Raw genomic sequence first — 115,343 nt, forward strand, 5'->3', positions numbered from 1 at the left:
CCCGGGGCTCCTCCGCGTGGTGGGTTGGGGGGGGGGGGGGGGGGGGGGGGGGGGGGGGGGGGGGGGGGGGGCGGGGGGGGCCGGGGCCCCCCCCCCCCCCCCGCCCCCGGCCCTTGGGCGTCCATCGGGTGGTGTCAGCTGCTGTAGACGCCGACTTCATGGAGGGAATAGCCCCATTTGGTGCCGCGCTCCTGTCCGTGGACGCGTACATAGCGGGCTGTCGTTCCGGTGAACTGCGCAGTGTCCAGCCCGCCGTCACCGGCGGTCGTGGACCATACGGACTGCCAGTTCGTGCCGTCGGTGGAGACCTCGATGCGGTACGCCTTCCCGTAGGCGCGCTCCCAGTTGAGGGTGACGCGCTTGATCAGGCTCGGGGTCCCGAGGTCGATCCGGAGCCACTGGCCGTCACTCCAGTCACTCGCCCAGCGGGTGTTCGTGTTGCCGTCGACGGCCCTGTCGGGTGCGTAGCTCGTGAACAGACTCCACTCCGACGAACTGGCCGAGGCGGGCGAGCCCGCGGCGAGGTTCACTTTGGCCTTGTGGTCCTCGGACGCCTTCCAGGTGTCGAGGTAGGACTCGGCGCCCCGGAAGAGGTCGTCCACGACGCCCTTGCCGCCGACGAGCCGTATGTCCTCCAGCCAGTCCGGGACCAGACCGTAGTGCGCGGCGCCGTCCGTGTTGATGTCCCACGTGCGCTCGCCGGTGGTCTGCCTGTCGATGACGGCGCCGCCGTCGGCACTGCGGAAGGGGTAGCGCACCGGGTTGGGGGTGTCCGTCCCGCGGGGACCCGGCCAGCCGCCGACACCGTTCATGTCGGTGCCGTAGCCGTAGCCGACGTTGTACTTGTCGCGCAGCGCGTCCGTGCGCTTCGCCTCCGCGCTGAACCCCTCGGCGCCGTGCATGTACTGGGCGATGAAGCCACCGAGACGGTAGACGCGCTCGGTCCAGTTGAGGTCCATCCAGCTGTGCGAGGAGATCACGCCGGGGTACGACTCGGACTCGAAGATGTCCAAGGCCCGGCCCGCGGCCTTGACGCTCATATGGTCGATCTCGAGCATCATCTTGCGTTTCATCATGCCGCGCACCGCGTACTCGCCGAGTTCGGTCAGCCCTCGGGTGTTGCACCGGGCGTCCGCGCTGTACGACGGGACGTCCACGCCCTGCGGGAGTTTCTTCTCCGCCTCCGGCGCCGCTGCGATGCCGATGGGGTTGTCGGCTTGCGGGCCTGCGCACTTCTCCGTCTTCCAGAAGGTTCCGGTCGACAGGAACTGGCCGACGTTGATCGCCGTACCGAGAGTGCCGGAGTCGAACCGGACCCCGCACAGGGCGTTGTCGAATTTGTGGCACAGGAACATGCTGCGTACGCCCAGCCTGTGCAGCTCGTCCAGACCGCGGTCGATGTCGTCCTTGCCGCACTGTGCGATGTCCAGGATCTGCTTGCAGCCGAACGGTTCGGAGGTCTCGACCCCCAGAACAACGGCCAGCTTGCCCTGTTGGATGACCTCGCGGGCCTGCGCGGAGTCGGTGACGATCCTGAACCAGCCCTTGCCCGGGCCCCCGTACATCCTGTCGATGTAGGCCTGCATGTCGTACGTCTTCTGCGCCTGCAGGCGGATGGAGGTCATCTCGTCGCAGCTGCGGTCCTTGAAGAAGTAGACCGAGCAGATCACGCCGTTGGTGACGAGGTCGTTGACGAGCACCCGCTGACCGCCGCGCCAGGCCCGTTCGACCCAGGCGTAGTAGTTCTGCTGGTGCGTGAGCGAGTCATGGGCCGGCCAGTCCTTGAACGTCGGCCATCCATTGGGGTCGTGCTTGCCGTCGCCACCTTTGGTGATGAAGTCGAAGATCGCGAGTGAGCCGTCGGGGTAGTGCTCGGGGCAGTCCTTGAGCGCGTCCGCGATTCCCGCTTCGGAGAACGTCTTGCCGCAGATGAGCCGGCCGCCGAAGGCCTCGTTGGACATCAGGTGGTTGTGTGCGTCGACGAAGCCGCGTACCTGCCCCTGGGAGTCGGTCCCCTTGAAGGGCTCACCCGTGACGTTGATCTGGGAGTCGGGCGAGGGCCGCGCTGCCGGGGTCCACCAGTCGGACTCGGCCTGCGCCGAGGAACCGGGCGCTGTGCCGAGGACCATGGCCATCACGGTGAGCAGCAGCGACATCACCGCGATGGGCCTGCGAATGCGGTGCGAGGGTCGAGTCATGGGCATCACTCATGCCTTCGGTGAGCGGATGGTGGGGGGTGAGGAGCCGATGCCGTCCGGGGTACGCCCCGGGGATGGGGGTTGTCATGGCCCGTGCAATCAGTGCAACGAGAATCGCGACTGTCAGACACGGAGTCAATAGTCCGGGACGCTCGACCTGATGACTCGGCGGATCCAGCGAACTCGTCGCGTGGGCACGGGCGATGGCGGTCGAACGGCCTTGAGGACCGAGGTTTCGCGCATTTCCCGACGAGGCCGGTCCTCAGTGCGCCGTGTCGACCCGGCGACGTCCTGGCCGCCGCCCCCGCCGGGGCCTCATGCCGTCATGTGCGGGGTTTCGCGCGGACGTGCATGCGTTCCCCCTGTCTCCCGAAGAGGCTGAGGATCTCGACGGGCCGCCCGTCCGCGCTGCTGAACCAGTGGGGCACTCGGGTGTCGAACTCGGCGGCCTCGCCAGGGCCGAGGACCAGATCGTGCTCGCCGAGGACGAGCCGCAGCCGCCCGTCCAGCACATAGAGCCACTCGTAGCCCTCGTGCGTCCGGAGATCCGGCTCAGCACCCCGGTCGAGGATGAGCATCTTGTACGCCTGGAGGGGGCCCGGGCTCCGAGTCAGGGGTACGACCGTACCGCCGCCCGGCATGGTGCGGGGTGTCAGCCGTACCCGGGGGTCGCCCACTTCAGGGGCGCCGACCAGGTCGTCCAGAGGAACGTGGTACGCACCGGCGAGCGGCAGCAGCAGTTCCAGGCTCGGGCGGCGCTGTCCCGACTCCAGCCGGGAAAGGGTGCTCTTGGAAATGCCGGTCGCCTCGGAGAGCGCGGCCAGGGTGAGGCCGCGCTGGGCGCGCAGTCCTCTGAGCCGGGCGCCGACCTCGTCGAGGACCGATTGGTAGGGCGGTGGTTCGTCCATGCGGGCATTCCACCCCGCTGTCCCGGAAACGGCAACAATATTTGCCGTTGCCGCCCGGTGAGGGCACGCTCCTCGGCATGAACCCACACGGCGATTCCGGACACGGTCACGGACACCACCACACCGACATCGACTGGGAGGTCATGGCCGCCCAGCTCGAGAACAGCGGGGAGCTGCAGCTCCCCGTCCTCCGCCGGACGGCGGCCCGCCTGAGGGAGCTGCTCGGCCCGGAGAAGGAGGTCCGGCGCATCATCGACATCGGCAGCGGGCCGGGCGTGATGACCTGCGTGTTCGCCGAGGCATTCCCGGACGCCGAAGTGGTTGCTGTGGACGGCACGCCCGGGCTGCTGGACCGTGCCCTGGCTCGCGCCGAGCGGCTCGGCCTCGGAGGCAGGGTGACCGTTCGGCACGCGGAGCTGCCCGAGGGCCTGGACGGCGGTGACGAGCACGGGGAAGGCGGCCTCGGCGCGGCGGATCTGGTCTGGAGCAGCAAGGCCGTGCACCACCTCGGCGATCAGCAGAGGGCGCTGAACGGGCTCGCCGGTGTGCTGAGGCCGGGCGGGCTGCTCGCCGTGGCGGAGGGTGGCCTGCCGATGCGCTTCCTGCCACGCGACATCGGCATCGGCGAGCCGGGCCTCCAGGCCCGGCTCGACGCCGCCCAGGAGCGCTGGTTCGAGATCATGCGTACCGAGCTGCCCGGCAGCACCACCGTGGTCGAGGACTGGCCCGCGATGCTCAGCCGCGCCGGGCTCACCCCCGTGGGGAGCTTCACTTCCCTCCTCGACCTGCCGGCGCCCCTGGGCGAGAGCCCCCGCGCCTTCCTGCAGGCCCATCTGACCCGGCTGCGCGAGACGATGAGCGAGTCCTTGGACGCGGAGGACCGCACAACACTCGACGCACTGCTCGATCCCGAGGCGCCGGAGGGCATCCTGCGGCGGCCCGACGTCTTCCTCCTCTCCGCCACCACGGTCTTCACGGGCGTACGTCCGGCTCGGTGACCTTGTCGGCCGCGGGGGCGCCGGCCGCCCGGACCGGGCGCCGGCCCGTCGTTCCTGCTCGCCCTCGGCTTCGTCGGCGTGCCTGGCCACTCTCCACTCGAGGACCCGCCTGGACCGGACGGGTGCCGAAGTGCCGCAGGCGCTCGTCGCTCCAGCCCGTAGGCGGGGTGGTCAGGACGTCGCAGGAAGAGCCGGCCTGCCCGGTCCTGAAGCCGGTCGAGTGCACGGGCCACGCGGGCGGAGTCATCGGGCGGCCCGCCGGCCGGGCCCCGGTCTCGTCGCCTGCGACTGTGCCGGGATGGATCCCGAAGAGTAATCCCTCACGGCGCCCGCGGGTCGTGAGCTCACGCCTCCGGTGCGGGCTGTCCGATCAGACGGTGGGTCAGCTCCATGAGGCGCCGACGGGCCTCGAGGTCGTACGCCTGCTCGTGTGCGCGAGTGTCCGTGAACTGGTCGAAGTAGCGGCCGGTGGTGGATTGAAGATCCGGGTCGGTGATGAGCCGGACGGTCGGCCGTACGCCCTCCTCGATGCTGGTCACCGGGATGAGGCCGTATGCACGTACGCCCTCGGTATCCATCAGATGGGCCGGGTGGAGGGTGTTCACGGTGACGCCGGTGCCGTCGAGCTCGGCGGCCAGCTCGAAGCTCGCCATGATCATCGCGAGCTTGCTCCTGCAGTAGGCGCGCAGCCCCTCATAGTCCTGTTCCAGCATGACGTCGTCGAAGTCGATGGCGTCCTGCCCCATCGAGGCCACGTTCACCACGCGGGCAGGTGCCGACGCGATGAGCAGCGGCAGCAGATCGCGGGTGAGGGCGTACGGGGCGAGGTGGTTCACGGCGAACCGCAGCTCGTGACCCTGGCTGCTCAGCTCCCGCCGCAGCGGCTCGGAGCCGCCGCCGGCAACCGCGTTGTTGACCAGCGCGTCGAGCCGGGGCTCCGCGGCACGCACCTGGGCGGCCATTGCGTGCACCTGGCCGAGGTCGGCCAGATCCGCGAGGTAGGTGCGGACCGTGGCGTCCGGGGCGGTGGAGCGGACCTCGGCCGCAACCGCATCGAGGCGGTTGCGGTCGCGCCCGTGGAGCAGGACGGTGTCGCCGCGTGCGGCAAGGTCGAGTGCGATGCCGCGGCCCAGGCCTTGGGTCGCGCCGGTGATCAAAGTGGTGCGTCGGTTCATGACCGTGATCCTGGCAGGCGCGGTGCGGCACTCGGGAGTGTGTGCTGAGCCTGGTGTTGTCACCACCGGCCGGGTTTCCCGGCGCCATTGGCTCAGGCGCGGGGGTTTTGTCCGCGGTCGGCCGGCGCGGCGGCGGGCATGCCGGGATCGACCACCCCTGTTCGGGCTTGCACGCTGCCGCCCGGCGGCGGCGCGGCGTCCACAGGACGCCGAGGGCTGCGGCCACGGCCGCCACTGCCGGCGCCGGAATCCGGAGTGCTGCCCGGTGCGGACGCCGCGCCGATTCCGCCGACCACGGCCATGAGGGGGCCGCGCAGCACACGGCGCAGGCAGCCACCGCGGCGGCGACGGGGCCCATCGCGGTCAACGGGCGTGAGCGGCGCGAGGGGGTGCTCACAGGGTCGCTCCGAGCAGGTCGGCCGACAGGAATCCGGCGGCGGCAGACCTGGGCCGTATCAGCGTGGCTTCTCGGCCTCGGAGGACGGCAGCCAGCGGTCGAGGTATCCGCGCAGTCCCGCCAGGTCCGTGCCTTCGGCGCGGTAGGCGAGGTAGCCGTCCGGCCGGACCAGGCAATGCGTGATGCCGCGCCAGGGACCGCTCGTACCGAGTGTGTGGACATGGATCAGGTGTTCGCGACCGCTGGTGGCAGTTGTGATCACGTCGGGGTCCCAGCTGTCACGCGGCCCGCACAGGAGCAGGTGGTATCCGGGCTCGGCAGTCAACGCGTGCAGGTTGCCCGGGGTGTCCGGCAGGCGGTCACCAGGCCGCGGGCCGTGCCCCCGCCGATGCGGGCTCTTTGCCGTGGCGGGGCTTCGCCGGTAGCGGATGCCGAGTTGGGAAAGCGTGCGGAAGACTGCGGCGCGCAGCGGTGCGAGGCGTACGACCAGCGGTGCCACGCGGGGCGCTACCCGGGTGCGTGCCAGCCGGAGCAGCGGGGTGCTGCCGGTGGCGACGGTGAACGCGCGGTCGGTGAAGCGCAGGACCTGCCGGCCGACCGGGGCGCGTTCGCTCTCGTACGTGTCCAACAGGGCCTCTCCCGCCGCACCGTTGCAGACGAGGGCGAGTTTCCAGCCGAGATTGAGCGCATCCTGAATGCCGGTGTTCATGCCCTGGGCGCCGGCGGGGCTGTGGATGTGGGCGGCGTCGCCGGCCAGGAAGAAGCGCCCAGCGCGGTAGTTCCTGGCGCCGCGGTTGTGCAGCCGGAAGCCGGTCATCCATACGGGGTCCCGCAGATGCAGCCGGTCGCTGACGTAGCGGTCGACGATCGCTTGCACCTGCCCGATGTCCACCGGAGTTCCGGTGCTCATGGCTTCGGGCGGCCGTATCGCCAGCACCCGCCAGCTCGCCGGTGTGACCAGGGGGAAGAAGAACAGCATCCCGGCCTCGGTCATGTACGCGTGAACGGCGCCGCGTTCCAGACCGTCGACCTCCAGGTCGGCGAGCAGGAAGGTCTGAGGGTAGGAGTGGCCCCCGAAGCGGATGCCCGCCTGGTCGCGGACCGTGCTGTGCGCCCCGTCGCAGCCGACGACGTAGCGGGCGTTCACGCTCTCCTCCCTCCCGTCCTGATGCCTCAACCGGCAGGCGACGTGAGTACCTTCGGTCCTTGCCTCCGTCAGTTCGGTGCCCCGCTCGACCACCGTGCCGGCCTCGGCGAGACGGCTGCCGAGCACGCTCTCCGTCTCGGCCTGGGAGAGAAACAGCAGAAAGGGATACGGGGTGTCCCTCGTACCGATGTCGAACAGGGGCAGGCGCACCGTACGGCCCGGAAGATGCAGCCGCAGCTGTACGGCCGGATTCCCGCGCGCCACCAGTTCGTCCGTCACACCGTACGGGGCCAGGGCTTCCAGGGTCCGGGGCTGAATGGCCAGCGCACGCGATTCCCGGACCCGGTCCAGCTGCCGGTCGACAATCCGGAAGTGCGCGCCGTACGCATGCAGCTGAGCCGCGAGTGCCAGGCCGGTCGGCCCGGCACCCACCACCAGTACTTCGATCGATCGACTTGCCTTCATGGCAGCAGTGTGCGTGAACAGGGCGGCTACGTCTTACGATCCTGCAGCTGATGGCGCCGGTTGCCGTTGCCGTCGCCGGTCCGGAGGTCCGACCCCGTCGGCGGCGCGGTTTGGGCTGCCCAGGAACCGGAAGCCACATCCCGGGAGTTGAGCACGTCCTCGCCGTAGAGGTCCTGGAGCCAGTTGGCCTGGTAGATGGTGTCGAGATAGCGATCGCCCAGGTCCGGGGCGATGGCCACCGCGGTGAGGTCACGGGCGTCATGCTCCGCCAACCAACCCATCGCGCCGCTGACCACCGTGCCGGTGGAACCGCCGAACAGGAATCCGTGCCGCGCCAGGCGATGGCAGGTGCGGATGGTGTCCGCCTCCTCGACGCGTATCACCTCATCCACATAGGACTCGTCGAGCAGCGGCGGACGGATGCTCATGCCCAGGCCGGGAATCATCCGGCGGCCCGGCGCACCACCGAAGGCCACCGAACCGACGCTGTCGAGTGCGATGATCCGCACCGGCCGGTGCCATGTCCGGAAGTAGCGCGCGCAGCCCATCAGCGTCCCGGTGGTTCCGGCTCCGATGAACAGCACGTCAAGTCCCGGGAACTGGCGGGCGATCTCGGGCGCCGTCTTGCGGCAGTGCGCCTTCCAGTTGCTCGGATTGGTGTACTGGCTGAGCCACACGTACCGCTCATCGGAGGCGCACAGCGTGCGGACGTAGTTGATCCGCGCGCCGAGGAAGCCGCCGTTGGCCTCCTGCCGGGCGACGATGTGCACCTGGCTGCCCAACGCCTCCATCGTCAATCTGGTCGACAGGTTGCAGCGGGAGTCCGTCACGCACAGGAACCGGTAGCCCTTGCTCGCCGCGATCACGCTCAGCGCCACGCCGAGGTTTCCGGACGAGGACTCGACCAGGACCGATTCCGGCGTCAGGATTCCGTCCCGCTCAGCGGCTTCCACCATCTCGGTCGCGGCTTTCAGCTTGATCGAGCCGGCGAAGTTGAAGCCCTCACACTTCAGGAAGAGCGAGTGCCCGAAGATCGACCGAAGGTCGACATAGAGCTCTTCTTCGTTGAAGGCGTAGGGCACGGTTATGACGGGCACAATGGCCTCCTCATCTGCGGCAGAGCGCTTTCACAGAGTCCGTCCGACCGGGGTGGGGACGGGCCTCCCGTCTCTGCGGGCGGGAGCCTTCGTCCAAACGGGCCGTGCGGGGGAGCTCTGCGTCGACGGCCGGGGCGTCGTACTCCCTGACCTGCGGCGACTTGGCCGGTTGTCTGTCGTGGAGTCAGTTCTGCACAGGCCTCCTTGGCTCTTGGCACGGCTCATCCGTACCGGCTCAGTTCGTGGAAGAAGTCGTCGACGACGTGCAACTCTCCGGAGCGGACCACCTCGTCGTAGACCCACTTGCCCACCGCGAGGTCCAGCACGCCGAGGCCGAAGGGTGAGAAGATCAGCGGCCGGTCCGCCGGCACCGACACCCGTCCGGCGATCACGTCGTCCAATGTGCCGTGCACGAATTCCCGGTTGCCCGTGAGCTGCTCGGTCAGATGCATCGAGGTGTTGGCCTTCAGACAGTGGTCGATGTCGTCGACGATGTTGGTCGCCGCGAGTACGATCACCGACGCGAGGTCGCGCAGCGACACATGCAGCACCAGCGGATTGTGTGCGAACCACGACAGGTCGCTGACGTGGGGTTGGCCGGCGACGGTGGCGAAGACCACCAGGTCACTGAGGCGGATCAACTGCTCGGGGCTGTCGTGCACGGTGATCCGGCCGGCGGTGCCCGACTGCTCCAGGTAGCAGCGGAAGCCGGCCGCGCTGTCGGCGGACAGGTCGTGCACGCCGATCTCGTCGAACGACCAGCCGGTGTCCGCCAGGAAGGTGTGGATGTAACGGGCGATCAGGCCCGTCCCGAAGAATCCGATGCGCGTCGGCCGCGGCCGGCCGCGGCCGAGGCACTCGGCCGCCGCAACCGCCGAAGCGGCCGTCCGGGTGGCGCTGATGATCGAACTCTCCAGACAGGCGAACGGGTAGCCGGTGTCATGGTCGTTGAGGATCAGCACGGCCGAGGCCCTCGGGATTCCCGCCTCCACGTTCTGCGGGAAGCTCGAGATCCACTTCACGCCGTCCACCCGCACATCCCCGCCGATCGAGGCGGGCAACGCGATGATCCGGGAGGACGGGCGGTCGGGGAGACCCAGGAAGTAGGACGGCGGGTTCACCGAATCACCGGCGCTGTGCAGACGGTAGGTGGCCTCGACCACTTCCACGATCTCCTTCTCGTGTCCCTGCAGCACGCGCTGAACCTGGGCACCGGAGATCACCGCGAACGGCGGCACAGTGATCGGCTCGGACATTGCGGACTCCGTGGTGGTGGAAGGGATGGTGGTCATCCTGCGGTCACTTCGACGGTCGGCGAGCAGTCGGTCAGGCGCACCCCGTCCGCCATGGCGACGAGCACTTCGCGCGGTCCCTCGAAGGGCTCCCTGCTGTGCGCGGTGCGGACGTTGTCGACGAGCATCAGGTCGCCGGCCTGCCACGGCTCGCGTGCGGTGTTGTCCTCGTAGACCTTGTTGAGCAGCTGCACGACGTCCTCGCCGATCGGGTCGCCATCGCCGTAGCGGGTGTTGAACGGCAGGCCGTCGGCGCCGTAGACGTCCACCAGGTACTCGCGCACCTCGGGGGCTATCGTCCACTCGTTGAGGAACGCGATCTGGTTGAACCAGCAGCGCCGGCCGGTGACCGGGTGTCGCACCACGGCGCTGCGGCGCTGCCTGGTGCGCAGCCCGCCGTCGGGCTGCCACTCGAACTCGATCGCGCCCGCACGGCAGTAGCTCTCGATGGCACCCCGGTCCTCGGTGCCGAACGCCTCGGCCAAGGACGCCCCGATCTCGTCGTTGTAGCTGCGGGTGAGCAACCAGCCCTCGCGCTCGAACCGCTCGGTCAACTCGCTGGGCAGCGCGTCGAGTACGGTCGGTGAGTCGGCCACCGCGGTGGCTCCGCCCTCGGTCGGCGCGCTGAGGCACGCGAACAGCATCAGGCCGGGGAACTCGAGCCGGTAGCTCAGTTCGTGGTGCATGCACATCGGCTGGTTCGGCGGCCACGTGGAAGAGGAGTACACGCCTTCGGAGTAGGTCCGACGTGGGGCGAAGGCCTCCATCTCGGTCATCGGCGCGGTGGCCAGCGACTCGAGGACGGCACGGACCTCGGCCGCGTCGCGCAGCCCCAGGCCACGGACCAGGACCGAACCGTGCTCGGCGACGACTGCGCGCAGCGCACCTTGCTGCTCGGCCACCCAGCTTGCCGCGTCGACGGTGGCCTCGACCCGCAGCATCGGAGGCTTGCCGGGCTCGGACCCCACGTCGAGCAGTGATGTCGGTGATGAGGACGACATTTCGTTGTCCCTTCTGTCGCGGCTCAGGAAGTGGCCGGCCATTCGCCGGCGCGCAGCACGGCCTTGGCCGCCTCGGTCGGACGGGTGCGCGGGAAGTAGTGGCCGCCGTCGGCAAGTTCAAGCAGGTCGACTCGATCGGCGAGGAGCTGCCAGTCGCGGTAGCGGCGTGGGAAGCCCGCCGTGTTCGGGTCGTCGGCGGCAACGACCACGGTGACCGGCGCGGACAACTTCACCGGAGGCGGGGCGTCCAGGGCTTCGGCGAAGTAGCGGTTCGCGGACACGCAGTCGTGCCGGTAGGCGGCGCCGATCTGCTCGGAGTGCTGCGCATCCAGCTCACCGAGCTCGGTGTACCCGCTGTCCGCGCTCAGCCCCGCGGCGATCTCGGCGTTGCTCCGCCCGGTCAGCTCGGCGATGGTGGCGCGCCGGTCGGCGGCGTCACCGAGCAGTTGCGCGCCGAGGAAGACCCGCTGGACCTCAACTCCGCGCTCCCGCAGTTGCCTGGCCGTCTCCACGGCCAACGCGGTGCCCGAGGAGTGGCCCCACAGCATGACCCGGGTCAGGCCACGCCGGGTGATCTCGGTGACGATCTGCTGGGTCACCTGTGCCAACGGTGCGAACGGCTCGCTCTCGGCGGCCAGGTCGTGACCGGGCAGTTCGACGGCGTAGACCGCCAGGCCGTCGGCCGGCAGCGCCCTGGCCATCGGCCGGAAGTTCACCGCGTTGCCGCCGGCGTAGGGGAAGCACACCAGGGCACCGGCCTGCGCGCGGTCCGATTCCGACAGTGACTGCAGCAGCCCGGAGCTCCGCTCGGACCTGTCGGCGGCCTGCCCCGGCCGCCGATCGGTCCTGCGGTCGACGAGGTCCGCCAGATCGGCGAGGACCGGGTGACGGGTGACGTCCTTCAGGGTCACCGCGCGGTCCAGGGCGATCGCGAGCTTCACCGCCGACAGCGACGTGCCGCCCCGGTCGAAGAAGTGGTCCTGCCGTCCGATCCGGTCCTGCGGAATGCCGAGTACGTGTCCCCAGGCGGCCGCCAGCCGCTGTTCGGTGGGCGTACTCGGTGCGCGGTAACCGTCCTCGACGACGTCGAGCTCTCCGGCGAGCGTCTTCAGCGTCTTCTTGTCGATCTTGCCGTTGGCCGTCAGCGGCAGGTCCTCCCGCCAGTGGAAGGCCGACGGCACCATGTACTCGGGCAGCGACGCACCCAGCCGTTCCACCAGTACGCCGGCATCGACGGGCAGTCGGCCGCAGTAGAAGGCCACCAAGTGCTTGCTCCGGTCGGCCCGCTCGGCGACCACCACGGCACCGTCGCGGACACCGTGCACCCCCAACAGGGCGTTCTCGATCTCGCCGATCTCGATCCGGAAGCCGCGAATCTTGACCTGGGTGTCCCGGCGGCCGAGGAACTCCAGCTTGCCCTCGGGGCCCCAGCGGCCGTAGTCGCCCCCTCGGTAGAGGCGTTGGCCCTTTCGGTACGGATCGGTCATGAAGGCCGACCGGGTGCGCTCGGGGTCGTTGACGTAGCCGCGGCCGACGCAGACTCCGGAGAAGACGATCGCCCCGGGTGCGCCCAGTGGCACCGGCGACAGGTGCTCGTCGACCACGTAGACCTGCACGTTGTTGACGCAGGGACCGAGCGGGACCTGTTCCCGGTCCGGCACCCCGTCCATGACCTCGTGGTTCGTGTCGTCCGAGGTCTCTGTCAGTCCGTAGGCGTTGACCAGCTTGATCCCTGGCTCGGCCGCGAACCAGCGCTGTGCGAGCTCCTTCTTCAGCGCTTCGCCGGTGACCGACACGTACCGCAGGTCCGGCAGCGGGCGGGGGAGCTGCTCCAGTGCGGACAGTACGACTTCGAGGTACGACGGCACGACTTGGAGCACCGCGACCCGGCGGTCGACGATCTTGTCGAGGAACCGGTGGACGTCCAGGATCACTTCCTGCTCGACCAGCACGGTCCGCCCACCGACCAGGAGCGCCGAAACCAGTTGCCACAGCGAGATGTCGAAGCACTGAGGTGCGGTCTGGGCGACCGCCTGCCCCTCGCCGATCTCCAGGTCGTCGATCTTGGCGTAGAGGTGATTGAGCATGCCCGCGTGCTCGCACATCGCGCCCTTGGGCTCACCTGTGGATCCGGAGGTGAAGTAGATGTAGGCGAGCTGGTCCGGCGCTACGCCGACGCCGAGATCACCATCGGCATGGCCCTCTTCGTAGGCCGCTCCGATGAAGAGTGTCCGGACTCCGGGCAGTGGTTCGAGGGCCTGGCCGAGCGTGGCGGCGCTGCCGGGTTCGGTCAGGACGAGCTCGCACTCGGCACGGGAGAGCGTGGCTCTGATGCGCTCGGCCGGGAAATGCGGCTCGATGGGCAGATATACGCCACCCGCCTTGAAGACCGCGAGGACGGCGGCCATCCAGTCCAGATTGCGCTCGGTCACCACGGCGACGACATCTTCGCAGCGCAGCCCCCGCGCCAGCAGGGCTCGTCCCAGCCGGTTGGCACGGACGTTGAGCTCCCGGTAGGTCCACTGACGGTCGCCGTGCACGGCTGCGACGGCGTCCGGGTGTGCCCTCACCCGCTGCTCGAACAGCTCGTGGAACCGGCGGTCCGGCAGGTCCCGGCGCGGTCCAGCGAGCCCTTCGAGCTGGAAGCGGAGTTCATCGGTGGAGAGCAGGCTCTGCCGACCGTGCTCGGCATCCGGATCGGCGGCGATCAGCGTGAGTGCGGTGAGGTGATAGCCGGCGATCCTGGCGGCACAGTCCGCGTCGAGCACATCGGTCCGGTACCGCAGCCGCAGCAGGAGCCGTCCGGCCTGTTGCCGGAATCCCACCCACAGCACGGTGTCCTCGGCCGGCTCACCGCCGACGCCGGCCGGATCGAGGACCGTCTCGAACGACGGCTCGGACAGGCCCAGCTCTCCCTTGAGATCATCGACCGGAAAGTTCTTGTGCGACAGCACTTCCGACGCGACGTGACGGGACTTCAGCAGCAGCGTCCGCCACGAGCCGGGTTCGGTCGTCAGCCGGCACGGCAAGGGTGGGAAGCCCTCCCCGGCGACGTAGCCCGTCGCGACCTCGCGCTCGCCGGACAGCACGGCGAGCACCTTGGCGTGCGCGGCCAGCAGCACCGGGTCGAGCGGCATCTCCAGCTCCTCGGCCAGACGTCGCAACGCTTCCACGACGCCGTCCGGGACCGTCGCCTCGTGCTCGGCGAGGCCCTGCACCGGATCGGGCGTCCACCGCGGGATCGCGGTGAATCCACCAGCGACGAGCACACCGCGCCAGAACTCCCGGTCGGCCTCCACATGCACTCCCATGGCCTTCCCCTCACTCCCTGGGCAGACCGGCGGGCCGGCCACACTGTCCAGTCGGCTGAGCGTGCTGACCAAGCTGGTCCTGCTGCCCCTCCCGTGCCGTCCCGGCCGGCTGGTAGAGGGCCTCTCGCATCTCCGTGGCCGGGTTTCCTCCCCACCGGGCGTGCTCGGGAACTTCCTCGCCTTTCATGAGGAAGGAGTCGGAGGCGAGCACGGCACCGTCGCCCATCGTCACGCCGTAGTGGACGTGCGCGCCGACCCCGAGGGTGCAGCCGGTGCCGATCGTGCTGCGGTCGGACTTGAAGGTGCCGTCCTCCTGCGAGTGGCACTGGATCTTGCTTCCCGCGTTGAGAGTGCAGTCGTTCCCGATGGTGGTGAGCGACCGCTCCGTCAGATAGCAGCCGTCGTCGAAGACCCGGCTTCCGAGCCGAACACCCAGCATGCGCCAGATCACGTTCTTGAAAGGGGTGCCGTTGAAGACGTTGAGGTACTCGTCGGGCACCTTCCAGAGGCGCTCGTGCCACCAGAAGTACGGGTCGTAGATGGAGCACAACCGCGGCCTCAGTACGCGGAATGCCGCGATGCCGCGCTCGACCAGGACGAAGTAGACAGCGGTGAACCCAAGGGTGAGCGCCACGGTCGCCGCGATCAGCAGCTGCCCGAAAGCACCGTACAGTTCGACGGCCGCGAGCCCGAGCACCGTGAGCACGAAGAAGTGCAGCCACCGAACGAGCAGGAAGAAGCCCATCGTGCGGATGTTGTAGCGGTTCTTCGCGGCGAGGCTGCGGCGTTGCTCGTCCCCGGTCCGGAGATGGTCGAAGCGGCTGTCGCGCTCCACCGACCGGGGAATCTCGAAGCACGGCGAGCCGAGCAGGCCCACGCCCTCGCGGACCTCGCCGTCGAGCGGGATCATCACCTTCGTCGCGAGGAGGCAGTTGTCGCCCGTCCTGGCCCCCGACGGGTAGGCGATGTTGTTCCCGAGGAAATTGTGCGGTCCGATCGACGTGCGGGACACGCGGAAGGACGTGCTCGAGAAGTCGGCATTGATGATGGAGAGCCCGTCGGCGATCATCGTTCCGCTGCCGACAGAGCTCAGGTACGGCGTCTCGTGCTTCACTTCCGTGCCGAAGTTCGACCCGGTCTGCTCCACCTGGGAGAGGTCGTATCCGAGGCCCCGCAGATAGTGGACGATGTAGGAGCTGTCACCGAACAGCCAGGTGAAGAACTTGATGTTGGTCATCCGCGCTATCGCCCGGTGCACCGAGTAGTGCAGGCCGTACAGCGGATAGACCTTGTCCGGCTCGATCACCAGGTTCAGCAGGCGCCCCACGGCGAACAGGACGGTCAGGCCCACGAAGATCAGGCCGAGGAACAGCGAGAGGGACAGGATCAGCGCGCTGATGTAGAGCCTCGGCGACGAGAACCCCATCGCGCCCAGCAGGCCGTCCAGCGCCGGAACCACGCTCACCAGCATGTACAAGCCCCCGACGGTCAGCGGCACGTACAGCAGGAACAGCTGGAGCACGGTGACGAGGCCATAGCCGGCCCGGCGCAGCGTGCCGCAATCCGCCGGAGCGATTCTCACGTAGTCGAGCTGCGTGCGCTGTGCCGGTGATCCGTGCCACCGCTGGCCGTCCGGCACCACCTGGCCGCTGTGCAGTGCGGACGTGTGGCCGAGCTGTGTCCCGTCGCCCATCGACGTGTCGATGTCGAGCACCGTCTTCTCGCCGATGAACACGTCCCGGCCGAGGGTGACAGGGCCGGTCTGGATGCGCCCTGCGTGCGCCCGGTAGCAGAGGAAGAACGAGTCCTTGCGGATCACCGAACCGGCGCCGATCGTGAGCAGGTCGGTACAGACCGGGACGGTGTGGGAGAGGATCGTGACACCCTTGCCGATCCGCGCGCCGAGGGCACGCAGGTACAGCACGTACAGCGGATTGCCGATGAAGAAGATCATCGGGTTGGCGTGGACCAGCACCTTGACTGTCCAAAATCGCAGGTAGGTCAGGCCCCAGACCGGGAATTCGCGGGGCTTCCAGCGGCCGATGAGGATCCATTTGGCCACGATGGGGAACGTGACCAGGCCGATGAAGCCGACGCCGCCGAAGACGACCGCCCGCAGATAGATGTCGATGGCACCCGAGCCGGCGGAGACCCACTCGTAGCCGCGGGCGGTGATCATCCCTGCGAGGAAGCAATATCCGAGGAAGATCAGGAACTGCAGTGTTCCGCAGAGGACGTACCGCGGTGTGCTGCCCGGGGTCACGACCTGGGGCGACTTCGGGGCCGCCGACTCGACAGGGAGGGGCACGGCATCCGCGAGCGCCGTCGCCAGGCTCTCGATCGTCGGATACCGGTAGATGTCCTTCATCGACACCGAAGGCAGGTCCGCCCGCTTCCTGACTCGTGCGCAGAAGTGGGCCATGACCAGCGAGTTGGCGCCGAGGTCATCGAAGAAATGGCCGTCGACCGACACCCGCTCGACGCACACGACGTCAGCCAGTACCTCGGCGAGGTTTCTCTCGATGTCGGTCTTCGGGCCGGTGTACCTGCGGTTCGCGACTGCAGATTCATCCGGCCCGGGCGTCAAGACTTCGACGGATTTTTCCTCCATGCGAGCTCCCTGAGGAAATATCGACAACCATCGGCCGTTGCGGCCGGGGTCCTGTCCTCGCGCTCTTCGATGGCCGGAGGGAATTTCGGGAATCCACGAGGTCGTGAACTCCTGTCCGGCCACACAACCGTCTTCCAGTCTCCGCCGTCCACCGGCGGGTTGCCACTCGAGCTCGTGGCCTGGGCCTTGCCACCTCCTTATCGCGCCTGGCGGGCGGGCTCCGGATGGTCCATGCGGTCTCGTCCGTCCACGAGTGGACCGCGCGACGGAGAACCCGGCGTACGACGACCCCGGCTGCCCTGTGACTGCGGGTAAGTGATCAGTTTCACCGCGTATGGCTCCCGCTCGCGGATCATGGTTGTTTCCTGCCTGTCATGATCACTGACGGTGCGGGGTTCTGTGGATGCCGCGCGGACCGAAGTGGCATGTGAAACAGGGGAGTCGGCGTGAGATTTACTTGGGTGCTGCGCGTTGCGCGAAGGCGGGACAGCGGTGGGGGGTCCGCTGTGAGGGGGTCGGGGGCGGCCCGTCGCTCGTCGGCGGTGAGGCCTTCCGCAGCGGCCGGCGCGGCCGCCGTGGTCCTCGGTCAGCTGCTCGGAGGGCTTCCCGCCGCGGCGCAGACCTCCGCCCTGCCGGGATCCGCGTTCCCCCTCGTCCTCGATGTGGATCTGACGCCGAATCCTGTGTGCAGCGGAGCAGTACGCGGCCGGGTGCAGCTCTATGACCCGGCCGCGGCGAAGGCCGGAGCCACCGTCGAATGGCGTGTGCGTGCCGGTGAGGAGCAGCTGGCCGGCGGGCGTCTCGCGATGGCCGCGCGTGCGGGCACGGCGGAGTTCAGCATCCCCTTCGAACGGGTGCCCGCGGCCGAGACCGAGTTGCGGTTCGACGCCCGTATCGCCGCCTCGCCCGACGGCGATCCGCCCGGCCGCTACGGCAAGGTGTGGCGGGACACCGTACGCCGGGGCTGCGACCCGGTGCGTGTGGCGTCCGTCGGTGACTCCGTCGTCTGGGGACAGGGCCTGGACCACGACCAGAAATTTCCCTACCTGACAGGCCGGTTGCTCGGCCGTGAGACCGGACGGGGCCATCAGCACCTGGACTACTCGATCTCCGGCGCGGTGCTCGATGCCCCCGAGCTGCCCGCGGGCAACGACGACGCGGCCTGCCTGCGCAGGACTCACCAGCAGGACCCGGACGGCGACGGGGAGATGGAGTTCGGCGAGGTCACCCAGCAGATGCCGGACGTGTTCTGCCAGTTGGAGCAGGCGGGCGCGCAGGCACGGGCGGGAGGCTACGGTCTCGATCTGGTCGTGCTCAACGGGTGCATCAACGACCTCGATCCCTTCTTCGGCATCGGCGTCGGCATCACCCCCGGCTCGAGGAACCTGCCCGAGGCGGTGAAGCGCGAGTGCTCGGGCATCGGCGCGGCGGCGGAGAACCCGGCCAGGGACGTGCCCTACTTCAGCGGCGCGAAGGTCGGATACGGCGGGCGCGGGATGCGGGCGGCGATCGAGAAGGCCCATGCCCTGCCGGGGCGGCCGAAGGTGATCGTGGCCGACTTCTACTACGCGCTGAGCCGCAGCAGCTCTCCGGTTCCGGTGAAGAACTGCTCGGTCCCGGGGGTCACCGGGGCGCGGCTGGCCTCCTGCAAGGGGGCCCTGGGCGGCGTGGCCGGACGGTATGAGCAGTACACGCAATTGGCCAATGCCGCCTACCACGAGGCGGCGACCGCCGCAAACGAGGCATCCACGGACGGCCCGTACGCCGTCGCGGCCGACGGCCTGTTCACCGTGGAGAACGCCGTACTCGCCCGGGACCCCAAGGTCTGGGGCACTCCGGTGACCGATCCGGCGTTCCCGCTGCGGACGCGGGCCTGCCCCGAGCTGAGCCCGACTCCCGCGCAGTGTCTGACGGCGGCCGTCGCCCATCCGGACATCGCGGGCGCCCGGCAGTACGCCGACGCCTTTCTCCTCAATCCGAGTGTCCGCGAGTGGTTCGAGCTTCCCCGCCAGGGACCCCGGGTGCAGCTCGATGTCCCGCAGAGCGCGCGCGTCGGCGTTCAGGTGCGCATGTCGGTGACGGTGGACGGCGAACCACCCGCCGCCGGATACCGCTACCACTGGTACTTCGGCGACGGTACGCAGCAGGAGACGAGCGAGGCGACCGTCACCCACACCTACGACCGTGAAGGACCCTGGCTGCCACGGCTGGTGATGTCCGGTCAGGACGGAGGGAAGGTCCTGACCGAGGCGGTCCGGGCCGTCACCACGGACTGACGGCTCCGGCCGAGGGGGCGGCTCGCGGACGCGGCCCCCCCTCGGCCCACGCGCCTACAGGGATCGCAGGACGGATCACGGCCGGCTCATCGGGATGAACCCACCAGCCGCGCGGGGGAGTTGTCGTTCGACCCGTACCTGCACGGCGGCGTGGGCGCGGTCAGCGGCCGGCGGTGACGGCCGCCACGATGGCTTTGACGAGGCGCGCGACGTAGCCGTCGTCGGTCGGCCCGCCGACGGCCAGCATGCGGAAGTACAGCGGGGCCCCGAAGAGATCGATGGCGAGGCCCGTGTCGATGTCGGGCGGCAGTTCGCCGCGCTCCATGGCCCTGCGCAGGAGCGTCGCGACGGCCACGCGACGGGGTTCGAGGACCGAGTGGTGAAGGGCCTCGTGCAACGTACTGTTGCGAGCCGACTCGGCCAGCAGATCGGGGATGATCCTGCCCACCAGCGGATGCCGCAGCGCCTTCATGGTCTGCCTGACGAACCTATCGACATCGGCCTCCAACGACCCCGAGTCGGTCGTGGTGGGGATGTGTTCGGCGGCTACCTCGGACACAAGGCCCACCACCATCGCCTCTTTGGAAGGCCAGCGGCGGTAGAGCGCGGCCTTGCCGACGCCGGCGCGGCGGGTCACGGCTTCCATCGACGTACGGGCGTAGCCGGACTCTGCCAGTTCCTCGAACACGGCCCGCCGGATCGTCCCGGTCACGGACTCCCGCAGGAGCGCGGCGCCGGTGGCGGGGCGGACGAGATCACTGTCAGAGCTTGTGTCCATGATCGTAGATTAACACGGAACGGAACAGTTGCGTTCCGTTGGCCCCGCGTGTACGTTCCGCACAATGCTTCGGAACGGTGCCGTTCCGTTCTGCTGGGAGGGCTCCTGATGACGTTACTTTTCGACGACAAGGCGTTCCACCGGCTGAACGAACGTCCGGGCGTGTGATGGGTCTCGAAGCCGAGGTGCACCCCGACGGCACGGCCGACGGCACCCGCCGCCGCGCCCGCACCGTCCTGGTCGTGCTGGCGCTCTTCATCGTGATCAACGCCGCGGACAAGGCCGTACTCGGCCTCACCGCGGACCCGATCAGGGACGATCTCGGTCTCACCGCAACCGAGTTCGGTACCGTCGCCAGCAGCTTCTACCTGCTGTTCAGTGTCTCGGCCGTCGCGGTCGGCTTCCTCGGCGACCGGATCCGTGCCCGGCCGCTGCTCGCCGCACTCGCGCTCGTCTGGGCCGCGGCACAGCTCCCGATTCTGCTGCCCGCGGCCGGCTTCGGCGCACTCGTCGCCACCCGTGTGGTGCTCGGCGCGGGCGAGGGACCGGGGTATCCGCTGGCCAACTACACAGCGTTCACCTGGTTCCCGGGCAAGCAGCGGTCGCTGCCCTCCGCCGTGGTGGTCGCCGGCGGTGCGGGCGGCACCATTGTCGCCGCCCCCCTCGTCATCCTGGTCAGCAACACCCTCGGGTGGCGCGCCGCCTTCGGTCTGCTGGGCGCGATCGGGATCCTCTGGGTGATCGTCTGGCTGCGGCTCGGCGGAAGCGGACCGTACGCCGCACGCGTGGACGCCGCCGTTCAGGCCGGGGATGCCCTTGCCGGCGCTGTCCCGGGCACGACCGACGCCGAGGTGCCCTTCCGGCGCATCGTCACCACCGGAACCTGGGTCGGGGCCACGGTCTCCGCTTTCACGGTGATGTGGACCCTGGCCCTCGGATTCGCCTGGCTGCCACTGTTCCTGGAGCAACAGGCGGGATTCAGCGACGCGCAGATCGGCGGGATCGTCGGGCTGCCCGCACTGGCGACGGCCGTCCTCGTTCTCACGGCCGGAGTCGTCGCCCAGCGGCTGCTGCGCCGGGGTACCAGCGCCCGGGTCGCCCAAGGGGTGCTCGGCGCACTGCTGCCCCTGCTCGCCGGAACGTGCCTGCTGCTGACCACCCGCGTGGGGCCTGTCGCCCTCCTTCTGCCACTGGTGGTGGCCTTCTCCGCCGGCAACGGGCAGACGCCGCTGACCAACTCGGCCATCGCGGACATCTGCCCGCCGGGGCGGCGCAGCGCCGCCCTCGGCCTGTCGTACGCGCTCGCCGCCCTCTCCAGTCTGCTCGCGCCGTACGTCACCGGCCGGATCATCGACGCGGCGCCGAGCGAGGCGCTCGGATACGGCCTGGCCTTCGACCTCGCGGCCTGGCTGCTGATCACCGGCGGTGTGGTCTCGATGCTCCTCGTCCGGCCCGACCGGGACGCCCTGTTGCTATGCACCCAGCGAAGGAGTGACATCTGATGCTGTCCGACATCGCCGTTGTCCAAGGGGCCCGTACGCCCGTGGGCCGGTACCGGGGCGCGTTGCGTTCGGTCCCCGCGCACCGGCTCGGTGCCCTGGTGATCCAGGAAGCGCTCATGCGTGCGCGCGTCGAGTCGTACGCCGTCGACGAAGTGGTCCTGGGCTGTGTGGGCCAGGTGGGGCCGGACGCGTTCAACGCCCGGCGAGCGGCCCTCGCCGCCGGACTGCCGGTCCATGTGCGCGCCTACAACGTCAACCGGCTGTGCGGATCCGGCATCCAGGCCGTCTGGTCCGCCGCACAGACACTCGCCCTCGGCGATGCCGAGATCATGGTGGCCGGCGGCAACGAGTCGATGACACGTCAGCCGCTTCTCGACTACAGCGAAAGGGCCCCCGACGAACTCCTCGGGCAGCACAGGATCGACGGCACCGTCTCGCTGGTCACCGACCCGTTCGCGCACGTTCCGATGGGTATGACGGGCGAGTGCGTGGCGGGACGGTTCTCCATCTCCCGGGAGCGCCAGGACCACTGGGCCGCCGAGAGCCAGCGCCGCGCTGCCGCGGCCCTTGCGGACGGCCGGTTCGCCGATCAGATCGTGCCCGTGATCACGCCGGACGGCACGGTCGAGCATGACGAACACCCGCGGCCCGGCACGACTCCGCAGAAACTCGCCGCGCTCGCCCCCGCGTTCGCCGAGGGCGGCACCGTCACCGCCGGGAACTCGGCCGGACTCAACGACGGTGCCGCCGCCGTGGTGCTGATGCGCGGTGCCGATCTCGCCCACGGAACCGTCCCCCTGTGCTGGCTGCGCGACACGGTCGTCACCGCTCTCGAACCGGAGATCATGGGGTTCGCGCCCGCCGAGGCCATCAGGAAACTGCTGCGGCGCACCGGCCTCCTCCTCGACGACGTCCAGCTGATCGAACTCAACGAGGCTTTCGCCGCTCAGGTCCTGGCCGTGATGGACGACCTCAAGCTCGAGCCCGACCGGGTCAATCCGAACGGCGGGGCGATCGCCCTCGGACACCCCATCGGCGCCACGGGCGTGATCCTGCTGCTCAAGGCCGCGCACGAACTGCGCCGCAGCGGAGGGCGGTTCGCCGTGATCGCCCTGTGCATCGGAGGTGGCCAGGGCATCGCCGCGCTGATCGAGAACCCGGAGAGTGTTTGATGGGAGGCGAGTACGTGTGGTCCCCGAGCCGCGATTTGACCGAGCACAGCAACGTCGCCGCTTTCTGCCGCGCCCACGGCATCGACGGATACCGCGAGCTGCAGAGCCGTTCCGTCGCCGACCCCGAGTGGTACTGGGCCCACGCCGCTCGTGACATCGGCATCGTCTGGCACGAACCGCCGCTGCGCATCTGCGACGACCGCGGGGGCATCGCCGCGACGCGCTGGTTCCCGGGCGGCCGCACGAATCTCGTCGACTCCTGCCTCGAACGCCACGTACGGGAGGGGCGCGGTGACGCCGTCGCGTTGCGCTGGGAACGCGAGGACGGGTCCGGCGGCCGGCTCGGCTACGGCGAGGTGGCGCTGCTGAGCGCCCGGGTCGCCACCGGGCTGCGCGGCCTCGGCGTGGAGGTGGGGGACAGGGTGGCGGCCTATCTGCCACCCGGTCCCGAGGCCTTTGTGCTGCTCTTCGCCTGCGCCCGGATCGGAGCCGTACTGGTGCCCATGTTCTCCGGCTTCGGCTCCGAGGCGCTTGCCGTACGGCTGGCCGACGCCGAGGCGCCGGTGCTCGTCACCGTCGCCGCCACGACCCGGCGCGGCGCCCGCCACGACATGGAGTCGGTCGCCCGTACAGCGGCGGACAAGGTGCCCGCGGTACACCATCTCGTTGTCGTCACCCCGGAGTTGACGGCCGACTCGAAGGGTGACTCCACGGACGAGCCGACGGCGGAGTGGGGGGACGGTCCGCCGTCGGCCCGGCCGGCGGCCACCCCCTGGGAACGGCTGGCCGCGGCGGAGCCCGCCGAGATCCTCTCGCTCCCCGGCAACGCCCCCTTCCTCCTCATGCACACCTCCGGTACCACCGGACGCCCCAAGGGCGCGGTCCACACCCACGGCGGCTTTCCGCTGCAGGTCGGCTCGGAGGTCCGATACAACCTCGACGTCCGCCCGGACGATGTCGCCTTCTGGGTCACCGACCCGGGCTGGATCATGTTTCCGCTCGTCGCCATCGGCTGCACCCTCGCCGGCGGCTGCCTCCTGACGTACGAAGGCGCGATCGACCATCCGGACCCCGCCCGGCTGTGGCGGCTGCTGGAGGACCACCGGGTCACGGTCTTCGGCAGTTCACCCAGTCTGTCGCGGGCGCTGATGACCAGGGAAACCGTTCCGCCGGCCCCTTCCCGGCTGAGGATCCTCGGCTCCACCGGAGAACCCTGGACCGAGGAGGCCTGGCACTGGTACTTCGCGGAACTCGGCGGCCGGCGCTGCCCCGTGATCAACATCAGCGGAGGTACGGAGGTCGGCGGGTCGCTCCTGGGGTCCTCCCCCACCGTGCCGCAGTCGCCCTGCAGCTTCGCCGGCCCGTGCCTGGGCATCGACGCCGCCGTGGTGGACGCGGACGGTGCCGAGGTCGCCGGGGGAGTACTCGGCGAGCTGGTGGTCCGGCGCTCCTGGCCGGGGATGACCCGTGGACTGTGGCGGGCGCCGGAGCGATTCGCGCACACGTACTTCAGCCGGCGGCCGGGCAGTTGGTCCCACGGCGATCTCGCCTGCCGTGTCGGCGACGAGTGGTTCCTGTACGGCCGGGTGGACGACGTCATCAAGGTGGCGGGCAAGCGGCTCGGGCCCGCCGAGGTCGAGGAAGCCGTCCTCGGGGACCCCGCCGTGGCCGAGGCAGCGGCCGTCGGAGTGCCGCACCGCGTCAAGGGTGAAGCCCTCTGGTGCTTCGTGGTCCCCTCCCGCGGGCGGCTGACCGCGGCGGACACCGAGCGGATCCGCGAACGCGTCGCCGAGGCGCTCGGGCACGCTTTCCGGCCCGGTCGCGTGGTCGCCCTGCCCGAACTGCCGAGGACCCGCAACGGAAAGGTGATGCGGCGACTGATCCGCGACTGGGTCACCGGCGATCCGCTCGGTGACCTGTCCACCCTGGTGAACCCCCAGAGCCTCGAAGGGCTCCGCGCCGCCCTCGGCGCCGAGGAGCACTGAGAACGGACAACCGTCCACCGACAGCAGCCAGAGACAAGGGAGTTCCATGCCGACGATCGACATTCTCCTGCCCGGCTTCGCCATCGACACCGACCAGGGTTATCCCGCCTTCTGCGGAGTCTTCCTGGTCCGCGGAACCGACGCCGCGGGGCGCAGCCGGAACATCCTCGTCGACGCCGCGCACGTCGGACGGCGGCCCCACCTGTGGGACGCGCTCGCCGCCCGCGGGCTGACGGCGGCGGACATCGACACCGTGGTGCTCACCCACGCCCACTGGGACCACGTACAGAACATCGATCTGTTCCCGCAGGCGACCCTCCTCATCCACGCCGACGAGCGGCGGTACGCCCACACGCCGCACACCAACGACTGGGCCACCCCCGCGTGGACCGGACTGCTGCTCGAACAACTCCCCGTCCGCGAGGTCGCGGACGGGGAGGACATCATTCCCGGCGTCACCGCCGTCGGCCTGCCGGGGCATTCGCCCGGCAGCATCGGGGTGCTGGTGGACACCGACGAGGGGCGGAGCGCGATCACCGGTGACGCGCTGCACTTCGCCTACGTTGCCCGAACACGCCGCAACCCCCTCGTCTTCTGGGACGCCGAGCAGGCATCACGCAGCATCGAACGGGTCCTTGATCTGGCAGATGTCATCTACCCCGGCCACGACCGCCCCTTCCGCCTCACCGCCGACAACGAGATCGACTACCTCGAGCCGTTCGCGCTGACCGTGACGGGCGTGCGGCCCGACACCGACGGGCTCGTCTTCGCGGACGGTTCACAGCGCCCGCTGTGGGTCATGCCCGGCATCCACGACCAGCGCACCAGGTACGAGAAGAACGCCGAGGAGATAGCACGCAGGATCACCCGGGTTCCCCGGGTCGTCCGCCCGGCTCGGCGACGAGCCCGGCCAACGAGCGGTTGATCACGTCGAAGAAGGGCCTGGGCCGCTCGCGCGGGAAGAAGTGGCCGCCCGGCACCGTGGACATCCGGAAGCGCCGGGCGTACCGCTCCCAGGAGCGCACGGCGTCCGGGTCCACGAGCCGGTCGTCCTCACCGGCGAAGGCATGGATGTCGAGGGGGAGCCGCGCCGTGTCGTCGTCCGGATCGGGAAGTCCCGCCCGCCGGTGGCCGGCACAGATCCGCAAATCGTCCCGGACGATCGGCAACAGGGCCCGCAACCAGTCGTCCCGGCCCAGGAACTGCGGGTTCAGCCCTCCGATGTCCACCAGGAAGCGGGCGAGTTCCGCGTCCGTGTACCGGTCGGCCGGCGGCAGCGGCGGAGTGAGGTGCGGGGCAGCGTAGGCGCCGACGAACAGCATCAGCGGCGCCCGGCCCCCGCCCCGCATCCGGGCCGCCGCCAGGGCGAAGGCCACCAAGGCGCCCATGCTGTGCCCGTAGAGGGCGTACGGCCGGTCCAGCCACGGGGCGAGTTCGCGCTCGAGGACCTCGATCAGGGCCCCGGCGTCGTGGAAGCGCGGCTCGCGGAATCGTGACTCGCGCCCGGGCAGCTGCACCGGCAGGACGTCGATTCCGGGCGCCACCCGGGCGGGCCACGGGGCGAAGAACGAGGCCCCGCCGCCCGCGTGGTGGAAGCAGAACAGCCGCAGCCGGGCGTCCTCGCGGGGCGCCCGGACGAGGCAGGCCGTCGGAGCCGAGGCGGCGGTCGTCATGAGCGGACCACCACGTCGTACATCTCCCGGAAGGTCGCCGCTTCCAGCAGTCCGGCCACCGAGACGCTCCGGCCCATGAGGTTTTCCACGACGGTGACCAGGCGCAGCAGGTGCACCGAGTCCCATTCGGGGACGTCGTCCAGGGGGCGGTCGAGGTCCTGCGGCGTGATGTGCAGGCCGAGCTCCTCCTCCAGGAGGGTGCAGAACGCCGCGGCGTCGGCGATGGCGGTGGTCATGTCCGGTCTCCCTCGAAGGTGGTGTGCACGCGCAGATGGGCGGGGGCGGGGGCAAGGCCGCGCAGGTCGTGGTGGAAGAAGGCGGCGTCGGGATCGTCCGGGTCCGGCCCGGCGGGGGTGAAGCCGTGGTCCGTGTAGAGGGAGGCGAAGGCGGCGTTCCTGGGCGTGCGCACATAACGGCCCGTCGCGCCGCGGGCGCCTGTGGAGCGGGCATGGCCCAGTACCGCGCTCAGGCATCCGCTCTCGATGCCCCGGGAGAAGACCCGGCAGCTCAGCACGAAGTTGTGGATGTGCAGTTGCTCAGCGTCGCGGCGCAGGAACACCGCACCGACGAGACCGTGGTCGCCGAACCGGTCGCGGGCGGACACCACGAGTGCGCTGTGGCCCGGGAGCGCGGCCCATTGAAGCACCTGAGGAACCTGCATGCGCTCGGTCGCGAGGTGGAACTGGTTCGTCCGCAGGGTCAGTTGGGACACCCGCGCTGTCTCCGACGCCGCCGCCGGCCGCACGGTGACCTCGATTCCGAGCCCGTCCAGGTAGTCCTGGTAGGAGCCGACGTCCTCGCGGAACTCCTGCCGCCGGGCCTCCGTACGATAACGGCCCGTCCGTTCGCGGTCCTCCTGGGTGAGCTGGGGCAGGTCGAACCAGCCGTCGGCGAGCAGCGCGGACGCGTGCAGGGCCGGCTCCTGGTCGACGCGGACCACGGCGACCTCGGGCAGCTGCTCCCTGACCAGACCGCACTCGAAAAGGCTGTCGTCGACGAAGACGAAACTGTCGAGTCCCAGGCCCAGCCGCTCGGAGATGTCGCGCAGATTGTCGTGCTTGGCCGACCAGTTGGCGTTGACACAGACGAAGTCGTCCTCGTGCAGCAGCATCGAAGGGTGGTCACGCAACACCTCGCGCACCGCGCCGTCGTCGTTCTTGCTGCTCACGGCGAGCAGCACGCCCTGCGAGCCGAGCTGGACGAGTACTCGCTGGAACTCCAGGAACGCATCCCCCCGCAAGCCGCCGCCGAGCTCGATACCGTCCGGGCCCTCCTCACCGAGCACGCCGCCCCACAGTGTGCCGTCCAGGTCCAGCACCAGGCATTTGCGGGTCCTGCCCAGGCGGCCCAGGACGAGATGGCCGACCTCCCTCGCGTAGCCGGTGAGCAGCCCCTCGGCCAGCCTGGCCTTGGCGTACAGGCCGGTGCGTGGCTCGTACGCGGCCGTGCCCAGGCTCACCAGCGGGTCGAGGTCGACGACGATCACCCCGGGGTGCTGCTGGGCGAGGGCGAGCAGCCCGCTGTTGAACTCGCGCCACACCGCGCCCAGCCGGGCCCGGGAGCGCAGATCGATCAACTGGTGGGCGTGGTGGTGCAGCAGCGGCACGGTGTTGAGTACCAAGAGCCCCCGGCCGCTGTCCTGGTGGGCGCCGACGGCCTTGCCGAGGAGAGCCAGCCTGTCCCGGGCCGCGGCCTCGACGTCCTCGACCCCCCAGGGCACGGGCACCTGCTCGAAGACCGTGTGCGGGTCGAGCAGGCACAGGGTCAGCAAGGGCTGCCGGGCCCCGTCGCCCGGCTCCGCGGGCCCCAGCAGGTCGCGCAGATACGAGCCGTAGGGGGAGACCACCGGGTCGAGCAGCAGCCCGTGCCGGGCGAGTTCGGCGGTGAGCGGGCCGACGAGCGGTGCGACCGTGGACTGGCCGGTGACGGCGACGGTGACGACCGGCAGGTCCGGATGGAGCCGGAGGACCGCCTCGCGGTCGAGACGGGCCAGCAGCTGGCCCGCGGCGGGAAGATCGCTCTCCGGCAAGCGGGCGAGGAGGGCGCGTACCGATCCGTACTCGGCTTCCAGCCGGCCGGCGGCGTACCCGCTGCGCAGAGCGCGCAGCGCCCCCGGGTCCCGCCATGTGCCGCCTTGGCCCGTGGGAGCGACCGTGCCGGCTGCCGTCGTGGGTGCGGTGGTGTGTTCCGTGGTGGTCATCTGCGCTCCAGGGCGATGCCGGACTTGATCCACTTGCTGGACTCGACGGCGACCGCGACGGCGCGCCCGGGGCCCTGCCACTGCTCGGTCAGCTCGGCGAGCTGCAGGAACGGCAGGGCGTTGCCGTTGTTGCCCACGGTGCGTACGACGTTGATGCGCAGGGCGTCCGGGGCGGGCATCTGAGCGGAGATACGGTCGCTCATCCGGCCGGACAGCTGAGGCGGGAGGAGGTAGTCCACCTCATCGGCCGCCCAGCCGAGGTCGTCGATCAGCTCCCAGAACATCTGGGCCGCAAGGCCCGGCACAGCGGCTTCGATGGCCTTGTAGTCCTCGGAGATCACCGTCCGGTCGCTGTGCCGGTCCCCGAGTCCGAACCAGTCGATGACCTGACCCGGCTTCTTGCCCAGGCCCACCAGCCGGTTGAGCACCTGGCGGATCTCGATGCCGTGGCCGAGGGGCTCCGCGGTGAGCACCGCGGCCCCGGCTCCGTCGCCGAAGAGCACGTAGTTGACGAGTTCGGCGGATGTACGGGAGCCGGGGTCGAAGTCCGTCTCCAGGTGTTTGGCGCACACATCGCCGCCGATCACCAGCACGGTCGCGCAGCGCCCCGCGAGGAGCAGGGTGCGGGCCACGTCGAGCGCCTGAACGGCCCCGGCGCAGCCGGACTGGAGCTGGTAGGTGGGGACGTTGTCGATTCCGAGACGGTCCGCCACCAGGTTCACGGTGGCGGGCATCAGCTGGTCCGGGGTGGCTGTGCCCATGACGATGCAGTCGATGTCCCCGCCGTCCAGGCCCGCTTGGATCAGGGCCCGGTCCGCTGCCGTCGCGGCGATGTCGGCGAGGCTGTGCCGGACATGACCGGTCGCCAGGTCGACGGCGAAGTACCTGCTGGTGTTGCCGATGAACATCTCGGCCCACCGTTCGTCGACGCCCACGAGCTTGGCCAGTGTCGCGTTGTCCACCGGTTCGCCCGGCAGGCAGGTACCGACCGAGACCAGATGTGCGGTGGGGACGGTCATGAGTGCGCTCCTTCCGGTGCTGACGGGGTCAGCAGCCGGTCGCTCAGATGGCGGGTGAGGTCGCCCACGGTCTCCAGGCTCGCGAGCAGGTCCTCGATCGGGAGACTGCCGAGCTGGGGCAGTTCGTTCTCGATACGGGTCTTGAGCTCCATCACCTGGATCGAGTCGAAGCCCAGGTCCTCGTGCAGGCGCGCCCGGCTGTGCACCTGGGAGGGTTCGTGCCCGCCGACCTGACACACCAGACGGTGCGTCACCTCGACAACCGGGTGCGGTGGTTCACCGGCAGGGGTCGGCGGGCACGATTCTCCGCGGCCCGCCGTCGGCGGTACCGCGGCTGCCGCGTCCGTGGCGGGGGAAGGGGACACGGGCAGTTCCGGGGTGTCGGCGGAGCGCCAGGCGCGGAAGGTGTCGTCGAAGAGGTACGGCGGCAGTCGGCGTGGCACCCGGTCCGCCTCCTCGTACAGCACGTCCCAGTCGGGGGTGAGGCCGGCGCACCACAGTTCCCCGAGCAGCTGGTGCAGCCGGTGCCCCGGCGCGCGGTGCCCGGGGTGGGCGGCGTGGCAGCTCACCGGTCGGCCCGTGTCCGGCTTCAGGCGGGCGAGCAGCGGGGTGAGGGTGGCGCGCGGGCCGATCTCCACGATGTGGGTGGCTCCGGCGGCGAACATGGCTTCCGCGGCCTCGGCGAACCGGACCGGCGCGGTGATCTGCCTCGTCCAGTAGTCCGCGCCCAGGGGCTCGTCATCCGTGGGCCGGCGCCCGTAGACGGTCGAGAAGAACGGCACTGTGGGCCGGCGCACCGGCACGTCCGCCTCACGGCGGAAGTCCTCCACAACGGGCCGCATCAGCGGCGAATGGAAGGCGTGCGAGACGGCCAGCGGCCGCGAGGCCACGCCACGGTCGGCCAACGCGGCTCTCAGCGCGTCCAGTTCGGCGACATCGCCGGCGACCACGGTGCTGTCCGGGCCGTTGACCGCGGCGACACACAGCTCCGTACGCTCGCCCAGCAGTTCCTCCACACCGGCGGCGGCCAGCGGGACGGCGAGCATGCCGCCTCCGTCGGGGAGAGCCTCCATCAGGGCGCCGCGGCGCGCAATGAGTCTGGCGGCGTCCCCGGGGTCGAGCGCTCCGGCCGTGCACGCGGCGGCGAACTCGCCGACACTGTGGCCCATGACGAACGACGGTCTGATCCCGGCCTCGACGAGAGTGCCCGCCATCGCGTACTCCACCGCGAACAGCGCGGGCTGGGCCAGGCCCGTACGGTCGATACCCGGGTCGCCGTCGAGCACGGCGTCGCGCACCGAAAGACCGAGGTGGCCGGCGAGGACCTTGTCGATCTCGTCCAACAGCCGTGCGTAGACGGGGGAGGCGGCGTACCAGGAGGCGGCCATACGCGGGTGCTGTGCGCCCTGCCCGGTGAAGGCGAACGCCACCGCGGGCACCGTCCGCCGCGGCCCGCCTGCCGGCCCGTCGCCGTCGGGGCGCTCCGCCGCCTCGCGCAGCCCCGCCACCAGCTCGGGCAGACCCGCGGCGGCGACGGCCACCCGGTGCGGCAGCCGGGACTTGACCCGGTTGCTGGTCCAGCACAGTTGCGCCAGCCGGTCCTCGGGCTGCCGGGCCAGGGCCGCGGCCTGGGCCAGCAGGTTGGGGCGCAGCTGCCGCGCGGAACGGGCGGACAGGGTGAACACCCCCGGCGCCCTGTCGCCGGACCGGTATGTCGCACGCGGTGCGGAGGACAGGACCGCGTGCGCGTTGGTGCCGCCGATTCCGAAGCTGCTGACGGCGGCGTGCACGGTGCCGGACGGAAGCCGCAGCGGGGACTTGAGCAGCGACAGCCGCCGCTGCGCCAGCTGGAGCTCCGGATTCTCGTCGTCGGCGAAGCGGCTGGGGGGCACGGTCCTGTGGTGCAGGGCGAGCACGGTCTTGACCAGCCCGGCGATCCCGGCCGCTCCCTCGGCATGCCCGAAGTTGCCCTTGACCGAACCCAACGCGATGCTCCCGGCGCCCCGGCCGTCGGCGAGGTGACCGAGCGCCTGCGCCTCCATCATGTCGCCGAGCAGGGTGCCGGTGCCGTGCGCCTCGACGTAGCGGATGTCGTCCGCGGTGACCCCGGCCGACTGCCATACGCTCTCGATGAGTTGCTGCTGGGCCCAGCGGTTGGGGGCGGTGATCCCATTGCTGCGCCCGTCCTGGTTGACGCCGCTTCCACTGAGCACGGCGTACACCGGCTGGCGGTCGGCCAGGGCGTCGCCGAGCCGGCGCAGCACCAGCACCGCGACGCCCTCGGCCCGTCCGATCCCGTCGGCCGAGGCGCTGAAGGGCTTGCACCGTCCGTCCGGCGCCGAGAGGCCGGCCTGGGCGTAGAAGATGTTGATGACGGGCGTCATGATCAGGTTGGTGCCCGCTGCCAGGGCGTAGTCGCACTCGCCCGCGCGCAGTGCGCCGGCCGCGAGATGGACGGCGACGAGCGACGAGGAGCAGGCCGTGTCCACCGCCAGGCTCGGGCCCTTGAGATCAAGGTGGTAGGAGACCCGGTTGGCGCCCATGAAGTAGCCGTTGCCGGAGCCGTAGCGGGCGGTGATCCTGTCGTAGTCCGACAACTGCAGATACGCCCACTCGTTCGCCATGACTCCGACGAACACTCCGGTCGCGGTGCCCGCCAGGTCCTCCGGGGCGACCGTCGCGTCCTCGATGGCGCGCCAGGCGCACTGCAGCAGCAGCCGCTGCTGCGGGTCCATGGCGCCTGCCTCGCGTGGTGAGATCCCGAAGAACTGGGGGTCGAAGGCGTCCGGATCGTCGATGAAGCCTCCGCGCACGGTGTTGCTGCGGCCGGGCGGCCGGGCCTCGGACGTACCTGCGGGGCCGGTCGGGGGCGCCAGGTGGTAGCGGTCGGCGTCCCAGCGCTGCCTCGGGACGCGGCGGGTACCGTCGCGGCCTCCCATCAGGAGGTCCCAGTACTCCTTGGGGTCGCGGGCGCCCGGGAAGCGGCAGTCGAGGCCGACGACCGCGACCGGTTCGGGCCCAGTCATGACAACCCTCCGCCGTTGCCGTTGCCGTTGCCGTTGCTCTCGGCGTCGGCGAGGCGTTCGGCCAGATGTGCGCTGATCGCACGGACCGTGGGGAAGTCGTAGGCGATCGTCGCGGAGACCGGCAGCCGATGACGCTCCTCGATCTCGCCGCAGATGCCGATCGCCGCGACCGAGTCGATGCCGTAGTCGGCGAGCGGTGTGGTCGGGTCGATCTCGTCGGCCAGCCGCTGCAGATGGAAGGCCACGCGGTCGGTGAGCCACTGCTCGAGGTCGGATGCGCTCATGCCGGACAGCGTGAAGTCCGGATTCTCGGGGCGGGTCTCGGGCCGGGTTTCGGGGGCGATGTGCATGGCGTACCTCTCCCTTGGTGGGACGGGTGGTCTCAGCGACCGGGGGCGGCCAGCGGGGCGGACTCGCGCTTCTCGTCGGCGCCTGTGTCGATGAGGGCCACGACCGTTCGTTCCAGGCGTTGGTGCAGGACGGGCAGGGTGCCGTCGAGGAAGAGCTGCCGCATGAGGGTGCGCTGCGTCTTGCCGCTGGTGGTCTTGCGGATCACGCCGGGCCGTACCAGTACCACGTTCACAGCGGGCAGTTGGAACTCGCGGCTCACCAACTCCCGCACCGATGCTGCAAGTCCCGGCAGGTCGCCTTCGTCGTAGGTGCGGGGGCGGATCTCCTGGACCACCACCACGTGGGAGCCCTCGGCCTCCGCGTCCGAGACTGTGAACACGGCGCCGCCGCCACGGCGGAACGCCGCCCCAGACTCCTGCACGGCATGCTCGATGTCCTGCGGATAGAGGTTGCGGCCGTGGTGGATGAGCATCTCCTTGATCCGCCCGGTCACGTACAACTCCCCTCCGAGCAGGGCGCCGAGATCGCCGGTGCGGAAGTACCCCGAGCTGCCGTCGGCGGTCGATGCCCGGAAGGACTCGGCGCTCTCCTGGGGGCGGTTCCAGTAGCCGGCGGCCACCGAGGGGCCGCGCAGCCAGATCTCGCCGACCTGGCCTGCCGGCAGCACGTCGAGGGTCATCGGATTCACGAGCAGGACCTCGGTGCCCTCCGGACGGCCGCAGCCGACGAGGGTCCTGGTCGCCCGGCCGGCTTGGGGCGGCTGCAGCTCGTCCTGCTCGAGTCCGTGGGCGTCCACGGTCAGTTCGACGTGCGGCTGGGCGGTGTCGCCGCCGGAGACCAGCAGGGTGTTCTCGGCCAGCCCGTAGCAGGGGAGCATGGCCTGGGGGCGCAGTCTGTTGGCGGCGAAGCGCGCGGTGAAGGCGCGGATCGTGTCGGCGCGAACCGGCTCGGCCCCGTTGAGTGCCACGCGCAGGGTCGACAGATCGAGCCCGGCGGACTGTTCCTCGGTGACCCGGCGGGTGCACAGCTCGTAGCCGAAGTTGGGCGAGGCGGTGCCCTCGACCCGGTAGTCGTGCATCATGCGCAGCCAGCGGTGCGGCTGCTTGATGAACGAGATGGGTGACATCTGTACGCTCGTGCCGCCCATCCACAGGGGATGCAGGGTCATCCCGATGAGGCCCATGTCGTGGTAGAGCGGCAGCCAGCTGCCGGTGACGACGCCCTTCGGAGTGCCCATGGTCCGCTGGATGGCCTCCTGATTGGCGGCCAGATTGCCGTGCGTGACCATGACCCCCTTGGGCTCGCTGGTGGATCCCGAGCTGTACTGCAGGAAGGCCACGTCCTCCTCCCGTACCCGCGGCGGGAACCAGGCGTCGGGCTCGGTGGCGTCGTCTCCGCCGGCCGCGAGGCATACGACCCCCTGCTCCCCGGACGCGGCCAGCCAGGCGGCCAGGGCCTGCCGGTGCTCGGGAAGCGTCAGCACCGCGCCCGCCGAGGCATCCCGCAGGATGCCTCTCACTCGGGCGAGCCGCTCACCCGGCTCGTCGGGGAGCGGAGCGGGGATGGCCGTGCGCCCTGCGTAGAAGCAGCCCAGGAACGCGGTGACGAAGTCCAGCGTGGGCGGGTAGAGCAGCAGTACCGGACGTGAGTCGTCGCCCTTGGACGCCTCGCGCAGCCGGGCGGCCACCAGGCGGGCCCGGCGGTCCAGTTCCTTGTAGGTGAGCCGCTCGGGCCGCATCGCCCGGCCGTCCTCGTGCAGGTACACGAACGCGGAGCGCTCGGGATGGTGTTCCACGCCGGCGCGTACGGCGTCGGTCAGGCTCCTGCTCATCTCTTCCCCTGTCGCTCGCTGGCCATCGCTCCGCCGGTACGGGATACCGGACGGAGCGGCACCAAGTGCCATTCGGTTCCTCCATCGTTGGAGGGTGGTGAAAAGGAGGCGTAAAGGCGCGCTTGATGTGCACGTCGCAGGTCCGGCGTTTGCCGGACGGCATTGCCTGAAGGCGCTAAAACAGGGAGTGCATGCTTGTGCACGCCGCGTGGTGGCACGCGGTGCCGCTCTGGTGCGGCGCGGCAGACGATCGGACCGCGGCGGCAGGGAGCCGGATCACAGAGGAAGACGGGGGCGGTGGTGGTGGAACCAGGAGTGCCCTTCTGTGCCGGACCCCTCCTCCCCGATTCCGGGGACTGGGACGCCGTCCGCGAGAACGTGCGGCGCCACGGGTACGCGGTGTGTCACGGCCGACTGGCCGACTGGGCGTCCGCTCCGTGCGCGTCCGCGCGCGAACTCCTCGGTGCGGACTGGTCGAGGTATCAGGCGACGCGTGAACCCAGGTCACGGGCAAGGCTGTTCGGCTCCCGGCTGCTGTTGCGCCAAGCGGTCGCCGCCGCGGGTGGCGCCGACCCGGCGGGCGTGGTGCTGGAGCGGGACGCACGCGGACGCCCCGGCGTACGTGAACCGGCGGGCTTCGACGGAGCCATCAGCCACACGGCCGGCCTCCTGCTGGTCGGCGTGGCCAGAGGGTTCCGGATAGGCGTGGATGTGGAGGAGGAGGACCGGTCGCTGCTCACGCCGGGGCTGCCGGAAAAGGTCTGCCACACGCGGGAGCTCGCCGCGCTGCGGCTGCTCCCGTACGCGGAGCGCAATCGCATGCTCGTACGGCTGTGGACGCTCAAAGAGGCGTACGCGAAGGCCCTGGGCGTCGGGCTGGGGCTGGACTTCCCGAGTGTGCATTTTCAGCCACGCCGGGTCGGCCGGGACACCACTGTCTGGCGCTGTTCGGCGGCACCGGACTGGCACTTCCAAAGTGGCGTCGTCGCACGGCACTTCGTTGTCGCCGCGGCGGTCGGACCGGGATCCGGTCCATGATGGCTTGATACGAGTCAACCTTGTTTCGATACGGCATTGACTCGATGGACAGCCGGACCTAGCGTCGAAACGTACGGCAACTGAAGGAAGTTCACGCAGCACCCTCTTCTCGCGAGGAGCGGAAACCGTGACGACGAAGCCCCGGCTCCGTATCGCCGCCGAGCAGATCCCCGCCCCCGCCCCTCGCCGTTGGTGGGCGCTGGGCGTACTGCGCGTGGTCCTCGACACATCCATACCGAGCGTGGCGCCGGCCGCCGGCATCCGGGCCGGCGCGGCCGGCCTCGCCGTCGGCGGCGCGCCCCATCGACGAGCACACCGAGCTGTGGCTGCTCGAGTCCGTGTTCTTCGTCCTGGGTGTCGGCATCGCCTGTGTGATGCCATCGGCCACGATCGCCGTCATGTCCGCCCTGCCGCGGGAGAGAGCCGGTACCGGCTCGGCCGTCGGCACCACGTTCCACCGGATCGGCGGCGCCCTCGGGGTCGCCGTGCATGTCACCGCGCTGGTCGCCGCTGGAGTCACCTTCCTCGGCGCCCTCTCGGTCTGCTGCTTCTGCCTGCCCGCAGGAGCGCGGAACGCCCGGACATCCGGGCAGCGGAAAGAACCGACCACACCACGGAGGTCTGAATGCCGGCACATGTCCAGCCGGAGGCCGAGAACGGCATACCCGAAGGGCTACCCGCGTCCGGGGACAGGCGCAGGCCCGACGGCGCTCCGGTGCGCACAGCCCGGGGCGGCCGCCGGCGTGATCCTGCCGCGGACCGGGCGATCCTGGAGAGCACGCTCGGCCTGCTCGGCGAAGGGTGCAGCTTCAGCGCCCTGTCCATGGACATGGTGGCGCAGCGGGCAGCGGTCGCCCGTGCCACCATCTACCGCCGCTGGCGCAACAAGGAGGAACTGGTACTCGCTGCGCTGGGCAGCCTCGACCTTCCCCTCCCGCCTCTGGACGGACTTCCCTTGCGGGACAAACTGGTGAGCCTCGTCGACCAGATCCGGCACCGGGGGCAGGACACCGATCTGCACCGTCTGCTCGGCGGACTGCTCGGCGACGCGGTGCGCCGCCCGCAGCTGGTGGAGCGGTTCGAGGAATCGGTGGTAGCCGCGCGGGGAGATGCGCTCCGCCGGGCGCTGCGCGCGGGCGTGGACAGCGGCGAGCTGCGTCCGGGCCTGGATGTGGACCAGGCCGTCGAACTGCTCACCGGTCCCATGCTGTCCCGGCTGATTCTCCGTCAGCGCCCGGTGGAGTCCGCCGCGTTCGCCGAGTCGATCGTCGACACCTTCCTCAACGGGACGAGGACTCACGCGCAACCCCGTTAGACCCTCCCGCCCCCCTACCCGTATCCAGGACCGGCGCCACCCTCCGCACGCGCACGCACAGGTCAGCCACGACACCCGCCCGACCGGGCTTTGGAGCACTTCACTCGACCCAGGAGCCGCAGCCATGAAATTCCTCTTCGACGACCCAGCATTCGACTACGAAGCACTGCGCGCCGCCGGTTACGCCGACCTCGGCGGTGCACAGCTCGGCGAGGTCATCGCCGTCGCCTCGCGTATCCCGGACGGTGACACGGACGCCTGGCGGCGCGAGTGGACCTCCCTGGCCGAGCGGGTGCACCGGCTGGGCACGGCGGCACTCGGGGAGAAGCGGACCGTCGACGCCCGTGCCGCGCTGCTGCGCGCGCACAACTACTACCGGACGGCCGAGTTCTTCCTGCGCGACGACCCCGCCCACGACCTGGAGGCCGGCCGGCTGATGGGGCTGTCCAAGGACACGTTCGCGTCGGCCGCCGAACTGATGGAACGCGCACCGCAGTTCGTCCGTATCCCGTACGAGGACGGATGGCTGCCGGGCCACTTCTACCGGGCGGACGACTCCGCCGGCCCACGGCCCACCATCATTCACCACGGCGGGATCGACTCCACCCTCGAAGAGGGTTACTTCTTCGTCGCGGCCGCGGCGGTGGCACGCGGCTACCACTGTCTCTGCTTCGAAGGGCCGGGGCAGGGCTCGGTGCTGCGCGAACAAGGCCTCACCTTCAGGCCCGACTGGGAGAAGGTCGTCGCACCCGCGGTGGACTTCGCGCTGGCTCAGCCCGGGGTGGATGCCGAGCGTCTGGCGCTGATCGGCACCAGCCTCGGTGGCCTGCTGGCCGTTCGTGCCGCGGCGTTCGAGCACCGGCTGGCGGGCTGCGTGGCCCACGACGCGGTCTGGCAGCTCGGTGATGTCGTGGCGTTGCCTCCGTTCGTGCTGGAGTGGGTCGAGCAGGGCTGCGACGAGTTCGCCAATCCCGTGATGTACGGGATCGCGGCGCGGCAGACGTTCACCCGCTGGCTGCTGCGGCAGGCACTGTGGACGTTCGGCGCCGAGACCCCCGCCGAACTGCTCCGCCGCATGCCCGCCTTCAACCTCTCGGAGGTGGTGGGACAAGTGCGCTGCCCCGTGCTCGTACTCGACGCCGAGGAGGACATGTTCTTCTCCGGCCTTGAACACGCGAAGAAGGTGCACACGGGGCTCAACAGCGCCAAGACGCTGCATGTCTTCACCGCGGACGAGGGCGGGGGCGCCCACTGCCACTCGGGAGCCATGACTCTCTACCACGACCGGCTCTTCTCCTGGCTGGCCGAGACGCTCGCCCCGACCGGGTGCCCGCATCCTGACCGACACACCTGACAGGACGAGAGGCGGCCCGCGAAGGGGATTCCCCAGCGGGCCGCCTCTCCCGCTCCGACACACCACCGCCTCAACAATTGAATTCCAGCCGACGCGATGGCCGAAATGAGACATTCGGGCCGCATCTCGGCTGTTATCTTCCTCTTAATGACCACGTAACGACCGTCGCGCTAGGCTCTCTATCGGCAAGCGTGTACTCCATGCGACATCAGGGAGTAGACGGGGGATTCCGAACTATCGAATGCGTGACACGCATTCAGGGGGTTTACGTGTCCCTGCACTCTGCGCAAAACGGCCGGCCGCTGCGCTATGAAGTGCTCGGCAGGCTGAGGGTGACCCGTGGCGATGTCGACCTGACGCCGGCGTCACCGAAGATCGCGAAGCTGCTTGCTCTCCTGACCATCCGGGCGGGGGAGACCGTACCGGGAGACAAACTGGTCGCGGAGTTGTGGGAGCAGCAGCCACCGCGGTCCGCGACCGCGAGCCTGCGCGTCTACGTGTCGCAATTGCGGAAACTTCTCAGTGAACCCGGAATGGCCTCGCCGATCATCACTGTGTCACCCGGTTATATTCTCAATATCGGTAGGGCGCAGCTCGATGTCCGGATGTTCGACGAACTCTACGAAAGCGGCAGAGCCCATTACTTCGCGGCTGACCATCCGGCCGCAGCGGAGCACCTCGAACAGGCCCTCGCCGTTTGGCGGGGGCCTGTCCTGGACGGTATTCCAGGATCCCTGGAGATCAACTCGTTCGCGGCCGTCGAGGAGGAAAAGCGGCTCAACTGCATCGAGCTGAATATCGAATCGGCCCTGGCTCTCGGCCGGCACTACGCCGTGATCGAGGAACTCAAGGGCCTGGTGGTCCAGCATCCGCTGCGGGAGCCCTTCCACCGTCAGCTGATGGTCGCTCTGTACCGCGTGGGGCGGCAGAGCGATGCCCTGGGCGTGTACCGCAGGGTCCGGCAGATCATCAGGGAGGAGCTCGGAATCGAGCCCGGCCGACCGCTGCGCCTCGCACAGGAGGCCATCCTCCGGGCGGACCCGCTGGAGGTATGACGCCTCCCTGCGCCGACGGTGCGGCGGGACAGCTTCCATCTGCGCCCTGCGGTCGCTCCGGAGCTCCATGTGGTCCCTCCCCTGCCGGCGGTCCCCCCACCGGAAGCCGCACTGCCCGCCGACAACCGTCCGGGCCTGCGGATACGAGGAGCGCAAGAAATTTCCCCGGAGCGCCATCCAACGGCCGCTCCGATACGTATCTGGTCTGGAGGCACGTTGCAGGAGGGAAGCTCATGATCTTCAGCCATCTCAGTCCCGCGAAGGACCGTCGCCGCAAGAAGGACAGGACGTCGAACCGCTCCGACTCCGACAGCACCGGCAAGCGCCGTCGTCGTCGCCGTACCACCACCCATGGTCACAAGTGACCGCAGACAAAGGCTGAGCGGGCCCGGAGCCAGGGCTCCCGTCCCGCTCAACCCGTGATCCATGAGGAACGCGTGCCATGGCGCGTGTCTCGCGGCATGTCCTGCGTCGGCTGCTGTCGGTGGCCGATGACCCCGATGCCGTCGTCGCCGCCGCCCCTCCGGTCGCCCCGCGTGAGGTGTTCCGGCGCTTCTGGCCCTATACACGCGGTGGCCGGCGCTGGCTCGTTCCCCTGCTCGGCTTCAGCGTGATCGGACCCGTCATCGACGCGGCCGAGATCTGGCTCTTCAAGATCGTGGTGGACGACGTCCTCGTCCCGCGCGATCTGGGCCCCTTCCTCTGGATCGCCCTTGCGTACGTAGGCCTCATCGTCAGCTCCGGCATCCTGGGATTCGCCGACGACGTGCTGTCCACCTGGGTCAGCGAGCGGTTCCTGCTGGCCCTGCGGTCGGATGTGTTCCGGCATGTCCAGTCACTCTCGCTCGGGTTCTTCGAGCGGCGGCGCCTGGGGGACGTGCTGTCCCGTGTCACCGGCGACGTCGACGCGGTCGAGACGTTCCTCCTCTCAGGAGTGGCGAACGGCCTCTATCACGTCATCCGCCTGGGCGTCTTCCTCGGCCTGCTGTTCTACCTGAGGTGGGATCTGACTCTCCTCGCACTCGTCATCGTGCCGCTGTTCTGGTGCTCGGCCCGGCGTTTCTCCCGGCTGATCAGGGCGGCGTCACGGGAACGCAGACGGCGCAGCGGCTCGATCAGCGCGATCGCCGAGGAGTCGCTCGGCAACGTTGCTCTGGTCCAGGCGTACAACCGTCAGGAGTGGGAGGAGAACCGCTTCGAGCGCGAGAACGTGGGCAGGTTCCGCGCCGCGATGGCATCGGCGCGGATCCGCGCCGTCTACGGGCCGATCGTCGAGATCATCGAGTTGACCGGGGCGCTGGCCGTGATGGCGCTGGGCACCTGGAAGCTGGCGCAGGGACAGCTCACGCTGGGCGGGCTGCTGGTCTTCCTCGCGCTGCTGAGCAAGCTCTACAGCCCCATCCGCGACCTGTCCCACCTCACCAACACCTTCTACGCGGCGTCGGCCTCCGCCGAGCGGATCATCGAGTTGCTCGACCAGCGCCCCCAGGTCGCCGAAGCCGCCGACGCCCGGCGGATCGGGCGTGCCCGCGGGGACGTGGAGTTCGACGGGGTTTCCTTCCGCTATCCCGGCACGTCGCGGTGGGCACTGTCCGATGTGTCGTTCCGAGTGGAGCCCGGCTGGACGCTGGCGGTGGTCGGGGCGAGCGGTGCCGGCAAGTCCACGGTGGCGAAGCTGCAACTGCGCTTCTACGACCCGGAGCAGGGGGCGGTCCGCCTCGACGGCACCGATCTGAAGGACCTCCAGCTGTCCGAACTGCGCGAGAACGTCGCGGTGGTACTGCAGGAGACCCTCGTCTTTCACGGCACCGTGCGCGAGAACATCGCCTACGGCCGCCCGGACGCGACAGAGGCGGACATCGTCGCAGCGGCCCGCGCCGCCGACGCGCACGACTTCATCCGGCTCCTTCCGGAGGGTTACGACACCCTGGTGGGCCAGCGCGGCCGGATGCTCTCCGGCGGGCAGCGCCAACGCCTCGCGATCGCCCGCGCGATGATCAGGGACGCACCCGTACTGCTCCTCGACGAGCCGACCACGGGCCTGGACGCCCAGTCGGGTTGGCGGATCATGGAGCCCCTGCGCCGGCTGATGGCCGGGCGGACCACCCTCGTCATCTCCCACAATCTGCTCACGGTCCGCGACGCGACATGGATCGTGGTGCTGGACCATGGCCGGGTCGTCGAGCACGGCACGCACGAGGACCTGCTCGTACGCGGCGGGACCTACGCCCGGCTTCACCGGCTGAACGCAGCGACCGGCACCGTACCCGCCCTCTCCCGACCCGCGGGCACAGTGCTCCCATGACCGAGGGGGCTCTCATGAGCCACGCCACAGCACGACCCGCTCCGCCGCCCCTGGCGCCCGGAACGAGGCCCGCGCCGGGCTACGAGGTGCTGGCGCACCTCACCCGGACCGGATGGCTCGACCTCTACGACAGCTGGAGCGAGGAACGGGGCTGCCGATGCGTGGTGAAAGTGGTGCGCCCCGACCGCCGTCACGAGGAGCGGCTGCGCGATCGGCTGCTGCGGGAGGGCGACTGGCTCCGGGCCTTCACCCATCCGCACCTGGTACGTGCCTACGAGATCTTCGAGTCGCCCGAGCCGCTCGTCGTCATGGAGACGCTGACCGGCGAAACGCTGTCCCACCTCATCCACAGGTTGCGGCGCCGGCCGGCCGCCGAGGACGTGGCCCTCCTCGGTGTGCACCTGTGTTCCGCGATCCACTACCTCCATCGGCAGGGCCTGCTGCACCTGGACCTCAAGCCGTCCAACGTCGTCGTCGACCGCGGGCACGCCAAAGTGCTCGACCTCAGCGTCGCGCGTCCGCCCGGCATCGCCCCGCCCGGCGTGGGCACCTTCTGCTATCTCGCTCCCGAGCAGGCACACGGCGGGCCGCTGTCGGCCGCCGCCGACGTGTGGGGCATCGGCGTCACCTTGTACGAGGTCGCCACGGGCGATACGCCGTTCGACAGCGGCGAACCCGATGACGAGACCGATGATGGGACCCTGCACGGGCGCGTGGACGGGACCGGGGGCAGCGTCGAACCGGACGGCCGGAACGACTGGTATCCCCAGCTCGAGGGAACGGCCCCGCCGATAGCCTCCCGCCGACGCCTGCCGCGCGACCTCGCCGCGGCCATCGACGGCTGCCTCCGGCCCGATCCGGCCGCCCGGCCCACGATCCCCGAACTCGCCGCCGCTCTCGACGCCTGTCCGCCCGGGCTGCGGTGCCATGGCGCACCGCCTTCGGCCGCCCGACGCGGCAGGCAATCCCTCCAGGACGGTGTTACGTAGTGGAGGTATGCATCAGATGGGCCTTTCCTTGGAGCAGATGGCCGACGACGCCCTGCTCGCAGGCCTGACGACCGACGATCCCGAGATCGCCGTGGCGTTCGTCCGCCGATTCCAGCAGAAGGTCTTCGGGGTCGCCATCACGGTGACCGGCGACGCGCAGCTCGCCGAGGACGTCGCCCAGCAGACCTTCGAACGAGCCTGGCGGCACGCCCAGGTCTACGACTCGCGCCGCGGATCCGTCCGCACCTGGCTGACGGCCATAGCGCACAATCTGGCGATCGACGCCGTACGGTCCCGCAGGGCCTTTCCGGTCGATCCCGGCGACCTGGCGCCGTTGCTGGACGCCGTCACCCAGACACCGGAACGGCAGGCGATCGCGGACGAGACCTCGGCGGAAGTGCGCAGCGCCATCGCCGAACTTCCACCCGGCCAGGCACGCGCCGTGGTGATGGCCGGTATCTACGGGATGACCGCCCAGCAGATCGCCGACGTCGAAAAGGTGCCGCTCGGGACCGCCAAGACCAGGATCAGGACGGCCGTCGGCAGGCTTCGAGTCTCCTTGTCGGACAGGGAGGACAGCTCATGAACGACGTCGGCCCCTACACCTGCCACGAGCTGCGGGAGAACGGTGCGGAACTGGCACTCGGCGTCCTGCCCGCCCGCGAGCGGGCCGCAGCGGTCGCCCACCTCCAGCACTGCTCCGCCTGCCGCGAACACGTCCGTGAACTGGCGCGCACGGTCGACGGACTGGTGGACCTCGTCCCGGGCTGCGAACCGCCCGTGGGGTTCGAGGGGCGAGTGCTGGAGCGCATCGGACTGCCGTCCCGGCGCAGCCGCCATCGCAGGCTGCTGCGTCGCGCCGTGCTCGCCATGGCAGCCGTCGTGGCGGCCTTCGCCCTCGCCCTGGGCGGATGGGCGGTCGGACGTCTGCAGGATTCCCAGGCGCCCACCGCTTCGGGTACCTCCGTCCCGAACACCGGCACCTCACTGCTCACCGGCACGCTCACCTCGGCGGGCCGGTCCGTCGGGGAGGCATTCGCCCACACCGGGGCGTCGCCCTGGCTGTACGTCGCTCTGGATGCCGATGCCGTCGAGGAGAGGATCAGCGGCACAGTCCGGTGTCAGATCGAGCGCGCCGACGGCTCGACCGCCACGGTCGGCACCTTCCGCGTCTCCAAGGGCTACGCCCACTGGGGAAGCCCCTATCCGGCGGGTACCGCCCCCATCACCGCGGTCCATCTGCTCGCTGCCGACGGCTCCGTGCTCGCCACCAGCAGCTTCCCGGCACCGCACCGGTGAGGACCGCATCGGCGCACAGAATGCCGCTCCCTCTGGACGCCCGGCTCAACTCAGCGCGGCCGCTGCCCCCCTGAGCAGGAGTCCGCACCCGAGCATGAAGACGACAGCGGCCGATCCGAGCGGGGCCGCCCGACGAGCCAGTGCAACGAACCGGCCCCGAGGCCGCAGCGCCAGCCTGCGCGTCGTGGTCTCCCGCAGCCGCACCACCGCGAACCCCGCCCCCGCCAGGGTGAGCGCCAGCCCGGCCCCGTACGCCAGCACCAGCAGAAACCCGAACCATGCCTGGCCGAGTGCCGCCGCGCCGACCAGGACGACGACTGCGGACGGACTCGGGACGAGTCCGCCGGCGAGGCCGAGGAGGACGACCCCCCGCAGGCCGGGGGCGGGAGGGCTGTGGCTGTGGCTGTGGCTGTGCTCGTGGCCGGGGTCCGCGGGCGTGCGGGCAGGGGGCGGATGTTCAGCCCCGTGCTCGTGCCCGTGAGCGGCAGCGAGAACGGGCACCCGCTCCTCGGCGCGCGAAGGCTCCTCACCGACGCCGTGCGCATGCCCGTGGTCATGCCCGTGCCCGTGGTCGTGTCCCTGGTCATGCCCGTGCGCGTGATCCGGGCCGTGCCCATGCCCGTGCCCATGCGCGTGGTCATGCCCGTGCCCGTGGCTGTGCCCATGGAGGGCGTGACGCCGTCGCCACGCCCTGCGCAGCAGCAGCGCCCCCGCGAAGGCCACCAGGGTCCCGCTCGCCACGGCCAGCCAGGACACAACAGTGGGCGCCGCGGCGGACCCCGCGGTGATCAAGCCGCCCAGGGCGAAGACGCCCATGGTGTGGCTCATGGTCACCGAAGCCCCGAGGGCGAGTACGTCGCGCAGTGAACTGCGGCCGCCTGCCGTCGCCGCGGCGGCCATCATGGTCTTGCCGTGGCCGGGCGCCAGCGCATGCATGGCGCCCAGCAGCAGGGACGCGCCGAGCGCGAGCGCGCCGAAGCCGACGGTCAGTTCGTGCCGGGCCACCAGCCCGGTCAGCGCCTGCGCCCAGCGGTCCGCGCCCCGCGGCAGTACGCCCGCCGCCGGGGAACCACTTGTCTCGTCCTCACTCCCGTTGAGGGTCGGCCCGCCCGGACGGATCGTGAAGTCGGCCGAGCGGCGGTCGGGCGGCGAGGAGAGCAGATCGTCGGGGTACGCGGTCAGCCGACGGGAGGTGGAGTCCCGTGGCACGTCCGACCCCGAGAGCGTCATCCGATCGCCCCGCGCGGTGATCTCCCGCCATCCCGCACCTGTCGCGGCATCCGCCGGGTGGTACGAGACCTGGAGCCGCTCGCCTCGCGGCAGCGGCGCCGTCAGCGCACAGGTCACGCGCAGCGTCTGCAACCCGGCCTGCCCGGGACGTACCTGCGCCTTTGCGCTCCCCGCCGAGACCGAAGACGCGTCATCGCCGCCGACCGTGAGCCGGGCGTCCCGAGCCGCGGCGTCGCACCGCCCACGAGCCCACGCCGACAGTTCGGACGGCGTCAGCCGGTCGTTCCCGTCGGTGTCGATGCGGGGCTGTTCCTGTGCGGTCGGGATCTCCGCCAGGTCCTCCACATGGTCCACGCGCAGCTGCCCAGGCGCCGCGACAAGACCGTCGTACTGGTTCACGGTGAAGTTCCCGAGTGGATGTGCTTGCGCCGCCTGGGCGGGGAGCAGGGCCAGAGCCGCGCCCGCCACCAGCGTGGCGAGCGCGCCGGCGGCGGTACGCCGATTCATGATTCCCCCCGACGCCCGGACGGCTCGGCCAGCGCGGACTTGGCCTCGCGTACCCCTGTGGGCGAGAAGCCCGGGTTCAGTTCGAGCGCGGCGCGCAGATCGCGGCGCGCGGCCCCGTCGTCGCCCAGCGCGCGCTCGATCATGCCCCGGTGGAAGAGGAACGACGCGTTGCGATACCCGGGTGCGTCGGCCGTCGCCTTCTTCGCGTACGGAAGTGCCTCCCGGTCCTTGCCGTTCGCATGGAGTGCCCAGGCGAGCGCGTCCGCCGTGTGGACGCTCCGGCGACGGGCCCATTCGGCGCGCGCCGACCTCAACGCCTCGCGGACGTCGCCGTGGTCGGCCTCGATGAGGGCCGACTCCAGGTCCGTGGTGACGCCGTTGGCGCGGGCCAGCCGCGTCCACGTGCCGACCAGTGCGTACTGCTCCTTTGCTTGTTTGCGCTGCCCGTCCGCCTCGCGCAGTTCGCCGAGTGCGGCGAGCTGGCCCGGCAGCGGGTAACGGCGTACGACCTCTTCGAGGTCGGCCAGCGCACGCTTGGTACTGCCTTGCGCGGCATGGGTACGCCCCCGCCCCTCCAGCGCCGGCAGATACTCCGGATCGGCGCGCAGCGCGGTCGCATAGTGGTCCAGCGCCGTCTTGTACTGTCCCTGACTCCAGGCCAGTTGGCCCAGCGCGGTGGCGACGTATGCCACATCCGCGGTGGTGGACGCGGAGTCCAGCGCCCGCAGCAGAACCCGGCGCGCCCCCTTCGTGTCGCCGCGCAGCTCCAGGACATACGCGTATCGGGTGAAGACCGGGATGCCGGGGCGCCGCCGGTCGGCGAGCCGCACCGCCCGCTGCGCCTCGTCGTAGCGGCCGAGTTCGACAAGCGCGTCGACCCGGCTGGCCAGTGCCCGCTCGCTGTACGGGTTCACCCGCAGTGCCCGGTCCGCCTGGACCAGCGCCGTCCCGAAGTCGTGCCGGGCGGCGGCCAGCGCCGCCCGCCCCGCGAGCGCCGCGTCGTTCTCGTCGGCCGGTCGCAGCTTCAGTGACCGTTCGAACGACTTCTCCGCCTGCGGATACCGTGTCGGGTCGCCGCTGGTCCGCGCCTGCTCGACATACGCTGCGCCCAGTGTCGCCCACCCGATGGCGTCCTTGGGCTGCGCCTTGAGGTGCTTCTGCAAGCCCTCGATGCCCTGTGCCAGGCCCCCCGACGTCAGCCGCTCGACGGGCACATCCGCCGCGAGCACGGGCGCTGCCCGCCCCGGCCGCTCGGAGTCTCCTTCCGCGCCGATGGCCACCGAGGTGGCGGTGAGCCCCACGGCCAGGGCCACAGCCACTGCGATCCGCCGGCGCGGCCCAGGCCCTCGCTCAGGTCCTCGCGCGAACCGGGGCTTCCGTACGGGCATCGATCTCGCCTTTCTCGGTCTTCTCGGTGGGGTGGCCCGGCGGCGCCGCAGGGGGGAGCGGAGGGCGCCGCCGGGCCGGTCAGGAGTGGGGGACGTCCGCGGAGGTCAGCCCATCCAGGAGCGGCGTGCGGTACGGCGGCGGGAACGCAGCCAGACCATGCCGAGGCCGGCCAGCAGCACACCTGCGGCCGCCGAGGCGTACATCACCGTGTTGTCGTCCCACGACCCGGTGAGCGAGGACGCTCCTCCCGTCAGCCCCGTGGCGTTCTTCTTGGTCGAGTTCGCGGCTGCCCTGGTGTCGGAGCCGGCGGCGGGCAGGGCGACGTACGGGAAGGTCGTGCCGAACTCCTTGTCGTTGGCGTCGACCGCGTCACCCAAGTCGTTCTTGGAGCCGACGAGTTCGCCCTCGACCACCTGCAACGCGATGTCGAGCACGTCGTCCGTCAGCCGCCGCCCGTTGGGGAAGCCCGCGTTGTCGCCGTCCAGGACACCCAGCCGCTTCGGCTTCGAGGTGGGTTTGATGGAGGTGTTGAGCCGCAGCATCTCCGAGGCCGTCACCCCCGGAGGCTGGTTGAGCTCCTCGACACCGGTCAGGAACACCGAGACGAGGTCGTTCCGCGGTTCCGCCGGAGCCTTGATCTTGTAGATCGAGTCGATGAGTTTCGGCAGCTCCGGTTCGGTCACGTTCTTCAGGAAGTCACCGTCGTTCGCGGGCGAGGAAGCGTTGAACTTGTCCTTGTCCTTGACCGGGTTGACCACTTCGTTGACCAGCGGCATGCCGAGCCGCGACACCTGGGTCCAGTCGCCGTAGGCGTTCTTGCGCGCCGTCGTCGAGTAGATGCCGACGACGGGCTGCTTGTGCGACTGACGGATGTACGAGTTGGGCACCTGCAGGGCGATGGTGTTGACGTTGTAGCCGCCCAGCGTGTCGTTGCCGACCTCCGACAGGTCACCGCCGTACAGCAGGTCGAACACCCGCAGATCGAGGAAGAACGGGTCGTCGGCCTGACCGGCGAACGCCTTGAGGCCGCCGGGGATCTTCCGGACAGCCTGGTCGCGCAGCTTCTGGTAGTCGGGCATCGACGCCTTGCCGACGTTCGAAGGAGCGACCGGCAGACCCTCCGCCACCTTGTGTTCCGAGACGACCTTGTTGTGCTCCAGCCTCAGCAGCTCGATGTCGTAGGTCTGGGTGAAGTTGAGGTCCGGGTCGTCCAGGCTCTCCACCACACCCGTGTTGTAGAGGAAGGTGAGGTCGTTCTTGCGGTGGTCCTTGAAGGTGAACCGGTACAGCAGGTCGTCCTGGGCGTCACCGTCGCTGTCGATGTGGATGTCATAGCGGGCGTCGTTGGCGAACGTGTAGAAGTTCGGACCGCCCCCCGGTTCCTGGAACGGCAGCCAGTTCGCCACCAGTGTCGTCGTGTCGGGGTGATCAGGGCTGACGAACGCGTACACATCCGTGTTGTCGAACTGGGGCTGCCCCGAGATCAGGGGGGCTTCCCGGTGGCTCGATGCCGTCGCCGTCTCCGGCTGCAGCATCGCCACCCCGGCGGTTGTGAGCCCCCCTGCGGCCAGTGCACCGCAGGCGATCAGAGCGACGCTCCTGCGTCCCAGCCGAGGCCACCCGCTTCTGATGATTGCGGTCATTGCGTCCGTCCTTCATCCGTCATCCGGTCTGCTCCGGCTTGCTGTACGTCCAATACGTGCGTCACCCCGGTCTTGTTCGGACGTGATCGCAACGAGTTCGGCGCCGGGCCTCTTGAGGGCGTCGTAACAGAGCGGTTCGGGCAGGGATGCGGCACTCGTCGGCGCAGGTGACATCGGTCGGCGGGCTGCTGCCCGAGGCGGAATCGGTGACCGTGTGGGGCGGGCAGCGGGGGAGCCCCGCCCGATGTGACCCAGCGTCAGCGGGGAGGTGGCGGGCAAAGGTCACCCGTTCTGGGAATGGGAGCAGTCCGACGCGAGCGGCCCTGTGTGTGGGGGGGCCATGCTCGCCGTGCTCGCCGACGTCCGGCGCGAGCTGATGGTGGCGAACACGAACGACGGGCTTGCTTGCGCGCGGGCCCGCAGTCGGGGCGGCGGGCGCCGGCCCAGGAGGACCGCGGTCGCGACGTCCCTACCGCTCCTTTGTGGCTGGTGTCTCAGCCAGGACTCCGGGGCCGTTTCATGGTGGCTGCAAACGCCCGGTCACTCGTCTTTCTCGTATTATCCGACTGCTCTGTCGTGGAAATACCCGTCCGACGAAGCGGTGAAACAGCGCAATGATGCAGTGAGGGGATGTGTGAATCGCAGCTGATTTCCCTTCAAAAATACTTTGCTTCCTTCGGGTTGTCCCCAGCTATGACCATCGAGGCCGAAGTGTGCCCATCATAAGAGCAACCGCATGGGCCGAATTGCAGCCCTGCAATGACGGGACAGGAGATCGCACATGGCCGAAGAAGTCGTGGCCACATTCGCTGGTCCGCTGAACTCATTCGCCATCAACCTCACTCTCAGCAACGCGAGTAGTTCTGAGGTTCAATCGGTAGGTATCAGCGGCCGTACGGCCAAGTTCCCCGTCACCTGGGACAGTATGGGAAGCTTCGCAGGCCCCGCGACGCTCACGAGCACAGCCGGTGTGGACACCGAGGTCGTGGTCGCGAATTTCTCCGGTTTCGCAGCCGGGGAGCAGGTGTCGTTCACCGGAATCGATCCCGACTTCACCGGCGCCCCGTCAGCCGGGGTGAGGGTCCTCGACATGTCCGGGGCCCGGGCTTTCGTGCAATTCGCGGACGGTACAACTGGCTTCGGTGAGTTCGAGGCGACCACCGCGGGAACACTCCGCGCGGTCATCTCGAAGTAGCCGGGCAGGCGAGTGGCCGAGGGGGATCTCCCCCTCGGCCTTTTTGGGTGCGCGGCGTCGAGTTCCGCGTCGGCCCATCGGCCCTACGGAAGGACGACGGTCCTGATCTGCCGTTCGGACGGTCGACCCCGTGTGGTCGAGCACAATGCGCACCACATGGTCCGGTGTGGGAACGGATTCGCCCGGGCCGAAGATGCCGCCGGAGTCCGACACTTCGGCACGGCCCCGGTCAACGCGCTGAGCAAGGTCTCCGGTCCGATGGCCGTACCCCGCCTGCCCAAGTTCTCGCCGACCGCGCGATCAGCCGCCGTTGGGCGAAGTGACCCTCCCGGCTGTCGGTGACGGTCACCGCCTGGGGTTCGATACCCAGGACCAGGCGGCCGAACGCGTAGCCCCGCGCCCGCCTGTCGGTGCCGCTCGGTACGGACGTTTCGGCTGGGAGGTCAAAAAAACTTTACATCGGGTGGGCTCTGCCCTACGGTCTGCATGTCAAACAAACTTGACATGGAAGCTCGTATGGCGGAGCCGGACAGGCTCGCGAAAGCGTTGGGCGTGCCCCGCCTCCAGCGCTCGGTGCTCCGCCCGATGGCGCGTTCCAGTACCCGCTCGGCGAAGGCGAGACACCGTGAAGGCAATCGTGCAGGACGCGTACGGCCCACCCGACGTCCTCGAACTCAAGGACATCGACACCCCGGTCGTCGGGGACGACGATGTCCTGGTCCGCGTCCACGCGGCGAGCGTCAACCCGGCTGACTGGCACTTCATGAGAGGCCAGGCGTACATCGTGCGCCTGGTGGGGTTCGGGGTGGGGTTCGGGCCGCTGGGGCCGAGGAACAGGGTTCGGGGGATCGACGTGGCCGGGCGCGTCGAGGCGGTCGGAAAGAACGTGACCCGGTTCCGACGGGGTGACGCGGTGTTCGGCCAGGGCGCCGGCTCCTTCGCCGAGTACACGTGTGCCCGCGGGAGCGCGCTGGCGCCGATGCCGGCGAATCTCACCTTTGAGCAGGCCGCAGCCGTTCCCGAGGCAGCGGCAACCGCCCTCCAGGGACTGCGCGAGACAGGGCGGATCGAGGCAGGACAGCGCGTCCTGATCAATGGCGCCTCAGGGGGTGTGGGCACCTTCGCCGTACAACTGGCCAAGGCGTTCGGCGCGAACGTGACCGGCGTGTGCAGCGCGAGGAACGTGGACCTGGTGCGATCCATCGGCGCGGACGAGGTGGTCGACTACACACGAGAGGACTTCACCCAGCGCCCCCGGCGTTACGATCTCATCCTCGATCTGGTGGGAAACCGCTCGTTGTCGGACTGCAGACGCGTACTCGCCCCGGAGGGGACGCTCGTACTCTCCAGCGGAGGCGGAGGTCGTTGGTTCGGGCCGGTGGGTCTCATCGTCAAGGCGCTCGGCGTGTCACCGTTCGTGCGCCAGAGGCTGCGCCCGCTCGTCGTCACGCCGAGCGCGCAGAACCTGACCGTTCTCACGGATCTCATCGAATCCGGGAAGGTGACACCTGTCATCGACCGGACGTATCTGCTGGCCGAGACCCCCGAAGCCATCCGCTATCAGGAGGAAGGCCGCGCCCGCGGCAAGGTCGTCGTCACAGCGCAGGTGGCCGCGACGGCCGGGTGAGTACGCCGGCCTACCAGCTCGTCGTCCCATCTGCTGGACGAGCCCGGTACCGCGGACCAGTATGAGGTCTGCCTCAACCCGAGGACGCAGGACGCTCCCACCCTGTCCTCGCAGCCGGACCGTGCCCGCTCTCAGGAGGAGACCCAGCAGCCGTGACCGCACATGACGAGACCATCGGATCACCCGGCGAGCGGTTGGTGCAGAAGCAGTTCGGCACCGCGGACCGCGCGGCCGACTTCTACGACCGGCAGGTGCGTGACCATCTCACGTCCAGCATGCGGGAGTTCATGGCACGTCAGTCCATGGTGTTCGTGTCCACGGCCGACGCTGGTGGTGCCTGCGACGCGACATTCCGTGCCGGCCCGCCGGGATTCGTCTCCGTCCTGGACGACCGCACGGTGACGTACCCGGAATACCGTGGCAACGGGGTACTGGCCAGCGTTGGAAACATTGCCGAGAATCCTCATCTCGGCCTGCTCTTCATCGACTTCACCCGACACCACATAGGCCTCCACATCAACGGGTCGGCCCAACTGCGCACCGAGGAGGAGCAACGTGCCGAGTACCCCCACCTCCCGGTGGACGCAGCCCCCGGGCGGCAGCCGCAGTTGTGGATACATGTGACGGTCGAGGAGGCGTACGTCCACTGCTCCAAGCACATCCCCCACCTGGAACCCGCCCCGCGGCCGGCCGTCCCGGACGTGCGACGCCCCAAGGATGCCGCGTACTTCACCGAACAGGAGCCGGCCTGCCCTGCGGCCTCCAGATGAGCTCGGGGGACGGCCCTCCGGATCATGGCGGCTGATCACCTGTGGTTGCCGGCGCGGACGACATGGCCGGCCGGCAGAATCACAGGTGCGCCTTCCCCCCGGCCTCGTGCCCTTCGTTAGGCTCGGTCGGGAGTCCCTGGGGGTGGCGAATGCAGGCAACCGAAACGCACACCGTGCCGTACGTGCACGCAGGCGGTTCGGCGACGCAACTTCTCGACGTGTACCGACCTGCAGGCGGGCAGACGTCCGGACCGTGTGTGCTTCTCTGGCACGGCGTCAGTCCCGATGAGCGCGACGTCATGACCACCTTGGCCCATGAAACCGCCTCGCACGGCAGGACCGTCTTCGTTCCCGACTGGCGCCCCGACGCCGACGACGGCGGCCGGTCGCACCTCATTGCCTCGCTTCGCTTCGTACGGGACAACGCCGCGGCCCATGGCGCGGACGCCCGGCGGATCGTCCTTGCCGGGTGGTCCGCCGGAGCGGGCGCCGCGATCGCGCTCGCCCTGCGCCCCGACCTGACCGACGGCTGGCGACCCGCCGCGGCGGTCGGCATCGCCGGTGGCTACGACCGGCCCGCCCGCAGCACAGGGTCCGTCCCTCTTCACGACCTTGCCGAGAGCTCCGCATCACCGGTGCCCGTCCGACTCGTTCACGGGTCCGCCGATCCGGTGGTCGGCAGCCACCACTCCCGTGAGCTCCACACCGCGATGCGGGCACGGGGCTGGCCCGTAGAGCTCGAGGAGCCGGATACGGATCACGCGGGAGTCATCGCGACGGAGTACGACCCGGTTCTCGGTCGCTGCCGGGCCGCGACCGACCCGAATGTGCTGCGAGCGGGCGCGGACGTCGCTCGTGTCATCGCCACGGCGGCGCAGTCGCGAGCCTCCGGCACTCACTGACCATCCGGACGGGGCGCGCGGATCGGGCGGTCGACAGGATCGCGGACGGGCCAGGACCGCGCCGATGGCTGGGGCGCAAGGCATTCGCGTGCCAAAGGCTCGATTGCCGCGCCGAGTTGAGCCGCCCAATGCTGCCGGGACGGGATTGCCGCGCCCCCGACCGTGGATCGTGGCCTTCCTCTTGGGGCACTCGATCCCCACTGTCCCCCCGCCTCGCACTCGGACGGGTCGGACAAGGGACGCAAACCAGGCCCGTACGGCGCGGCCCCCTTGGAAACACTCCGGCGAACCATTAGGTTAGGCTCACCTAAGTGTAGGTTGGTCGAGTGCGGCCAACCGGCATTCGAATTCCTGGGGGAACCATGTCTCGTTCGAACAGCGCCGGCGCTCCGGCGACGTCGGCCAGGCTGCTGATCGAGCGTACGACGGAGCCGCGGTCGCCGCACCGCCACAACGGTGGCCGCACGTCAACGAGGGCTGCTACCCGGAAGTGCTCGGGCTCAACGGCGGCGGCGACCCGCCGGTCTCGGGCCGCCCACCGCGGCATCCGGAGCTTTGCGGTGGTGACGACATCGGACAGCGGCGGTGTGACCGGATGCGTGGACGGATGCATGGTGGCTCCCCTCGTGCAGTGGTGGGACGGTCCGGCGTCCGGTTTTGGGGCCGAGTTCACCCACCGGTCCCCACAGCGCACATGCTCGGCGACCGCGCCAACCACGCGTTGAGGCAACTCGACCCGTTGAGCCGCATCTCGGATCGCGGCCCTCCGTGATGACCGTGCGCGCCCTCAGCCACGACTGACCCCTTCGCCCCCTTCCACTCCGTTCCGACCCCGACCCGAGGCAGAGCCGTGTCCGTTCAGTTGCCGCCGTCCGCCGCCCCGCGATCCGCCTATCCCCTGGACACGCTTCCCGTAGCGGTCCGCCACCGTCTGCTGGAGCTGGCGCAGGCCCAGGTGCCGGTGTCCGCCTACGTATATGACGGTGCTGTGGCCGCCGAGCGTGCGCGCGAGTTGCGCAGGGCGCTTCCGGATTGGGCAGCCGTCTACTATGCCGTGAAGGCGAACTCCTTCCCGGGGATCGTCCAGGCGCTGGCCCCGCATGTAGACGGCTTCGAGGTCGCTTCCTGCGCCGAGCTCGAACTCGCCGTATCGGCCAAGCCGCTGGCCGGAAACACCCCGGCTCCGGTGGTCGCCGCCGGCCCCGCGAAATCCCTCCCCGTCCTCACGGCCCTGGTCCGGGCCGGAGCCGAGGCGATCAACGCCGAGAGCATGCTCGAACTGCACCGGATCAGCCGTATAGCGGTCCGTGAAGGCGTCCGCGCCCGAGTGGCGCTCCGCGTCAATCCCGCGACGATCCCTGTCACCGGCTCGCTGCACATGGGAGGTGTCCCCTCCCAGTTCGGGGTGGCTGAGCCCGACGTGCCCGGCGTGCTGCGCGAGGCGGTACGGCTGCCCGGAGTGGATCTGATCGGCTTCCACATCCATGCCGCGTCCAACAACCTCGACGCCGAGTCCCATGCCGCGTATCTGCGTTGGTGCGTGGAGTGGAGCGTAAGGACCGCCCAGGACAACGGGATCGACCTGCGCCACGTCGACATCGGCGGCGGCATCGGCGTCGCCTTCGAAGGCGAGAAGCCCTTCGACGTCCCGCGCTTCGGCGAACTGGCCGCGGCTGTCGAGGTCCCCGCCGGCGTGAAGGTGGTACTGGAGCCCGGCCGTTTCCTGGTCGCCGACTGCGGCTGGTACGCCGCCGAGGTAACGGACGTGAAGGAGTCCTACGGTCAGGATTTCGCGGTGCTGCGCGGCGGCATCAACCACTTCCAGCTCCCCACCTCCTGGGAGATCGTCCACAACATGGCGGTGCTGCCCGTGGAGGACTGGCCCGAGGAGTGTCCCCGCCCCTGCGCCGAACAGACGCGCGTGACGGTCGTCGGTGAGCTGTGCACTCCGGAGGACACCCTGCTGCGCGATGTCCTGGTGGACCGGATACGCGCCGGTGACCTGGTGGTCTTCCCGTACGCGGGCTCCTACGGCTGGGAGTTCGCCATGCACAGCTTCCTCGGCCACCCCGTGGCCGAGCGCCATCTGCTCTGAGGCGCGGCCAGCCCCAACCGGGCCGTACCACGGCCCTGGTCGCCGCCGCTCGCTTCCTCGACCTCCCCACCCTGGAGCCGTACATCATGACCGTGCACCCCGCCGAACGAACCGACGCCGAACGCACCACAGGACAGGCCGACGCCATCCTGGAGCGCCAGCGCACCCGGGAATCCTCGGCCCGCACGTACGCCCGCTCGTTCCCGATCGTCCCGGCCCGCGCGCAGGGCATGACCGTCGAGGGCACCGACGGCCGCCTCTACCTCGACTGCCTCTCCGGAGCCGGCACCCTGGCCCTCGGTCACAACCACCCGGTCGTGGTGGAGGCCATTCGGCGGACCCTCGACAGCGGGGCCCCGCTGCACGTCCTGGACCTGGCGACCCCGGAGAAGGACGAATTCACCGACGCACTGTTCGCCACGCTGCCCAGCAGCTTCGCGGACAAGGCCCGCATCCACTTCTGCGGGCCTGCTGGGACCGACGCGGTCGAGGCCGCGTTCAAGCTGATGCAGACCGCTACAGGGCGGCGCGGGCTGCTCGCCTTCACCGGCGCGTACCACGGCATGACGGCGGGAGCCCTGGCCGCCTCCGGCGGTGTCACCACCAAGCAGCCGGTGCCGGGGATCGCCGCGGACGTGACCCGGCTGCCCTACCCGTACTCCTACCGCTGCCCGTTCGGTGTGGGCGGGGAGCGCGGCGCGCAGCTGTCCACTGCATACACCGAGCGGCTGCTGGACGACCCGAACGGCGGGGTCGTCCCGCCCGCCGCGATGGTCCTCGAAGCGGTGCAGGGCGAGGGTGGCGCCGTACCGGCCCCGGACGCCTGGCTGCGCGAGATGCGGCGTGTCACCTCGGAGCGGGACATCCCGCTGATCGTCGACGAGGTGCAGACCGGCGTCGGACGCACGGGCGCCTTCTGGGCCGTGGAGCACAGCGGGATCGTGCCGGACGCGATGGTGATGTCCAAGGCGATCGGCGGCAGCCTGCCGCTGGCGGTGCTCGTCTACCACGAGGACTACGACGGCTGGCTGCCCGGCGCTCACACCGGCACCTTCCGCGGCAACACCCTCGCCATGGCGACGGGTACGGCGACCCTGCGGTACGTCGCCAAGGAGGGGCTGGTCGAGCGGGCAGCCGGCGTCGGCGCCCGGATGACGGCGCGGCTGGAGGGCCTGCGGACCGAACTCCCTGCGATCGGCGACGTTCGCGGCCGGGGCCTGATGATCGGCGTCGAATTGGTCGACCCCGAGGCCGAGCCCGACTCCTGCGGCGCCCGGCCAGTCGCTCCGCGGCTGGCCGCGCAGGTGCGGGCCGCATGCCTGGCGCGCGGCCTGATCGTGGAGTTGGGAGGCCGCTTCGACTCAACCGTGCGGCTGCTACCGCCGCTGATCATCACCGACCAGCAGGTCGAAGCGGTGCTGGACCGACTGACCGACGCCATCGCCGCGGTGACGGCACCTCAGCTCCCGGGCGTGCGGGCATGACGGGGGCGGGCGAGATACACGGACTGGGACCGGCCACGGGTGGCTCCGGCGTGACCCTGGAGGCATACGGCACGGAGTCCGCGGGAGCGCAGACCGACGGCATGCGTACACGCGGCGGCCTGAGCCTCGTCCCTGAACCCACTTCGGGGGGCACCGCCCCCCTCGGCGGGTCCGGGCTGTTCAACGGCGCCGTCCCATCGGGCACATCCGGCCAGAAGACCGCGCTGTCCGGAGGCTTGGCAGGACCGGCCGCGCTGGAGCCCCTGGTGCAGATCGTGCTGGAGGCCCTCGCGGGCGGCTCCTTGCGGCGCGGCGGTCCCGTCCCTGTCGGCACGCCGGAGGAGCTGGCCGCGGAGGTCGCACGGGTGTTCGCCGAGACGGACGGCGACGACGCCCTGCACCGGCTGACCGAACTCCTGGCTCACGGCAGCGCCGACCCCGCCGACCCGTCCTGCGCCGCGCATCTCCATTGCCCGCCGCTGGCCGTCGCCGTCGCAGCCGATCTCGCCGTCGCCGCGCTCAACCCCTCCCAGGACTCCTGGGACCAGGCGCCCGCCGCCACCGCTGTGGAGACCCTGCTGCTCGGGGAGTTGGCGCAGCTGGTCGGGTACGACCCGGAGGAGGCCGCCGGCGTGCTCACCTCGGGCGGCACCGAGTCCAACCTGATGGGCCTGATGCTCGCTCGCGACCGAGTACTGGGCCGCGCGGCCGAGCGTCAGATCGAGCTGAATGGAGTGCCGGGCACCGGTCCACGCCCGCGGATCTTCGCCTCCGCCGCCGCCCACTTCTCGGTGCAGCGGTCGGCTGCCCTCCTCGGACTCGGCGAGGAGGCGGTCATCCCCGTCGAGGTGGACCACGAGCTGCGGATGAAGCCGGACGCGCTGGCGTCCGGCCTCCGCGACTGCGTCGCGCGCGGTGAGGTGCCGGTGGCCGTTGTGGCCACCGCCGGTACCACCGACACCGGAGCCATCGATCCGCTGCGCACGTGCGCGGCGCTGGCCGCCGAGTACGGCGCCTGGCTGCACGTGGACGCCGCCTACGGCGGCGGCGCCTTGCTGTCCGACGAACTCGCCCCGCTGGTCGGCGGCATCGCGCTGGCCGACTCCGTGTCCCTGGACTGGCACAAGCTGGGCTGGCAGCCGGTCGCCGCGGGCATCTTCCTGGTCCGACGGGCTCATACCTACGCCTCACTCGCACGACGGGCGGTGTACCTCAACCCGCAGGACGACGAGGAGGCCGGCTACCCCAGCCTCCTCGGTCTCTCGCTTCGCACCACTCGGCGCGCCGACGCCTTCAAGATCGCCGTCACGCTGCGCACCCTGGGGCGCGAGGGCCTGGGCCGCCTGGTGGACGCCTGCCATGAGCTGGCGCACAGCGGTGCGGAGGCCGTACGGACGCATCCCCGGTTGGAGTTGTACGCCCCTCCCATCCTGACGGCCTTCCTCTTCCGCTACCTCCCCGAGGGCGCCGATCCCGCGCACACCGACCGGGTGAACGCGGCACTGAGGCGCAGGCTGCTTCGCGAGGGCCGGGCGGTCGTCGGCCGCACCGAGCTCCCGGGAGAGGGGCCGGGCCGGGTCCGCCTGAAGCTCACGCTGCTCAACCCGCACACCACGCCGGCCGAGATCGAACGACTGCTGCACGCGGTCGCCGCAGCGGGCGAGGCCGAGGAGGAGAACCGGTGAACCGACCCGACGACGCCCGTACGGCGCGGACGGCACCGCCCCCCGCAGGGTCGCCCGCGTCCGGCGCCGTAATTCCGGAGGGCGCCGCACAGGTGTCTGCCTCCGGGCGGCCGTCCGGAGCCGTCGCGCGGGAGAGCGCTGCCGGTGCTCTCGGGTTCCTTGCGCCCGCTCTCGAGATCGGCCCGGACCCGCTCGACGACGCCGACCCACTCCGCGCGGGAGACGCCGCGGCAATGGAGACGCTGCTGCGCGCCTATGTCCGCGAGACGGGCACCACGGTGCCGGAGACCGGGCAGACACTGCTGCTCGACCTGTCCGCCAGCCGGCTCACCCTGTCGGTACCGGTGCGCTATCGGTCGGCCACCGGCTGGCATCGCTTCGGTGCGCCCTTCCTGGTCACAGCCGAGGACCGCGACGGCCTTCCGGCCGACGCGGCCTTGGTGGCGGCGGCGCTGATCCGACAGACCACTCTCGGTCGCGGTGTACTCCCGCACCACGGGGGCGACGCCGCCGCCCGGGTGCTGAACTCCGCTCGGCGCACCGCCCTCCACATCGCGCACCGGCGCGCCGAGGGCGAGCACGGGCAGGGACCGACGCCGTTCCTCGACAGTGAGCAGGCGCTGTTGCTGGGGCATCCGTTCCATCCCGCGCCCAAGAGCCGCGAGGAGGCGTCGGAGGCGGACCTGGAGGCGTACTCGCCCGAACTGCGCGGCTCGTTCCCGCTGCACTGGTTCGCCGCCCACCCGGACGTCGTCGTCGGCGGCAGCGCGGACGGCCGTTCGCCCGCAGAGCTGCTGCATCCGCTGGCGGCCGGGTTGAAGGTGCCCGACGGGATGGTTGCGGTGCCCGCACATCCCTGGCAGGCCCGGGACGTGCTGTCCCGTCCCGAGGTCGCCGCGCTCGTCGACGCCGGACTGCTGCGTCCGCTCGGTGCGGCCGGACCCGCCTGGTACCCCACGTCCTCCGTGCGCACCGTTCAGCGGCCGGACGCCGAGGTGATGCTGAAGCTTTCCCTCGGTATGCGCATCACCAACTCCCGGCGGAACAACCTGCGCAGCGAGATGCGTCTCGGCGTACGGGCCACGCAGTTGCTGGCCGCGGGCCCCGGGGACTGGCTCCGCGCCGAGCACCCGGAGTTCGGCATCCTGCGCGAATTCGCCTGGGTCTCTGTCGGTGCCGAGGGCCCGGAAACGGGTCTGGAGACCGCGATTCGCGACAACCCCTTCCGGGGCGGCGGCAACGGCGCGCCCGAAGGGCTGTGTGTGGCGGGTCTGCTCGCCGAGCGGACCGGCCCCGGCACCCCGCCGCGGCACCGCGCCTTGTTGTGCGAAGCGGTCGAGCGCGCCGCTCGCGCGTTCGGCGTCCCGGTGTCCGAGGCGTCGGAGCGCTGGCTCGCCCGCTATCTGGCGGTCCTGGCCGTTCCCCTGATCCGACTTCAGGCTCGTTACGGCATCGCCCTGGAGCCGCACCACCAGAACACGCTGGTCGCCCTCGACGATCGGGGCCTGCCCTGCGCGGGCTGGTACCGGGACAGCCAGGGCTACTACCTGGCCGCCTCCCGCACCGCCGACATCGAGCGGCTCCTGCCGGGCGCCACGGATAACGTCGAGCTGGTGTTCGACGATGCCTTCGTCGACGAGCGGGTGGCCTACTACCTCGGCATCAACAACCTGCTCGGTCTCGTCGGAGCGTTCGGCGCGCTCGGACTGGCCGACGAGGGCCGCCTGCTGCGTGTGATGCGCGGCGCACTGGAGCGGCTGCGCACGACCGAGCCCGCCGCCAAGGGCCTGCTCGACCTGCTGCTCGACGCGCCCGTACTTCGCTGCAAGGGCAACTACCTGACCTGCGTGGACGGTCTCGACGAGCTCGTCGGCGACGTCCACACCCAGTCCATCTACATCGATTTTCCCAATCCTCTCACGGAGGCCCAGCGGTGACCGCCCCCTCGACTTCTGCCGACCACAATCTCCCCTACGATCTGGTCGGCGTCGGAATCGGCCCGTTCAACCTGTCACTGGCCGCGCTGGCGGACGGTGTACCCGGCTTCCGGTCCCTCTTCCTGGACGCCAAGCCGGCGTTCTCCTGGCATCCGGGCCTGCTGATGGAGGGAACGACCCTTCAAGTGCCGTTCCTCGCCGATCTGGTCACCATGGCCGACCCGACCAGCCCCTGGTCGTACTTGAACTACCTCCGCTCCCACGATCGGATGTTCAAGTTCTTCTTCTCCGAGCGCTTCCACATACCGCGCCGTGAGTACGACCACTACTGCCGCTGGGTCGCCGAGCGGCTGGTCTCCTGCCGCTTCGACTCCGAAGTCACCGCGCTGGAGTGGGACGAGAACGCGGACGCGTTCGCCCTCCGGTATCGCTCCGCCTCCGGCGCCGAGACCCGCGTCCTGGCCCATCAGGTGGTGCTCGGCGTGGGCACCGACCCTGTCGTCCCCGAGCCGCTGCGACCGCTGCTGACCGACGCCCATGCCGGCCGTGTGCTGCACAGCGCGGACTACCGCACGTACCGCACCCGACTGGCCGAAGCCGACGACGTCACGGTCATCGGCGCGGGGCAGTCCGGCGCCGAGGTCGCGCTCGATCTGCTTCGCCACCAGGACGGCGACGGCCAGGGCGGCCCCTACGTCCGCTGGCTGGCCCGCACTACGGCCTTCGCTCCGATGGAGTACTCGAAAATCGGCCTGGAGCACTTCACCCCGGACTACATCCGCTACTTCCGCCACCTCCCCGAGGCCACGCGCGAGGAGCTGGTGCGCGAGCAGTGGCAGCTCTACAAGGGCGTGAGCGAGGAGACACTGGGCGAGATCTACGACGAGCTGTACGAGCGCACCATCGGCGGCGGCGAACCGCGCGCCACCCTGCAGCCGGGCGTGGAGATCGTCGCGGCGGAGGCGGACCGGCAGGGTTACCTGCTCACCTGCCGGGCCCAGCAGCAGGATTCGCTCTTCGAGGTCCGGACCTCCGCCATCGTCTCCGCCACCGGTTACACCGCCTCCCGTCCGGCCTTCCTGGAGTCGATGGGCGACCTGGTCGATTGGGACGACAGGGGCCGCTACCAGATCGACGGGGAGTACAGGGTCGCGCTCGACCCGCGGGTCTCCGGAACGCTCTACGTCCAGAACGCCGAGATGCACACCCACGGCGTGGGCGCCCCCGACCTCACCCTGGGCGCCTGGCGCGCCGCGACCATCCTCAACGCCGCCGCCGGCCACTCCGTGCTGCCCGTTGCCCCGCGGCAGGCTTTCACGACATTCGGCGCACCGCAGTCGCCGACGTCCGCCGAGCGTGCGACGACGGTCCCGGACGGAGCTGCCACGACACCCTCCGGTACGCCCCGATGACGGTCGTGGAGAAGGCCGGCACGCCGGCAGCGGGCGGAACGACGCGCCACGCAAAGACGGTGCTCATATCCGTCATCGGCCTCCATCTGGTGGCCGAGACCGCGCTGACGCCGTTCCTTCCGCAGCTGTTCGAGCGGCTGTACGGCATCGAGGATCCGGGAGCCACCGGGCTGTACATCTGGATCTGCCGCATCGTCGGGCTCGCCGTCCTCCCGCTGTGGGGGCTGGCGGCCCGGCGCTGGCCGCTGCACAAGCTGGTACTGGCCGGGCTGTGCGGGTCCGCCGTTCTCGACCTGCTCCTCGGCATGGCACCCAGCTATGCCGCGTACACGGTGCTGTCGACGCTCATCGTGATGACCAACAGCGCTCTGCTGCTGGCCTATCCGGCCTTCATCGCCGAGCACGGCGACGAATCGGAGGGCGGCGAGCGGGCACGGCTGGCCGGGGTGTGCACGCTGGTGGTCGTCTTCCATCTGTCCGTCGTGGTCTCCACGATGGTGGGAGCCGGAGTCCTCGCGCTTCCGGAACCCCGCGTCGGTATCTCGGCGTTCGCGGTCCTGGACGCCCTCCTGGCCCTGCTCACGTACCGCATCCTTGGCAGGCGCCCGGACAGGAAGGACACCGGTTCCGCTGCGGACGGCTCCACGGCCGGTGAGGGCCATGGCACCGACGGCGCGCCGGACACGGCGCCGGGCTCGCCCGGCCCGGCCGTGCGCGGGCCGTCGAACCGCCTGACCTGGTTCACGATGCTCGCCTGTGCGGCGCTGATCGGGGTCGCCTTCGACTTCTCCGCCAATGTCGCGCGGCCCTTCTTCACCGAGTTCTCCGACAGCCTCGGCAGCGGTTCGATGGGGTCCGCCGTGCTGTTCTTCCTGCCGAGCGTCTCCGCTCTGGCTGTGCTTCCGCTGGTACGCCGCTGCCACGACCGGCTCGGTGACCAGCTCCTGCCACTGGCTCTGGCCGTGGGCGCGGCCGGGATGACCTGGTCGTGGCTGGCCGACTCTCTGACCGGCCTGGCCGGCGGCCGGCTGCTGTACGGCGTCGGCCTCGGCCTCGGCCAGGTCGCCGTCGAGCTGCGGATGTTCCGTGCGACCGGCACGAAGGGCCCAGCGTTCACGGCGGTGGAAACGGTCCGATCCGCCGGCCTGCTCGCCGCGCCGCTGGCCGCCACGGCCGCGGTCTCCCACGACCTGGCGCTGCCCCTTGCCGTCGCCGCAGCCCTGCAGCTCTGTGCCGCCGCGCTGTCCGTGCGGCGCTTCCGGAGCGCCGTCCCACCCGCCGACGCGCGGCGGGCGGTGCAGATTTCGCCCGACCCCGACGCGCCCGCAGTCAGGCGTGCCGTCGTGCCGATGCCGCGGTCCGGCACGACGGCGACCGCTGAGCCCGCTTCACTGCGCCGCGACGCCGGTGATGCCGCGCCCGCCCTGACGGCCCCCGCCTCCCCCGCGTACTCCGAGGAGAACCACCGATGAACCGCACCACCCGTGACGCTTGGGCCCAGGCCGGCCGACGACTGCTCGTCAAGGCCGTGGAGGAGTTCGCCTACGAGGAGCTGCTGGTCCCCGGACCGGACCCGTCGGCCGGCACCCCGGACGCGTACCGGCTGGACCTCGCCGACGGAATCCACTGGACGTTCCGGGCAACACGCGGCACCTTCGGCACCTGGCGGCTCGTACCCGGCACCCTGCGGCGGCATCCCGAGCCCGCCGACGGCCCGGTCACCGGCCCCGAACAGCTGCTGCTCGACGCCCGCCCGGTCCTCGGCTGGGACGGGCCCACCACCGCCGAGGTGCTGCGTGAACTCACCGCCACCCGGCGGGCGGAGGCCGAAATCATCTCCCGTGCCCTGCCTGCGGCCGAACTCGCCGATCTGGACCACCTTGACCTGGAGGCGCATCAGGACGGCCACCCGTGCATGCTGCTCAACAAGGGAAGGCTGGGCTTCTCCGCCTCCGACGCCGCCGCCTACGCCCCCGAGGCCGGCGGTTCGGTGCACCTCTTCTGGGCCGGTGTCCACAGCGACCTCGCCTCCTACTCCGGGGTGCCCGGTCTCGACAGCGACACCCTGCTGGCCGAGGAGCTTGACGAGGACACGCGCAAGCAGTTCGGGGCAACACTGAAGGAGACGTGCGCCGAAACCGGTTACGACGCCGCCGACTTCCGCTGGCTGCCGATTCACCCCTTCCACTGGGACGAGGCCGTCGCGACTCTCTTCGCCCCGTATCTCGCCGACGGACGGATCGTGCCGCTCGGTGAGGGCCCCGACCGCTACCGGCCGCTTCAGTCCATCCGCACCCTGGCGAATCTGGACCACCCGCATCGCCGGAATGTGAAGGTGCCGCTGTTCATCCGCAACACCCTCGTCTGGCGCGGTCTTTCCCCCAAGCCGACCGAGGCCGCGCCCGATGTGAGCGCCTGGCTGCACGCCGTCCGCGACGCCGACCCGTACCTGCGTGACGAGCTGCGCTTCCATCCGCTCGGCGAGGTGGCGGGCGTGGCCGTGCGCCATCCGCTGTACGAGTCGGTGACGGACGCCCCGTACCGCTACCACGAGCTCCTCGGCGCGGTCTGGCGCGAGCCGATCGCGGCGCTGCTGCGCGACGGCGAGCAGGCCCGCACCATGGCCGCGCTGCTCAAGACCGGATCCGACGGCCGCGCCCTGGTGAGCGAACTGGTCGACCGGTCCCGGCTGACGCCACGCGTCTGGCTGGACCGCTTCTTCCGCGCCCTGCTGCCCGGCCTGCTGCACTACCTCTACCGGTACGGCGTGGCGTACTGCCCGCACGGTGAGAACACCGTCGTCCTCTACGACGCCGCCGACACCCCCATCGGCATCGCGGTCAAGGACTTCGCCGAAGACGTCAACCTGCTGCCCGGCAGCCACCCGGAGTACGCCGACCTCTCCGATCGTGCCGATTCGCTGCTGCTGCGCTGGCCCGCCGGCGAGCTGGCCCACTCGCTGCTCAGCGCCATCTTCGCCGGACACTTCCGGTTCTTCGCCCCGCTGGTCGCCGAGCACCTCGGAGTGCCGGAGGAGGAGTTCTGGGCCATGGTCCGCGCTGAGATCGAGCGCTACCACGCCCGCTTCCCCGACCTGGCCGACCGGTTCGAGGACTTCGGCCTGCTCTCCCCGGAGTTCGATCGGGTGGCACTCAACCGTGAACAGCTGCTCGGCGGCGGCTTCCACGACCGCGCCGAGAAGGACGAGGGCTTCGACGTCGTCCACGGCACCCTTGCCAACCCCCTCGCCACCGCGGCAGCCGTCCCTCAGGAACTGCAGGAGCAGATATGACCAACTCGCCGTACGAGCGACTGCGCGCCGAGGCCGAGGAGGGACGCATCGAGGAAGTGATCGTCAGCGTCCCGGACATTCAGGGCAGGCTCCAGGGCAGCCGCCTGTCCGTGCCGTACTTCCTGGATGAGGCGGCCGAGCAGGGCTTCGGCGCCTGCGTCTATCTCCTTGCCTCCGATGTCGAGATGGGCACCGGTTCCGGATACGCCATCGACGCCTGGAAGAGCGGGTTCGGTGACTTCGTCCTCCGTCCCGACCTGGCCACGCTGCGCACCCTTCCCTGGGATCCGGGTACCGCGCTCGTCCTCGCCGATGCCGTCTGGCCGGGCGGCAACTCGGTCGAAGTGGCCCCGCGCCAGGTACTGCGCACCCAGCTCGACCGGCTGGCCGAGCACGGGCTGACCGCCTTCGCGGGCACCGAGCTGGAGTTCCTGATTTTCCGCGAGTCGTACCGCCAAGCGTGGGACCGCCGTTATCAGGGCCTGGAGACCGGCACCACCTACAACGTCGACTACTCCCTTCAGGGCCTGGCCGAGATCGAGCCGGTGGTACGCCGCATCCGCCGGGAGATGGTGCGCGCCGGGCTCACGATGGAGACGGCCCGGGGAGAGTGCCACGCCGGCCAGTACGAGATCGTCTTCCGCTACGACGAGGCGATGACCACCTGCGACAATCACGTCGTCTTCAAGAACGGCGCCAAGCAGATCGCCGCGCAGGAGGGCGTCGCACTCACCTTCATGCCCAAGTACGACGAGGGCGAGGGCAACTCCTGCCACGTTCACCTGTCGCTGCGCGGCAAAGACGGTTCCGCCGTCCTTGCCGACCCGGCGACCGAGGACGGCATGTCCGATCTGATGCGCCACTTCGTCGCAGGTCAGCTCGCCTGTCTCGCCGACTTCGCGCTGCTGATGGCGCCGAACATCAACTCGTACAAGCGCCTCCAGCCGGGTGCGTTCGCCCCCACCGGTATCACCTGGGGCCAGGACAACCGCACCTGCCCGGTCCGCGTAGTGGGCTCCGGCCACTCGATGCGGATCGAGCACCGGGTGCCCGGCGGGGACGCCAACCCCTACCTCGCCGTCGCTGCCGCGGTGGCCGCCGGCCTGTACGGTATCGAGAACCGTCTCGAGCTCCCCGCACCGCACACCGCCAATGCCTTGGCCGATCCGTCGGTGCCGCGGCTGCCCGCCACGCTCACCGAGGCCCTGCACCGGTGGGAGAACAGCGACATCGCCGCCAAGGTCTTCGGCGAGGCCGTTGTCGGCCACTACGCGCAGGCCGCCCGCACAGAGCTGGCCGCCTTCGAGACCGCGGTCACGGACTGGGAGCGGGTTCGAGGCTTCGAACGCCTGTGACGTCCTGAGTCTTGCTACGACTGCGGCCTTGGCCACGGATGTTCCGTGGCCAAGGCCGCAGTCGTTGTGTACCTTACCGCCGTCAGGAGAGGTTCTTCTTCATCTCGTCCAGGATCTGGCCGGCGCCGGTGTAACCGATGCCGAGCATCCACAGGCTGTCGTCGACCTTGAACGCCTTGTCGTTCTTCACGGCGTCCAGGTTCTTCCAGAGCTTGCCGCCTGTGACGCCGGTCTCCTTGGCCTTCGACGGGTCACCATAGGTGGAGTAGAAGATGACGTCGGAGTTGCCCTCGCTGATCCGCTCGGGGCTGATGTCGAGGGAGAAACCGGTCTTGTCCACGTTGGTGGGGCGGCCGACCTTCAGGTCCTTGAGGATGCTGCCGACGAACGTGTCGTTCATGTACAGACGGGTGTCCGCGCCTTCGACGAAGCGCACGAACCCGACCGTCGTCTTGGCTGCCTTCTCCGCGCCGCCCAGTGCCGCGGTCACCTCGGTGACGTGCTTGTCGTAGTCGGCGACGACCTTCTTCGCCTCGTCCTTCTTGCCCAGCACGTCGGCGTGCAGCTCGAAGTTCTTCCGCCAGTCAGGGCCGGTCGTCTCGGTGAAGACGGTCGGTGCGATCTTCGACAGCTCCTTGTAGTTCTTCTCGTCGCGCGCCTTGCTGCTGATGATCAGATCCGGGTCCAGCCCGTCGATCGCCTCGAGGTTGGGCTCCATGATGAGCCCGACCGGCTTGATGCCCTTCAGCTTGTCCTCAGGGAGGTAGGTGGACATCGGCGCGCCCGCTTCGGCGGTGACGGCGCCGACCGGCTTGACGCCGAGGGTGAGGGCCGAGTCCAGGGCGTCGGTGTCCAGTACGACCACGCGCTTGGGGCTGTCGACGACCTCCACCTTGCCCATGGCGGTGCTCACGGTGTGCTTTCCGCCCTCGGCCGCCGACTTGGCGTCATCCTTTTCGGACCCGCATGCGGTGGCGCTGACGGCGAGCGCGGCAACGACAGCGACAGCTGCGGCGCGACGGTTGAGGGAGGGGGCCATGAGAGGAAAGCCTTTCGTCACAGTGCACATTCAGTGCGGGGGGTGAACTTAGGTAAAGCTAACCTTATGTAGGAGCCGGAGCAAGCGCGCCGACATCACAACTCGGACTACGCGGCAGTAGGGCTGACCTCGCCCTACCCGGCGTCGAACAGCCGTCCGTCCATGCCAACACCAGTGCCCACTCGACGAGTTCAGCCCGCCTCTACCGAGACCGCTGCTGCGATGGACGCGTCCTGATGCCAGGGGCTGCCGGGAACGACCAGCGGGCCACCGGTCACCGGATCCGGAACCACAACCGATTCAAGGCCGAAGACATCACGTACGAGGTCCGCCGTGACGATTTCCGAGGGGTGTCCCTGGGCGACGATCCGTCCGCCCTTCATCGCCACCAGGTGATCGGCGTACCGCGCGGCCTGGTTGAGGTCGTGGAGCACCGCGACAACCGTCCGCCCGCGCTCCCGATTGAGCTGCCGGACCAGGTCCAGCACCTCCACCTGGTGCGAGATGTCCAGGTAGGTGGTGGGCTCGTCGAGGAGCAGCAGGTCGGTGTCCTGCGCGAGCGCCATGGCGATCCACACGCGCTGCCGCTGACCGCCCGACAGCTCATCGACGGGCCTCGCGGCGAGGGCGGTCACATCGGTGCGGTCCATCGCGTCGGTGACCGCCTGCTCGTCCTCCTCCGACCACTGCTGCCACCAGCGTTGGTGCGGCTGGCGCCCCCGCGCGACGAGATCGGCCACCGAGATCGCCTCCGGCGCGACCGGGGTCTGCGGAAGCAGCCCGATGGACTGCGCGATCGTACGGGTGGGTATGCGGCCCAGTTCCGTGCCGTCCAACAGCACCGAACCGCGCCGCGGTCTGAGCAGCCGTCCGAGGGCGCGCAGCAGCGTGGACTTGCCGCAGGCATTCGGGCCGACGATGACCGTGACGCGGCCCTGCGGAATGTCCAGGTCGAGGTTTTCCACGACCGTGCGTTCGTCGTAGGCCAGGGTCAGGTCGCGGGCTGTCAGCCTGCTCTCGGTCACGCTTTTCCTCCAGTACGGCTGCGGACGCTGCGGTCTTTCACGATGAGCCAGATCAGATACGGCGCGCCGACAGCCGCGGTCAGCACACCCACGGGCAGTTCGACCGGCGCGAACAACAGGCGCGCCGGCAGGTCGGCGGCCACCACGATCAACGCGCCGAGCAGCGCCGAGCACAGCAGCGGGATCTGTGCCGTGCGGGTCAGCCGACGGGCGATCTGCGGGGCGAGCAGCGCTACGAAGTCCACCGGGCCCGCCGCGCCCGTCGCCACCGACGCGAGAAAGACGCCCAGCAGCGCCAGCCCGAACCGGGTCCTCTGCAGCGGCACGCCCAGCGCCGTTGCCGTGTCGTCGTCGAAGGCGGCATTGCGCTGTGCCCGTGCCGCCCATACCACCCCCGGCACCAGGGCGAGCAGCGTCCAGCCGAGCGGTGCGGCTTCGTCCCAGCCGCGCCCGTTGAGCGAACCGGTGATCCACACCTGTGCCTGATGGGCCACCAGATAGTCGCCCTTGGTGACGAAGAGATGGACGACCGACCTCAGCGCAATGGCGACGCCGATGCCGATGAGGACGAACCGCGCCGCGTGCAGTCCACCGCGCCACGCGAAGAAATAGACGAGAACAGCGGCGATCATCCCGCCCGCGACCGAGAAGTACGGCAGCACACTGAACGAGCCGACACCGAACGTCAGAGCGCCGATGGTCGCGGCGCCGGCCCCTTGGGAGACACCGATGATGTCGGGGCTGGCCAGTGGGTTGCGGGCAACGGTCTGGATGAGTGCGCCCCCGACCCCGAAAGCGGCGCCGACCATCAGCCCCAGAACCAGCCGTGGCAACCGCAGCTCGCCCACCACGAAATCAGCCCTCGACGACCGCCCGGACAGCACGTTCAGGACCTCGCCCGGCGCGACGAACTTCTCACCGAGGCAGAGGTACACGAGACAGACTGCCGCCGTCAGCACGGCAAGGGTGCCGGCGACGACCGCGGCACGCCGGTGGACGAGGAAGGACGCGCGGCCGCGTCTCACGAGCACGTGACCACCGGGTCGTACGGCCTCCGCCCGGCCCACGATGAGCGAGGTCGTCATGCGCCCACTGCCTTGCGACGGACCATGGCGATCAGGAACGGCACACCCATCAGAGCGGTCATCACACCCGCCGGCACCTCGCCCGGCGGGAAGACAATCCGGCCTATGACGTCCGACACGAGCAGCATGACCGGGCCGAGCAGGGCCGCCATCGGCATCACCCATCGGTGATCGGTGCCGACGATCGCGCGAGCGATATGTGGAACCGCCAGGCCGATGAAGGCGATCGGCCCGGCGGCCGAGACCCCGACGCCCGTCAGCACGGTCGCGCCGATACCGCCCACGATCCGTACGGTCGCCACGTTCTGACCGAGCCCCTTGGCGACATCGTCGCCGAGCGCGAGGGCGTCCAGCCCCCGTGCCACCGACAGCACCAGCACCGCGCCCACCGCGAGGAACGGCCAGATCTGACCGGCCACTTCGGCACTGCGTCCGGCGATCGAGCCGACCTGCCAGAAGCGGAACTCGTCCAAGGTGGCGGCGTCCGTCGTCAGCATGCCCTGGATGACGGAGATGAGCAGTGCGTTGATGGCGGCCCCGGCCAGCGCGAGTTTCACGGGCGATGCCCCGCCCCGCCCGCTGGAGGCGACGACGTAGACGGCCACCGACGCGACTCCGGCACCGGCGAACGCGAACCACACATAACCGGAGAGCGTATGCACCCCTGCGAACGCGATCGCGAGCACCACACCCACTGCGGCACCCTGGCTGATGCCCAGCACGCCGGGGTCGCCGATGGGGTTGCGAGTGATGCCCTGAATCACCGTACCCGCGAGGGCCAGTCCTACGCCGACCATCACGCCGACGACGGTCCGAGGCACCCGCAGCGACCATACGATCTCAGCGACCTCGCTGTTTCCGCCGTACAGCAAGGCATCGAAGACCTCACCCGGGGCGACAGGGCGGGCTCCGACGGCAAGGCTGAGCAGCACCGCAAACAGCAGCGTGACGACGGCCCCTGCCGTCCAGCCTGTTCGGCGGCCGACAAGAGCGGCTCTTGGGCTGCTGATTGTGGCGGCTGACATCGCATCCATTCCGATCCGACGTGACGGATTCTCGGGTAATCGTGAACTTAGGCGAGCCTAAGTCTAGGGGTGCCGCCAACTGCCGCGCACCGGACTGCGACGATTTCCCGAGGGCTCGACCGCCGTGAACCACCCCGGTTACCCCGGGACCTGACTTCATCGGGAGTCGCAGCGGCCGGGATTGGGCCGCTCGACGTCCTCGTCGAGCCGGTCGACTTCGAGCAGCGGCTACCCGAACCCGGCACGGGGCATCTCCGCCGCCGTGGCCGTCCCGCCGGCACGATCGGCGTAGCCGGTACACCCAGCAGCTCACCGGTCTCCGGCGCGTACTCCCCCTTGCGCAGCGCAGACAGTCGTACGGTCCTGCATCCATCAGCGTCGTCCGCACCGGCTGGTCATGGTTGTTCGACGGGCGGGCCGGCTTCACAGCTGATCGGGCGCACGCTGGAGGATCCCCGCCCCTTCAGCACGTCCGCCCTGCGAGGGCCCGTCGAACCCTCAGATGCACAGCACGAGCAGCGACAGAAGGTTTGTCGGACGGTTCTTGGACTGTGCACGGAACATCGGCGTCGGGCTTCTGCGCGGCCTCGACGGCACCAAGAGCGGCTTTCCTGGATACGGCCGGCAACTGGGCAGCCGCAGCATCGAGCCGGTCCCGGCCCGGCCGCTCCCGCTGACTGGGCGCGCCCCGGGGGCCCCCCCGGGCCCCCGGGGCCCGCGGCGCGCAATGCCGCCGCTCCTGCAGCGAGCACCTGGCGCCGCAGCCGGTCGACGTCAGCGGTCCGCGGCCTCTTCCGGGAACGATTCCGGATTGACGGTCAGCAGCGACCAGATGATGAACGAGTACAGGGCGATCAGGACGATCGACCAGAGCGGGTAGTAGGGGATGGTCAGGAAGTTCTCGATGATCAGCAGCCCGGCCAGAGCAACCGCTGTCATCCGCGCCCACGTGGCACGCGCGAACAGACCGATGCTCACCAGGATGGCGAGCACGCCGAGGATGAGCTGAATCCAACCCCAGCTCGTCAGGTCGAACTTGAAGACGTAATTCGGCGTCCTGACGTAGATGTCGTCCTGCGCGATGGCCATGATGCCCCGGAAGAGATCCAGAACACCGGCGATGAACAGCATCACGGCAGAGAATGTCACCAGCCCGCCGGCGGCCGACTCGGCTTTGTCGGAACGGCGTGGAGCGGTGGTTGTCATGGCTCTCCCTTTCCAGACAGGCTGCGGCAGCTTGCTGCCGTTTCACCTCCGAGCATCCGCCGTTCGTGGGGCGGGGTCCTCACCCCGGGCGGGTGATGACGGGGCAGCCGGCCCCTGCTCGGATGGAGAGCACACACCGTCCCGTCTGCGACAGGCGCACGGTCCGCCCGGGTGGAACCGGCCGGCGCCGTGCCTGGCCGCGCGTGGCGATCAAGAACCGGCTCTGTGACCATTGATCCGTTGGCACGTCCATGACCTGGCTCGATCCACCAGGATCGGCCCGAGGCAAGCGCTCGGTCGTCGCAACCAGGCAGCGGACAGCCCGACGGTAGTCGCCATGCCGCACACGATCGCTGAAGCAGCCGACGGGGAAGAGCTCCCGTCCCACCGCCGCACTCGCGCGCAGCGCGAGGTGCAGGCGTATGCGGGACATGGCGGCGCGGAGCAGCTGACTCCCAGAGGGGAGCCACTGCTGGCCGCGAAGTTCTCGGTGCCCGCTGTGCCGCGCACCCACGTGGGCAGGAACCGCCTGCTCGACCGCCTGACCGACGGGACGCGGGGGCCACTGACCGTGATCACGGGACCGGCCGGCGCGGGCAAGACCACGCTCGCCGCTGCCTGGGCGCGTACACGCCCCACGCCCGGCCCTGTCGTGTGGCTCACCGTCGAGAGCGACGACACCGTCCCCGGTGTGTTCTGGGCCTACGTCCTCGGAGCCTTCCGCTACCACCAGGTGCCACTGCCCGACGGGGTCGGCAGCCCCTCAGACATCGGCGACGTCGACCACTCCCTCCTGGTGCGCCTCGCCTCCGCGCTGGCCCGCCTGCCGCAACCCGTGGTCCTCGTCCTCGACGGACTCGACCGGGTCGCCGCCGCGGAGGTGGCCGCGGGCCTGGAATTCGTCCTCGGCCACGCGGGTCCGCAGCTGCGGCTGGTACTGGTCAGCCGGGTGGACCCGCCGATTCGGCTGCACCACTACCGTGCCCAGGACCAGATCCGTGAGATCCGCGGTGCCGAGCTGGCATTCACCGCCCACGAGACGTCACTCCTGCTGCGCCGGCACGGCCTGTCACCCTCGCCGGAGAGTGTCGGCGCGCTCACCGAGCGCACCGAGGGCTGGGCCGCAGGGCTCCGGCTGTGCGCCCTGGCCATGCAGCGTGCCGACGACGCGGAGCAGTTCGCGCAGTCCTTCGCGGCCTCGCACAGTGCCGTCGCCGACTACCTCATCGCCGAAGTGCTCGAGGCGCAGCCCCCTGCCACCCGAGACCTGCTGATGCGTACAAGCCTTCTCGACCACATCCACCCGCAGCTCGCGGACGCACTGACCGCGCGAGAGGACGCGGAGTGGATCCTGGCGCGCCTCGTCCACGAGAACGCCTTTGTCGAGCGGATCGGCGACACGCCCTGGCGCAGATGCCATCCGTTGTTCGCCGAGGTGCTCCGCGCTCACCTGCACAGCCGCCGGCCCGCTCTCGTACCCGAGCTGCACCGCCGGGCGGCCCGCTGGTTCGCCGACCACGAACAGCTGACCGACGCCGTGAAACACGCCGCCGCCGCGGGCGACTGGGAGTACGCGGCCGCCCTGGTCGTCGATCACCTCGCGATCGGCCGCCTGCTGACCGGCCCGGACACCCATCAAATGGAGCAGCTCTTCTCCGCCATGCCCACGGATCTTGCCGGAGCCGCTCCGGCACTCGTCCGTGCGGCGTGTGCCCTTGCCCGGGACGACGCCGGAGCGAGCCGGGCGCAGCTCGACCGGGTCCGCGAACCGCTCGCGGGGGCAGAGTCCCTCGAGGAGCGGCTGAGCTGCACACTGCTCGGGCTCCTCACCTGCGGTGGGGAAGCGGGCGGCGACGTGGCCCGCCCAGCGGCCGAGACCCTTGCCGAGCAGGTGCGTGACCTCATGAAACAGGCGGCACAGCCCCAGCTCGAGCGGCACCCCGAGATCGAGGCGCTGCGCCGCTACGGGCGAGCCCGCGCGCTGGTGTCTGCCGGACGCCCCGGCGACGCCCGGGAGGCCCTCGTCCAGACGCTGGCAGCGTGTACCACCGGGTCGACGCAGCTGGTTCGGTACCACTGTGTGGGCCATCTCGCCCTGCTCGAGGGGGTGGGCGGGGCGCTGCGGGAGGCCGAGGCGTATGCCAAGGAGGGTCTGGGCACGGCCGAGGAGTACGGCATCCCCTGCCCCCGGCGCACGGGCATCTGCCATCTGGCGCTGGCCAACGTGGCCCTGGAACGAGGCGATCCTCAGGCTGCACGGCGCCATCTCGAGCTCGCCGTCGAGGAAGCCGGCCAGGCGCAGGACCCGGTCTGCGTCGCCGAGACCGCCGTACTGCGGTCCCGGCTGGAGCTGGCGCAGGGCAATGCCCGGTCCGCCCTCGCCGTCCTCGACGCCGTGCACGAGCCCCGTGCCGTGGAGCCGGCGCGGCGCATGGCCGTGGCCCGCTCTGTCGTTCAACTGGCTCGGGGTGACACGGCGGCCGCGTTCGCGGCGCTGCGTGAATCCGGCTCCGGTGGGCCGGCGCACGCCGTCGCTCTCGCGGCCGTCCACCTGGCCGCCGGGGAGGCCGAGAAGGCGGCGGAACTCCTCGTGGCGGTCGGCCGGCACCAGGACACCGGCGTCGCCGACCAGGTTCGTGCCTGGCTGCTCGAAGCCGAGGCGGCGACGTCGGCCAAGGACGTGGCCACCGCGACGGCGCTGCTGGGCCGGGCGCTGAACAGCGCCCGGCCGGGGCAGCTGCGAGGCCCCTTCACCGGGGCCGGCCCCTGGCTGCGCCACCTGCTCGCGAGCAGCCCCGGCCTCGCCTCCGCTCATGCCTGGCTCACCGGCCGCCCCCCGGACACCGAGCCGCTGCTCGTCGAACAGCTCAGCCCCCGTGAACACGATGTGCTCCGGTGTGCCGCGCAGATGATGTCGACCGAGGAAATCGCCGGCGAGCTGTACTTGTCCGTCAACACGGTCAAGACGCATCTGAAGAGCATCTACCGCAAGCTGTCCGTCTCCCGCCGCAGCGAGGCCGTGCGGCGCGGGCGAGAGGCCGGCTTCCTGTGAAGTCACCTGACGCGGGTGATGCCTGTCCGTGGTGGACGGCGCAGCATGCAGGGGAAGACCTCGAGCGCAGGGATGTGCGCGCATGCGATACGAGTTCCGCGTTTCCGGCCGGCTGTCCAGGGTTGTCGCCGATGCCTTCCCGGAGTTGGAGAAGGTGACGGCGCCCGAGCAGACCGTGCTCTTCGGCACGGTCACCGACGATGCGCATCTGTACGGGCTGCTGGTGCGCTTCCAGGACTTGGCGCTGCCCGTCCTCGAGATGCGCCGGCTGCCGGACTGAGGGCCGTCGCACGCCCGGAAGGGGCGAGGCCGGCGGGGAGGCACTCGCCGACGCCGCCCGGACCGGCGGGCCGGCGACGGTTCACCCCTGCCGGGTGAGGAAAACCGCCGCGAGGCGGCGGACGCTGGCAGTGAGCCGACTCTCCACGTCGGACCGCAGTGGCAGGAGGAATGCGATGGACGGCCACGTTTTCCTGGCGTACGACTATCCGGTACTGGGCGTGTTCTGGACCGTGATGTGGATCTTTCTCTGGGTCATGTGGTTCATGCTCCTGTTCCGCATCATCACCGACATCTTCCGTGACCACGAAACCAGCGGATGGGTCAAGACCGCGTGGCTGCTGCTGGTGCTGCTTCTGCCGTTCCTGGGAGTGTTCGTCTACGTGATAGTCCGCGGCAAGGACATGGCCGGTCGCGAGATGCAGGCCGTGCAGCAGCAGCAGAAAGCCGTGGACAGCTACATCCGCGAAACCGCGGGCGCCGGCAGCCCTGCCGAGGAGCTGGCCAGGCTGTCCCAGCTGAAGGCCGAGGGACACCTGTCGGAGGAGGAGTTCCAGCGGGCCAAGCAGAAGATCCTCGGGTGACGCACCCTCGCGCGGGTTGCGCGCCTGGTTCGACGGCCCACCTGTGGCCGGTCGGCCGATCCAGCCCGTCGGCGCTCATCGCGCCGGCGGGCACGTGATCACGCCCGACCTTTCGGACCCGGTCGCCGCACGTCGACCGGGCGGTCCTTCACCTCAGGAGAAACGTGCAGGTCACCGACGTCTGCCGGCTGACAATCCATGGGGGACGAGGCGTGCGTGGGGAGGTATGCGGGTGCCGGCAGCCCTGACGCCGGGCGTCGGCGCGCTGCCCGGCGCCAGTCGGGGAAGGGCCCTGTCGAGACGGGGTCGATCACGGGATATCTTGATGTCGAGCAATGTTGCAACGTGGAGACTGTGGAGCGGAGCACCCGGTGACTGACTCGACCATCATCTATACGCACACTGACGAGGCTCCGGCCCTGGCGACGCATTCGTTCCTGCCCGTGGTCCAGGCGTATGCCTCGACGGCCGGCGTGAGTGTGGAGACGCGTGACATCTCCCTGGCGGGCCGGATCATCGCCAGCTTCCCCGAGCATCTCGAGGAGAGCCAGCGGATCGACGACGCGCTCGCCGAGCTCGGCGAGCTGGCCAAGACCCCCGGGGCGAACATCATCAAGCTGCCGAACGTCTCGGCCTCGATCCCGCAGCTGAAGGCCGCGGTCGCCGAGCTGCAGCAGCAGGGCTACGCGCTGCCGGACTACCCGGACGACCCGAAGACCGACGAGGAGCGCGACATCCGCGCCCGCTACGACAAGATCAAGGGCAGCGCCGTCAACCCGGTCCTGCGTGAGGGCAACTCCGACCGCCGTGCCCCCGCCTCGGTCAAGAACTACGCCAAGGCGCACCCGCACCGCATGGGCGCGTGGACCCCGGAGTCGAAGACCAACGTCGCCACCATGGGCGTCGACGACTTCCGCTCCACCGAGAAGTCCACGGTCATCGCCGAGGACGGCTCGCTGCGCATCGAGCTGAAGGGTGACGACGGCTCCACCACCGTCCTGCGCGAGTCGGTGCCCGTGCTTGCCGGCGAGGTCGTCGACGCCTCCGTCATGCGGGTCGCCGCCCTGCGCGAGTTCCTCACGGAGCAGGTCGCCCGGGCCAAGGCCGAGGGCGTGCTGTTCTCCGTGCACCTGAAGGCCACGATGATGAAGGTCTCCGACCCGATCGTCTTCGGCCACGTCGTACGCGCCTTCTTCCCGAAGACCTTCGCCCAGTACGGCGAGGCGCTCGCCAAGGCCGGCCTCACGCCGAACGACGGCCTCGGCGGCATCTACAAGGGCCTGGAGGCGCTGCCCGAGGGTGCCGAGATCAAGGCGTCCTTCGACGCCGAGCTCGCCGAGGGACCGGCCCTCGCGATGGTCGACTCCGACCGCGGCATCACCAACCTGCACGTCCCGAGCGACGTCATCGTCGACGCCTCCATGCCGGCCATGATCCGCACCTCCGGCCACATGTGGGGCCCGGACGGCGAGGAGGCGGACACCCTCGCGGTCCTCCCGGACAGCAGCTACGCGGGCATCTACCAGGTCGTCATCGACGACTGCCGCGCCCACGGTGCGTACGACCCGTCCACCATGGGTTCGGTGCCCAACGTCGGTCTGATGGCCCAGAAGGCGGAGGAGTACGGCAGCCACGACAAGACCTTCGAGATCCCGGTCACGGGCACTGTCCGCGTGGTCGACGCGGCGGGTGACGCCGTGCTGGAGCAGACGGTGGGTGCCGGCGACATCTTCCGCATGTGCCAGACCAAGGACGCCCCGATCAAGGACTGGGTCAAGCTCGCCGTCACCCGCGCCCGCGCGACCGGCGACCCGGCCGTGTTCTGGCTCGACGAGAGCCGCGCGCACGACGCCCAGCTGATCGAGAAGGTCAAGGCGTACCTGCCGGAGCACGACACCGAGGGTCTGCAGATCGAGATCCTCTCGCCGGTCGAGGCCACCAGGTTCTCCCTGGAGCGCATCCGCCGCGGTGAGGACACCATCTCCGTCACCGGCAACGTGCTGCGCGACTACCTGACCGACCTGTTCCCGATCCTCGAGCTCGGCACCAGCGCGAAGATGCTCTCGGTCGTCCCGCTCATGAACGGCGGCGGCCTGTTCGAGACGGGCGCCGGCGGCTCCGCGCCCAAGCACGTGCAGCAGCTGGTCAAGGAGAACTATCTGCGCTGGGACAGCCTGGGCGAGTTCCTCGCCCTCGCGGTCAGCTTCGAGCACCTCGCGCAGACCACGGGCAACGCGCGCGCCCAGGTGCTCGCCGACACCCTCGACCGCGCGACCGGCACTTTCCTGAACGAGGACAAGTCGCCGAGCCGCAAGCTCGGTGGCATCGACAACCGCGGAAGTCACTTCTACCTGGCACTGTACTGGGCGCAGGAGCTGGCGAAGCAGACCGACGACGCGCAGCTCGCGCAGGCGTTCGCGGACGTCGCCAAGACGCTGACCGAGCAGGAGCAGACCATCGTCGGCGAGCTGATCGCCGTGCAGGGCTCGCCGGCCGACATCGGCGGCTACTACCAGCCCGATGCGGCCAAGGCTTCGGACGTCATGCGCCCGTCGGCGACCCTCAACCAGGTCCTGGCGACGCTCGCCTGACGAGCCGGCCGCGCAGGGGGACCGTTCCCCCTGCGTCCGCAGACGATTCCGCCCCGGCTGGATTCCCTCCAGCCGGGGCGGTTGGTGTCTGCGCGGCGTACGCCGCCGGCGTCAGTAGCGCTGAACCAGCGGAGTCCCGTCGAACTTGGAGCCGGACAGCCCAAGGGTCGCGTTGTACGCCTTCTCGTGATCGCCGTTCTCGTCGTGCGCCTCGATGGCGTCCGAGACGGCATCACGCAGGGCCTCGTCGTCCTTGTTCATGCCGACGCCGTACGGCTCCTCGGTGAACGGGTTGCCGACGACCTTCAGCTTGTCCGGGCTCTGTGCGGCGTAGCCCATGAGGATGGCGTCGTCGGTGGTGACGGCATCGACGCCGCCGCCGAGCAGTTGCCGGACGCACTCGGAGTACTTGAGCGCCTCGACGGTCGTGGTGTTGTAGTCGGCCTTCTTGATCTCCCCGAGCGCGGTCGAGCCCTTCACCGAGCAGACCGTCTTGCCCTCCAGCGAGTACGGTCCGCCGATCGTCCGGTCGTCCTTGCGTACCAGGAGGTCGACACCCGCCATGAAGTACGGGCCGGCGAACCCGACCTTCTTCTTGCGCTCGTCGTTGATCGTGTAGGTGCCGACGTACAGATCGACGTCACCGGCGGCGATGGACGCCTCGCGACCGCTGGTGTCGATCGTCTTGAACTCGATCATGCCGGTCGGGAAGCCGAGGTCGGCGGCGATCATCTTGGCGATCTCGATGTCGAAGCCGGAGCGCTTGCCGTCCGCGTCCTGGAAGCCGAGGAACGGCTGGTCGTTCTTGACGCCGATGACGAGCTTGCCGGCCTTCTGTGCCTTCCGCAGGGTCGGGGAGTCGAACGTGACGTCCTGGGCGACCTTGTACACGGGCAGCGGCGGCCGGTACCCGTAGTTCGAGCTTCGGGTGGGCCTGTCCTCGGTCTTCTCCGGCTCGCCGCTGCAGGCGGTTGCGGTGAGGGCGACCGCAAGCACAGTGATCGCCGATGCTGCGGCGGACGTGCAGGGCTTCATGGTGGAACATCCTTTATTTCATTCGGATTCGGCCGATTCGACGGCTGAGGGCGGGGGATTCGCCGCGGGGCGGCGTGCGCCCGCCTTCAAGAAGTCGAGGCCCGTTGATCATCTCGGGGTCGGGTCCGGACGAGGGCTCGTCGAGGAGCCCGGCCCCGACATCCGTCGCGCGCGCCCGCGCGATCGGCAGGCGCCGGTGCCGTCGACCGCAGGAGAACGATGCGGGAGGCGTGTCGGACTGCCTCCCTGCCCCGACGCGGTCGATCCGGGAGTGCGCCGTCGAACCGGATCGGCCGTGGCGAGGACGGCGACCCGGGCCACCACAATGCCCGCCATCCGCTCGGTGCTCCGTCCTCCTCGACTGGGAGGACAGTAAGGAAGCCGGCGCCCCAGAGTCATTACATCTGAGCTGAACTTGAGCATCACAGTCCGGCTACGGACGGACATACCGGTCAGGCTTCCCGGCGGGCGACGGAGAGCGACGGTAGGGCCCGCTTCCGTTCCTGCCCCGTGCGGTCAGTGTGCCGCTCGTGCCCGGCCGGCAGGGTCGGTTCCGCCCATGTCCAGCCGGAACGGCGGGTACTCGTCCGTCATCAGGCTCGCGTACGCCAAGACGCGCAGGACCCATCGGTTGAGGCCCATGATCAGATCGAACAGGTCGCGCGGGTACTTCTCCGTGAAGGCCAGGACGACCGCCGCGATGACGGCGAACACGAGGATCAGGCCGCCGTGCCACCACCCGGCACGGAAGCCGCCCGCGAAGAAGCCGATCACGATCTAGTGCGGGATGGCGAGCAGCCACCACTTGACCAGCACCAGACCGCGGGAGAGCCGCTCGGGGTAGGCGATGTCGAGTCGCGCCGGATAGCCGGGCTCCTCCCCCAGGCTGAACGGAGGGTAGCGGTCGGTGCCCAGCGCGCCGTACGCGTAGTACGCGACCCGCCAGGACCATCGCAGCACCCCGACATTGAAGTCGAACAGGGCCCGCGGATAGCGCTCGGTGAACAGGATCGCGAAGAACGCTGCCACGCTCACCAGGAAGAAGGCGATCCACAGGAAGAACAGCACGATGTAGTGCGGGATCGCGAGGATCCACTTCACCAGCCACAGCCAGCGCGACAGCGGCGGGTCGAGCACCCCCTCCACGGTGACCGGGCGGTATGCGGCCGGAGTCGTCGTCATGGCAGCCGGCTCCTTGTGACCGGTCCCGCCGCGGTCAACGGCGGGCGCGGCGGGACCGTGGTCACCGGTGGGCGCTTGGGGCCCGTGGTCGGTGCCGGCAGTACGACGGCGGCGGCCGGCGTGTCCATGAGCCGCCGGGTCTCCCGCGCGGCCCCGGTCACAGGGTTCCGCTTCCGTGCGGGGCGTACAGATCCAGCAGCCGGACGCGGGCCGCGTGCAGCCGCTCCGCCAGAACCCTGCCCACCCACTGTCCGATCGCGGAGCCGAAGGCGGGGTCGGCGTCCATCATCATCCGTACGGTCTGCGCGTCGAACTCCTCGGCACGGACCAGCGTCATGGCCTCGGCCCCCAACTGCCACAGATGCGGGGGGAACAGCCAGGACCAGCCGACCAGTTCACCCAGACCCAGACTCTCGATCGTGACCGGGCGCTGTCCCGGAACAGGGACGTCGAGCGTGACCGTCCCCGAGCGGATGATCCAGAAGTGGTGTGCAGGGGTGCCTTCCTCGAAGATGCGGGTTCCTTCGGGAATGTTGACGTCGCACGCGATCCCCATCAGCCGGGCACGGTGTTCGGCGGACAGGGCGGCCGTGATGCGTGTGGGGGTGGAGCTGCTCATCGCCGGGCCTCCGTCGTCTCGGGTACAGTGGCGCTTTCCTGTTCTCGGGGGTCGGTCCGGTCCCTCCGGGGAAGCGCCGGGTGGCCCTGCTCGCGGCCCCTCACGCCGACGGCCTTCCACACGGGTTCGGTACCGTCTCAACGTCCGCTGCCGACGGTGAGGCGCACCGGGCCGCCGCGGGCTCGGCGAGCGGCGCGCCGCGGCCGGGGCCGGACGGGGGAGGACAGTCGATCGGCGTACTGCCTGCCACCCCCGCGCTCCTGCTCGCGGGGGTCACCTTCAGAGTGCACCACTCGCCTGCGCTCGGCACCGCCGGGACGGTGTCGTACGGGCAGGATGATGACTCCCAGCGGTGCGCCGGTGGGCCGGGGCGGCTCCGGCCCGGGGGCGCCGAGCTGCTGCAAGGGTCCGCGAGCGTGCCGGACCGCGTTCGTGACGAGCCCCGAAACGATCAGAGCGTCGTCGCGCCGCTCCGGTCCCAGGGCAGCAGGCCGAGCCACTGCTGGGCGGCGACCGGTGCCTGCGGGCCACCGGGCGGTCGGCGGCCGGTCTCGCCCGGCGTCAGCCGCGGTCGCGGCGCCACTGATCGACGACTGCCTCGACGTCGTACGGGCCCAGCCCCAGGGGCGGCCCCGGCGGCGGGCGCCGGATCGCTGCGGCGACCTTCTCGTTGATCTCTTCGACGATGCGCCGCACCGCCGCCTCGTACGGCGCACGGGCCGCCCGCTCCAGCGCGTCCTCGGCCTCCTTGCGCAGGGCGAGAGTCGGCGGCAGGAACCCGAGGCCCTCGCGGTGCATCTTGCCCTTGATCCACCACAGCTCGTCGTAGGTGCCGCCGCTGTCCGGCAGAGGCTTGCCGATACCGGGCAGATCCTTGAATGCACCGCGCTCCGTGGCCTCGCGGATCTGCCGGTCGACCCACGATTCGAAGCTGACGCCGGGTGGCTTGCGCTCGGTCATACGCTCCAGCGTATGACGGGGGTGCTCGGCGTGGTTCACTCGCCCGACGGCCCTCAGCTCACACCATCGACCGGTCCTGGAGTGATGCCACCGTGGCCGGGGACCCTTTGCCGTCGCGGTTGCCCGCGCCGAAGTTCTGCCCGTGGGAGAGCAGTTGATCGTGGAAGGCGGCCGCGAAGCCCGGTGCCGCATCCGATCGCACCGGCCACAGCGTGCCGACGAACGCTCCGGCACCCGCGCAGGGCGGGCGTCGCGCAGCGCACCACCCTGGCAGGCGTGGGCGAGGCCGCCCGGGACGGAACTGTCCCGGGCGGTCTGTCGTGATAGCACCACAAGTGATGCCGATGTGAAGGGAGTTCGCCGTGGCCGTCAGTGCCGTGCGGATCGACGGGAACAGTCTGCTGCTGGGCGGGGGAGTACGGGTGCGTTTCATCCGGACACTGCGCCTGCCGGAGTCCGGGACGCATCCGCTGCCGCCGGGACTCGGGGAGTTCCCCGTGCGGCGCGTCGAGGACTATCCCGACACCGTTCCGCCGCAGTGGCGGGCGCGGGGCGGGGTGATGCTGCCGGTGTACCTGAGGGAGGCGATGTGGCTCAGCTTCGCGGGCACCCAGGAACCCGCCGCACTGCAGATCGGTGTCGGCAAGGTGTGCGCCGTATCCGGTGAGCGGTGGAGCGGCCGTGTGCGGCGAGGGCCGCAGAACTATGTGGTGCTGCCCAGACAGCCGTGGCTGGACGGCATCAACTCGGGCAAGGGGACGGTACGGCAGTTCGTCGCGGTGCCGCTCGGCCTCGGGGCCACGGTGGAGGGGCAGATCACCGGCGAGGAGACCACGGGGGGTGTCCAGTTGCAGGCGTTCGCACTCTCCGGGCCGGCACTGGCCGCCTGGCGCGAGGAGCAGCGGGCCCGCGCGGAGCGTGAGGCCCGGGCCAGGGCCGCGGTCCTCCCCCTCGCCATGCCGCCCGCGCCCGGGGGCTACGGAGGCGTCTTCTCCGCCGCCATGGCCCCGCCTGCGCCCGGCGCCGCACCTGCCGCACCTGCCATGTCGGCCGGCCCGCCGCGGCAGGCCGCCGCGATGGGGCTCGGAGCGGGCGGCACGATGCGCCAGGAGGTCTATCAGGACGACCGGCGTCTGTCGGACTGGGCCGAGGAGCCCTCCGGCCGGGTCTTCGTACACCTGGTGACCCCGCCGGAATGGCGCCGCATCACCGGTGAGGTGGCGCCGCCGTCACCGGTCGACCGTGCCGCCTACACGCAGGCAGGACTGCCCTGGTTCGACTACTACGACGAGGACGGCACCGACCTCGCGCCGACCGACGCCCTGGGCGGGGTCAAGCCCGTCGGTGACTGGCTCGGCGACGACCAAGTGCCCTGGCAGGCGCCGGGCGCGCACCAGATCCAACCGCTCGGTGACGCGCCCGCGCCCGGAAAACCGGTGGCGGAGGGGGACTGGTGACCGGTGCCCGGCGCCGTCCGGCGCCGGGCGATCGGGCCGGTCCCCGATCCATTGCTCCTAGAAGGTGAGGTTCCAGGCGTCGATCCTGCCGACGTCCTGGGAGGCGATGTCGCGCACGCGCAGTTTCCATGTGCCGTTCGCGGCCTCGGATGAGGCGTTGACCGTGTACGTCTTGCTCACGTCGTCGGCGCTGTCGCTGTTCGCGAAGTCCTCCAGCAGGTACACCGTGCCGTCGGGGGCCACGAGGGAAACCACGAGGTCACCGCGGTAGGTGTGCTTGATGTCCACGCCGACCTTGAGTGCGGCCGGGGCATTGCCGCTGACGCCGGTGACCTGAATCGGGCTGTCCACCGTGGCGTTGTCCGCGATGGTCACGTCGGCGAGGTTCTCGAAGTACTTCCCGGGCGGCGGGGTGCTGCCGACCGCCTTCAGCGCGTCGACCTGGCCCTCGCCGAAGAAGGCGTTCCTGGCCGTGGTGCCCGTGCACCGGCTGTCGGACGGGCAGGCGATGTCGGTGGCCTGCTCGCCCAGCTTGGCCCGGATGTCCGCGGGCGTGTACCCCGGGTTGACGCTCGCCAGCAGCGCGGCCACGCCGGCGACATGCGGGGACGCCATCGACGTGCCGTTCATGCTGCCGTACTTGCCGCCCGGAAGCGTCGAGTACACTCCCGAGGCGCCGTCGCCGCCCGGTGCTCCGACATCGATGATGTCGGTGCCGAAGTTGGAGTACGACGCCTTCACGTTGCCGTTGCCCATCGCCGCGACGGTGACGACACCCGGCAGCTCGGTCGGGATGTCGATGCAGGCGTTGGTGATGGTGCGGGTGACCGGGGTCGAGTCGTTGGGACTCGAGGAGTCGGTCGTCTTGTTCGCCAGGTTGTAGTTCGAGTTGCCGGCGGCGGCCACCTGCAGGGAACCCTTGCCCTCGGCGTACGCCTGGGCGCGCCTGACACCCTCGATGATGGCCGCCTGGTCCACGTTGTCCGGGCAGTTGAACATCCACGGATCGGTGTAGTAGCTGTTGTTGGTGACCTTGAAGCCGTGGTCACCGGCCCACACGAATCCGCAGATGGTGTTCTCCGCGAAGAACATGCTGGTGTCCGGCTCCGCGATCCGCACGGAGGAGATCTTCACGCCAGGTGCGACACCGATGACGCCCTTGCCGTTCTTCGCGGCCGCGATCGTGCCCGCGACATGGGTGCCGTGCTCGCCGACGTCGCGCCAGGCGCCGGCGCGGATGTCCGCCTTGCCGTAGGCGCAGGAGACGGAGTCGGCCGCGTTGAAGTTCGGCGCGATGTCCTGGTGCTGGTCGTCCACACCGGTATCGAGAACGCCGACCTTGACGGCGGACGAACCGGTGGTCACGGCCCAGGCCTGCTCGGCCTTGATGCGTGTCATGTCCCAGCGGTTGGACTCCGTCAGCGTGGTCGGAGTCTGTGCCGGGTTGGCGGGCAGAGCCGGGTCGTAGGCGTCGGCGGGCACGTCCGAGGTCCGGGTCGCGCCGACCTGCTGCACTCCATTGACCCCGCGCATGGTGCCGGCGAAGGACGTGGCCGCCGAGTGGGCCACGATGACGCCGATCGCGTCGTAGTGCGCGAACACGGTGCCGCCGTTGTTCGTGACCGCCGTCCGCACTGCCGAGGTGTCACCCGGCGCGGTGATGACGAGGTAGGCACGGGTGCCCGCGGCCCATGACGACGAGGCGGACGAGGCCGACGAGGGTGACGCGGGAGCGGCGTCGGCGATCCCGGCGGGGGTCACGAACGCAAAGGCCGCACCGAGGGCGGCAGCGGTCACGACCGAGCGTCTCAGGCGGCTGGATATGTGGGGAAACAATGCGTCCTCCGATGACCTGGTGGTGTTCGTGGCACCGGCCAGGTCGTATGAAAAAGTGGTCGCCGCAAGATGTCAGACACGTGCCCACCTTGTGAAGTGCCTTCTTCTGGAAGGTGTTTGATACGAGTCGCCTGCGGGCCCCTGGCGGTTACCGCTCGGTAGTGCGAGGATCTGCTCGAGTTGCCGGGTGACGGGGAGGGGAGACGGCTCTGATGGCCGAGCTGCACGATCTGACGGCGCTGGAACAGGCGGACGCGGTGCGGTCGGGCACGGTGTCGCCCACCGAACTCACCGAGCACTACCTCGACCGGATCGGTCGGCTCGACGAAACCGTCGGCGCGTACATCACGGTGACATCTGAACTCGCCCGCAAGCAGGCGGCCGAGGCGGAGGCCGAGGCTCTGGCCGCACGGCGCGACGGCGGGCGGCTTGGTCCGCTGCATGCAGTGCCGGTGCCGGTCAAGGACCTCAACTTCGTCGCCGGTGTGCGCTGCACGCTGGGCTCGCAGGCCTTCGCCGACCATACGCCGGACGTGGACGACCATGTGGTGACCAGGCTGCGCACCGCCGGGACGGTGATGCTCGGCAAGACCAACACCCCCGAGTTCGGACTGCCCTGCTACACCGAGAACCGCCTCGCGCCGCCCGCCCGCACCCCGTGGGACCTCGAGCGTTCCGCCGGTGGGTCGTCCGGGGGCGCGGCGGCCGCGGTGGCCGCGGGCCTGGCGCCCGTGGCGCAGGGCTCGGACGGCGGCGGCTCCATCCGCATTCCCGCCTCGGTGTGCGGGCTGTTCGGCATCAAGCCGAGCCGGGGCCGGGTGAGTCCGGGGCCGACGCTGCACGATGTGAGCGGTCTGAGCACCTCCGGCCCGCTCGCCCGCACGGTCGCCGACGCTGCGGCACTGCTGGACGTGCTGGCAGGACCGATGCCGGGCGACCCCTACGGCGCACCGTCGCTGCCGCCCGGCGAGACCTTCCTGTCCGCGGCGGCACGCGAGCCCGGGACTCTTCGGGTGATTGCTCTGGCGACCCCGCCCGTGCCGGGAGTGGAGCTGCACGCCGACTGCCGGTCGGCCCATGACGGGGCGGCAGGGCTGCTGCGCGAACTGGGCCATCAGGTGGACGAGATGGAGCTGCCGGTCGACGAGCGCATACGCGAGGCATTCGGCCATGTCTGGGCCGTGATGGCGAGCGTCCACCCCGTCGCGCCGGACAAGGAAGAGCTGCTGATGCCGCTCACCCGGCATCTGCGGGCGACCGGCCTCGGCGTGAGCGGCCTCGACTTCGCGCAGGCCCTCTACACTTTCCGCGCCCTCGGGCAGCTCATCGCCGACGCCCTGCTGTCGGCGTACGACGTGATCCTCACGCCGACGCTGGCCCAGCCGCCCGCGCCGGTGGGCGGCCTGCGCGACGACGGCGACCCGTCGGCGGAGTTCGCCGGCCTCGCGTCCTTCACGCCGTTCACCCCGCTGTACAACGCCACCGGGCAGCCGGCCGTCAGCGTGCCGCTGCACTGGACCGACCAGGGCCTGCCGATCGGGGTGATGCTCGGAGGCCGCTACGGCGCCGAGTCCACGCTCATCTCCCTCTCCGCCCAGCTGGAGGCCGCCCGGCCGTGGGCGCATCGGCGTCCGGCTCTGTGGTGACCGGCCGGGACCGCTGCGGGGGGCGCGGCCGGCGTCCGGGAACGGCCCGGGGCGGTGGCTCCTTGGCCCTGCCCCGATCGCTGGGTACGGTCACCGCATGGAACGGGTCGGCGCTGTCCTGATCGATATCGACGGTGTGCTCACGGTGTCCTGGAAGCCGCTGCCGGGAGCCGTGGCCGCCATGGAACAGCTGCGCGAGGCGGGCATTCCGCTGGCGCTGGTCACCAACACCACCTCGCGTACCAGGGCGTCCGTCGCGGCGGTCCTGGCCGAGGCGGGATTTCCGGTCACGGCGGACGACATCTTCACCGCTCCCGCCGTGACCGCCGCGTACCTCGCCGCACACTGTCCCGGGGCGCGATGCGCGCTGCTGAACAGCGGTGACATCCGCGAGGACCTCGAGGGTGTCACACTCGTGGACCTCGACGACCCGGACGCCGAGCCGGATGTGGTCGTCGTCGGCGGGGCGGGGGAGGAGTTCGGCTACGGGCCCCTCAACAGGGCCTTCGCCCATCTCCAGCGCGGTGCTCGCCTCGTCGCCATGCACCGCAACCTGTACTGGCGTACCGCGTCCGGGCTTCAGCTGGACACGGGCGCCTTCCTGGTAGGGCTCGAGCGCGCCGCCGGTGTGGAGGCGGAAGTGACCGGAAAGCCTGCCGAACCCTTCTTCGCGGCCGCCCTGGCCCAGCTCGGCGCCGATGCCTCCCGGTCGCTGATGGTGGGCGACGACATCGAGTCCGATGTGCTCGGCGCCCAGCGCCACGGGATCACCGGCGTGCTTGTAAGGACCGGGAAGTACCTGCCCGAGACCCACCGCGCGGCACCCGGCTCGCCGGACCACGTACTCGACTCCTTCGCCGACCTGCCCTCCCTCCTGGAGCGCCTGGCGGGCCCGCGCTGACGTGCCGCCCCGGCCACCCTGACCCCCTCGATCCTGACTGCCGGTCAACGCTCCGAACGCCGCAGCGACGTCCCGTTCAGATAGTGGTCGCCGATGTCACTCAGACGGTGGGCAAGCGGGTTCTGCGCGGTCAGCACGCGTGCGTTGCGCCAGAATCTGTCCAGCCCCGGGTCGCCGTGGACGGAGCCCGCGCCGGCGGTGAACTCGAGGATGCGGGTCGTGATGTCCACGGCCGCCCGGTTGGCGAGCACCTCGGCCCCGGCGACGAGGACGGCGATGTCGGCGCGCTCGTCGATGCCCAGTTCCGCCCCCGCCTCGAGTCCCCTGGCCAGCGACCGGGTCGCCCGTTCGACGACCGCGGCGGCCGAGTAGGCCGAAGCGGCCAACTCGCCGTAGACGAGCAGCAGATACGGGTCCGCTGCGGGCTGTTTCCCGTACTCCCCGTACTCGCCGTCGCCGCCGTCGGACGCGGGCCGGGCCGCCCGCACCGCACGGCTGAGGTCGCGGGCCTCGGCCAATGCCCCTTCGGCGATGCCCAGAACGACCTGGACCAGCATCAGCCGCAGGGCGAGCGGAGCGAGTGCCGTGAAGGGGGTGACGGCGTGCTCGTCCCGCGGCGCGGCACCGATGATGTGCTCGGCCGGCACCGGTACGCGGTCGAACGTGACGCTGCCCGCGTCGGCGAGGCGCTGCCCGAGGGGTTCCTCCACCGGGGCGGCGGTCACACCGGGATGGGCCGGGTCCACAAGAGCGATCAGTAATTCGCCCGTGTGGGCGGTCGGTGCGCCGACGATCAGCCGGTCGACGACGGTGATGCCCGCCGCGAGACGGCGTCGCCCGTCGAGGACGTATCCCGCTTTGGCGCGGGTGAGGGTGAGGTCGGGTTCCGATTCCGGTTCGGGCAGTTCGGCCGATCCGCCCAGGAGCCACTGCTCCCGTGCCGTGCGCAGTTCGAAGGGCTCTGCCTCGCCGGGCAGGCCGAACAGACGCGCGCTCCAGGCCAGCACATAGTGGCGTCCCATGAGTTCGGCGATCGAGCTGTCGGCCGCCGCCAACTCTCTGACCACGGCACAGGCGGTGCGCCAGTCGGTGCCCGTCCGCCCAGGTCCCGGCGGTGTCAGCAGCGCGGGCAGGCCCGCTTCCCGCAGCCGGGCGATCTCGTCGAACGGCGGCTTGCCCGCGCGGTCCCGGGCGAGCGCGTCGACGGCGAGGTCGTCCGTGAGTTCACGGATGACGCGCTGCCAGACCTCGTTGTCGTCCGGACGTTCCGGCGCACTCGGCATTGTCACGGTGACCTCTCACGAGAATCCTATTTTTCCTATCGGATTAGTAGGGATACTGCCAGAGGGTCTGCCGCTCCCCAAGGGGGCGTTCACGTGGTGGACATCGCTGCCCTGCCTCGGATCCCCCTGCTCGGTGTCAGGGGTTCGCCCACGCCTGAGGGTCGTCGGCGAGGGCGGACACCTCGGGCGGCAGCTCGGCCGAGGCGAGGGCGGCCAAGGTGACACCTTCGAGGATCTGCCGCACATTCGCCCGCAGGGCGATCCACAGCGGCTGCAACGATGTGGCGGGCCCCGTGTAGGAGAGTTCGGGAGGACGTACCCCGCGTACGGACACCAGGGGACCGTCCACGGCGCGGATGACATCGGCGACGGTGATGGAGTGCGCGGGTCTGGCCAGCCAGTAGCCCCCGTTGCCGCCTCGTTGACTGAACACCAGGCCGCCGCGGCGCATGTCGCCCAGGATGCCTTCGAGGAACTTGTGCGGGATGCCCTGCGACTCGGCGATGGCCTCGGCCTTCAGCGGACCCTCGTCCTGGGAGGCGGCGAGCTGGAGTGCGGCACACACCGCGTAATCGGCCCTGGCTGAGATGCGCATGCGGGCAGTATTCCGCAACGCGGTGGCCGGTCCGGTGGTCACGTACGGCCGTCCATGATGCGGGATGCGGTTTGACCGGCTTGCACCACCCCCGTTATGTTGCGCGCCATGTACCGATCCACGCTTCTCACGACACGAGGTCATGTCGACCTGAAGCGTGTGTGCTCGGCTGCGTGTCAGTCGTCCTGAACGTACGGCGAACGCCCGGGCCAGGCCCCTGTGCCGGCCGCCGGTTCCGCAGCGCGCCCATGTACCGGTGAACAAGCGCTCCGTGCAGGAGCACCAAGTGGATGCCCCGCCCGGACCTTGCCGATCCCCGGATCGCCAGGCCGGGCCGCGCCGTGGCGTCCGCACCACCACACAGGACCTGGAAGGCTCCCGTGGAAAGACCGCAGGCGTCCGCTGACCGCCCTGTCCCTCTGCGCCGTTCCGACATCCCCTCCACGGCACCGTCCGCTCGTCGTGTCCCCAGCACGGGGGCCGTACTGGGGGCGATCCTCGACCACGGCCCCGTGGCGCGCAGCACGATCGCGCGACTGACCGGGCTGTCTCCCGCCTCGGTGACGGGGCACTGCGGCATGCTGTTGACCCGTGGGTTGATCAGGGAAGGTCCGGAGACGGCGGGGCCGCGCGGGCTGGGGCGGCCGCACATTCCGGTCGAGATCGACACCGGCCGCTATCTCGTGGCCGGTGCGCACATCGCCGTCGCCCACACGACGCTGTCCCTGGTCGATCTGCGCGGCTCGATCGTGGCCGAGGAGCGGGAGCCGCACCGGGACACGGCACCCGCACAGATTCTGACGGGGCTGGCCGCCAGACTGCCGCGTCTGCTGGCCAGGCGCGGCTCGGGCAGGACCGTGCTCGCCCTGGGTGCCGCCACGGGCCACTGGGTCGATCCGGCGGCCGGAGTGGTCGTGCGGCACCCCCAACTCGGCTGGCGGGACGTTGCGGTGCGGGACATCCTCGCCGAGGCGACCGGCCTTCCGGTCCACGTCGACAGTCACGCACGTGCCCTGGCACGCGCCGAACAGCTCATCGGCCAGGTGTCCACGCGAGGGAGCGCCGTACTGCTCTTCGTCGGTGCGGTCGTCGACGCGGCCTTCGTCAGTGCGGGCGCCGTTCACCAGGGTCCGAGGTCCGGTGCGGGGAGCGTCGCGCATCTGTCGGTCGGCACCGGCTCCGGACGGACCTGCGCCTGCGGCAAGACCGGATGTCTGCAGGCCGAGGCGTCGGAGTCGGCGACGGTGCGGCGGGCGGCCGAACTGGGTCTGCACGTCCCGTCGTTCACGGCGCTGCTGGGCCGGGCGATCGACAACGACGAGCGAGCGGTCACCGTCTTTCGCAGACGGGCCCGGACGGTCGGCAGGGCGGCGGCTCTGCTGCTGGACATGTTCGACCCCGATGTCCTGGTGGTGGTCGAGCCCGGGACGGGCCGACTGCCTTACTGCATGGACGAGTTGAGGGCGGAGGTGGCCGAGCGCTCCTGGGTCTGCGACGACCCGGAGCGGGTGGTGGTGCCGAGCAGTTTCACCGGTTCGGTACTCGCAACTGCAGGCAGCGCTGTGGCTCTGGGGGCTCTGTACGACGATCCGCTCGGCCCCTGGCCGGCGCTGCCCGCCGTGTCCTGACCTGTCCGTCGCGCCCGCCGACCGGCGGCCGCGGAATTCGACTTAATTCAGAAAGTTGCATTGTTGACCCGGTCGGATCCGGGGCGGGACCATGGATTCATGAGCACCGCACGAAGGATTTCCCAGTACGCGCCCCAGGCGGCGTGGCGCTGTTGCAGGGTCCTGTCGGCCTGTGCTCGGATCCGGCGTTCCTGTTGTACGGACGCGATCGGCCGATAATCCGGCGGACGTACGGATCTCCACTTCTGGAGCGGCTTCCACGCCTCATCCGCGTGTCTTTCATTTCTTTCCTCGCACCCCGTCATGTTCTTTTGGCGCGCCTATGTGTGCGCCACTTCACCCTGGGGGAAACGTGACTGTCTCGCTGTCCTCGCATCCCGTGACGGACCTCGCGCCCGATCGGTTCAAACAGGCTTTCCGTGCCTATCCGGCCGGAGTTGTCGTGGTCACCGCCGACGCCGACGCCGGACCCGTCGGATTCACCGCCACATCCCTCACGTCCCTCTCGCTCACACCTCCGCTGGTCTCGTTCGGTATCGCGACCCGGTCCTCTTCCTGGCCGCACATCGAGCAGGCCCGCTCGGCCGTCGTCAACTTCCTCGGATCCGATCAGGAGGAGCTGGCCAGACGCTTCGCGACCAGCGGCATCGACCGGTTCGCCGCTCCCACCGCGTGGCGGCGGCTGCCGCAGGGCGAACCGGTGCTGAACGGTGTCGCCGGATGGCTGCGGGTCGCCGTCGAAGACCTGGTCCCCGCAGGGGACCACCGCATCGTCGTGGCGCGCGTCACCGACGCCTGGCAGGACGAGGGCCGACGGCCGCTGCTGTTCCACGACGGCGGCTATCACTCGATCTGATCAGTGGCCGCCCGCCGTCCCGGCGCTGGAAAACAGTCGGCGAACTCATCGAAGCAATTGCCGTAAATGTCACCAGACAGGAATTGTTCATGCCATCGATCCCCACGTATGCACACATCGGACGCAGAGGATTTCTCTCGCTGGCGGGCGGCGCGGTTCTCGCCGCCGCCGGGTGCGCGCCCCAGCCCACGAATGCCTCCCATTCAGCGCCCGTCAAGGACTTGCCCACCGGTGCTCCGCCCCCGGGTACATCACTGTCCATAGCGGTGCGCACCTCGCGCATTCAGCTGACCGAATCGGGCCTCCTGAAGAAGCTGCCCTTCAAGGTTTCGCAGTGGCCCAATCTCTCCGCAGGCCCCGACATCATCCAGGGGTTCAGAGCGCGTTCCATCGATCTCGCGAGCAACGCGGGCATTCCGCCGATCCAGGCCGCCGCGATCGGCGTGAAGGCGAGGATCGTCGCCGTACAGGTGCGGAACCACCCGTCGTACACCTTCGCCACCGCGCCCGGATCATCCCTCGCCGGTGTCGAGGAATTCCGGGGCAAGAAGATTGCCTTCTCCCAGGGCCAGGCACAGGGCGTCGTCGTGCTGCGCGCCCTCAGGAAGGCCGGCCTCGCCAACAGCGACGTGAAGCTCGTCGCCCTGCCGAGTACACAGTTCCTGACCGCCCTTCAGTCCAAGCAGGTCGATGTCGCGCCGCTCGGTGAACCGACGCTGACGAAGTACCTGAGCCAGTACGGCAAGGACGGCGCCCGCGGTATACGCACCGATGTCGTCGACCTCCTGACGGTCCTGTGGGCGCCCGCCGAGGTGCTCGACGACCCCGACAGGGCGGCGGCCGTGCGCAGCTTCGTACCCCTGTGGGCGCAGGGCCAGGTCTGGGCCTGGGAGCACACCGACCAGTGGATCGAGGCCTACTACGTCAAGGATCAGGGCGTCGGTCGGCAGGACGGCAAGCGCATCGTCACATCCCTTGCCGAGCCCGCGTATCCGCAGAGCTGGGACAAGGCGATCGCCTGGGAGCAGGAGACGGCCGACCTGCTGGCCGAAGGCGGCTTCGTACCGAAGGCCGACGTCCACTCGCTCTTCGACCGCCGGTTCGAGGGCCTTGCGGCCGAGGCCGTACCGGCCCGGTACCGGGAGGGAGCATGAGCGAGGCACTGTCCGGGGTACGCCTTGCCGAGGCGAATGCGGCGGTCGCCGTCGGTCCGCCCGGGCGGGCGGAGGGGAACGAGTCGCTCGCCGTACCATCCAAGGCCCGCAAGGACGTGCCCGCGCGCACCGTGTCCGGCCGGCGGCGGCTCGGCCCGGGACGGTCGGTGCCATGCGGCCGGCTGCTCGGCCCCTCGCTGCTCATCGCCCTCTGGTGGGCGGCATCCGCGGGAGGCCTCCTCGATCCGCGCATACTCTCCGGACCCGGGACCGTGGTGTCCACGGCCGTCGATCTGGTCGCGGACGGACGCCTCCAGGGCAATGTGCTGATCTCCCTGCAACGCGCGGGTCTCGGCCTGCTCTTCGGAGTGACCGCCGGAGTGGCACTCGCGGTGGCGGCCGGACTCAGCCGCACCGGCGAGTACCTCCTGGACGGTCCCCTCCAGATCAAGCGCGCCATTCCGTCGCTGGCGATGCTGCCGCTGCTGATCCTCTGGCTCGGCATCGGTGAGGGGATGAAGGTCACCGTCATCGCCCTCGGCGTCGCCGTGAACATGTACATCAACACGTACGCCTCGCTCACCGGCATCGACAGTCGGCATGTCGAACTCGCCGAGGTGCTGGAGCTGAGCCGGTGGCGGTTCCTGCGCAAGGTGGTGCTCCCCGGCTCCCTGCCCGGCTTCTTCGTGGGGCTGCGCCTGGGCGTCACCTCGTCCTGGCTCGGTCTGATCGTCGTCGAGCAGATCAACGCCACCAGCGGCATCGGCTACATGATGTTCCAGGCCCAGCAGTACGCCCAGTCCGACGTGATCATCGTCGGCCTGGTGGCGTACGGGACCTTCGGCTTCGCCTCCGACGCCCTCGTCCGTGCGATCGAGAGGAGGGCCCTGTCATGGCGCCGCACGCTGGCGGGCTGACCAAGGCTCCGGCCGCCGTACGCACCGGGCGTCTGGTGCGCGGGTTCGGCGAGCGGATCGTCCTGAAGGAGATCGACCTGGAGCTGGCTCCGGGGGAGTTCACCGCCCTGCTGGGACGCAGCGGATCGGGCAAGTCGACCCTGCTGCGTGCCGTGGCCCGCCTCGACCACGATGTGGAGGGATCAGGTGAACTCGTCGTCCCCGACCGGGTCTCGCTGTCCTTCCAGGACTCCCGACTGCTGCCCTGGCTGCGCGTGCTGGACAACGTGGTGCTCGGCCTGCGCGGCCCCGGCGCCCGTGAACGAGGCCTGACCGCCCTCGACGAGGTCGGCCTGTCCGGTCGCGAACGGTCCTGGCCCCACGAGCTGTCGGGCGGGGAACAGCAGCGTGCCGCTCTCGCCCGGGCTCTGGTTCGCGACCCCGAACTGCTGCTGGCAGACGAGCCGTTCGGTGCGCTGGATGCCCTGACCCGGATCAAGATGCACGGCCTGCTGCGCGAACTGTACGAACGGCACCGGCCCGCGGTGCTCCTGGTCACCCACGACGTCGACGAGGCCGTCGAACTGGCCGACCGGGTGCTCGTCCTCGACGACGGACGCATCTCCCTGGACCTCGCCGTCGACCTTCCGTCCCCCCGCAGCCGGCGCGACCCCCGGTTCCAGGAGTACCGCGACGCCCTCCTCGCCGCCCTCGGCGTGACGGCGTAACCCCACGACCCGAACGAGCCCCAGGAGGACAACTCCCATGCCCCGCACGCCTGAACGCAAGCAACTGCACCTCAACGCCTTCCTGATGTCCGCAGGTCACCACGAGGCCGCCTGGCGCCTGCCCGAAAGCCACCCACAAGGCGGCACCGACGTCGCGCACTACCAGAACCTCGCGCGCATCGCCGAACGCGGCAAGCTGGACTCGGTGTTCCTCGCGGACGGCCCCGTCCTGCACGGCGACCCCGGCCGACGGCCGGCCAGCAAGCTGGAGCCGACCGTCCTGCTCACCGCACTGGCCGGCGTCACCAGCCGGATCGGCCTGATCGCCACCGCCTCCACCAGCTACAACGAACCCTTCAACCTCGCCCGAAGGTTCGCCTCGCTCGACCATGTCTCGGGCGGCCGGGCCGGCTGGAACATCGTCACCACCGCCGGAGCCGAGGCCGCCCGCAACTTCGGCCTGGACGACACCCCGCTGCACCACGACCGCTACCTGCGAGCGGCCGAGTTCGTCGACGTGGCCACCAAGCTGTGGGACAGCTGGGCGGACGACGCCGTTGTGGCCGACAAGGAAGGCGGGGTCCACGCCCGGGCCGAGAGGGTGCGCCGGATCGGTCACGAGGGCCCGTACTTCCGCGTCGACGGGCCGCTCAACGTGGAGCGCTCACCGCAGGGCTACCCGCTGCTGGTGCAGGCAGGCTCCAGCGAGGACGGCAAGGACTTCGCGGCCCGGTACGCGGAGGCGGTGTTCACGGCACAGCAGACGCTGGAGGAGGGCATCGCTTTCTACAAGGACGTCAAGCAGCGGGCCGCCGTCATCGGGCGCGACCCCGCCGGCATCAAGATCCTTCCCGGCATCGTGCCCGTCATCGCGGACACCGAGGCCGAAGCACGGGAACTGGACGCCGAGCTGGACCGGCTCATCGTGCCCGAGTACGCCAAGCGCCAGCTCGCCCAGCGGCTTCGAATCGCTCCCAAGGACCTGGACCTCGACCAGGAACTGCCCAAGGACATCCCCACCGAGGACGAGATCGAGGGTGCCAAGAGCCGCTACACGCTCATCGTGGAGCTCGCCCGCCGCGAGCGGCTGACCGTACGTCAGCTCATCGGCCGGCTGGGCGGCGGCCGTGGCCACCGCACCTTCGCCGGCACCGCCGAGCAGGTGGCCGACACCATCGAGCACTGGTACGACAGCGGCGCGGCGGACGGCTTCAACATCATGCCCGCCGTGCTCCCGTCCGGCCTGGAACTCTTCGTCGACCAGGTGGTCCCCATCCTCCAGGAGCGCGGCCTGTTCCGCACCGAGTACACCGGCTCCACCCTGCGGGCGCACTACGGGCTGCCGCGCCCGGCCAACCGGCTGTTCGACGCCGTCGATCACGGCGCGGGGCACGTCGGCATCGACCTGGTGGGGGCCCGGTGACGGGCTGTCCGACCGATGCGAACGGGCCGGCCGCCGCGCACGCCGCGGCGGCCGGACCCACGCCCGCGCACCATCACGGCTGGGTCCGACGGCTCGCGGGCTACTGCCTGCGCCACCGCACCGATCTGCTGCTCGCGTTCGCCGCGGCCGCGGTGGCGGCGATCGCCACCGCCACCCTGCCTCTCGTCCTGCGCCATGTCGTGGACGGTGTCGCAGGTGGAACCACCCTGTCGCTCACGCCCTGGATCCTGCTGCTCGCCGGTATCGGTTCCATCCGCTTCGCGGCCGGTTACACCCGTCGCTACCGCTCCGGCAGGCTGTCCCTCGGCGTCCAGTACGACCTGCGGCGGGACGCCTTCGCCGCGCTGCTGCGACTCGGCGGCGCGCAGCAGGACGACCTGCGCACCGGGCAGGTGGTCAGCCGGTCCATCTCGGACATCACACTGATCCAGACCCTGCTGCAGTTCCTGCCCCATCTCACCGGCAACGCCATGATGTTCTGCTTCTCGCTGCTGTTCATGGCGCTGCTCTCACCCCTGCTCACCGTGGTCGCTCTGGTGGTCGGCCCGTTGCTGTGGCTGATCGCGCTGCGCAGCCGGCATACCCTCTTCCCGGCCAATTGGCACGCCCAACAGGAAGCCGCCGAAGTGGCCTCCGCCGTCGAGGCGACCGTCACCGGCGTCCGCGTCGTCAAGGGCTTCGGCCAGGAGCAGCGCGAGCTGGCGGGACTCGAACAGCGTGCCCGGAAACTCTTCTCCTCACGGCTGCGGGTCGTCACCTTCACCAGCCGCTACAACCCCGCCCTGCAAGCGGTCCCGGCGCTGGGTCAGGTGGCCGTGCTGGCCCTCGGCGGGTGGCTCGCACTGCAGGGCCGCGTGTCCCTGGGCACCTTCCTCGCCTTCACCACCTATCTCGGCTTCTTCGTCACACCGGTACGCCAGGTCGCCACCCTGCTCACCGTGTGGCAACAGGCGCGCGCCGGCGCGGAACGGGTACTGGAGGTCATCGACGAGGCCCCGCTGACCACCGAAACCGCCGACGCCCTTCCGCTGCCCGACGAGACCCCCGCGCTGTCCTGGCGTGATGTCACCTTCGGCTACACCCAGGGCGAACCCCTGCTGCGCGGCTTCACGCTGGAAGTGGAGCCGGGGGAGACGGTGGCGCTGATCGGCGCGGCCGGCTGCGGCAAGTCCACGGCCGCGGCCCTGCTGCCGCGCTTCTACGACGTACCGACGGGGACAGTGACCGTCGTCGGTCACGACGTGCGCGACCTCACCCTGTCCGGCCTGCGGTCCCGGATCGGCTTCGTGTTCGAGGAGAGCCTGCTGTTCTCCGACACCGTGCGCGCCAACATCGCCTACGGCACCCCCGATGCCACGGACGAACAGGTGCGGGCCGCCGCCCGTATCGCCCGCGCCGACGAGTTCATCGAGCGGCTGCCCGACGGGTACGACACGGTCGTCGGCGAACAGGGCCTGACGCTCTCCGGCGGCCAGCGTCAGCGTGTGGCCCTCGCCCGTGCGCTCCTGATGGACCCGGCGGTGCTGGTACTCGACGACGCCACCTCGGCGATCGACGCCCGTACCGAGTCCGAGATCCACACCGCGCTCCGCGAGGCCACCCGCCGACGCACCACGCTGGTCATCGCACACCGCGAGTCGACTCTGGAGCTCGCGGACCGGATCGCCGTCATGGAGGGCGGGCGCATTGTCGACAGCGGCAGGCTGGACGAACTCCGTTCCCGGTCTGCCCTGTTCAGATCGTTGCTGTCGTCCGGGCAGACACAGCCGGGCGGGTACGTGTCCCAAGGTGGCGAGCGCGCCCCCGCCGATGCCGCCGCCCCCGCTCGGCCGGCCGGCGTCACCGACGAGCTGTGGCACCGCCCCGAGCAGACCGCCCGCGAACATGACCAAGCCACCGCGGTCCGCGCCGCCCATGCGCTCGCCGAGGCGGCCGCCACCGCGGGACCGGGCCGCGGCGTACCCGGCGGCGGAGTGCTCGGTTCGGCGCCGCCGAGCCCCGCGATGCTCGACGCCCTGGCGCGGCTGCCCCTGTCCGAGGCCGACCCGAGGGTCCCCATGGACGAGGCCGTGGCCGCCGATCCTTCGTTCCATCTGGGAGCCCTGCTACGGCCGTTCAGGACACCACTGCTGACCGGGCTGCTCCTGGTCGCCCTCGACGCGCTCGGCCAGATCGCGCTGCCCATGCTCGTACGCCATGGGGTGGACCACGGTGTCGCGGGCCAGGCCCACGGCGTCCTGGTCGCGGCCGTCGCGGCCGCGGCCGGTGTGGTGGGTGTGAACTGGCTCATCGGCGTCCTGCAGGTCCGTACGACGGGGCTCACCGGCGAGCGGCTGCTGTACACGTTGCGGGTCAAGACCTTCGCGCAGCTTCAGCGACTGGGTCTCGGCTACTACGAGGGCGAGCTCGGCGGCCGGATCATGACGAGGATGACCACCGACGTGGACGCCCTCTCCAACTTCCTGCAGACCGGGCTGATCACGGCCGTCGTCAGCCTGCTGACCGTAGTGGGCGTACTGGTGGCCCTGCTGGTCATCGATGCTGAACTGGCCCTCGTCCTGGTGGCCGCGCTGCCCCTGCTGATCGGCGCCACCGCCGTGTTCCGCCACTACTCGGTGCCGGCCTACCTGGAGGCACGGGAGCGGATCAGTACCGTCAACGCATGCCTGCAGGAGAACGTCGGCATGCTGCGTGTCACCCAGGCATTCCGCCGGGAGCGGCGCAACACCGAACACTTCGCCGAACTGGCGTGGGGCTTTCGCGTTTCACGGCTGCGCGCCCAGCGCTCCATGGGCATCTTCTTCCCGTTCGTGGAGTTCCTGGGAACCCTCTCGACGGCCGCGGTTCTCGCGGTCGGCGTCGGGCAGGTGCGATCGGGCGAGCTGACGGCGGGAACCCTCATCGCGTTCCTGCTGTGTGTCGAGCTGTTCTTCTCGCCGATCCAGCAGCTGTCCCAGGTGTTCGACGGCTACCAGCAGGCGGTCGTCGGCATGAGCCGCCTGCGCGCCCTGATGCGCACCCCGGTCGGTACCCCCGCGGCACTGCGGCCGCGGCCGGTCAAGGCCCTGCGCGGCGGGATCGAGTTCGACGAGGTGTCCTTCCGGTACGCGGGCGGCGGCCGGGAGGTGCTCCACACGTTCTCCCTGCGTATCGCCCCCGGCGAGACCGTAGCCCTGGTGGGCGCCACGGGGGCGGGCAAGTCGACCGTCGTCAAACTCCTCGCGCGGTTCTACGACCCGGCCTCGGGAAGCGTCCGCGTCGACGGACACGACCTGCGCGAACTCGACCTGACCGGCTACCGCCGCAGGCTGGGCATCGTTCCGCAGGAGGCCCATCTCTTCAGCGGTACGGTCCGGGATGCGATCGCATACGGGCGGCCGGACGCCACCGACGCCGAGGTCGAGACGGCGGCGCGGGCCGTCGGCGCGCACGAGATGGTGGCGGCGCTGCCTCGGGGCTACCTCCAGCCGGTCGGGGAGCGGGGCCGCGGCCTGTCCGCCGGGCAGCGCCAGCTGCTGGCTCTGGCCAGGGCCGAACTCGTCGACCCCGACATTCTGTTGCTCGACGAGGCCACCGCGTCCCTGGACCTGGCCGGCGAACGGCGCGTCGCCGCGGCGGTGGATGCCCTGACTCGCAGACGCACCACCGTTGTGGTGGCGCACCGCCTCACCACCGCGGCACGCGCCGACCGTGTCGTGGTCCTCGACGCGGGAACCGTCGCCGAGGCCGGCACTCACGCCGAGCTGCTGGCGGCGCAGGGCCCCTACCGCCGGCTGTGGGACGCCTTCCGCCAGGGCGGGCCGGCCGCGGTCGGCCCCGGCGACCCCCGAACCCCCAGCCGTACCGACCAACTCGTCAATGGGAGCGCACGATGACCGACCACCGACCCTTCGGACGCACCGGCGTCAAGGTGAGCCCGCTGTGCCTGGGCACCATGATGTTCGGCGCGCGCGGCAACCAGGACCACTCGGACAGCGTCCGCATCATCCACCGTGCTCTGGACGCGGGCATCAACTTCGTCGACACCGCCGATGTGTACTCCGCCGGAGAGTCTGAGACCATCGTCGGCAAGGCCCTGGCCGGTGGCCGGCGCGACAACGTGGTGCTGGCCACCAAGGTCCACGGCAGCCTCGGCAACGATCCCAACGAACAGGGGAATTCCCGCCGTTGGATCATCCGCGAGGTGGAGAGCAGCCTGCGCCGGCTCGGCACCGACTGGATCGACCTCTATCAGGTCCACCGGCCCGAGCCCGGGACCGACTTCGACGAGACGCTCGGCGCACTGACCGATCTGGTGCGCCAGGGCAAGATCCGCTATATCGGCACGTCCACCTTCGAACCCTCCGCCATCGTCGAGGGACAGTGGATCGCCGAGCGCCGTGGCCGCGAACGCGTCGTCGCCGAACAGCCTCCGTACTCGCTTCTCGCTCGTGGCATCGAGCGCGAAGTGCTGCCCGTGGCGCAGCGCTACGGTCTGGCGGTGCTCTCGTGGAGCCCGCTGGCCGGCGGCTGGCTGTCGGGCAGCTACCGCAGGGGCGCCGCACAACCGGACTCCAGCCGCGCCGCACGCCAGGCCGAGCGTTTCGACATCACCGCCCCCGAGAACGCGGCCAAGCTGGATGCCGCGGAGGCACTGGCCCAGTTGGCGGACGAGGCCGGACTGACCCTGGTCCAACTGGCGCTGTCGTTCGTGCTCGAACACCCGGCCGTCACATCGGCCATCATCGGCCCGCGCACCTTCGAGCAATTGGAGAGCCAGCTCGGAGCCGACCGCATCAGACTGACGCAGGACGTACTGGACCGGATCGACAAGATCGTGCCGCCGGGGACCAACCTCTCCGCGCAGGACGCCGGATACACCCCTCCAGCCATCGGCGAGGCCGCTCTGCGTCGTCGCCCGCGTTCGTGAGCACTGTCCGACGAGGCGCGGCCGCCAGGGCCCGGGACAACGGATGTCCCGGCACAGGCGCCCTGCCGGCGCCCCGGGGGGTCCTCTCCCGGCGGACACCAGGAACATGGCCGAGCTGATCGGCCGTGTCCCAGGCTCACGACGTGGCACAGCGCTCGATGCCGCCGGAACGCCCCGTACGACCGGACGGGGCGTCCCGCCCGGCATGTTGCCGGCGCGAGCGGCGGCTCAGGGCACGGGCGGGTTGTGCTGGTGATGCCTACTCCCCGCCGTGGCTCAGCGGGATCTCGGACCACACCTGCTTGCCTCCGCTGAGCGGCACCGAACCCCAGGACGCCGTCGTCGCCTCGACGATCAGCAGCCCGCGCCCGCCGGTCGACTCCCAGTCCACACCGCCCGACGGTTTGACGGGACTGCGCGGCGACGCGTCGTTCACGGCGACCCGCAGACGGTCCGCGGACAGCGTCAGGTCCAGCCGCACCTCTCCCTGTGTGTGGGCGATGCCGTTGGTGACCAGTTCGGAGACCACCAGCAGGGCCACGTCCAGCTCCTCCGTGATACCCCACGAGCGCAGCGTGCGTGCGGTGAAGCGGCGGGCGTGCATGACGGCGTTGGGGAGCCGCCACACCGTCCAGTGGGTCCGAACCGGCCGGACGCGCGTGCCGTCGTAGCGCAGGAGCAGCAGGGCCACATCGTCGTCGCGTCCGTTCGCCCGCCCGACCAGTTCGTCGGCCACCTGTCCGGGATCGGCCACGTCGGCCGCGCCGAGCACCTCGCGCACCCGGCGCATGCCGTCCTCCAGGTGCAGATGCGCCGATTCGACCAGACCGTCCGTGAGCAGGGTCAGCAGGGTGCCGGGGATCAATCCGGCCTCGGTCATGGGGAATTCGGCGTCCGCGAGCACGCCCAGCGGGGGTCCGCCCTCGACCACCATCTCCTCGGTGCTGCCGTCCGGATGGCGCAGCACCGGCGACAGATGCCCGGCCCGTGCGAATCGGGCGATGCCCTCCTCCATGTCCAGGTCCACATAGAGGCAGGTGGCGAAGAGATCGGTCTCCATCCCGACGAGCAGCCGGTTGGCGCGGGCGACCACCACATCGGGCGGGTGCCCCTCCACGGCGTAGGCCCTGACGGCTGTGCGCATCTGGCCCATGATGGTGGCGGCTGCGGCGCTGTGCCCCTGGACGTCCCCGATGACGAGCGCCACATGACCGTCGCCGAGTGGAATGACGTCGTACCAGTCGCCGCCCACTTCGAGCCCTGCCGTCGCCGGCAGATAGCGGGCGACGGCCACTCCGCCGTCCAGCACGGGGAGCTTACGCGGCAGCAGACTGCGCTGCAGCATGGTGGCGAGCTCGTGCCCGGCGTTCAGTGCGTGGGCGCGCGTCAGGGCCTGCCCCACCAGACCCGCTGTCGCGGTCAGCAGCGACCGCTCCTCCGGTTCGAAGCGGTGCTCCTCCTCCCAGCCCACCAGGCATACGCCCACCATCCGGCCGTCGGCCGGCAGCGGCAGCACGGCGAGCCCGCCGGGGCCGATGCCCGAGAGGCCCGGTTCGAGGTCGGCGCCCGGGGACCACAGGCTCACATGGCCCTCCCTCAGCGCGCTCTCCAGCGTGGGCAGGTTGTGGCGGGAGGCATCGGGCCATTCGGACCGCCATTCGCTCCGCCACAGTCCGGGCCAGGCATCGGCCTCCGGAGGGTCGAGGAGCGTGACGAACAGCCTGTCGGCCTCCAACTCCGCGACCGCGATCCGGGCGGCGCCCAGGGGCTCGCGCAGGGCTTCCACGACCATCCGGCTGACCTCCCGGGTGGTCGTGGCGCCGGCCAGCCGGGCGGAAAGGCGCTGGACGATGGAGACCTCGTCTGCGCTCGGGCGCAGATAAGAGGCGTCCGCGACCACGCCCAGGATGCGCTCCGGTGTGCCGTCGGCGTGGGACAGGACACGGCAGCGCAGTCCCAGCCAGCGCAGTTCGCCGCCCGGGCGGCGGATACGGAAGGCCAGCTGCTCTCCGGCGGGGGAAAGGCGGCCCGGCTCCACGATCGACATCATGGCGGGGATGTCGTCCGGCACGGCACAGGACAGAAGGGTCTCCACCCTTCCGTCGAACTCTTCGGGATCGATTCCGAGGAGCTCCAGCACCTGGGCGTCCGCGTCCATCAGGCCGGTGCCCAGTACCAGCGTGAACGCACCCCCCTGCAGCGGCACCAGCGCGGGACCCAGATGGGACTTCGGCTGTGCCCGGCCGGCAACGCGGGCGGCGACCGATTCGAGTCCGGCGGCCACCTGGTCGGCGTACAGCTCCAGCAGACTTCGGCGGTCCGCGTCGAAGCCGTCCGCGACCGCGCCGGCGACGAGCAGGCAGCCCAGTTCCGTGGAGCCCCGTCCCAGCGGCAGGGCGCCGAGTGAGATCTTGGCCGGGAGTGTCCCCGGTCCGCTGCGGAAAGCGCCGTCACCACTGGTCGCGGCGTACGCGGCGAGTTCCTCGGGGTTCAGCCACAGCGGGCTGCCCGCGCGGAAGGCGGCTGCGGCGGGGGAGTGGCCCGACAGGGTGAAAACCGCCGGCAGTCCGTACGAGCTGCCGTGGTCGCCGACCAACTCGGCCAGATGCAGGGCATCTCCTCCCTCGGCGAGGACATAGACCGCGGCCATCTCAGCCCCGCAGAACGCAAAGTTTTGCCGTGTCAAAGTCTGTATCGCCTCCATGCACGCGGGCAGGCACCACCCACCCCCATGGTGGCGCTCCCAGGACTGCGGGAGCTAGTCAGGAGCAGAACGTGGTGCCGCTCATGGGGGCATCCGCCTTAAGTTTGCTCACGACACGTGTCCGTTTGGTCATTTTATGTAGCGATTTAGGGTCAATCGGTCATAACTTCAGTCCATGACGAAACGACAGTTCATGTACCTCGGATGCGCCGCCCTCCTGGCCGCCACGGGAATGGGTGCGGCAGCACCGGCCTCCGCAGGGGCCGCACACCTCGTACAGCCGGGAGAGTCGATCCAGGCGGCCGTGGACGCCGCGAAACCCGGGGACACCGTCTTCATCGCGCCAGGGACCTATCGCGAGAGCGTCGTGGTCAAGAAATCGAACCTGACCTTGCGCGGTATGGGCGGGCTGACCGTGATCAGGCCGGCCGCCGCGTCGTCCAAGAACACCTGTGCCCAGGCCGGCAACGGGATCTGCGTCCTCGGTACCCGGGCGAAGCCCGTCCAGGGCGTGAGTATCCGGTCGCTGGCGCTGGTCGGGTTCAAGAAGAGCGCGGTCTGGGGCTCCTGGACCGACCGCCTGACGGTGCACAAGGTGATCGCCGAGAAGAACGGGACCTGGGGCATCGCCCAGGAATGGTCCACCCGCAGCGTCCTCACGCACAACGTGGTCCGCAACAACGGCGACGCGGGCATCTTCGTGGCGAACGCGGTCTCGGTCGAGGCGGGAGCGACCGACACCCTCGGGACGGTGGTCAGCCACAACCGCATGGTCGGCAACCGCATCGGTACCACGATCCGACGGGTGAGGAACCTGAGCGTCCGGGACAACACCATGACCGGGAACTGCGCCGGTGCCTTCATCGTGGGCGACGAATCCGTGCCCCGCGCAGGCGCCCTGACCGTTCGCGGCAACCGTGTGCACGCGAACAACAAGTTCTGCAAGGCCACCCCCCGGCTGCCGGCGATCCAGGGAACGGGGATCGTCCTCACCGGCACGGAGAAGACCCTCGTTCAGTCGAACGTGATCTGGGACAACGCCGGCACCTACCCGCTGTCCGGCGGAGTCGTGCTCTTCAAGAGCTTCGTGGGTGCCCCCAACACCGACAACGTCATCAAGGGCAATGTCGTGCTGCGCAACGGGCCGGCGGACCTGGCCAACCGGGACACCGGCACCGGCAACCGGTTCGCCGGAAACATGTGCCAGGTCTCCGAACCCGTGGGCATGTGCTGACCGGGCGGACCTGGAGGACGGGCCCAGCGGCCCGGACCCCACTCACGAGAAACGAGAGGGAATGACCACCGTAACCACCACCCCCCAGTCGGCCATGCGGCTGCGGGAACTCGTCTTCGGGGCGGCCTGCGCCGCCGCCGTACGCGCGGCTGCCCGGCTGCGCGTCGCCGACGCGCTGGGTGACGTGCCCGCCACGGCCGAGGAACTCGCGACGGCAGTGGACACCGAGCCGACGGCACTGCGCCGGATGCTGCGCGCCCTGTCCTGCTACGGGGTCTTCGCCGAGCAGGAGGACGGCCGGTTCATCCACACCGACATGTCCCGGATGCTGCGCGAGGACGACCCGCACAGCCTGCGCTACATCTCCCTGTGGTGCACCGAACCCTGGACCTGGGATGCCTGGCCGCGGCTCGACGAAGCGGTGCGCACCGGCCGCAGCGTCTTCGACGAGCTGTACGGCAAGGGGTTCTTCGACTACCTGCACGAGGACGCTCACGAATCGGCCCATGTCTTCAACCGGGCCATGACCACGTCCAGCATGCAGTCGGCGCGTGACGTCGCCGAGCTCCTGGACCTCACCGGGGCCTCGACGGTCGCTGACATCGGCGGCGGCCAGGGACACGTACTGGCGAGCCTGCTGGAGAAGCACGAGGGCATGCGGGGAACGCTGCTGGATCTTCCCCGCGTGGTGGCGGGTGCCGACGCCCGGCTGCGTGAGGGCGGCTCGCTCGCCGACCGGGTCCGTATCGTCCCCGGGGACTGCCGCGAGGCCATGCCCGTCGAGGCGGACGTGTACGTCATCAAGAACATCCTGGAGTGGGACGACGACAGCACCCGCAGAACACTGCGCAATGTGGTGGCTGCGGCCCGCCCGGGTGCCAGGGTGGTGGTCATCGAGAACCTCGTCGACGACTCCCCGTCGATGAAGTTCACCACCGCCATGGACCTGATGCTGCTCCTCAACGTCGGCGGCGCCAAGCACACCCGGCAGAGCATGATCACCCGGATGACCGAAGCGGGCCTGATCGTGGGCGACGTCCGTCCCGTCAACCCGTATCTCCACGCGTTCGAGAGCGTGGTTCCCGGCTGAGACGCCAGGGACGCGCACGGAACGCCGGCCCCGCGGGGATCGAGGGGCCGGCGTTCCGTCGTGCGTGCGTCAGGCCTTGGCCGTGCGCTCCCAGCGGTAGAACTCGTGCGCCATGGCGTCCTTCGGACTCCGCCAGGTCTGCGGGTCGTACGGACTGACGAAAGCGGCGAGCCGGTCGCTGACATCGCGGAAGGCCGCGTGTTCCGTCACCTTGGCGATCGCCGGGCCGGGAGGGCGGTCGGCCTCGATCAGATGCAGATAGACGTCGCCGAACTGGAACAGGCTGCGCCGGGTGACCCCGACGAGGTGCGGCAGTTCGCCGCCGTCGGAGGCCGCGAACACCTCGGCGATGTCGGGGGCCGATTCCGGCGCCATACGGGCGACGATCAGAGCTTGGTGCATCGGTCGGAGTCCCTTCGGATGCTGACGTCGGGGTGGAGGGGTCAGGGCCTGACCGGGGCGGACCCACCGGTGCGGGCGCGCTCCTCGATCTTGTCCCGGATGAGATCCAGCTGGATGCGGGAGTTGCGGTTGATGTTGTCGGTCATCCACGCGTCGTCGACGGGGGCGTCCGGCTTCATCGCGAAGTCCTGCGTCCAGTGCATCAGGGTGCCTTGCGGCGTCTCGGCGTACTCCCAGTGGATGGTCATGTGCTGGAAGGGGCCCGTCTCCACGCGGCGGGCACGGACCGTGCGCGCCGTACGGTCGGCCACCCGCTCCGAGACCCAGCTCCAGATCGTGCCGTTCTCGTCCGGGTGCATGGTCAGCCGGAACAGAGTCCGGTCGTCCTCGCGCTCCAGGATCTCGACCGAGGCGTACTCGCTGAACAGCGAAGGCCAGTTCTCGATGTCGTTCGTGACGTCCCAGACCAGGTCCATGGGAGCGTCGATGACGACCTTGTTCTCGGTGTGCCCGGTCACTTCAGGCTCCTGCCATCAGGGAGTTGTTGACGAGGTCGAGGAATTCGCGCGGGGTCTTGCAGCGGTCCGCTTCGGGGGGCAGGGGCCGTCCGTACTTGTTCTCGAGCTCGCCCACGATGCCCAGCAGGCCGAGCGAGTCGAGACCGTAGGTCTCGAACGGGGTCTCCGGCCGGCTGCCCATGTCCTTGGGGTCCACGGTGATGCCGGCCCCCTTCATCAGAACGGCCAGCTGCTCGATGGTCAGTTGTGGGGTCATGAGGCGGTTCTCCTTCTCACGAGGGGATGTCGGTGCCGTGCCGCAGCACGAGCGCCGCGTTGGAACCCATCAGTCCTCGGCTCAGCACCAAGGCCGTGCGGAGTTCGGCGGGGCGGGCCGCGCCGGTCACCACCGCGAGGTCGTGGCACACGTCGAAGACATGGGGGGTGGGCGGGATGAGACCGTTCTGCAGGGCGAGCACTGCGGCGGCCGTGTCCAGCACCGGCGCTCCGCAGTACGCCCGGCCCGTGCCGGTCTTGGGTGCCGTCACCGGCACGCGCAGACCGTGCCGGCCCAGGGCGTCGGCGATCGCCAGCGCCTCGGCCCGGTCGGCCTCCACAATGCCCAGCGCGTCCGCGAAGACCACATCGATCTCCTCGGGTGCGCAGCCGGCTTCGTCCAGCGCGCCGCTGATCGCCATCGCCAGGCCCTCCCGCGACTCCTCCCACCGGGAGGCCCCGGTGAACGTCGCCGCATGGCCGGCCACGACGGCCCGGACCGCGGCCCCCCGGCGGCGGGCCGCCGATTCCGCCTCGAGCACGAGCATGCCGCCGCCCTCCGCGGGCACGAAGCCGCAGGCATGCGCGGTGAACGGGCGGTAGGCGCGCTCCGGGTCGTCGCAGGTGCTCAGTTCCCGGTAGCCCAACTGACAGACGACCGAGTACGGGGCCAGCGGCGCCTCGGCCGAACCGACGACGATCGCGTCGGTGCCGCGGTGGATGGCTCTCGCCGCATGAGCGAGGGCATCCAGGCCGCCTGCCTCGTCGCTGGCGACGACACCGCACGGCCCCTTGAAGTGACCGCGGATCGAGATCTGCCCGGTGCTCGCCGCATAGAACCAGGCGATGGACTGGTACGGGCCGACATAGCGCGACCCCTGTCCCCACAGCCGTTGCAGCTCGCGCTGGCCGAATTCGCCGCCTCCGGACGAGGCGGCGGTGACCACTCCCACGTCGAACGGGGAGTCGCCGTACTCGCCGGCGGCGATGCGCGCATCGGCCAGTGCCAGATCCGCCGCGGCCATCGCGAAGTGCGTGAACCGGTCGGTCTGGACGAGGAATCGCTGCTCGATCAGTGACTCCGGGTCGAAGCCCCGGACCTCGCCGGCGACCCTGAGGGGCAGATGCCCGCAGCCCTCGCGCGTGATGTGGTCGAGAACGCTGAGGCCTTCCCGGGTGGACTTCCAGAAGGACTCGACGCCCACGCCGTTGGGGGCGACGACGCCGATTCCGGTGATGACCGCACGCCGGTCCTGAGAGCTCATCGTGTCCTCCCGCCTGGTCTGGTGAGCACCACCGCGGACTGGAAGCCGCCGAATCCGCTGCCGACCGACAGCACGTTGCGCAGCTTGCGGGCGCGGGCGGTGCGTGGCACATAGTCGAGATCGCACTCGGGGTCGGGCGTCTCGTAGTTGGCCGTCGGCGGCACCACCTGGTTGGCGAGCGCCAGCACACAGGCGACGACTTCGATCGCGCCGATCGCCCCGAGCGAGTGGCCCACCATGGATTTGATGGAACTCATCGGTACCTTGTAGGCGTGCGCCCCGAGCGACTCCTTCACCGCCGCGGTCTCGTGCCGGTCGTTCTGCTGCGTACCCGAGCCGTGCGCGTTGACGTAGTCGATGTCCGACCCGTTGAGACGGGCGTGGTCCATCGCGCTGTCGATCGCCCGGGCCATCTCCAGACCCTCCCGGGTGAGACCGGTCATGTGGTGCGCGTTGCCGAAGGTGGCGTAACCGCTGATCTCGCAGTACACCGTCGCCCCACGGGCCCTGGCGTGTTCGAGTTCCTCCAGGATGAGTACGGCTCCGCCTTCACCCATGACGAATCCGTCCCGGTGGGCGTCGAAGGGCCGGGAGGCGTGGGCAGGGTCGTCGTTGTTCGGCGAGGTCGCCTTGATCGCGTCGAAGCACGCCACCGTGATCGGTGAGATCGGCGAGTCGGATGCACCGGCTATGCAGACGTCGACCCTGCCCTCCTCGACGGCCTGGAACGCGTAGCCGATGGCGTCGAGACCGGAGGTGCACCCCGTGGAGACGGTCTGCACCGGGCCGTGGGCGCCGGTCTGTTCGGCCACTTCGGAGGCGAGGGCGCTGGGCGAGAACGCCCGGTGGAGATGCGGCGCCGCCTCGCTGTGGTCGACGTCCCAGCGCCGTCCCGAGCTGCTGACCTTGACGTAGTCGTGCTCCAGACGGGTGGTTCCGCCGACCGCGGTGCCCAGGGAGACGCCGATCCGCCAGGGATCCTCCTTCTCCGGGTCGAGACCGGCGTCACGGAGGGCTTCCCCGGCCGCGACCATGGCGAACTGCACGTACCGGTCGGCGCGTTGGATCTGCTCCGCGTCCAGGCCGTGGGCCGCCGGGTCGAAGTCGCACTCGGCGGCGATCCGTGAACGGAACCCGGTCGGATCGAAGAGGGTGATGCCCCGCGTCGCGGTCCGTCCGTCCGCCAGCAGGTTCCAGAAAGCGGGGGCGCCGACGCCACCCGGAGCCACGATGCCGACTCCGGTCACCGCCACACGTCGGGTCATGAAGTCGACCCCGTCCGTTCGGGCGGCCGCTGGCCGGTGCTTTCCATGGCTGCGGTCTCCTCGGTGTCGACATGGCCGAGTTCGGGGCGCGGGGCCAGCGGCCCCAGGTGGAAGACCATGCGCGCTTCCGTGCTGCCCACGTTGCGGAACCGGTGCCGTACGTAGGGCGGGATCAGCAGACCCTGATCCGGGCGCATGGTGTACGCCTCGCCGTCCAGATCGACTTCGAGCATGCCGCTGACGACGTACACGAACTCCTCGGAGTACGGGTGGTAGTGCTCGCCGATGCGGTCGCCGGGCTCCACGATCGCCAGGCCCATGAATCCGCTCGTTGCACCCACGGTGGTGGGTGTGAGCATGGCGCGCAGATCGCCTCCGCGCCTGCGATTGGGCTGGGTCTCGCTGAGATCGACGATGCGATGGGGTGTGGTCATGACTGCTTCCTCCACGTGGCCGTGTGGCGTGCTGCCTGCGGTCCGGTGCGTGACCGCGGGAGCCGATCGGGCGGGTCAGGGGTCAGGGGGCCCAGCGGTCGGTGATCAGGCGCATGTCGGCGCTCGCGAGGAAGCGCGACATCTGCTTCTCGTCGGCGAGTGAGCCGTCGGCGCCGAACGCGTCGTGGTCGATCAGGCGCGCCAGCACGGCTGCCTTGCGCGGGCCGTGTGCGCCGATGGCCAGCAACGGCTCCACGTCCAGGGGGCCGCTTGCGTCGATGAGCCGCACGACGACGTCGTCGCGCTGGAAGATGGTGCTGCTGTCGATCGGGGCCGACGGGTCGTCGGCCGCCGACTCGTCCTGCTGGGCGAGCAGCCGGGCGAGCGTCATTCCGCAGCCCGGCTTGGCCGGGTAGTACAGCGCGTGCCGCTTGACCTTCGAGCTGTCCCCGCCTGCGGTCGCCAGATGGTGCACGGCAGGCAGGGCCGCCCGGGTGAAGAACACCCGGGCGGAGTCGGGGTCGTCGAGGTCCCGGTCCTGTTCCAGGTAGGGGTTGATGGCCTCCTCGACCGCCCTGACCTCGGGCTGCCGGGCCACATGGCGCAGCGCGGCGAGCAGGTCGCCCTCAACCTCGATGGCCCGCACGACACGGTTGCCGTGCATGAACAGTGAGGTGCGGCGCAGCCGGGTCGTGGAGTCGACCTGTGCCGCGGGCGACTCGTAGCTCGCCAGGATGTCCGCCACGACCGGCTCGCTGCCCGGCTTGACGGTGAAGGTGATGGCATGGCGGACGACACCGTCGCCCACCCGTGGCGCGGACTGCAGCCCGACGCCGCGCATGGCCTGGTCGGCCGTGGCCTGGAAGTTGCCGGTCTCCCGCAGGACGCTGAAGCGCAGGGACCTGGTGTCCCGTACACAGTCGTGCAGCGGCCGCACGGTTTCGACGTGTTCCTCGCTGTTCACCCAGGCGAGGAAGGGTGGAGCGCTCTCCCACTCACTGGTGATCAGCCACTGGGAGGGGTTCTCGATCGACTGGCACAGCTGGTCGCTGATGTGACCCGGAACCGATGCCACCTGGTTGCGCAGGTGTTCGTACGCCGTCAGGAAGCGCTGCTGGGCACCGTCTTGGAGGTCCAGCAGCAGCACGACCCGCAGCCGGGAGCCATCGAAGGCCGACTGTGACACACGTTCGGAGAGAATTGTCATGTTCCACGCATCTCCTTGACGCTGAGGCCGCCACATCCCGTGGCACGACGTCCCCTTTCGGGGGATCCCGGGTGAGTGATCCGGCGCAAATGGACGACCGGCCACCGCCTGAACGAGGCGCCGGTCCGGCTTCGATCCTGTGCCGGTACCTCGGGTGGCGCGAGATGTGTGAACCAGCCGGGTGAAGGGGGCGATCGAAGCGCTCCCGCAGGGGCATGGAAACTCCATCCCCCCTACCGGCGGCTGGAGCTGGAGCATCTGATGGAAGAAATGGTCGACGAACGCGTACCAGTCCTCATCGTGGGCGGCTCTCTGGTGGGGCTGTCCGCTTCGCTGTTCCTGGGCCGTCTCGGCGTCGCTCACATGGTGGTGGAGAAGCATGTGAGCACGTCGATGCATCCACGCGGACGCGGGAACAACGTGCGAACGATGGAGCTGTTCCGGGGGGCCGGCGCCGAATCACTCATCCGTGACGCCGCGTCCGTCCTCGCGGACAACCACGGCATCCTGCAGACGCCGACGCTCGTCGGCGACGAGGGGGAGTGGCTGCTCAGGAAGGTCCAGTCGGGGGCTGCCCTGGCCCGGTTCACCCCGGCCGGGTGGTGTGTGTGCAGCCAGAACGATCTGGAGCCCGTACTGTTGGAGTGCGCCCGCAAGGAAGGCGGAGACGTGCGCTTCTCCACCGAGCTCCTGTCGTTCAAACAGGACGCGCAGTCCGTCACCGCGGTGGTGCGCGACCGTGAGACCGGAATGCACAGCACGGTGGGCGCGGACTATCTGATCGCGGCCGACGGGCCGCGCAGCCCCATCCGTGAGCGGCTCGGCATCTCCCACACCGGGCCCGGTGACCTGTTCCACAACGTGAGCATCACCTTCCGCTCGCGCGGCCTGGCCGATGTCGTCGGCGAGCGGCGCTTCATCGTGTGCTACCTGACCAACCCCGAGGCGGACGGCGCCCTGCTGCCCGTGGACAACGTGGAGAACTGGGTCTTCCATGCTCCCTGGCAGCCCGACCTCGGCGAAACGCTCGAGGACTTCACCGACGAGCGCTGTATCGCGCACATCCGCAAGGCGACCGGGGCCGAGGACATCGACGTCGAGATCACCGGAAAGGCCCCGTGGCATGCCGCGGAGCGAGTGGCGGAGCGGTACGCCGCGGGGCGGGTCTTCCTCGCCGGGGACTCCGCCCACGAGATGTCGCCGACCGGTGCGTTCGGCTCCAACACCGGCATCCAGGACGCGCACAACCTGGCCTGGAAACTGGCGGCCGTCCTCGACGGGTCGGCCGGCCCCGGACTGCTGGAGACGTACGAGGCGGAGCGCCTGCCGGTGGCGCGGGCCACGAGCGCGCGGGCCTCGGCCAGGTCGAAGGAGCACAGCCACCCGGGCTATGTGCCGGCGCCGGGCGTCGGAGGCGGGAAGCAGGGCGGGATGCTCACGGTCGCGATGGGCTACCGCTACCCGCACGGCGCAGTCCTCGGCGCCGACCCCGGCATGTCCGTCATGCCGGAACGGATGGATCTGTCCGGCGAGCCGGGCACCCGGGCCCCGCACATGTGGCTCCACGGGCCCGGCGAGGTGCGGCAGATGTCCACGCTGGACCTCTACGAGAAGTCCTTCGTGCTGCTGACCGGCATGGGTGCCGGCGGCACGGCCTGGCACACGGCCGCGGCGCGTGTCGCCGACCGCCTGTCGCTCACGCTCGACGCCTACCGGATCGGCGACGGGCCGGATGTCGAACTGGTCCCCGAGACAGGCGTCGACTGGGCCGAACTCCACGGCACGCGGCCCGACGGCGCGGTGCTGGTACGCCCGGACGGGTTCGTGGCCTGGCGCTCGGTCGGGGCGGTTCCCGATCCCGAGGCGACGCTGACCGACGCCATGACGGCGCTGCTGCACCGTTCCTGACGCTCCGGTCCGCCGGGTTGCCTTCGAGGGGCGCCCGGCGGACCGCCGCCGCTTCCGGACGGCGCGTCACCCTTCGAGCCGGTGCAGCCCCTCGGTGTCGCAGGTGCGCGGGCAGGTGGCACAGGCCTCCGTCGGGCGGATCGTGCAGTACAGACGGCACCCGAGGCGGGTACGGGTCGGGTACGCCTGCCCCTCGGGGCCCCTCGGGGCCCGTCGGCCGACGGAAGCCGGTGCCCCCGGGGGTCGGCCCGACGGGCCCGGGCAGCAGCCGGTCGGCGCCTCCCGGACCTCCTCCTCCTCGCCCAGCATCCGGCCGAGGTACCACAGCCCGGCACCGCGGCCCTGGACGCGGGCGTGGCCCGCTTCCATGTGGAGAGCGCGTACGAACTCCGGATGCTCGCGGACCTCGCCGCCCGCGCCGCACCCGGCCGCCGCATCGCGGTGCTGCTCCGCTTCAATCTGCCCCTGGCCGCCCCCTCGCTGGAGGCCGGCCCGCTGACCATGGGCGGCCGCCCCACCCCCTTCGGCATGGACCCGTCCGAGGCCGATGGCGCCTTCCGTATCCTCACCGGCGGCAGCTGTGAGCAACTGGAGCTGCGCGGCGTCCACGCCCACCTGGCCGGCGGGCTCGAGGCCCCGGAACCTTCCTTCCGCCCGCGGCCACGCATGTCCTGATGTCCTCCGCCCGTCGCGCTCGGCGTGCGACCTCCCCGGGGAGGACGGACGATGAACGCGATGAGCGGAGCACCGGTGACCAAGAACCATGCCGGCCAGGGCCTGGCCCTGGTCGAGCTGAACAACGTCAACAAGCACTTCGGCGCGCTGCACGTGCTGCAGGACATCGAGCTGACCATCGACCGCGGCGAGGTCGTCGTGGTCATCGGCCCTTCCGGCGGCGGAAAGTCCACACTGTGCCGCGCGATCAACCGGCTGGAGACCATCGACTCGGGCGAGATCACCATCGACGGCAAGCCGCTGCCCGCCGAGGGCCGCGAACTGGCCGCCCTGCGCGCCGATGTCGGCATGGTCTTCCAGTCCTTCAACCTGTTCGCCCACAAGACCGTTCTGCAGAACGTGATGCTGGGCCAGGTCAAGGTCCGTAAGAAGGACAAGAAGTCCGCCGAGGAGCGGGCCCGCTCACTGCTCGAACGGGTGGGAGTCGCCTCGCAGGCGGACAAGTACCCGGCGCAGCTCTCCGGCGGCCAGCAGCAGCGCGTGGCGATTGCCAGGGCGCTGGCCATGGACCCGAAAATCATGCTCTTCGACGAGCCGACCTCGGCGCTCGACCCCGAGATGATCAACGAGGTGCTGGAGGTCATGCAGCAGCTCGCCCGGGACGGAATGACCATGGTCGTCGTCACCCACGAGATGGGATTCGCCCGTTCGGCCGCGAACCGCGTGGTGTTCATGGCGGACGGCCGGATCGTGGAAGAGACGACACCCGACGAATTCTTCAGCAACCCGCGCACCGAACGGGCCAAGGACTTCCTCTCGAAGATCCTTCACCACTGAGCCGGTCCCCGACGGACCCGTCCGGTCTCCGCAGACCACGTACAACGTCTCAATCCCTGGGGATGATCACCATGAAGCTTCGAATGGTCACCGCCGCGGCAGCGGCTGCGCTCGCGCTGTCCCTGACCACGGCCTGCGGATCCGACGGCGACGGGAGCAGCAGCGGATCGGACGGTGGGGACAAGAAGATCACCGTCGGTATCAAGTTCGACCAGCCAGGTCTCGGGCTGAAGACCCCGGACG

88 protein-coding genes and 1 pseudogene (1 of these 89 running past the window's edge) are annotated in these 115,343 nt (G+C 70.2%); 48 read left to right on the forward strand and 41 right to left on the reverse strand.

Going from position 1 to position 115,343, the window contains the following annotated elements:
- Window positions 1-134 precede the first annotated feature (134 nt).
- Window positions 135-2,198, reverse strand: a complete 2,064-nt coding sequence (locus ACFYWI_RS23070) for a discoidin domain-containing protein (RefSeq protein WP_389235690.1) — start codon at window positions 2,196-2,198, stop codon at window positions 135-137.
- Between the two features lie 323 nt (window positions 2,199-2,521).
- Entirely contained in the window at window positions 2,522-3,106 is a 585-nt protein-coding gene (locus ACFYWI_RS23075; protein WP_389235693.1) for a helix-turn-helix domain-containing protein, read from the reverse strand.
- Between the two features lie 77 nt (window positions 3,107-3,183).
- On the opposite strand from ACFYWI_RS23075, the gene ACFYWI_RS23080 reads away from it, so the two are divergent.
- Window positions 3,184-4,104, forward strand: a complete 921-nt coding sequence (locus ACFYWI_RS23080; RefSeq protein WP_389235696.1) for a class I SAM-dependent methyltransferase — start codon at window positions 3,184-3,186, stop codon at window positions 4,102-4,104.
- Between the two features lie 344 nt (window positions 4,105-4,448).
- Here the strand turns inward: ACFYWI_RS23080 and ACFYWI_RS23085 are convergent, their stop codons facing one another.
- From ACFYWI_RS23085 to ACFYWI_RS23115, 7 genes are all read right to left on the reverse strand, one after another.
- Window positions 4,449-5,279, reverse strand: a complete 831-nt coding sequence (locus tag ACFYWI_RS23085) for an SDR family NAD(P)-dependent oxidoreductase (protein WP_389235699.1) — start codon at window positions 5,277-5,279, stop codon at window positions 4,449-4,451.
- Between the two features lie 455 nt (window positions 5,280-5,734).
- Window positions 5,735-7,288 carry an FAD-dependent monooxygenase gene (locus ACFYWI_RS23090; protein ID WP_389235703.1) on the reverse strand — a complete coding sequence of 518 codons (1,554 nt, stop codon included), beginning with the start codon at window positions 7,286-7,288 and terminating at the stop codon, window positions 5,735-5,737.
- Between the two features lie 26 nt (window positions 7,289-7,314).
- Window positions 7,315-8,385: a 2,3-diaminopropionate biosynthesis protein SbnA gene (gene sbnA, locus ACFYWI_RS23095; protein WP_389235706.1), complete on the reverse strand. Its 1,071-nt coding sequence runs from the start codon at window positions 8,383-8,385 to the stop codon at window positions 7,315-7,317.
- Between the two features lie 221 nt (window positions 8,386-8,606).
- Complete coding sequence (sbnB, locus tag ACFYWI_RS23100) at window positions 8,607-9,677, reverse strand: 2,3-diaminopropionate biosynthesis protein SbnB (RefSeq protein ID WP_389235709.1); 1,071 nt, start codon at window positions 9,675-9,677, stop codon at window positions 8,607-8,609.
- A complete protein-coding gene (locus tag ACFYWI_RS23105; protein WP_389235712.1) occupies window positions 9,674-10,678 on the reverse strand; it encodes a TauD/TfdA family dioxygenase in 1,005 nt (334 codons plus the stop codon). Before ACFYWI_RS23105 ends, sbnB begins: the two co-directional genes overlap by 4 nt.
- A gap of 23 nt (window positions 10,679-10,701) precedes the next feature.
- Window positions 10,702-13,989 (reverse strand): amino acid adenylation domain-containing protein, encoded by a 3,288-nt coding sequence (locus ACFYWI_RS23110; protein ID WP_389235715.1) that lies wholly within the window; start codon window positions 13,987-13,989, stop codon window positions 10,702-10,704.
- A 10-nt stretch (window positions 13,990-13,999) separates the two neighbouring features.
- Window positions 14,000-16,600 (reverse strand): Pls/PosA family non-ribosomal peptide synthetase, encoded by a 2,601-nt coding sequence (locus tag ACFYWI_RS23115; RefSeq protein WP_389235718.1) that lies wholly within the window; start codon window positions 16,598-16,600, stop codon window positions 14,000-14,002.
- A 542-nt stretch (window positions 16,601-17,142) separates the two neighbouring features.
- On the opposite strand from ACFYWI_RS23115, the gene ACFYWI_RS23120 reads away from it, so the two are divergent.
- Window positions 17,143-18,876, forward strand: a complete 1,734-nt coding sequence (locus ACFYWI_RS23120) for a PKD domain-containing protein (protein WP_389235721.1) — start codon at window positions 17,143-17,145, stop codon at window positions 18,874-18,876.
- Window positions 18,877-19,036: 160 nt separating this feature from the next.
- Here ACFYWI_RS23120 and ACFYWI_RS23125 read toward each other — a convergent pair whose 3' ends face one another.
- The gene (locus ACFYWI_RS23125) at window positions 19,037-19,654 is read right to left on the reverse strand and encodes a TetR/AcrR family transcriptional regulator (protein ID WP_389235724.1); all 618 of its coding nucleotides are present in this window, start codon (window positions 19,652-19,654) and stop codon (window positions 19,037-19,039) included.
- A gap of 167 nt (window positions 19,655-19,821) precedes the next feature.
- Between ACFYWI_RS23125 and ACFYWI_RS23130 the strand changes: the two genes are divergently transcribed.
- From ACFYWI_RS23130 to ACFYWI_RS23145, 4 genes are read left to right on the forward strand one after another with little or no spacing between them, the layout of a single operon-like run.
- Window positions 19,822-21,156, forward strand: a complete 1,335-nt coding sequence (locus tag ACFYWI_RS23130; RefSeq protein ID WP_389236040.1) for an MFS transporter — start codon at window positions 19,822-19,824, stop codon at window positions 21,154-21,156.
- Window positions 21,156-22,328: a thiolase family protein gene (locus ACFYWI_RS23135; protein ID WP_389235727.1), complete on the forward strand. Its 1,173-nt coding sequence runs from the start codon at window positions 21,156-21,158 to the stop codon at window positions 22,326-22,328. The genes ACFYWI_RS23130 and ACFYWI_RS23135 overlap by 1 nt, the downstream gene beginning before the upstream one ends.
- Window positions 22,329-22,363: 35 nt before the next feature.
- The gene (locus ACFYWI_RS23140) at window positions 22,364-24,313 is read left to right on the forward strand and encodes an AMP-binding protein (protein WP_389235730.1); all 1,950 of its coding nucleotides are present in this window, start codon (window positions 22,364-22,366) and stop codon (window positions 24,311-24,313) included.
- A gap of 46 nt (window positions 24,314-24,359) precedes the next feature.
- Window positions 24,360-25,238, forward strand: a complete 879-nt coding sequence (locus ACFYWI_RS23145; RefSeq protein WP_389235733.1) for an MBL fold metallo-hydrolase — start codon at window positions 24,360-24,362, stop codon at window positions 25,236-25,238.
- On the opposite strand, the gene ACFYWI_RS23150 is transcribed toward ACFYWI_RS23145, so the two are convergent.
- From ACFYWI_RS23150 to ACFYWI_RS23180, 7 genes are read right to left on the reverse strand one after another with little or no spacing between them, the layout of a single operon-like run.
- On the reverse strand, window positions 25,177-25,986 hold the full coding sequence (locus ACFYWI_RS23150; RefSeq protein WP_389235736.1) for a thioesterase II family protein: 810 nt from the start codon (window positions 25,984-25,986) through the stop codon (window positions 25,177-25,179). The two genes, ACFYWI_RS23145 and ACFYWI_RS23150, sit on opposite strands and share 62 nt — an antisense overlap.
- Window positions 25,983-26,222, reverse strand: a complete 240-nt coding sequence (locus ACFYWI_RS23155) for an acyl carrier protein (RefSeq protein WP_389235739.1) — start codon at window positions 26,220-26,222, stop codon at window positions 25,983-25,985. The genes ACFYWI_RS23150 and ACFYWI_RS23155 overlap by 4 nt, the downstream gene beginning before the upstream one ends.
- Complete coding sequence (locus ACFYWI_RS23160; RefSeq protein ID WP_389235742.1) at window positions 26,219-28,186, reverse strand: HAD-IIIC family phosphatase; 1,968 nt, start codon at window positions 28,184-28,186, stop codon at window positions 26,219-26,221. Before ACFYWI_RS23160 ends, ACFYWI_RS23155 begins: the two co-directional genes overlap by 4 nt.
- Complete coding sequence (locus ACFYWI_RS23165) at window positions 28,183-29,205, reverse strand: 3-oxoacyl-ACP synthase III family protein (RefSeq protein WP_389235745.1); 1,023 nt, start codon at window positions 29,203-29,205, stop codon at window positions 28,183-28,185. The genes ACFYWI_RS23160 and ACFYWI_RS23165 overlap by 4 nt, the downstream gene beginning before the upstream one ends.
- Complete coding sequence (locus tag ACFYWI_RS23170; protein WP_389235748.1) at window positions 29,202-32,231, reverse strand: type I polyketide synthase; 3,030 nt, start codon at window positions 32,229-32,231, stop codon at window positions 29,202-29,204. Before ACFYWI_RS23170 ends, ACFYWI_RS23165 begins: the two co-directional genes overlap by 4 nt.
- Window positions 32,228-32,581, reverse strand: coding sequence for an acyl carrier protein (locus ACFYWI_RS23175; protein WP_389235751.1), 354 nt, complete (start codon window positions 32,579-32,581; stop codon window positions 32,228-32,230). The genes ACFYWI_RS23170 and ACFYWI_RS23175 overlap by 4 nt, the downstream gene beginning before the upstream one ends.
- A 32-nt stretch (window positions 32,582-32,613) precedes the next feature.
- On the reverse strand, window positions 32,614-34,413 hold the full coding sequence (locus tag ACFYWI_RS23180; protein WP_389235754.1) for a fatty acyl-AMP ligase: 1,800 nt from the start codon (window positions 34,411-34,413) through the stop codon (window positions 32,614-32,616).
- Window positions 34,414-34,710: 297 nt separating this feature from the next.
- Between ACFYWI_RS23180 and ACFYWI_RS23185 the strand changes: the two genes are divergently transcribed.
- The 9 genes from ACFYWI_RS23185 to ACFYWI_RS23225 all read left to right on the forward strand — a co-directional run bounded on the left by ACFYWI_RS23185 (window position 34,711) and on the right by ACFYWI_RS23225 (window position 43,768).
- Complete coding sequence (locus tag ACFYWI_RS23185) at window positions 34,711-35,451, forward strand: 4'-phosphopantetheinyl transferase family protein (protein ID WP_389235757.1); 741 nt, start codon at window positions 34,711-34,713, stop codon at window positions 35,449-35,451.
- 625 nt (window positions 35,452-36,076) lie between these two features.
- Window positions 36,077-36,766, forward strand: a complete 690-nt coding sequence (locus ACFYWI_RS23190; protein ID WP_389235760.1) for a TetR-like C-terminal domain-containing protein — start codon at window positions 36,077-36,079, stop codon at window positions 36,764-36,766.
- A gap of 124 nt (window positions 36,767-36,890) precedes the next feature.
- Entirely contained in the window at window positions 36,891-38,120 is a 1,230-nt protein-coding gene (locus tag ACFYWI_RS23195; RefSeq protein ID WP_389235763.1) for an alpha/beta hydrolase family protein, read from the forward strand.
- A 245-nt stretch (window positions 38,121-38,365) separates the two neighbouring features.
- A complete protein-coding gene (locus tag ACFYWI_RS23200) occupies window positions 38,366-39,175 on the forward strand; it encodes a BTAD domain-containing putative transcriptional regulator (protein ID WP_389235766.1) in 810 nt (269 codons plus the stop codon).
- Window positions 39,176-39,408: 233 nt separating this feature from the next.
- Window positions 39,409-39,540 carry a hypothetical protein gene (locus ACFYWI_RS23205; RefSeq protein WP_389235769.1) on the forward strand — a complete coding sequence of 44 codons (132 nt, stop codon included), beginning with the start codon at window positions 39,409-39,411 and terminating at the stop codon, window positions 39,538-39,540.
- 77 nt (window positions 39,541-39,617) lie between these two features.
- Window positions 39,618-41,480 carry an ABC transporter ATP-binding protein gene (locus ACFYWI_RS23210; RefSeq protein ID WP_389235773.1) on the forward strand — a complete coding sequence of 621 codons (1,863 nt, stop codon included), beginning with the start codon at window positions 39,618-39,620 and terminating at the stop codon, window positions 41,478-41,480.
- A 14-nt stretch (window positions 41,481-41,494) separates the two neighbouring features.
- Complete coding sequence (locus ACFYWI_RS23215) at window positions 41,495-42,469, forward strand: serine/threonine-protein kinase (protein WP_389235776.1); 975 nt, start codon at window positions 41,495-41,497, stop codon at window positions 42,467-42,469.
- A gap of 7 nt (window positions 42,470-42,476) precedes the next feature.
- Window positions 42,477-43,055, forward strand: coding sequence for an RNA polymerase sigma factor (locus ACFYWI_RS23220; RefSeq protein WP_389235779.1), 579 nt, complete (start codon window positions 42,477-42,479; stop codon window positions 43,053-43,055).
- Complete coding sequence (locus ACFYWI_RS23225) at window positions 43,052-43,768, forward strand: hypothetical protein (RefSeq protein ID WP_389235782.1); 717 nt, start codon at window positions 43,052-43,054, stop codon at window positions 43,766-43,768. The genes ACFYWI_RS23220 and ACFYWI_RS23225 overlap by 4 nt, the downstream gene beginning before the upstream one ends.
- Before the next feature lie 45 nt (window positions 43,769-43,813).
- Here the strand turns inward: ACFYWI_RS23225 and ACFYWI_RS23230 are convergent, their stop codons facing one another.
- From ACFYWI_RS23230 to ACFYWI_RS23240, 3 genes are all read right to left on the reverse strand, one after another.
- Window positions 43,814-45,505: a nickel transporter gene (locus ACFYWI_RS23230; RefSeq protein WP_389235785.1), complete on the reverse strand. Its 1,692-nt coding sequence runs from the start codon at window positions 45,503-45,505 to the stop codon at window positions 43,814-43,816.
- A complete protein-coding gene (locus ACFYWI_RS23235) occupies window positions 45,502-46,824 on the reverse strand; it encodes a tetratricopeptide repeat protein (protein ID WP_389235788.1) in 1,323 nt (440 codons plus the stop codon). The genes ACFYWI_RS23230 and ACFYWI_RS23235 overlap by 4 nt, the downstream gene beginning before the upstream one ends.
- A gap of 174 nt (window positions 46,825-46,998) precedes the next feature.
- On the reverse strand, window positions 46,999-48,537 hold the full coding sequence (locus ACFYWI_RS23240; RefSeq protein WP_389235791.1) for a DUF4331 domain-containing protein: 1,539 nt from the start codon (window positions 48,535-48,537) through the stop codon (window positions 46,999-47,001).
- Window positions 48,538-49,318: 781 nt separating this feature from the next.
- Between ACFYWI_RS23240 and ACFYWI_RS23245 the strand changes: the two genes are divergently transcribed.
- From ACFYWI_RS23245 to ACFYWI_RS23300, 12 genes are all read left to right on the forward strand, one after another.
- On the forward strand, window positions 49,319-49,732 hold the full coding sequence (locus ACFYWI_RS23245) for a hypothetical protein (RefSeq protein WP_389235794.1): 414 nt from the start codon (window positions 49,319-49,321) through the stop codon (window positions 49,730-49,732).
- A gap of 625 nt (window positions 49,733-50,357) precedes the next feature.
- The gene (locus tag ACFYWI_RS23250; RefSeq protein ID WP_389235797.1) at window positions 50,358-51,359 is read left to right on the forward strand and encodes an NAD(P)-dependent alcohol dehydrogenase; all 1,002 of its coding nucleotides are present in this window, start codon (window positions 50,358-50,360) and stop codon (window positions 51,357-51,359) included.
- A 152-nt stretch (window positions 51,360-51,511) separates the two neighbouring features.
- Window positions 51,512-52,129 (forward strand): pyridoxamine 5'-phosphate oxidase family protein, encoded by a 618-nt coding sequence (locus tag ACFYWI_RS23255; protein WP_389235800.1) that lies wholly within the window; start codon window positions 51,512-51,514, stop codon window positions 52,127-52,129.
- 149 nt (window positions 52,130-52,278) lie between these two features.
- Entirely contained in the window at window positions 52,279-53,031 is a 753-nt protein-coding gene (locus tag ACFYWI_RS23260; protein WP_389235803.1) for an alpha/beta hydrolase, read from the forward strand.
- An 850-nt stretch (window positions 53,032-53,881) separates the two neighbouring features.
- Complete coding sequence (locus ACFYWI_RS23265) at window positions 53,882-55,126, forward strand: type III PLP-dependent enzyme (protein WP_389235806.1); 1,245 nt, start codon at window positions 53,882-53,884, stop codon at window positions 55,124-55,126.
- An 86-nt stretch (window positions 55,127-55,212) separates the two neighbouring features.
- Entirely contained in the window at window positions 55,213-56,610 is a 1,398-nt protein-coding gene (locus tag ACFYWI_RS23270) for a diaminobutyrate--2-oxoglutarate transaminase (protein WP_389235809.1), read from the forward strand.
- 50 nt (window positions 56,611-56,660) lie between these two features.
- Window positions 56,661-58,295, forward strand: coding sequence for a pyridoxal phosphate-dependent decarboxylase family protein (locus tag ACFYWI_RS23275; RefSeq protein WP_389235812.1), 1,635 nt, complete (start codon window positions 56,661-56,663; stop codon window positions 58,293-58,295).
- 92 nt (window positions 58,296-58,387) lie between these two features.
- Complete coding sequence (locus tag ACFYWI_RS23280) at window positions 58,388-60,232, forward strand: IucA/IucC family protein (RefSeq protein WP_389235815.1); 1,845 nt, start codon at window positions 58,388-58,390, stop codon at window positions 60,230-60,232.
- Window positions 60,229-61,644 carry a lysine N(6)-hydroxylase/L-ornithine N(5)-oxygenase family protein gene (locus ACFYWI_RS23285; protein WP_389235818.1) on the forward strand — a complete coding sequence of 472 codons (1,416 nt, stop codon included), beginning with the start codon at window positions 60,229-60,231 and terminating at the stop codon, window positions 61,642-61,644. Before ACFYWI_RS23280 ends, ACFYWI_RS23285 begins: the two co-directional genes overlap by 4 nt.
- Window positions 61,641-63,116, forward strand: a complete 1,476-nt coding sequence (locus ACFYWI_RS23290) for an MFS transporter (protein WP_389235821.1) — start codon at window positions 61,641-61,643, stop codon at window positions 63,114-63,116. The genes ACFYWI_RS23285 and ACFYWI_RS23290 overlap by 4 nt, the downstream gene beginning before the upstream one ends.
- On the forward strand, window positions 63,113-64,936 hold the full coding sequence (locus ACFYWI_RS23295) for an IucA/IucC family protein (RefSeq protein ID WP_389235824.1): 1,824 nt from the start codon (window positions 63,113-63,115) through the stop codon (window positions 64,934-64,936). Before ACFYWI_RS23290 ends, ACFYWI_RS23295 begins: the two co-directional genes overlap by 4 nt.
- Entirely contained in the window at window positions 64,933-66,291 is a 1,359-nt protein-coding gene (locus ACFYWI_RS23300; RefSeq protein WP_389235827.1) for a glutamine synthetase family protein, read from the forward strand. Before ACFYWI_RS23295 ends, ACFYWI_RS23300 begins: the two co-directional genes overlap by 4 nt.
- Before the next feature lie 82 nt (window positions 66,292-66,373).
- On the opposite strand, the gene ACFYWI_RS23305 is transcribed toward ACFYWI_RS23300, so the two are convergent.
- The 5 genes from ACFYWI_RS23305 to ACFYWI_RS23325 form a co-directional block, all read right to left on the reverse strand.
- Window positions 66,374-67,330 carry an ABC transporter substrate-binding protein gene (locus tag ACFYWI_RS23305; protein WP_389235830.1) on the reverse strand — a complete coding sequence of 319 codons (957 nt, stop codon included), beginning with the start codon at window positions 67,328-67,330 and terminating at the stop codon, window positions 66,374-66,376.
- A gap of 191 nt (window positions 67,331-67,521) precedes the next feature.
- Window positions 67,522-68,355, reverse strand: coding sequence for an ABC transporter ATP-binding protein (locus ACFYWI_RS23310; RefSeq protein WP_389235833.1), 834 nt, complete (start codon window positions 68,353-68,355; stop codon window positions 67,522-67,524).
- Window positions 68,352-69,440, reverse strand: coding sequence for a FecCD family ABC transporter permease (locus tag ACFYWI_RS23315; RefSeq protein ID WP_389235836.1), 1,089 nt, complete (start codon window positions 69,438-69,440; stop codon window positions 68,352-68,354). The genes ACFYWI_RS23310 and ACFYWI_RS23315 overlap by 4 nt, the downstream gene beginning before the upstream one ends.
- Window positions 69,437-70,465: a FecCD family ABC transporter permease gene (locus ACFYWI_RS23320; RefSeq protein ID WP_389235839.1), complete on the reverse strand. Its 1,029-nt coding sequence runs from the start codon at window positions 70,463-70,465 to the stop codon at window positions 69,437-69,439. The genes ACFYWI_RS23315 and ACFYWI_RS23320 overlap by 4 nt, the downstream gene beginning before the upstream one ends.
- 774 nt (window positions 70,466-71,239) lie before the next feature.
- Window positions 71,240-71,671: a hypothetical protein gene (locus ACFYWI_RS23325; RefSeq protein WP_389235842.1), complete on the reverse strand. Its 432-nt coding sequence runs from the start codon at window positions 71,669-71,671 to the stop codon at window positions 71,240-71,242.
- Window positions 71,672-72,008: 337 nt separating this feature from the next.
- On the opposite strand from ACFYWI_RS23325, the gene ACFYWI_RS23330 reads away from it, so the two are divergent.
- The 4 genes from ACFYWI_RS23330 (at window position 72,009) to ACFYWI_RS23345 (ending at window position 78,177) form a co-directional block, all read left to right on the forward strand.
- Entirely contained in the window at window positions 72,009-74,723 is a 2,715-nt protein-coding gene (locus ACFYWI_RS23330; protein WP_389235845.1) for a LuxR C-terminal-related transcriptional regulator, read from the forward strand.
- 82 nt (window positions 74,724-74,805) lie between these two features.
- The gene (locus ACFYWI_RS23335; RefSeq protein ID WP_389235848.1) at window positions 74,806-75,003 is read left to right on the forward strand and encodes a hypothetical protein; all 198 of its coding nucleotides are present in this window, start codon (window positions 74,806-74,808) and stop codon (window positions 75,001-75,003) included.
- A gap of 175 nt (window positions 75,004-75,178) precedes the next feature.
- On the forward strand, window positions 75,179-75,586 hold the full coding sequence (locus ACFYWI_RS23340) for an SHOCT domain-containing protein (protein ID WP_389235851.1): 408 nt from the start codon (window positions 75,179-75,181) through the stop codon (window positions 75,584-75,586).
- A gap of 371 nt (window positions 75,587-75,957) precedes the next feature.
- On the forward strand, window positions 75,958-78,177 hold the full coding sequence (locus ACFYWI_RS23345) for an NADP-dependent isocitrate dehydrogenase (RefSeq protein ID WP_389235854.1): 2,220 nt from the start codon (window positions 75,958-75,960) through the stop codon (window positions 78,175-78,177).
- 111 nt (window positions 78,178-78,288) lie between these two features.
- Here the strand turns inward: ACFYWI_RS23345 and ACFYWI_RS23350 are convergent, their stop codons facing one another.
- From ACFYWI_RS23350 to ACFYWI_RS23370, 5 genes and pseudogenes are all read right to left on the reverse strand, one after another.
- The gene (locus ACFYWI_RS23350; RefSeq protein ID WP_389235857.1) at window positions 78,289-79,212 is read right to left on the reverse strand and encodes a glutamate ABC transporter substrate-binding protein; all 924 of its coding nucleotides are present in this window, start codon (window positions 79,210-79,212) and stop codon (window positions 78,289-78,291) included.
- 516 nt (window positions 79,213-79,728) lie between these two features.
- Window positions 79,729-80,394, reverse strand: a pseudogene (locus ACFYWI_RS23355) (DUF4389 domain-containing protein).
- Window positions 80,395-80,551: 157 nt separating this feature from the next.
- Entirely contained in the window at window positions 80,552-81,013 is a 462-nt protein-coding gene (locus tag ACFYWI_RS23360) for a Crp/Fnr family transcriptional regulator (protein WP_389235860.1), read from the reverse strand.
- Window positions 81,014-81,574: 561 nt separating this feature from the next.
- The gene (locus tag ACFYWI_RS23365) at window positions 81,575-81,973 is read right to left on the reverse strand and encodes a DUF1992 domain-containing protein (RefSeq protein WP_389235863.1); all 399 of its coding nucleotides are present in this window, start codon (window positions 81,971-81,973) and stop codon (window positions 81,575-81,577) included.
- 58 nt (window positions 81,974-82,031) lie between these two features.
- Complete coding sequence (locus ACFYWI_RS23370; RefSeq protein WP_389235866.1) at window positions 82,032-82,175, reverse strand: hypothetical protein; 144 nt, start codon at window positions 82,173-82,175, stop codon at window positions 82,032-82,034.
- Window positions 82,176-82,335: 160 nt separating this feature from the next.
- On the opposite strand from ACFYWI_RS23370, the gene ACFYWI_RS23375 reads away from it, so the two are divergent.
- A complete protein-coding gene (locus ACFYWI_RS23375; protein WP_389235869.1) occupies window positions 82,336-83,430 on the forward strand; it encodes a hypothetical protein in 1,095 nt (364 codons plus the stop codon).
- A 57-nt stretch (window positions 83,431-83,487) separates the two neighbouring features.
- On the opposite strand, the gene ACFYWI_RS23380 is transcribed toward ACFYWI_RS23375, so the two are convergent.
- Window positions 83,488-85,227 (reverse strand): S8 family serine peptidase, encoded by a 1,740-nt coding sequence (locus ACFYWI_RS23380; protein ID WP_389235872.1) that lies wholly within the window; start codon window positions 85,225-85,227, stop codon window positions 83,488-83,490.
- A gap of 251 nt (window positions 85,228-85,478) precedes the next feature.
- Here ACFYWI_RS23380 and ACFYWI_RS23385 point away from each other — a divergent pair, with 251 nt between their 5' ends.
- The gene (locus ACFYWI_RS23385) at window positions 85,479-86,912 is read left to right on the forward strand and encodes an amidase (RefSeq protein WP_389235875.1); all 1,434 of its coding nucleotides are present in this window, start codon (window positions 85,479-85,481) and stop codon (window positions 86,910-86,912) included.
- Window positions 86,913-87,009: 97 nt separating this feature from the next.
- Window positions 87,010-87,813, forward strand: a complete 804-nt coding sequence (locus tag ACFYWI_RS23390; RefSeq protein ID WP_389235878.1) for an HAD-IIA family hydrolase — start codon at window positions 87,010-87,012, stop codon at window positions 87,811-87,813.
- Window positions 87,814-87,857: 44 nt separating this feature from the next.
- Here ACFYWI_RS23390 and ACFYWI_RS23395 read toward each other — a convergent pair whose 3' ends face one another.
- Window positions 87,858-89,096, reverse strand: a complete 1,239-nt coding sequence (locus ACFYWI_RS23395; protein ID WP_389235881.1) for an acyl-CoA dehydrogenase family protein — start codon at window positions 89,094-89,096, stop codon at window positions 87,858-87,860.
- Between the two features lie 136 nt (window positions 89,097-89,232).
- On the reverse strand, window positions 89,233-89,691 hold the full coding sequence (locus ACFYWI_RS23400) for an RrF2 family transcriptional regulator (RefSeq protein WP_389235884.1): 459 nt from the start codon (window positions 89,689-89,691) through the stop codon (window positions 89,233-89,235).
- A gap of 380 nt (window positions 89,692-90,071) precedes the next feature.
- Here ACFYWI_RS23400 and ACFYWI_RS23405 point away from each other — a divergent pair, with 380 nt between their 5' ends.
- From ACFYWI_RS23405 to ACFYWI_RS23440, 8 genes are all read left to right on the forward strand, one after another.
- A complete protein-coding gene (locus ACFYWI_RS23405; protein WP_389235887.1) occupies window positions 90,072-91,319 on the forward strand; it encodes an ROK family protein in 1,248 nt (415 codons plus the stop codon).
- 322 nt (window positions 91,320-91,641) lie between these two features.
- Complete coding sequence (locus tag ACFYWI_RS23410; RefSeq protein ID WP_389235891.1) at window positions 91,642-92,175, forward strand: flavin reductase family protein; 534 nt, start codon at window positions 91,642-91,644, stop codon at window positions 92,173-92,175.
- An 89-nt stretch (window positions 92,176-92,264) separates the two neighbouring features.
- Entirely contained in the window at window positions 92,265-93,329 is a 1,065-nt protein-coding gene (locus ACFYWI_RS23415; RefSeq protein WP_389235894.1) for an ABC transporter substrate-binding protein, read from the forward strand.
- Window positions 93,326-94,246, forward strand: coding sequence for an ABC transporter permease (locus ACFYWI_RS23420; RefSeq protein ID WP_389235897.1), 921 nt, complete (start codon window positions 93,326-93,328; stop codon window positions 94,244-94,246). Before ACFYWI_RS23415 ends, ACFYWI_RS23420 begins: the two co-directional genes overlap by 4 nt.
- Entirely contained in the window at window positions 94,222-94,953 is a 732-nt protein-coding gene (locus ACFYWI_RS23425) for an ABC transporter ATP-binding protein (RefSeq protein WP_389235900.1), read from the forward strand. Before ACFYWI_RS23420 ends, ACFYWI_RS23425 begins: the two co-directional genes overlap by 25 nt.
- A 37-nt stretch (window positions 94,954-94,990) precedes the next feature.
- Window positions 94,991-96,376: an LLM class flavin-dependent oxidoreductase gene (locus ACFYWI_RS23430; protein ID WP_389235903.1), complete on the forward strand. Its 1,386-nt coding sequence runs from the start codon at window positions 94,991-94,993 to the stop codon at window positions 96,374-96,376.
- On the forward strand, window positions 96,373-100,272 hold the full coding sequence (locus tag ACFYWI_RS23435; protein ID WP_389235906.1) for an ABC transporter ATP-binding protein: 3,900 nt from the start codon (window positions 96,373-96,375) through the stop codon (window positions 100,270-100,272). Before ACFYWI_RS23430 ends, ACFYWI_RS23435 begins: the two co-directional genes overlap by 4 nt.
- Complete coding sequence (locus ACFYWI_RS23440; protein WP_389235909.1) at window positions 100,269-101,306, forward strand: aldo/keto reductase; 1,038 nt, start codon at window positions 100,269-100,271, stop codon at window positions 101,304-101,306. The genes ACFYWI_RS23435 and ACFYWI_RS23440 overlap by 4 nt, the downstream gene beginning before the upstream one ends.
- A 259-nt stretch (window positions 101,307-101,565) precedes the next feature.
- On the opposite strand, the gene ACFYWI_RS23445 is transcribed toward ACFYWI_RS23440, so the two are convergent.
- Window positions 101,566-103,956, reverse strand: a complete 2,391-nt coding sequence (locus ACFYWI_RS23445; protein ID WP_389235912.1) for a SpoIIE family protein phosphatase — start codon at window positions 103,954-103,956, stop codon at window positions 101,566-101,568.
- Between the two features lie 229 nt (window positions 103,957-104,185).
- On the opposite strand from ACFYWI_RS23445, the gene ACFYWI_RS23450 reads away from it, so the two are divergent.
- Both ACFYWI_RS23450 and ACFYWI_RS23455 read left to right on the forward strand, forming a co-directional pair.
- Window positions 104,186-105,244, forward strand: a complete 1,059-nt coding sequence (locus tag ACFYWI_RS23450; protein WP_389235915.1) for a nitrous oxide reductase family maturation protein NosD — start codon at window positions 104,186-104,188, stop codon at window positions 105,242-105,244.
- A gap of 61 nt (window positions 105,245-105,305) precedes the next feature.
- Complete coding sequence (locus tag ACFYWI_RS23455; protein WP_389235918.1) at window positions 105,306-106,334, forward strand: methyltransferase; 1,029 nt, start codon at window positions 105,306-105,308, stop codon at window positions 106,332-106,334.
- A gap of 69 nt (window positions 106,335-106,403) precedes the next feature.
- Here the strand turns inward: ACFYWI_RS23455 and ACFYWI_RS23460 are convergent, their stop codons facing one another.
- The 7 genes from ACFYWI_RS23460 to ACFYWI_RS23490 form a co-directional block, all read right to left on the reverse strand.
- Window positions 106,404-106,736, reverse strand: a complete 333-nt coding sequence (locus ACFYWI_RS23460) for a TcmI family type II polyketide cyclase (RefSeq protein WP_389235921.1) — start codon at window positions 106,734-106,736, stop codon at window positions 106,404-106,406.
- A gap of 41 nt (window positions 106,737-106,777) precedes the next feature.
- Window positions 106,778-107,254, reverse strand: a complete 477-nt coding sequence (locus ACFYWI_RS23465) for an SRPBCC family protein (RefSeq protein ID WP_389235924.1) — start codon at window positions 107,252-107,254, stop codon at window positions 106,778-106,780.
- A 1-nt stretch (window position 107,255) separates the two neighbouring features.
- Entirely contained in the window at window positions 107,256-107,510 is a 255-nt protein-coding gene (locus tag ACFYWI_RS23470) for an acyl carrier protein (RefSeq protein ID WP_389235927.1), read from the reverse strand.
- 16 nt (window positions 107,511-107,526) lie between these two features.
- A complete protein-coding gene (locus tag ACFYWI_RS23475; RefSeq protein ID WP_389235930.1) occupies window positions 107,527-108,774 on the reverse strand; it encodes a beta-ketoacyl synthase N-terminal-like domain-containing protein in 1,248 nt (415 codons plus the stop codon).
- The gene (locus tag ACFYWI_RS23480) at window positions 108,771-110,039 is read right to left on the reverse strand and encodes a beta-ketoacyl-[acyl-carrier-protein] synthase family protein (RefSeq protein WP_389235933.1); all 1,269 of its coding nucleotides are present in this window, start codon (window positions 110,037-110,039) and stop codon (window positions 108,771-108,773) included. The genes ACFYWI_RS23475 and ACFYWI_RS23480 overlap by 4 nt, the downstream gene beginning before the upstream one ends.
- Entirely contained in the window at window positions 110,036-110,473 is a 438-nt protein-coding gene (locus tag ACFYWI_RS23485) for a cupin domain-containing protein (RefSeq protein WP_389235936.1), read from the reverse strand. The genes ACFYWI_RS23480 and ACFYWI_RS23485 overlap by 4 nt, the downstream gene beginning before the upstream one ends.
- An 82-nt stretch (window positions 110,474-110,555) precedes the next feature.
- Entirely contained in the window at window positions 110,556-111,680 is a 1,125-nt protein-coding gene (locus ACFYWI_RS23490; protein ID WP_389235939.1) for a SchA/CurD-like domain-containing protein, read from the reverse strand.
- 261 nt (window positions 111,681-111,941) lie between these two features.
- Here ACFYWI_RS23490 and ACFYWI_RS23495 point away from each other — a divergent pair, with 261 nt between their 5' ends.
- The 4 genes from ACFYWI_RS23495 to ACFYWI_RS23510 all read left to right on the forward strand — a co-directional run.
- Complete coding sequence (locus ACFYWI_RS23495; protein ID WP_389235942.1) at window positions 111,942-113,588, forward strand: FAD-dependent oxidoreductase; 1,647 nt, start codon at window positions 111,942-111,944, stop codon at window positions 113,586-113,588.
- A 354-nt stretch (window positions 113,589-113,942) separates the two neighbouring features.
- Complete coding sequence (locus ACFYWI_RS23500) at window positions 113,943-114,263, forward strand: hypothetical protein (RefSeq protein WP_389235945.1); 321 nt, start codon at window positions 113,943-113,945, stop codon at window positions 114,261-114,263.
- 60 nt (window positions 114,264-114,323) lie between these two features.
- Window positions 114,324-115,100 carry an amino acid ABC transporter ATP-binding protein gene (locus ACFYWI_RS23505; RefSeq protein WP_389235948.1) on the forward strand — a complete coding sequence of 259 codons (777 nt, stop codon included), beginning with the start codon at window positions 114,324-114,326 and terminating at the stop codon, window positions 115,098-115,100.
- 71 nt (window positions 115,101-115,171) lie between these two features.
- On the forward strand, window positions 115,172-115,343 hold the 5' portion of the coding sequence (locus tag ACFYWI_RS23510; RefSeq protein WP_389235951.1) for a glutamate ABC transporter substrate-binding protein. Its footprint extends 665 nt past the window's final position; the window shows 172 of its 837 coding nt (coding positions 1-172); it begins with the start codon at window positions 115,172-115,174; the stop codon falls past the right edge of the window.

This window comes from Streptomyces sp. NPDC002889 (assembly GCF_042888425.1).
Taxonomy (GTDB): domain Bacteria; phylum Actinomycetota; class Actinomycetes; order Streptomycetales; family Streptomycetaceae; genus Streptomyces.

What these genes read in the sequence shown, in the direction of transcription:
- ACFYWI_RS23290 (WP_389235821.1), top strand. Translation starts at nt 61,641, where the DNA reads ATGACGGTCGTGGAGAAGGCCGGCACGCCGGCAGCGGGCGGAACGACG.
- ACFYWI_RS23155 (WP_389235739.1), bottom strand. Translation starts at nt 26,222, where the DNA reads ATGACCACCGCCATCGCCGACGCCGCGGCGTTCTGCACCCTCCTGGAG.
- ACFYWI_RS23195 (WP_389235763.1), top strand. Translation starts at nt 36,891, where the DNA reads ATGAAATTCCTCTTCGACGACCCAGCATTCGACTACGAAGCACTGCGC.
- ACFYWI_RS23505 (WP_389235948.1), top strand. Translation starts at nt 114,324, where the DNA reads ATGAGCGGAGCACCGGTGACCAAGAACCATGCCGGCCAGGGCCTGGCC.
- ACFYWI_RS23105 (WP_389235712.1), bottom strand. Translation starts at nt 10,678, where the DNA reads ATGTCGTCCTCATCACCGACATCACTGCTCGACGTGGGGTCCGAGCCC.
- ACFYWI_RS23430 (WP_389235903.1), top strand. Translation starts at nt 94,991, where the DNA reads ATGCCCCGCACGCCTGAACGCAAGCAACTGCACCTCAACGCCTTCCTG.
- ACFYWI_RS23470 (WP_389235927.1), bottom strand. Translation starts at nt 107,510, where the DNA reads ATGACCCCACAACTGACCATCGAGCAGCTGGCCGTTCTGATGAAGGGG.
- ACFYWI_RS23270 (WP_389235809.1), top strand. Translation starts at nt 55,213, where the DNA reads ATGACCGTGCACCCCGCCGAACGAACCGACGCCGAACGCACCACAGGA.
- ACFYWI_RS23160 (WP_389235742.1), bottom strand. Translation starts at nt 28,186, where the DNA reads ATGACCACCACGGAACACACCACCGCACCCACGACGGCAGCCGGCACG.
- ACFYWI_RS23455 (WP_389235918.1), top strand. Translation starts at nt 105,306, where the DNA reads ATGACCACCGTAACCACCACCCCCCAGTCGGCCATGCGGCTGCGGGAA.
- ACFYWI_RS23125 (WP_389235724.1), bottom strand. Translation starts at nt 19,654, where the DNA reads ATGGACACAAGCTCTGACAGTGATCTCGTCCGCCCCGCCACCGGCGCC.
- ACFYWI_RS23315 (WP_389235836.1), bottom strand. Translation starts at nt 69,440, where the DNA reads ATGACGACCTCGCTCATCGTGGGCCGGGCGGAGGCCGTACGACCCGGT.
- ACFYWI_RS23320 (WP_389235839.1), bottom strand. Translation starts at nt 70,465, where the DNA reads ATGTCAGCCGCCACAATCAGCAGCCCAAGAGCCGCTCTTGTCGGCCGC.
- ACFYWI_RS23410 (WP_389235891.1), top strand. Translation starts at nt 91,642, where the DNA reads ATGTGTGCGCCACTTCACCCTGGGGGAAACGTGACTGTCTCGCTGTCC.
- ACFYWI_RS23215 (WP_389235776.1), top strand. Translation starts at nt 41,495, where the DNA reads ATGAGCCACGCCACAGCACGACCCGCTCCGCCGCCCCTGGCGCCCGGA.
- ACFYWI_RS23425 (WP_389235900.1), top strand. Translation starts at nt 94,222, where the DNA reads ATGGCGCCGCACGCTGGCGGGCTGACCAAGGCTCCGGCCGCCGTACGC.
- ACFYWI_RS23350 (WP_389235857.1), bottom strand. Translation starts at nt 79,212, where the DNA reads ATGAAGCCCTGCACGTCCGCCGCAGCATCGGCGATCACTGTGCTTGCG.
- ACFYWI_RS23165 (WP_389235745.1), bottom strand. Translation starts at nt 29,205, where the DNA reads ATGACCGTCCCCACCGCACATCTGGTCTCGGTCGGTACCTGCCTGCCG.
- ACFYWI_RS23090 (WP_389235703.1), bottom strand. Translation starts at nt 7,288, where the DNA reads ATGAAGGCAAGTCGATCGATCGAAGTACTGGTGGTGGGTGCCGGGCCG.
- ACFYWI_RS23080 (WP_389235696.1), top strand. Translation starts at nt 3,184, where the DNA reads ATGAACCCACACGGCGATTCCGGACACGGTCACGGACACCACCACACC.
- ACFYWI_RS23385 (WP_389235875.1), top strand. Translation starts at nt 85,479, where the DNA reads ATGGCCGAGCTGCACGATCTGACGGCGCTGGAACAGGCGGACGCGGTG.
- ACFYWI_RS23440 (WP_389235909.1), top strand. Translation starts at nt 100,269, where the DNA reads ATGACCGACCACCGACCCTTCGGACGCACCGGCGTCAAGGTGAGCCCG.
- ACFYWI_RS23295 (WP_389235824.1), top strand. Translation starts at nt 63,113, where the DNA reads ATGAACCGCACCACCCGTGACGCTTGGGCCCAGGCCGGCCGACGACTG.
- ACFYWI_RS23490 (WP_389235939.1), bottom strand. Translation starts at nt 111,680, where the DNA reads ATGACAATTCTCTCCGAACGTGTGTCACAGTCGGCCTTCGATGGCTCC.
- sbnB (WP_389235709.1), bottom strand. Translation starts at nt 9,677, where the DNA reads ATGACCACCATCCCTTCCACCACCACGGAGTCCGCAATGTCCGAGCCG.
- ACFYWI_RS23085 (WP_389235699.1), bottom strand. Translation starts at nt 5,279, where the DNA reads ATGAACCGACGCACCACTTTGATCACCGGCGCGACCCAAGGCCTGGGC.
- ACFYWI_RS23390 (WP_389235878.1), top strand. Translation starts at nt 87,010, where the DNA reads ATGGAACGGGTCGGCGCTGTCCTGATCGATATCGACGGTGTGCTCACG.
- ACFYWI_RS23340 (WP_389235851.1), top strand. Translation starts at nt 75,179, where the DNA reads ATGGACGGCCACGTTTTCCTGGCGTACGACTATCCGGTACTGGGCGTG.
- ACFYWI_RS23445 (WP_389235912.1), bottom strand. Translation starts at nt 103,956, where the DNA reads ATGGCCGCGGTCTATGTCCTCGCCGAGGGAGGAGATGCCCTGCATCTG.
- ACFYWI_RS23070 (WP_389235690.1), bottom strand. Translation starts at nt 2,198, where the DNA reads ATGACTCGACCCTCGCACCGCATTCGCAGGCCCATCGCGGTGATGTCG.
- ACFYWI_RS23110 (WP_389235715.1), bottom strand. Translation starts at nt 13,989, where the DNA reads ATGGGAGTGCATGTGGAGGCCGACCGGGAGTTCTGGCGCGGTGTGCTC.
- ACFYWI_RS23400 (WP_389235884.1), bottom strand. Translation starts at nt 89,691, where the DNA reads ATGCGCATCTCAGCCAGGGCCGATTACGCGGTGTGTGCCGCACTCCAG.
- ACFYWI_RS23075 (WP_389235693.1), bottom strand. Translation starts at nt 3,106, where the DNA reads ATGGACGAACCACCGCCCTACCAATCGGTCCTCGACGAGGTCGGCGCC.
- ACFYWI_RS23135 (WP_389235727.1), top strand. Translation starts at nt 21,156, where the DNA reads ATGCTGTCCGACATCGCCGTTGTCCAAGGGGCCCGTACGCCCGTGGGC.
- ACFYWI_RS23485 (WP_389235936.1), bottom strand. Translation starts at nt 110,473, where the DNA reads ATGACCACACCCCATCGCATCGTCGATCTCAGCGAGACCCAGCCCAAT.
- ACFYWI_RS23240 (WP_389235791.1), bottom strand. Translation starts at nt 48,537, where the DNA reads ATGACCGCAATCATCAGAAGCGGGTGGCCTCGGCTGGGACGCAGGAGC.
- ACFYWI_RS23360 (WP_389235860.1), bottom strand. Translation starts at nt 81,013, where the DNA reads ATGAGCAGCTCCACCCCCACACGCATCACGGCCGCCCTGTCCGCCGAA.
- ACFYWI_RS23450 (WP_389235915.1), top strand. Translation starts at nt 104,186, where the DNA reads ATGACGAAACGACAGTTCATGTACCTCGGATGCGCCGCCCTCCTGGCC.
- ACFYWI_RS23415 (WP_389235894.1), top strand. Translation starts at nt 92,265, where the DNA reads ATGCCATCGATCCCCACGTATGCACACATCGGACGCAGAGGATTTCTC.
- ACFYWI_RS23170 (WP_389235748.1), bottom strand. Translation starts at nt 32,231, where the DNA reads ATGACTGGGCCCGAACCGGTCGCGGTCGTCGGCCTCGACTGCCGCTTC.
- ACFYWI_RS23220 (WP_389235779.1), top strand. Translation starts at nt 42,477, where the DNA reads ATGCATCAGATGGGCCTTTCCTTGGAGCAGATGGCCGACGACGCCCTG.
- ACFYWI_RS23460 (WP_389235921.1), bottom strand. Translation starts at nt 106,736, where the DNA reads ATGCACCAAGCTCTGATCGTCGCCCGTATGGCGCCGGAATCGGCCCCC.
- ACFYWI_RS23495 (WP_389235942.1), top strand. Translation starts at nt 111,942, where the DNA reads ATGGAAGAAATGGTCGACGAACGCGTACCAGTCCTCATCGTGGGCGGC.
- ACFYWI_RS23210 (WP_389235773.1), top strand. Translation starts at nt 39,618, where the DNA reads ATGGCGCGTGTCTCGCGGCATGTCCTGCGTCGGCTGCTGTCGGTGGCC.
- ACFYWI_RS23145 (WP_389235733.1), top strand. Translation starts at nt 24,360, where the DNA reads ATGCCGACGATCGACATTCTCCTGCCCGGCTTCGCCATCGACACCGAC.
- ACFYWI_RS23365 (WP_389235863.1), bottom strand. Translation starts at nt 81,973, where the DNA reads ATGACCGAGCGCAAGCCACCCGGCGTCAGCTTCGAATCGTGGGTCGAC.
- ACFYWI_RS23205 (WP_389235769.1), top strand. Translation starts at nt 39,409, where the DNA reads ATGATCTTCAGCCATCTCAGTCCCGCGAAGGACCGTCGCCGCAAGAAG.
- ACFYWI_RS23305 (WP_389235830.1), bottom strand. Translation starts at nt 67,330, where the DNA reads ATGGCCCCCTCCCTCAACCGTCGCGCCGCAGCTGTCGCTGTCGTTGCC.
- ACFYWI_RS23150 (WP_389235736.1), bottom strand. Translation starts at nt 25,986, where the DNA reads ATGACGACCGCCGCCTCGGCTCCGACGGCCTGCCTCGTCCGGGCGCCC.
- ACFYWI_RS23260 (WP_389235803.1), top strand. Translation starts at nt 52,279, where the DNA reads ATGCAGGCAACCGAAACGCACACCGTGCCGTACGTGCACGCAGGCGGT.
- ACFYWI_RS23115 (WP_389235718.1), bottom strand. Translation starts at nt 16,600, where the DNA reads ATGGAGGAAAAATCCGTCGAAGTCTTGACGCCCGGGCCGGATGAATCT.
- ACFYWI_RS23245 (WP_389235794.1), top strand. Translation starts at nt 49,319, where the DNA reads ATGGCCGAAGAAGTCGTGGCCACATTCGCTGGTCCGCTGAACTCATTC.
- ACFYWI_RS23475 (WP_389235930.1), bottom strand. Translation starts at nt 108,774, where the DNA reads ATGAGCTCTCAGGACCGGCGTGCGGTCATCACCGGAATCGGCGTCGTC.
- ACFYWI_RS23230 (WP_389235785.1), bottom strand. Translation starts at nt 45,505, where the DNA reads ATGAATCGGCGTACCGCCGCCGGCGCGCTCGCCACGCTGGTGGCGGGC.
- ACFYWI_RS23180 (WP_389235754.1), bottom strand. Translation starts at nt 34,413, where the DNA reads ATGAGCAGGAGCCTGACCGACGCCGTACGCGCCGGCGTGGAACACCAT.
- ACFYWI_RS23395 (WP_389235881.1), bottom strand. Translation starts at nt 89,096, where the DNA reads ATGCCGAGTGCGCCGGAACGTCCGGACGACAACGAGGTCTGGCAGCGC.
- ACFYWI_RS23420 (WP_389235897.1), top strand. Translation starts at nt 93,326, where the DNA reads ATGAGCGAGGCACTGTCCGGGGTACGCCTTGCCGAGGCGAATGCGGCG.
- ACFYWI_RS23300 (WP_389235827.1), top strand. Translation starts at nt 64,933, where the DNA reads ATGACCAACTCGCCGTACGAGCGACTGCGCGCCGAGGCCGAGGAGGGA.
- ACFYWI_RS23330 (WP_389235845.1), top strand. Translation starts at nt 72,009, where the DNA reads ATGCCGCACACGATCGCTGAAGCAGCCGACGGGGAAGAGCTCCCGTCC.
- ACFYWI_RS23335 (WP_389235848.1), top strand. Translation starts at nt 74,806, where the DNA reads ATGCGATACGAGTTCCGCGTTTCCGGCCGGCTGTCCAGGGTTGTCGCC.
- ACFYWI_RS23130 (WP_389236040.1), top strand. Translation starts at nt 19,822, where the DNA reads ATGGGTCTCGAAGCCGAGGTGCACCCCGACGGCACGGCCGACGGCACC.
- ACFYWI_RS23175 (WP_389235751.1), bottom strand. Translation starts at nt 32,581, where the DNA reads ATGCACATCGCCCCCGAAACCCGGCCCGAGACCCGCCCCGAGAATCCG.
- ACFYWI_RS23225 (WP_389235782.1), top strand. Translation starts at nt 43,052, where the DNA reads ATGAACGACGTCGGCCCCTACACCTGCCACGAGCTGCGGGAGAACGGT.
- ACFYWI_RS23190 (WP_389235760.1), top strand. Translation starts at nt 36,077, where the DNA reads ATGCCGGCACATGTCCAGCCGGAGGCCGAGAACGGCATACCCGAAGGG.
- ACFYWI_RS23480 (WP_389235933.1), bottom strand. Translation starts at nt 110,039, where the DNA reads ATGACCCGACGTGTGGCGGTGACCGGAGTCGGCATCGTGGCTCCGGGT.
- ACFYWI_RS23325 (WP_389235842.1), bottom strand. Translation starts at nt 71,671, where the DNA reads ATGACAACCACCGCTCCACGCCGTTCCGACAAAGCCGAGTCGGCCGCC.